This is a genomic window from Streptomyces sp. NPDC023838 (genome assembly GCF_040639555.1).
GTDB lineage: Bacteria > Actinomycetota > Actinomycetes > Streptomycetales > Streptomycetaceae > Streptomyces.
The window spans coordinates 164,738-264,363 of the sequence record NZ_JBFAAD010000008.1 but is presented as its reverse complement, the minus strand read 5'-3'; the positions used below and the strand labels follow the sequence as shown (position 1 = coordinate 264,363).

87 protein-coding genes, 1 rRNA gene and 3 pseudogenes (1 of these 91 cut by a window edge) are annotated in these 99,626 nt (G+C 72.5%); 49 read left to right on the top strand and 42 right to left on the bottom strand.

Features of this window, described 5'->3' with window-relative positions; all coding sequences use genetic code 11:
- Positions 1-105, top strand: a 5S ribosomal RNA gene (gene rrf, locus AB0G17_RS13800); the annotation flags it as partial.
- Between the two features lie 109 nt (positions 106-214).
- Here the strand turns inward: rrf and AB0G17_RS13795 are convergent.
- Positions 215-601: a VOC family protein gene (locus tag AB0G17_RS13795; protein ID WP_361380586.1), complete on the bottom strand. Its 387-nt coding sequence runs from the start codon at positions 599-601 to the stop codon at positions 215-217.
- 79 nt (positions 602-680) lie between these two features.
- Here AB0G17_RS13795 and AB0G17_RS13790 point away from each other — a divergent pair, with 79 nt between their 5' ends.
- The 3 genes from AB0G17_RS13790 (at position 681) to AB0G17_RS13780 (ending at position 3,566) form a co-directional block, all read left to right on the top strand.
- Positions 681-1,316 carry a nucleoside/nucleotide kinase family protein gene (locus AB0G17_RS13790; protein ID WP_361380583.1) on the top strand — a complete coding sequence of 212 codons (636 nt, stop codon included), beginning with the start codon at positions 681-683 and terminating at the stop codon, positions 1,314-1,316.
- A gap of 83 nt (positions 1,317-1,399) precedes the next feature.
- Positions 1,400-2,359: a hypothetical protein gene (locus tag AB0G17_RS13785; RefSeq protein ID WP_361380580.1), complete on the top strand. Its 960-nt coding sequence runs from the start codon at positions 1,400-1,402 to the stop codon at positions 2,357-2,359.
- 76 nt (positions 2,360-2,435) lie between these two features.
- A complete protein-coding gene (locus tag AB0G17_RS13780; protein WP_361380577.1) occupies positions 2,436-3,566 on the top strand; it encodes an aminopeptidase P family protein in 1,131 nt (376 codons plus the stop codon).
- 31 nt (positions 3,567-3,597) lie between these two features.
- Here AB0G17_RS13780 and treZ read toward each other — a convergent pair whose 3' ends face one another.
- Complete coding sequence (treZ, locus tag AB0G17_RS13775) at positions 3,598-5,346, bottom strand: malto-oligosyltrehalose trehalohydrolase (protein ID WP_361380574.1); 1,749 nt, start codon at positions 5,344-5,346, stop codon at positions 3,598-3,600.
- A gap of 117 nt (positions 5,347-5,463) precedes the next feature.
- Between treZ and AB0G17_RS13770 the strand changes: the two genes are divergently transcribed.
- A complete protein-coding gene (locus tag AB0G17_RS13770; RefSeq protein WP_361380571.1) occupies positions 5,464-6,813 on the top strand; it encodes a GH1 family beta-glucosidase in 1,350 nt (449 codons plus the stop codon).
- A 76-nt stretch (positions 6,814-6,889) separates the two neighbouring features.
- Here AB0G17_RS13770 and AB0G17_RS13765 read toward each other — a convergent pair whose 3' ends face one another.
- The gene (locus AB0G17_RS13765; RefSeq protein ID WP_361380568.1) at positions 6,890-7,852 is read right to left on the bottom strand and encodes a GNAT family N-acetyltransferase; all 963 of its coding nucleotides are present in this window, start codon (positions 7,850-7,852) and stop codon (positions 6,890-6,892) included.
- A gap of 160 nt (positions 7,853-8,012) precedes the next feature.
- Here AB0G17_RS13765 and AB0G17_RS13760 point away from each other — a divergent pair, with 160 nt between their 5' ends.
- A complete protein-coding gene (locus AB0G17_RS13760) occupies positions 8,013-8,567 on the top strand; it encodes a DUF1707 and FHA domain-containing protein (protein ID WP_361380565.1) in 555 nt (184 codons plus the stop codon).
- 56 nt (positions 8,568-8,623) lie between these two features.
- The gene (locus AB0G17_RS13755; protein ID WP_361380562.1) at positions 8,624-9,112 is read left to right on the top strand and encodes a GNAT family N-acetyltransferase; all 489 of its coding nucleotides are present in this window, start codon (positions 8,624-8,626) and stop codon (positions 9,110-9,112) included.
- 77 nt (positions 9,113-9,189) lie between these two features.
- Here the strand turns inward: AB0G17_RS13755 and lpdA are convergent, their stop codons facing one another.
- The gene (lpdA, locus tag AB0G17_RS13750) at positions 9,190-10,602 is read right to left on the bottom strand and encodes a dihydrolipoyl dehydrogenase (RefSeq protein ID WP_361380634.1); all 1,413 of its coding nucleotides are present in this window, start codon (positions 10,600-10,602) and stop codon (positions 9,190-9,192) included.
- Positions 10,603-10,814: 212 nt separating this feature from the next.
- Here lpdA and AB0G17_RS13745 point away from each other — a divergent pair, with 212 nt between their 5' ends.
- Positions 10,815-11,747, top strand: coding sequence for a LysR family transcriptional regulator (locus AB0G17_RS13745; RefSeq protein WP_361380559.1), 933 nt, complete (start codon positions 10,815-10,817; stop codon positions 11,745-11,747).
- Between the two features lie 43 nt (positions 11,748-11,790).
- The gene (locus AB0G17_RS13740; protein WP_361380556.1) at positions 11,791-12,822 is read left to right on the top strand and encodes a cytochrome P450; all 1,032 of its coding nucleotides are present in this window, start codon (positions 11,791-11,793) and stop codon (positions 12,820-12,822) included.
- On the opposite strand, the gene treY is transcribed toward AB0G17_RS13740, so the two are convergent.
- Positions 12,782-15,160: a malto-oligosyltrehalose synthase gene (gene treY / locus AB0G17_RS13735; protein WP_361380553.1), complete on the bottom strand. Its 2,379-nt coding sequence runs from the start codon at positions 15,158-15,160 to the stop codon at positions 12,782-12,784. The genes AB0G17_RS13740 and treY overlap by 41 nt on opposite strands.
- Positions 15,161-15,241: 81 nt before the next feature.
- On the opposite strand from treY, the pseudogene AB0G17_RS13730 reads away from it, so the two are divergent.
- Positions 15,242-16,477, top strand: a pseudogene (locus AB0G17_RS13730) (MFS transporter); the annotation flags it as partial.
- A 23-nt stretch (positions 16,478-16,500) separates the two neighbouring features.
- Here AB0G17_RS13730 and glgX read toward each other — a convergent pair.
- Positions 16,501-18,621 carry a glycogen debranching protein GlgX gene (glgX, locus tag AB0G17_RS13725; protein ID WP_361380550.1) on the bottom strand — a complete coding sequence of 707 codons (2,121 nt, stop codon included), beginning with the start codon at positions 18,619-18,621 and terminating at the stop codon, positions 16,501-16,503.
- 376 nt (positions 18,622-18,997) lie between these two features.
- On the opposite strand from glgX, the gene AB0G17_RS13720 reads away from it, so the two are divergent.
- Both AB0G17_RS13720 and AB0G17_RS13715 read left to right on the top strand, forming a co-directional pair.
- A complete protein-coding gene (locus tag AB0G17_RS13720) occupies positions 18,998-20,233 on the top strand; it encodes an SAV2148 family HEPN domain-containing protein (RefSeq protein ID WP_361380547.1) in 1,236 nt (411 codons plus the stop codon).
- Positions 20,234-20,321: 88 nt separating this feature from the next.
- The gene (locus AB0G17_RS13715) at positions 20,322-21,044 is read left to right on the top strand and encodes a 3'-5' exonuclease (RefSeq protein ID WP_361380544.1); all 723 of its coding nucleotides are present in this window, start codon (positions 20,322-20,324) and stop codon (positions 21,042-21,044) included.
- Positions 21,045-21,150: 106 nt separating this feature from the next.
- Here AB0G17_RS13715 and AB0G17_RS13710 read toward each other — a convergent pair whose 3' ends face one another.
- Positions 21,151-21,987 (bottom strand): aminoglycoside phosphotransferase family protein, encoded by an 837-nt coding sequence (locus tag AB0G17_RS13710; protein ID WP_361380631.1) that lies wholly within the window; start codon positions 21,985-21,987, stop codon positions 21,151-21,153.
- 369 nt (positions 21,988-22,356) lie between these two features.
- Here AB0G17_RS13710 and AB0G17_RS13705 point away from each other — a divergent pair, with 369 nt between their 5' ends.
- From AB0G17_RS13705 to AB0G17_RS13695, 3 genes are read left to right on the top strand one after another with little or no spacing between them, the layout of a single operon-like run.
- Complete coding sequence (locus AB0G17_RS13705; RefSeq protein ID WP_361380541.1) at positions 22,357-23,286, top strand: sugar ABC transporter permease; 930 nt, start codon at positions 22,357-22,359, stop codon at positions 23,284-23,286.
- Positions 23,283-24,239, top strand: a complete 957-nt coding sequence (locus tag AB0G17_RS13700; protein ID WP_361380538.1) for a carbohydrate ABC transporter permease — start codon at positions 23,283-23,285, stop codon at positions 24,237-24,239. The genes AB0G17_RS13705 and AB0G17_RS13700 overlap by 4 nt, the downstream gene beginning before the upstream one ends.
- Positions 24,239-25,537 carry a sugar ABC transporter substrate-binding protein gene (locus AB0G17_RS13695; RefSeq protein WP_361380535.1) on the top strand — a complete coding sequence of 433 codons (1,299 nt, stop codon included), beginning with the start codon at positions 24,239-24,241 and terminating at the stop codon, positions 25,535-25,537. Before AB0G17_RS13700 ends, AB0G17_RS13695 begins: the two co-directional genes overlap by 1 nt.
- 333 nt (positions 25,538-25,870) lie before the next feature.
- Here the strand turns inward: AB0G17_RS13695 and AB0G17_RS13690 are convergent, their stop codons facing one another.
- Complete coding sequence (locus tag AB0G17_RS13690; protein ID WP_361380532.1) at positions 25,871-28,141, bottom strand: MMPL family transporter; 2,271 nt, start codon at positions 28,139-28,141, stop codon at positions 25,871-25,873.
- Positions 28,142-28,552: 411 nt separating this feature from the next.
- Here AB0G17_RS13690 and AB0G17_RS13685 point away from each other — a divergent pair, with 411 nt between their 5' ends.
- The 3 genes from AB0G17_RS13685 to AB0G17_RS13675 all read left to right on the top strand — a co-directional run bounded on the left by AB0G17_RS13685 (position 28,553) and on the right by AB0G17_RS13675 (position 31,149).
- Positions 28,553-29,761, top strand: coding sequence for a S8 family peptidase (locus tag AB0G17_RS13685; RefSeq protein ID WP_361380529.1), 1,209 nt, complete (start codon positions 28,553-28,555; stop codon positions 29,759-29,761).
- 76 nt (positions 29,762-29,837) lie between these two features.
- Positions 29,838-30,386, top strand: coding sequence for a DUF1697 domain-containing protein (locus AB0G17_RS13680; RefSeq protein ID WP_361380526.1), 549 nt, complete (start codon positions 29,838-29,840; stop codon positions 30,384-30,386).
- Between the two features lie 100 nt (positions 30,387-30,486).
- A complete protein-coding gene (locus AB0G17_RS13675) occupies positions 30,487-31,149 on the top strand; it encodes a DsbA family protein (protein WP_361380523.1) in 663 nt (220 codons plus the stop codon).
- A 127-nt stretch (positions 31,150-31,276) separates the two neighbouring features.
- Here the strand turns inward: AB0G17_RS13675 and AB0G17_RS13670 are convergent, their stop codons facing one another.
- Positions 31,277-32,551 (bottom strand): MFS transporter, encoded by a 1,275-nt coding sequence (locus AB0G17_RS13670; protein WP_361380520.1) that lies wholly within the window; start codon positions 32,549-32,551, stop codon positions 31,277-31,279.
- Positions 32,552-32,641: 90 nt separating this feature from the next.
- On the opposite strand from AB0G17_RS13670, the gene AB0G17_RS13665 reads away from it, so the two are divergent.
- Complete coding sequence (locus tag AB0G17_RS13665; protein WP_361380517.1) at positions 32,642-33,622, top strand: helix-turn-helix domain-containing protein; 981 nt, start codon at positions 32,642-32,644, stop codon at positions 33,620-33,622.
- On the opposite strand, the gene AB0G17_RS13660 is transcribed toward AB0G17_RS13665, so the two are convergent.
- The 11 genes from AB0G17_RS13660 to AB0G17_RS13610 all read right to left on the bottom strand — a co-directional run bounded on the left by AB0G17_RS13660 (position 33,612) and on the right by AB0G17_RS13610 (position 43,120).
- Positions 33,612-34,373 carry a sirohydrochlorin chelatase gene (locus AB0G17_RS13660; RefSeq protein ID WP_361380514.1) on the bottom strand — a complete coding sequence of 254 codons (762 nt, stop codon included), beginning with the start codon at positions 34,371-34,373 and terminating at the stop codon, positions 33,612-33,614. The two genes, AB0G17_RS13665 and AB0G17_RS13660, sit on opposite strands and share 11 nt — an antisense overlap.
- Positions 34,374-34,379: 6 nt before the next feature.
- A complete protein-coding gene (locus AB0G17_RS13655; RefSeq protein ID WP_361380510.1) occupies positions 34,380-35,309 on the bottom strand; it encodes an ABC transporter permease in 930 nt (309 codons plus the stop codon).
- Positions 35,296-36,084, bottom strand: a complete 789-nt coding sequence (locus AB0G17_RS13650) for an ABC transporter ATP-binding protein (RefSeq protein WP_361380507.1) — start codon at positions 36,082-36,084, stop codon at positions 35,296-35,298. Before AB0G17_RS13650 ends, AB0G17_RS13655 begins: the two co-directional genes overlap by 14 nt.
- 36 nt (positions 36,085-36,120) lie before the next feature.
- Positions 36,121-37,233 carry an aliphatic sulfonate ABC transporter substrate-binding protein gene (locus AB0G17_RS13645; RefSeq protein WP_361380504.1) on the bottom strand — a complete coding sequence of 371 codons (1,113 nt, stop codon included), beginning with the start codon at positions 37,231-37,233 and terminating at the stop codon, positions 36,121-36,123.
- A 249-nt stretch (positions 37,234-37,482) separates the two neighbouring features.
- Positions 37,483-38,832: a GTP-binding protein gene (locus tag AB0G17_RS13640; RefSeq protein ID WP_361380501.1), complete on the bottom strand. Its 1,350-nt coding sequence runs from the start codon at positions 38,830-38,832 to the stop codon at positions 37,483-37,485.
- Position 38,833: 1 nt separating this feature from the next.
- Complete coding sequence (gene cysD / locus AB0G17_RS13635; protein ID WP_361380498.1) at positions 38,834-39,772, bottom strand: sulfate adenylyltransferase subunit CysD; 939 nt, start codon at positions 39,770-39,772, stop codon at positions 38,834-38,836.
- A complete protein-coding gene (gene cysC, locus AB0G17_RS13630) occupies positions 39,769-40,338 on the bottom strand; it encodes an adenylyl-sulfate kinase (protein ID WP_361380496.1) in 570 nt (189 codons plus the stop codon). The genes cysD and cysC overlap by 4 nt, the downstream gene beginning before the upstream one ends.
- A complete protein-coding gene (locus AB0G17_RS13625; RefSeq protein ID WP_361380493.1) occupies positions 40,338-41,048 on the bottom strand; it encodes a phosphoadenylyl-sulfate reductase in 711 nt (236 codons plus the stop codon). The genes cysC and AB0G17_RS13625 overlap by 1 nt, the downstream gene beginning before the upstream one ends.
- The gene (locus AB0G17_RS13620) at positions 41,045-41,227 is read right to left on the bottom strand and encodes a hypothetical protein (RefSeq protein WP_361380490.1); all 183 of its coding nucleotides are present in this window, start codon (positions 41,225-41,227) and stop codon (positions 41,045-41,047) included. The genes AB0G17_RS13625 and AB0G17_RS13620 overlap by 4 nt, the downstream gene beginning before the upstream one ends.
- A complete protein-coding gene (locus tag AB0G17_RS13615) occupies positions 41,224-42,921 on the bottom strand; it encodes a nitrite/sulfite reductase (RefSeq protein ID WP_361380487.1) in 1,698 nt (565 codons plus the stop codon). The genes AB0G17_RS13620 and AB0G17_RS13615 overlap by 4 nt, the downstream gene beginning before the upstream one ends.
- 115 nt (positions 42,922-43,036) lie before the next feature.
- On the bottom strand, positions 43,037-43,120 hold the full coding sequence (locus AB0G17_RS13610; RefSeq protein ID WP_310591794.1) for a putative leader peptide: 84 nt from the start codon (positions 43,118-43,120) through the stop codon (positions 43,037-43,039).
- A 180-nt stretch (positions 43,121-43,300) separates the two neighbouring features.
- On the opposite strand from AB0G17_RS13610, the gene AB0G17_RS13605 reads away from it, so the two are divergent.
- A complete protein-coding gene (locus AB0G17_RS13605; protein WP_361380484.1) occupies positions 43,301-46,087 on the top strand; it encodes a hypothetical protein in 2,787 nt (928 codons plus the stop codon).
- An 8-nt stretch (positions 46,088-46,095) separates the two neighbouring features.
- On the opposite strand, the gene AB0G17_RS13600 is transcribed toward AB0G17_RS13605, so the two are convergent.
- The 3 genes from AB0G17_RS13600 to AB0G17_RS13590 all read right to left on the bottom strand — a co-directional run bounded on the left by AB0G17_RS13600 (position 46,096) and on the right by AB0G17_RS13590 (position 50,103).
- The gene (locus AB0G17_RS13600) at positions 46,096-46,662 is read right to left on the bottom strand and encodes a GNAT family N-acetyltransferase (protein ID WP_361380481.1); all 567 of its coding nucleotides are present in this window, start codon (positions 46,660-46,662) and stop codon (positions 46,096-46,098) included.
- A 59-nt stretch (positions 46,663-46,721) separates the two neighbouring features.
- Positions 46,722-47,975 carry a GAF domain-containing protein gene (locus AB0G17_RS13595; RefSeq protein WP_361380628.1) on the bottom strand — a complete coding sequence of 418 codons (1,254 nt, stop codon included), beginning with the start codon at positions 47,973-47,975 and terminating at the stop codon, positions 46,722-46,724.
- Between the two features lie 493 nt (positions 47,976-48,468).
- On the bottom strand, positions 48,469-50,103 hold the full coding sequence (locus tag AB0G17_RS13590; protein WP_361380478.1) for an acyl-CoA dehydrogenase family protein: 1,635 nt from the start codon (positions 50,101-50,103) through the stop codon (positions 48,469-48,471).
- Positions 50,104-50,120: 17 nt separating this feature from the next.
- Between AB0G17_RS13590 and AB0G17_RS13585 the strand changes: the two genes are divergently transcribed.
- Complete coding sequence (locus tag AB0G17_RS13585) at positions 50,121-51,290, top strand: YihY/virulence factor BrkB family protein (RefSeq protein ID WP_361380475.1); 1,170 nt, start codon at positions 50,121-50,123, stop codon at positions 51,288-51,290.
- Here the strand turns inward: AB0G17_RS13585 and AB0G17_RS13580 are convergent.
- From AB0G17_RS13580 to AB0G17_RS13565, 4 genes are read right to left on the bottom strand one after another with little or no spacing between them, the layout of a single operon-like run.
- The gene (locus AB0G17_RS13580; protein WP_361380472.1) at positions 51,287-55,153 is read right to left on the bottom strand and encodes an SAV_2336 N-terminal domain-related protein; all 3,867 of its coding nucleotides are present in this window, start codon (positions 55,151-55,153) and stop codon (positions 51,287-51,289) included. The genes AB0G17_RS13585 and AB0G17_RS13580 overlap by 4 nt on opposite strands.
- Complete coding sequence (locus AB0G17_RS13575) at positions 55,143-56,189, bottom strand: MoxR family ATPase (protein ID WP_361380469.1); 1,047 nt, start codon at positions 56,187-56,189, stop codon at positions 55,143-55,145. The genes AB0G17_RS13580 and AB0G17_RS13575 overlap by 11 nt, the downstream gene beginning before the upstream one ends.
- Positions 56,190-56,208: 19 nt before the next feature.
- Positions 56,209-57,942: a trypsin-like peptidase domain-containing protein gene (locus tag AB0G17_RS13570; protein ID WP_361380466.1), complete on the bottom strand. Its 1,734-nt coding sequence runs from the start codon at positions 57,940-57,942 to the stop codon at positions 56,209-56,211.
- Positions 57,942-58,319 carry a CU044_2847 family protein gene (locus AB0G17_RS13565; RefSeq protein ID WP_361380463.1) on the bottom strand — a complete coding sequence of 126 codons (378 nt, stop codon included), beginning with the start codon at positions 58,317-58,319 and terminating at the stop codon, positions 57,942-57,944. The genes AB0G17_RS13570 and AB0G17_RS13565 overlap by 1 nt, the downstream gene beginning before the upstream one ends.
- A gap of 82 nt (positions 58,320-58,401) precedes the next feature.
- On the opposite strand from AB0G17_RS13565, the gene AB0G17_RS13560 reads away from it, so the two are divergent.
- A complete protein-coding gene (locus AB0G17_RS13560) occupies positions 58,402-59,124 on the top strand; it encodes a DUF6597 domain-containing transcriptional factor (protein ID WP_361380460.1) in 723 nt (240 codons plus the stop codon).
- On the opposite strand, the gene AB0G17_RS13555 is transcribed toward AB0G17_RS13560, so the two are convergent.
- A complete protein-coding gene (locus tag AB0G17_RS13555; protein ID WP_361380457.1) occupies positions 59,064-59,456 on the bottom strand; it encodes a VOC family protein in 393 nt (130 codons plus the stop codon). The genes AB0G17_RS13560 and AB0G17_RS13555 overlap by 61 nt on opposite strands.
- 131 nt (positions 59,457-59,587) lie before the next feature.
- On the opposite strand from AB0G17_RS13555, the gene AB0G17_RS13550 reads away from it, so the two are divergent.
- From AB0G17_RS13550 to AB0G17_RS13520, 7 genes and pseudogenes are all read left to right on the top strand, one after another.
- Positions 59,588-61,099 (top strand): hypothetical protein, encoded by a 1,512-nt coding sequence (locus AB0G17_RS13550; protein WP_361380454.1) that lies wholly within the window; start codon positions 59,588-59,590, stop codon positions 61,097-61,099.
- Positions 61,100-61,332: 233 nt separating this feature from the next.
- A complete protein-coding gene (rsgA, locus tag AB0G17_RS13545) occupies positions 61,333-62,442 on the top strand; it encodes a ribosome small subunit-dependent GTPase A (protein WP_361380450.1) in 1,110 nt (369 codons plus the stop codon).
- A gap of 236 nt (positions 62,443-62,678) precedes the next feature.
- Positions 62,679-64,061 carry an AlkA N-terminal domain-containing protein gene (locus tag AB0G17_RS13540; protein ID WP_361380447.1) on the top strand — a complete coding sequence of 461 codons (1,383 nt, stop codon included), beginning with the start codon at positions 62,679-62,681 and terminating at the stop codon, positions 64,059-64,061.
- 66 nt (positions 64,062-64,127) lie between these two features.
- Positions 64,128-64,370 carry a hypothetical protein gene (locus AB0G17_RS13535; protein ID WP_361380444.1) on the top strand — a complete coding sequence of 81 codons (243 nt, stop codon included), beginning with the start codon at positions 64,128-64,130 and terminating at the stop codon, positions 64,368-64,370.
- Positions 64,367-64,489 (top strand): annotated as a pseudogene (locus AB0G17_RS13530) (hypothetical protein); the annotation flags it as partial. The gene AB0G17_RS13535 and the pseudogene AB0G17_RS13530, both read left to right, overlap by 4 nt.
- Positions 64,490-64,495: 6 nt before the next feature.
- The gene (locus AB0G17_RS13525) at positions 64,496-64,975 is read left to right on the top strand and encodes an asparagine synthase-related protein (protein WP_361380626.1); all 480 of its coding nucleotides are present in this window, start codon (positions 64,496-64,498) and stop codon (positions 64,973-64,975) included.
- Positions 64,972-65,427 carry a MarR family transcriptional regulator gene (locus AB0G17_RS13520; protein ID WP_361380441.1) on the top strand — a complete coding sequence of 152 codons (456 nt, stop codon included), beginning with the start codon at positions 64,972-64,974 and terminating at the stop codon, positions 65,425-65,427. The genes AB0G17_RS13525 and AB0G17_RS13520 overlap by 4 nt, the downstream gene beginning before the upstream one ends.
- Before the next feature lie 43 nt (positions 65,428-65,470).
- Here AB0G17_RS13520 and AB0G17_RS13515 read toward each other — a convergent pair whose 3' ends face one another.
- The 4 genes from AB0G17_RS13515 to AB0G17_RS13500 form a co-directional block, all read right to left on the bottom strand.
- Positions 65,471-65,842 carry a PPOX class F420-dependent oxidoreductase gene (locus AB0G17_RS13515; protein ID WP_361380438.1) on the bottom strand — a complete coding sequence of 124 codons (372 nt, stop codon included), beginning with the start codon at positions 65,840-65,842 and terminating at the stop codon, positions 65,471-65,473.
- Positions 65,843-66,039: 197 nt separating this feature from the next.
- A complete protein-coding gene (locus AB0G17_RS13510) occupies positions 66,040-66,522 on the bottom strand; it encodes a DUF456 domain-containing protein (RefSeq protein WP_361380435.1) in 483 nt (160 codons plus the stop codon).
- 93 nt (positions 66,523-66,615) lie between these two features.
- Entirely contained in the window at positions 66,616-67,590 is a 975-nt protein-coding gene (locus AB0G17_RS13505) for a helix-turn-helix domain-containing protein (protein WP_361380432.1), read from the bottom strand.
- A gap of 183 nt (positions 67,591-67,773) precedes the next feature.
- The gene (locus AB0G17_RS13500) at positions 67,774-67,935 is read right to left on the bottom strand and encodes a hypothetical protein (protein ID WP_361380429.1); all 162 of its coding nucleotides are present in this window, start codon (positions 67,933-67,935) and stop codon (positions 67,774-67,776) included.
- 205 nt (positions 67,936-68,140) lie between these two features.
- Between AB0G17_RS13500 and AB0G17_RS13495 the strand changes: the two genes are divergently transcribed.
- The 3 genes and pseudogenes from AB0G17_RS13495 to AB0G17_RS13485 all read left to right on the top strand — a co-directional run bounded on the left by AB0G17_RS13495 (position 68,141) and on the right by AB0G17_RS13485 (position 71,147).
- Positions 68,141-69,817 (top strand): protein phosphatase 2C domain-containing protein, encoded by a 1,677-nt coding sequence (locus AB0G17_RS13495; RefSeq protein WP_361380426.1) that lies wholly within the window; start codon positions 68,141-68,143, stop codon positions 69,815-69,817.
- A 145-nt stretch (positions 69,818-69,962) separates the two neighbouring features.
- Positions 69,963-70,312: pseudogene (locus tag AB0G17_RS13490) on the top strand (thiamine pyrophosphate-dependent enzyme); the annotation flags it as partial.
- Between the two features lie 445 nt (positions 70,313-70,757).
- Positions 70,758-71,147, top strand: coding sequence for an ATP-binding protein (locus tag AB0G17_RS13485; protein ID WP_361380423.1), 390 nt, complete (start codon positions 70,758-70,760; stop codon positions 71,145-71,147).
- An 89-nt stretch (positions 71,148-71,236) separates the two neighbouring features.
- Here AB0G17_RS13485 and AB0G17_RS13480 read toward each other — a convergent pair whose 3' ends face one another.
- Both AB0G17_RS13480 and AB0G17_RS13475 read right to left on the bottom strand, forming a co-directional pair.
- The gene (locus AB0G17_RS13480) at positions 71,237-72,301 is read right to left on the bottom strand and encodes a DUF2637 domain-containing protein (RefSeq protein ID WP_361380420.1); all 1,065 of its coding nucleotides are present in this window, start codon (positions 72,299-72,301) and stop codon (positions 71,237-71,239) included.
- A 193-nt stretch (positions 72,302-72,494) separates the two neighbouring features.
- Positions 72,495-73,331 (bottom strand): (2Fe-2S)-binding protein, encoded by an 837-nt coding sequence (locus AB0G17_RS13475; protein ID WP_361380418.1) that lies wholly within the window; start codon positions 73,329-73,331, stop codon positions 72,495-72,497.
- Positions 73,332-73,456: 125 nt separating this feature from the next.
- Here AB0G17_RS13475 and AB0G17_RS13470 point away from each other — a divergent pair, with 125 nt between their 5' ends.
- Positions 73,457-74,215 carry a GntR family transcriptional regulator gene (locus AB0G17_RS13470; protein ID WP_361380415.1) on the top strand — a complete coding sequence of 253 codons (759 nt, stop codon included), beginning with the start codon at positions 73,457-73,459 and terminating at the stop codon, positions 74,213-74,215.
- Positions 74,216-74,651: 436 nt separating this feature from the next.
- Here AB0G17_RS13470 and AB0G17_RS13465 read toward each other — a convergent pair whose 3' ends face one another.
- Both AB0G17_RS13465 and AB0G17_RS13460 read right to left on the bottom strand, forming a co-directional pair.
- Positions 74,652-75,419, bottom strand: coding sequence for a hypothetical protein (locus AB0G17_RS13465; protein WP_361380412.1), 768 nt, complete (start codon positions 75,417-75,419; stop codon positions 74,652-74,654).
- 204 nt (positions 75,420-75,623) lie between these two features.
- Complete coding sequence (locus tag AB0G17_RS13460; protein WP_361380409.1) at positions 75,624-77,297, bottom strand: PucR family transcriptional regulator ligand-binding domain-containing protein; 1,674 nt, start codon at positions 77,295-77,297, stop codon at positions 75,624-75,626.
- A gap of 258 nt (positions 77,298-77,555) precedes the next feature.
- On the opposite strand from AB0G17_RS13460, the gene AB0G17_RS13455 reads away from it, so the two are divergent.
- The 5 genes from AB0G17_RS13455 to AB0G17_RS13435 all read left to right on the top strand — a co-directional run bounded on the left by AB0G17_RS13455 (position 77,556) and on the right by AB0G17_RS13435 (position 84,474).
- Positions 77,556-78,446 (top strand): xanthine dehydrogenase family protein subunit M, encoded by an 891-nt coding sequence (locus AB0G17_RS13455; RefSeq protein ID WP_361380406.1) that lies wholly within the window; start codon positions 77,556-77,558, stop codon positions 78,444-78,446.
- 2 nt (positions 78,447-78,448) lie between these two features.
- Entirely contained in the window at positions 78,449-79,042 is a 594-nt protein-coding gene (locus tag AB0G17_RS13450; protein WP_361380403.1) for a (2Fe-2S)-binding protein, read from the top strand.
- Complete coding sequence (locus tag AB0G17_RS13445) at positions 79,042-81,426, top strand: molybdopterin cofactor-binding domain-containing protein (protein WP_361380400.1); 2,385 nt, start codon at positions 79,042-79,044, stop codon at positions 81,424-81,426. The genes AB0G17_RS13450 and AB0G17_RS13445 overlap by 1 nt, the downstream gene beginning before the upstream one ends.
- Positions 81,427-81,803: 377 nt before the next feature.
- Positions 81,804-83,261 carry an NCS2 family permease gene (locus AB0G17_RS13440; protein ID WP_361380397.1) on the top strand — a complete coding sequence of 486 codons (1,458 nt, stop codon included), beginning with the start codon at positions 81,804-81,806 and terminating at the stop codon, positions 83,259-83,261.
- Positions 83,262-83,322: 61 nt separating this feature from the next.
- Positions 83,323-84,474: an XdhC/CoxI family protein gene (locus tag AB0G17_RS13435; protein ID WP_361380394.1), complete on the top strand. Its 1,152-nt coding sequence runs from the start codon at positions 83,323-83,325 to the stop codon at positions 84,472-84,474.
- 120 nt (positions 84,475-84,594) lie between these two features.
- On the opposite strand, the gene AB0G17_RS13430 is transcribed toward AB0G17_RS13435, so the two are convergent.
- A complete protein-coding gene (locus AB0G17_RS13430) occupies positions 84,595-85,578 on the bottom strand; it encodes a DUF5937 family protein (RefSeq protein WP_361380391.1) in 984 nt (327 codons plus the stop codon).
- 56 nt (positions 85,579-85,634) lie between these two features.
- On the opposite strand from AB0G17_RS13430, the gene AB0G17_RS13425 reads away from it, so the two are divergent.
- The 3 genes from AB0G17_RS13425 (at position 85,635) to AB0G17_RS13415 (ending at position 88,664) form a co-directional block, all read left to right on the top strand.
- Positions 85,635-86,888: an MFS transporter gene (locus AB0G17_RS13425; protein ID WP_361380388.1), complete on the top strand. Its 1,254-nt coding sequence runs from the start codon at positions 85,635-85,637 to the stop codon at positions 86,886-86,888.
- A 55-nt stretch (positions 86,889-86,943) separates the two neighbouring features.
- Entirely contained in the window at positions 86,944-88,209 is a 1,266-nt protein-coding gene (locus tag AB0G17_RS13420) for a GNAT family N-acetyltransferase (RefSeq protein WP_361380386.1), read from the top strand.
- A 107-nt stretch (positions 88,210-88,316) separates the two neighbouring features.
- Complete coding sequence (locus tag AB0G17_RS13415) at positions 88,317-88,664, top strand: VOC family protein (RefSeq protein ID WP_361380383.1); 348 nt, start codon at positions 88,317-88,319, stop codon at positions 88,662-88,664.
- Between the two features lie 33 nt (positions 88,665-88,697).
- On the opposite strand, the gene AB0G17_RS13410 is transcribed toward AB0G17_RS13415, so the two are convergent.
- Both AB0G17_RS13410 and tsaA read right to left on the bottom strand, forming a co-directional pair.
- A protein-coding gene (locus tag AB0G17_RS13410) for an IS5 family transposase (protein ID WP_361380380.1) occupies positions 88,698-89,572 on the bottom strand; the annotation gives its coding sequence in 2 pieces (ribosomal slippage) (positions 88,698-89,182 and positions 89,182-89,572; 876 coding nt in all).
- Positions 89,573-89,616: 44 nt separating this feature from the next.
- Positions 89,617-90,084, bottom strand: a complete 468-nt coding sequence (gene tsaA / locus AB0G17_RS13405) for a tRNA (N6-threonylcarbamoyladenosine(37)-N6)-methyltransferase TrmO (protein WP_361380377.1) — start codon at positions 90,082-90,084, stop codon at positions 89,617-89,619.
- A 235-nt stretch (positions 90,085-90,319) separates the two neighbouring features.
- Between tsaA and AB0G17_RS13400 the strand changes: the two genes are divergently transcribed.
- The 4 genes from AB0G17_RS13400 to AB0G17_RS13385 all read left to right on the top strand — a co-directional run bounded on the left by AB0G17_RS13400 (position 90,320) and on the right by AB0G17_RS13385 (position 93,592).
- A complete protein-coding gene (locus AB0G17_RS13400) occupies positions 90,320-91,360 on the top strand; it encodes a ketoacyl-ACP synthase III family protein (RefSeq protein WP_361380374.1) in 1,041 nt (346 codons plus the stop codon).
- 101 nt (positions 91,361-91,461) lie between these two features.
- Entirely contained in the window at positions 91,462-92,457 is a 996-nt protein-coding gene (locus tag AB0G17_RS13395) for an FAD-dependent oxidoreductase (RefSeq protein WP_361380622.1), read from the top strand.
- Positions 92,454-93,317: a hypothetical protein gene (locus tag AB0G17_RS13390; protein ID WP_361380371.1), complete on the top strand. Its 864-nt coding sequence runs from the start codon at positions 92,454-92,456 to the stop codon at positions 93,315-93,317. The genes AB0G17_RS13395 and AB0G17_RS13390 overlap by 4 nt, the downstream gene beginning before the upstream one ends.
- Positions 93,314-93,592, top strand: coding sequence for an acyl carrier protein (locus AB0G17_RS13385; protein WP_361380368.1), 279 nt, complete (start codon positions 93,314-93,316; stop codon positions 93,590-93,592). The genes AB0G17_RS13390 and AB0G17_RS13385 overlap by 4 nt, the downstream gene beginning before the upstream one ends.
- Here the strand turns inward: AB0G17_RS13385 and AB0G17_RS13380 are convergent.
- Genes AB0G17_RS13380 through AB0G17_RS13370 form a run of 3 tightly spaced genes read right to left on the bottom strand, consistent with a single transcriptional unit; the run spans position 93,546 to position 96,167 of the window.
- Positions 93,546-93,845, bottom strand: coding sequence for a muconolactone Delta-isomerase family protein (locus tag AB0G17_RS13380; protein ID WP_361380365.1), 300 nt, complete (start codon positions 93,843-93,845; stop codon positions 93,546-93,548). The two genes, AB0G17_RS13385 and AB0G17_RS13380, sit on opposite strands and share 47 nt — an antisense overlap.
- Positions 93,846-93,879: 34 nt before the next feature.
- Positions 93,880-95,082, bottom strand: a complete 1,203-nt coding sequence (locus tag AB0G17_RS13375; protein WP_361380362.1) for an MFS transporter — start codon at positions 95,080-95,082, stop codon at positions 93,880-93,882.
- A gap of 41 nt (positions 95,083-95,123) precedes the next feature.
- Entirely contained in the window at positions 95,124-96,167 is a 1,044-nt protein-coding gene (locus AB0G17_RS13370) for a 3-oxoacyl-[acyl-carrier-protein] synthase III C-terminal domain-containing protein (protein WP_361380359.1), read from the bottom strand.
- A 524-nt stretch (positions 96,168-96,691) separates the two neighbouring features.
- Between AB0G17_RS13370 and AB0G17_RS13365 the strand changes: the two genes are divergently transcribed.
- The 4 genes in view from AB0G17_RS13365 to AB0G17_RS13350 are tightly spaced (at most 22 nt apart) and all read left to right on the top strand, a layout consistent with a single transcriptional unit that may run on beyond the window.
- Complete coding sequence (locus AB0G17_RS13365) at positions 96,692-97,654, top strand: chlorinating enzyme (protein WP_361380356.1); 963 nt, start codon at positions 96,692-96,694, stop codon at positions 97,652-97,654.
- Between the two features lie 22 nt (positions 97,655-97,676).
- The gene (locus tag AB0G17_RS13360; protein ID WP_361380353.1) at positions 97,677-99,311 is read left to right on the top strand and encodes an amino acid adenylation domain-containing protein; all 1,635 of its coding nucleotides are present in this window, start codon (positions 97,677-97,679) and stop codon (positions 99,309-99,311) included.
- A gap of 19 nt (positions 99,312-99,330) precedes the next feature.
- The gene (locus AB0G17_RS13355; RefSeq protein ID WP_361380350.1) at positions 99,331-99,603 is read left to right on the top strand and encodes a phosphopantetheine-binding protein; all 273 of its coding nucleotides are present in this window, start codon (positions 99,331-99,333) and stop codon (positions 99,601-99,603) included.
- A 7-nt stretch (positions 99,604-99,610) separates the two neighbouring features.
- A protein-coding gene (locus AB0G17_RS13350; protein WP_361380347.1) for an alpha/beta fold hydrolase crosses the window boundary here: on the top strand, positions 99,611-99,626 show its 5' portion. The gene runs 776 nt beyond the window's last position; the window shows 16 of its 792 coding nt (coding positions 1-16); the start codon lies at positions 99,611-99,613; its stop codon lies beyond the right edge, outside the window.

The following is a 99,626-nucleotide window of genomic DNA, read 5'->3' as shown; positions in this document are numbered from 1 at the left end:
AGCGTTAGGGAAACGCCCGGTTACATTCCGAACCCGGAAGCTAAGCCTTTCAGCGCCGATGGTACTGCAGGGGGGACCCTGTGGGAGAGTAGGACGCCGCCGAACAAATTTTGGGAAAAGCCCCGTACCGGATTCCGGTACGGGGCTTTTCTGCGTTCTGGAGCCACATGCGGTCCGGCACCGCATGCTCTTCCGGCACGGATACCGGCCCGCGTCACGCGGGCTGCAGCAGGTCCCAGCGGTTGCCGTAGAGGTCCTGGAAGACCGCGACCGACCCGTACACCTCGTGGCGCGGCTCCTCCAGGAAGCGGACGCCGGCCTTGGTCATCCGGGCGTGGTCGGCAGCGAAGTCCTCCGTGTAGAGGAAGAAGCCGACCCGGCCGCCGGTCTGGGCGCCGACGCTGGCGCTCTCGGCCTCGTTCTTGGCGCGGGCCAGCAGCAGCGACGCGGTGCCGGTGCCGCGCGGGCGGACCACCACCCAGCGGGAGCCGTCCCCGCGGTCGGTGTCCTCGACCAGTTCGAAGCCGAGGACGTCGGTGTAGAAGGCGATGGCCTCGTCGTAGTCGCGGACGACGAGCGTGATCAGGGCGATATGGGACATGGCATGAGGTTATACGTATGACTCCCAGGGCGCCAAGCCGCCACGAATCGATGGTCCGGGCCACGAGAGAATGCCCGGCATGGAGATCGCTGCGCTGAATCGTCTCGTCGAGCGTGCTCGGCTGCTCGCCCTCTCCGGCCGTCGGCGTGTGCTCGGCATCGCCGGGGCGCCCGGCGCCGGGAAGTCCACACTGGCCGGACGGCTGGTGGAGCGGCTCGGCGGGCAGGCGGTGCTCGTCCCGATGGACGGCTTCCACCTTGCCCAGGCCGAACTCGTCCGCCTCGGGCGCGCCGACCGCAAGGGTGCCCCGGACACCTTCGACGCCGCCGGATACGCCGCACTGCTCACCCGGCTGCGCGCGCCGGAGCCCGGCACCGTGGTGTACGCGCCGGCCTTCGACCGTTCGCGCGAGGAGCCGGTCGCCGGGAGCATCCCGATCGATCCCGCCGTCCCGCTCGTCGTCACCGAGGGGAACTACCTCCTGCACGACCAGGGCGGATGGGCACCGGTCAGGTCCCTGCTCGACGAGGTCTGGTTCCTGGAGATCGACGGCGAGGAACGGGTGCGCAGGCTCGTCGAGCGGCACGTGCGGTACGGGAAGGCCCGCCCGTACGCCGAACGGTGGGTCAGGGAATCCGACGAGGCCAACGCGCGCGTGGTGGCAGGTGGCCGGGACCGTGCGGATCTTGTCGTCAGCCAGTTCGGGGCTGGGTAGGCTCGGCCTTCACCGGGCGTGGGAACGGCGTAGGGATCTACCGCGGGGCTACCGTGTGACCCGTGTGACGGAAGGCAGCTGACGTGGGGATATTCCGACGGGGGCCGAAGCGGGACCGGAGCGACGCGCCCCGGGACGCGGAGTTCGGCTATTTCTCGGCCGACGAGGGTTCGCGGTTCCGTGCCCAGGTGCGCGAGGCGTTCGCCGAGCAGGGCCTGGAGGTAACCGTCTACGCGGACTCTGTGAAGGACAGCGGCGGCCGCCGGTTCGGCCTCGCGAACCTCGCGGCGGTGTGCCACAACGACCGCCGTGGGCCCCGCGTGTGGCCGGAACTGATTCGTCGACATGTCGGGATGGTGCTGCGCACCATGGACGGTCCCTCCGCGCTGGATACCCTGCCACCCGAGCAGATCCGCGCCCAGCTCTACCCCCGGGTGATCAGCGAGGCGGGGCTCGATCCGCAGACCTTCAGCTACGCGCGCGGTATCGCACCGGGCCTGTACGAGATCCTCGCGCTCGATCTTCCGGAGAGCGTCATGATGCTCACCGACGAAGCGCTGGAGCCCCTCGGCCGCGTTCCCGACCTGCGCGCCCAGGCCCTGCGCAACCTCAGGCAGCTGCCCGTCGAGTCGCACGAGACCGTCAAGGGTGAGGACGGCATGCGGTTCGAGGTGGTCGTGGGGGACTCGTTCTACACGGCCAGCCGGGTGCTCGCGCTTGACGCCCTGGTGCCGCAGCTCACCGGGCGCGAGCTGACGCGGGACGGCGCCCTGGTCGCCATGCCGTTCCGCCACCAGCTCGCGTTCCACGTGATCCGCGACTCCGGCATGATCCCGGCGCTCAACGCCATGGCGTCCTTCGCGGCGACCGGCTTCGAGGACACGCCCGGCGCCATCAGCCCGTTCGTCTACTGGTGGCGCGACGGCATGCTCACCCAGCTCAGCGACCGGGAGGAAGAGGGCGACGGCCTGCGGATCGTCGTCGGTGACGACTTCCAGGAGCTGTTGGAGCGGCTGGTGGGGGACAGCCAGGAGGGCGCCTGACCGGCGTGCGGGCAGGGCCCGTGCTTTTCCGCCGTCCCGATCGCGTGCCCGTCGGCGTACCGGCAGGATAGGGCTCATGCCCATGACACCTGTTCCCGCGCCCTTCACTGCCGACGACTACCGGGCCAGGATGGCCCGCGCCGCCGAGTCCGCCGCCGATGCCGGACTGGCCGGAGTGCTCGTCGCACCCGGGCCCGACCTGGTCTATCTGACCGGTTATCAGCCGACCGCGATCACCGAGCGGCTGACGGTGCTGGTGCTCGCGGCCGGGCGGGAGCCGGTCCTCGTCGTACCGAAGCTGGAGGCGCCGGACGCCGAGCGCGCCGCCGGGGCCGCGGCCCTCACCTTGCGGGACTGGACCGACGGCACCGACCCGTACGGCGTGACCGCGCCCCTGCTGGACGTGGACGGCCGGTTCGGCGTGAGCGACAACGCCTGGGCGATGCATCTGCTCGGGCTCCAGCAGAAGCTCCCGGGAACGTCCTACGTGGCCCTCACAGAGGCGCTCCCGATGCTGCGGGCGGTCAAGGACGCGCACGAGCTGGCGCGCCTGGAGGCGGCCGGTGAGGCGGCGGACGCGGCGTACGGAGAGATCCTCAAGGTCCGGTTCGCCGGGCGCAGGGAGACGGATGTGGCCGCCGATCTGGCCGCGCTGCTCCTGGAGTTCGGCCATTCGCAGGTGGACTTCACGGTCGTCGGGTCCGGCCCCAACGGCGCCAATCCGCACCACGAGGCGGGCGACCGGACGATCGAGCGCGGCGACATGGTCGTCCTCGACTTCGGCGGCCTCAAGCACGGCTACGGCTCGGACACCACCCGTACCGTCCACGTCGGCGAGCCCGGCGCCGAGGAGCAGCGCGTCCATGACGTCGTACGGGAGGCCCAGCGGGCCGGCTGCGAGGCGGTGAAGCCCGGCGCGGCGTGCCAGGACGTCGACCGTGCGGCGCGCGCGGTGATCGAAGAGGCCGGATACGGCGAGTACTTCATCCACCGCACCGGTCACGGCATCGGCGTCACCACCCATGAGCCGCCCTACATGATCGAGGGCGAGGAACAGCCACTGGTGCCGGGGATGTGCTTCTCCGTCGAGCCGGGGATCTATCTGCCGGGGCGGTTCGGCGTACGGATCGAGGACATCGTGACGGTCACCGAGGACGGCGGGCGCAGCTTCAACAACACCGAGCGCGAGATGGCGCTCGTCGACTAGTCGATGAATCGCCCGGTCGGCCGGGCAGGCGTCAGCTTGCCGGGCCGAGGACCGCGCACGACTCGGGCGGCAGCCGGAACTCGCCGTCCGGGCTCGGCGGTCGCACCGGCTCCCAGGCAGCCAGCACCTGGCAGTTGTTGCGGCCCAGCGGGATCACCGCGGCCTCCTTGCCCAGGTTGACGACGGTCCTGATGTCGCCGCGCCGGAACATCAGCCAGCGGGCATCCTCGTCGTGGACGACCTTGACCGCGGCGATGTCCGGGTCGGTGAGGTCGGGGCGGGCGCGGCGCAGCGCGATCAGCACGCGGTACCAGGCGAGCACGCGCGCGTGGGGCTCCTTCGCCGGCTCGTCCCAGTCCAGACAGGAGCGCGCCCGGGTGGCGGGGTCCTGCGGGTCGGGGATGTCCTCCTCGGCCCAGCCGTGCGCCGCGAACTCCCGCCGCCTGCCCGTACGGACGGCCTCGGCGAGCTCGGGGTCGGGGTGGTCGGTGAAGTACTGCCAGGGCGTGCGGGCGCCCCACTCCTCGCCCATGAAGAGCATCGGCGTGAACGGGCCGGTCAGCACCAGCGCGGCGGCGCAGGCGAGCAGGCCGGGGGAGAGCGTCGCGGAGAGCCGGTCGCCCAGCGCCCTGTTGCCGATCTGGTCATGGGTCTGGGCGTAGCCGAGGAAGCGGTGGGCGGGGATCCTCGTGCGGTCGACGCGCCGTCCGTGGGTGCGGCCGCGGAAGCTCGAATAGGTGCCGTCGTGGAAGAAGACCCGGGTGAGGGTCTTGGCCAGGGCGGCGATCGGGGCGCGCGCGAAGTCGGCGTAGTAGCCCTGGGACTCGCCGGTCAGCGCGGTGTGCAGGGCATGGTGGAAGTCGTCGTTCCACTGGGCGTGCATCCCGAGGCCGTTCTGCGCGCGCGGGGCGGTGGTGCGCGGGTCGCACTGGTCGGACTCGGCGACCAGGAAGAGCGGGCGGCCGAGCTGTACGGAGAGCACGTCGACGGCGGTGGAGAGCTCTTCGAGGAACGGCAACGCGCGCGTGTCGAACAGCGCGTGCACGGCGTCCAGGCGCAGCCCGTCGAGCCGGTAGTCGCGCAGCCAGGCGAGCGCGCTCTCCACGAGGTACGCGCGCACCTCGTCCGACCCCGGCGCGTCCAGGTTGACGGCGGAGCCCCACGGCGTGTGGTGGGTGTCCGTGAAGTACGGGCCGAAGGCCGGGAGGTGGTTGCCGGAGGGGCCGAGGTGGTTGTGGACGACGTCGAGGACGACGCCGAGGCCGTGCGCGTGTGCCGCGTCGACAAATCGTTTCAGCCCTTCGGGGCCGCCGTACGGCTCGTGGACGGCCCAGGGGGCCACTCCGTCGTATCCCCAGCCGTGCCGCCCCGGGAACGGGCACACCGGCATCAGCTCGACATGCGTCACCCCCAGTTCCGCCAAATGGGCGAGACGGGCGGCCGCGGCGTCGAAGGTGCCCTCTGGGGTGTAGGTGCCGATGTGCAGCTCGTAGAGGACCGCGCCGGACAGCCGGCGGCCCTTCCAGGGGTGCTGCCAGGGGAAGCCGTCGTGGTCGACGACGGCGCTGAGGCCGTCCGGGCCGTCCGGCTGGCGGCGCGAGCGGGGGTCGGGCAGGGGGTGGCCCCCGTCCACGACGTACCCGTAGCGGTCGCCGTCCCGGGCCCCGGCCTCGGTCAGCCACCATCCGGTCCGCACCGGGTGCGGCTCCATGTCGTGGGTCGTGCCCTCCAGCTGAAGGGCGACCCGGTCCGCCTGCGGCGCCCACACCTCGAACAACATCCTTGATACCTCCCGTTGCCCGCGCACCGTCAAACCGTGGAACAGGGCATCCATCGTGTGCGGAAGGCCGGATCAAGGTCTGGAGGTTGTGGATACTCGCCATTAAGGTCCGGATCCATGACCCTGCCGCCGTTCCCGCACGGCTTCCTCTGGGGAGCCTCCGCCTCAGCCTTCCAGACCGAGGGAGCAGCCGCAGCCGAGGGAAAGGGCCCCTCCGGCTGGGACGCCTTCGCCGCCGAGCCCGGGCGCATCAAGGACGGCGCCGACGCGTCGAGGGGCACCGGCTTCCACGCGCGCTACCGCGAGGACGTCGCCCTGCTCGCCGGGCTCGGCGCCGGAGCCTTCCGCTTCTCGGTCAGCTGGCCGCGTGTCGTCCCGGGCGGCAGCGGCCCGGTCAACGCGGCGGGGCTCGACTTCTACGACCGCCTCGTCGACGAGCTGTGCGCCCACGGCATCACTCCCGCGCCGACCCTCTACCACTGGGACACCCCGCTGGAGCTGGAGGAGGCGGGCGGCTGGCTCCAGCGTGACACCGCCCACCGGTTCGCCGACTACGCGCGCGTAGTGGCCGAAAGGCTCGCCGACCGCGTCCCCATGTGGATCACCGTCAACGAGCCGGCCGAGGTGACGCTGCTCGGCTACGCGCTCGGCGAGCACGCTCCCGGCAAGAAACTCCTCTTCGACGCCCTTCCAGCCGCCCACCACCAGCTGCTGGCCCACGGACTGGCCGTCGGGGCGCTGCGCGCTGCGGGCGCCCGGAACATAGGCCTCGCTGTCTCGCACACTCCTGTGTGGCCGGCGGGCGAGAGCGAGGAGGACCGTTTCGCCGCCGACCTCTACGACACCATCAGCAACTGGCTCTTCGCGGACCCGGTCCTCACCGGCCGCTACCCCGACGAGAACTTCGCCGCCCTGATGCCGGGTCCGGTCGAGGACGACCTCGCCGTCATCTCGGCTCCGCTCCACTGGTACGGCGTGAACTACTACAACCCCACGCGCGTGGGCGCGCCCGCGCCCGAGGCCGTCGACTCCTTCGCGGGGTTCGCGATGCCCGCCGAACTGCCCTTCGGCATCAGGGAGATCGAGGGGTACGAGACCACCGCCTTCGGCTGGCCGGTCGTCCCGGACGGCCTGCGCGAGATGCTCGTTCAACTGAAGACGCGCTACGGAGACCGGCTGCCACCCGTCTACATCACCGAGAACGGCTGCTCCTACGACGGCATCGAGGACGCCGCCCGCATCCGCTACCTGGACGGGCACCTGCGCGCCTTGCACCGCGCCATGGCCGAAGGCGTGGACGTGCGCGGCTACTTCGTGTGGTCCCTCACCGACAACATCGAGTGGATCGAGGGCGCCGCACAGCGCTTCGGTCTGGTCCATGTCGACTATCCCACGCTGCGGCGCACCCCGAAGGACTCCTACCGGTGGTACCGGGACGTGATCCGGGCCCAGCGGGCCGCCGACTGAGTCCGGAGAATCGTTTCAGTCGACTGAGCTCGGTGAGACGTTTCGGCTGTCCCCCGGCCGGACCATGAGAGAGGGTTCAGCCGTCGCTCGGCCACACCATGTTGATCGCGCACCCGAAGGTCACGTACCCCGCGCGCGCGAAGGCGTTCGCCATCGGCACGTTGCCGAAGTCCGTAGCGGCGCGGATGCGCGGGACGTCCTGCGCGGCCAGGATGCGCGTGCCCTCGGCCAGGATGTCGTCGATGTAGCCGTGGCCGCGGTGGGCGGGCAGGACGCCGATGTACGCGATGATCGGGTGGTAGTTGTTGCGTGCCGGGATGACGAAGCCGACCGGGCCGCCGCCGTCCGGGAGTTCGGCTATGCGCCACCACTCCCGAGGTGTCCGGTACGTCGCGAACTCCTCCTCGTACATCAGCTCCGCCGACGCGCGCGGTGTCATCGTCCGCAGTTCCGTACGGCTGTGCTCGTCGAGCGTGCCCTCCAGGACCAGCGTCATCAGCGAGAGCAGTTCCTCGCGGTCGGTCGCCGGGCGGAACACGAGCCGCGTGGACGGGGCGGGGACCGGAGCCCCCGGACGCCACTCCAGACGCAGGCGCTCGACCAGAAGCCGCGCACCGGTCTCGGCCAGGATGTTCATCCGGGTCTCGACGACCTCGCGCGCGTGGGGGTCCTCGCGCCAGTCGCCGGGCGTGAAGCGGCCGTACTCCGGGCGCGGGGCCCCGGCCGGGATCACCGCGGCCGTCGCGGTCTCCAGGAGCTTCAGACCGATGGCGTGGCGCTCGGTGGGCGGCAGCGAGTCGTCGACGTCGAAGAAGTCGAGCGTGTACGGGACTTCGTGGTCCGGTGGCGTCCACCAGGAGAGGCGGGCCAGCACCCGGTCCCCGCGCAGCGCCACCCACATCCATGCGGGCAGTCGGCGGCCGGTGGCCAGGTCGTCCTCGACCTCGTGGTCGAGGACGTAGGAGAGCTGCTGGAAGAGCCCGAGTTCCTCGGGCCCGGCGAGCGGACGGAAGGTGATGTCCGACGCGGATGACGTCAAGGGGTTCCCCTCATCGGCGGTAACAGTGGCCAGACCGTAGCAATTGCGCGCGGCCGTCCGACACGGGTTTTCCTCGCAGGTCAGGAGGCGGCACGGGGAAACGGACGCACAGTGGGGCCCTGCTGGACACGCCGAGCCCGTCGGCCCGACAATCTCTGCTGTGACGTCGTCCTTCCCGTTCAACACGTATCCCGCTCCCGCCCGGCTGTCGGACGCCGAGCGCGACCGTGTGCTCGACGTGCTCAGAGAGGGCGCCGCGCAGGGAAAGCTGTCGCATGACACGTTCCTGCGGCGGATGGAACTGGCCCTGTCCGCACGCCGGTCCGAGGAGCTGGCCGTGCTCACCGCCGACCTGGACACCCAGAGCCGCTGGTCGCGGGCGCTGTACGGGGCGGTGAGCCGGGTCTCCGGGTTCAGCGTGGCGATGCGCCGGGCGTGGCAGTCCGAGCGGTTGCCGAAGCTGCTGTTCCCCGTGCCCGGCCCGTACCCGCTGCGGATCGGCCGCGACCCGCACAACGGGCTGCGGCTCAGCCACGAGACGGTCTCCCGGGTGCACGCCGAGCTGAGCCACCAGTCCGGCGTGTGGGTGCTGCGCGACCTCGGCTCCACGAACGGCACGAGCGTCAACGGGCGCCGGGTGACCGGGGCGGTGGTCGTCAACGACGGCGACCAGGTGAGTTTCGGGCGGATGAGCTTCCGGCTCGCAACGCACTGAGCTGGGCGAACGCCCCAGCCGGGGCCGTTGTCAGTGGTGCCCCTCATCATGGCGGTATGAACGACGACCAGCAGCCCCGTGTGCGGCCCGCCCGCCCATCCGACCTGCCGCGCCTGGCCGAACTCACCGCGGAGCACGCGGTGTACGAGAAGGCCGGGCCGCCCGCGCCCGACTTCGCGGAGCGGTTCGGAGCCCTGCTCTTCGGCCAGGACAGGCCCCGGGTGCGCTGTTTCGTCGCCGAGATACCGGGCGGCGAGGTCGTGGGATACGCGAGCTGCGCACCCGAGTTCTCCACCTGGCAGGCGCGCGAGTATCTGCACATGGACTGCCTCTTCCTGCGCGACGGCCACCGGGGCCTCGGCCTGGGCGCCCTGCTGGTCGACGCGGTGGCCGCCGAGGCCCGGGAGCTGGGGATGGACCAGGTGCAGTGGCAGACGCCGGTCTGGAACGACGGGGCGCGGCGGTTCTACGACCGGTTGGGCGCGGCCGGCCGCGAGAAGCTGCGCTACTCGCTTCCCGTCGCCGGGGGCCGGGTCTCCGAGTAGCCACTCGGAGACCCGAGCAGCTCCGAGCAGCCCCCCAACAGCCCGGCGTGGCTCCGAGTGGCCCGCTCGGCGGCGCGTCACTGCTGGTGGAGGCCGCGTCCCGCGAGGGTCAGGAACGTCTCGCCGACCGCTTCCGACAGGGTCGGGTGGGCGTGGATGTGGCGGGCCACGTCGGAGGGTTCGGCGTCCCAGCCGACGATCAGCTGGGACTCGGCGATCATCTCGGAGACGTGGGGGCCCACGAGATGGACGCCGAGGACCTGCCCGTCGCGCTCGGCGACCACCTTCACCACACCGCCCTGGCCGTGCACCATCCCCTTGGCGACGGCCGTCAGGGGCATCGAGTTGACGACGACGTCGTGCCCGCGGTTGCGGGCGTCCGCCTCGGTCAGGCCCACCGAGGCGGTCTGCGGAGAGGAGTACGTGACACGGGGCACCGCCGCGTAGTCGACCGGCGGCGACGCCAGACCGGCGAGCGTCTCGGCCACCAGCAGGCCCTCGGCGAACGAGGCGTGGGCCAGACCCAGGGAAGGAGGAGGCAGCAGATCACCGACGACATGGACGCCGGGTACGGCGGTTTCGAGCCGGGCCCAGTCGGCGGGGGCCACGAACCCGCGCTCATCCGTGGTCAGTCCGGCCGCGGCCAGGTCGAGACCGTCGGTCACCGGAGCCCGGCCCACGGCGACCAGCAGCCGCTCGGCCTCGACGGTACGGGTCTCGCCGCGCGCGGTGCGCACGGTCGCTCGTACGCCGTTCTCCAGGATCTCCGCGCTCAGGAAGCGGGCGCCGGTCTGGACGTCGATGCCGCGCTTCTTCAGGCCACGGGTCAAGTGGCGGCTCACATCGGCGTCTTCGAGCGGGACGAGCCGGTCGGCGGCCTCGACCAGGGTGACATCGGCGCCCATCGAGCGGTGGAAGGAGGCGTACTCGACACCGATCGCGCCGCCGCCGAGGACCAGGACGGACTGCGGGAGTCCGGGGGCGAAGAGAGCGTCGTCGCTGGTGACCACGCGCCGTCCGTCGGCCTCCAGGCCGGGCAGCATCCGGGGCCGGGAGCCCGTGGCGAGGACGATGCCGCGCCGGGCGGTGAACTCGCCGTGCCCGTCCACGCGTACGGTGCGGGGCCCGGTCAGCCGCGCGCTGCCCCGGACCACCGTGACCCCGGCGTGGGAGAGGTGGCCCTCCACGCCCTTGTGGTTGCGGGAGACGATGTCGTCGCGGGTGGCGACCAGGGCGGGCCAGTCCACCGAGTCGAGCGTCGCCTTCACGCCCCACCGCTCGCGGGCCTCGGCTATGCCGTCGACGAGCTCGGCGGCGTGCAGCATCGCCTTGCTCGGGATGCAGCCGCGGTGCAGGCAGGTGCCGCCGACCTTGTCGCGCTCGGCGAGGACGACCGTCAGACCGAGGGCGGCGGCGCGCAGGGCGGTGGAGTACCCACCGGTGCCACCGCCGATCACGATCACGTCGGGCACTCGGTTCACATCGGGCACTCCGTTCACATCGGGCACTCCGTTCACGTCGAGCGCTTGGTTCGCATCCGACGTACGGTTCGCATCTGACGTGTGGTTGACAGGAGTTACGGCGTTCTCGGTCATGGGTCCAGCCTCTGCCCTGACCTTGCCATGAGTCCAAGGCAATGTTCTTGTGGGACCGATGCACAACGTTTATGGGGGAAGTGGGGGTCGGAGTGAGTCTTCGGCAGATGGAGTACTTCGTGGCGGTCGTCGAGGAGTCCTCCTTCACGCGCGCGGCCGAGCTGCTGCACGTCACCCAGCCCGCGCTGTCCCACCAGATCAAGGCGCTGGAGAAGTCGGTCGGTGGCGATCTGCTCGAACGGCTGCCGCGCGGGGTGCGGCTCACCCCCATGGGCCGCGCCTTCCTGCCCCATGCCCAGCTCGCCGTGCGCAGCGCCGCGCGCGCCCAGCGGGCGGCTCGCGCGTCGGCCGGGGCGCAGGGCGGCGAACTGCACATCGCGGCGGTGCACTCGGTGGCCGTGGGAGTGCTTCCCGACGTCTTCGCCCACTGGCGCCGCGACCACCCCGGGGTCGGCCTCGTCCTGCACGAGTACGCCTCCACCGAGGCGCTGGAGGAAGAGCTCGAACGCGGCACGGCCGACCTCGCCGTGGGCCCCCGGCCGCGCCGCTGGGACGGGCCGGTGGTCGAGGTCGGGGACGAGGAGATCGCCCTCATCGTCCCCTTCGACGACCCGCTCGCCGGGCGGTCCAGCGTGCGGCTGGAAGAGCTGGCGGACCACAACTGGGTGCGGTGTGCGATGGAGCCGCTGGTCGACGGGGTGCCGTTCCTGGACTTCGTCTGCGGCCGGGCGGGCTTCGCGCCCCGTACCGCCCTGCGCACCGAGCACACCTCCACGGCGGTACGGATGGCGGCGGCCGGGGTCGGTGTCGTCGCCGCCCCGTCGCACGTGGTCCGGGGCGGGATCGGCGAGGACTGTGTGGTGCTGCCCGTCGACCCGCCGTGGAAGCGGGCTCTCGCGGTCTTCTCCCGCGTGGAGCTGACCGGTGCGGCGGCCGCCTTCGCCGAGCTGCTCCGCAGGTCCGCGCCGTACGGGGGCAGGGGCGTATCACCCGTACGGCCGAACGCCGATCGCGACTGCGAGGCGCCGGTGGTCCGCTGAGAACAACCGCGCCCGCCCGGGCGCCCACCGGGGAGGACACCGCATGCCGGCCGACCCGGGCGCACCGACACGACCGCCGCTCGCGCCCACGCCGGCGGCCTGGGGCGCCGAGGCGGAGGCCGCAGCGGCCGCGCCCGTGGGGCCCTCACTCCTCGGCCCTGAAGCCGTGCGCGATCGGTACGGGTTCTATCGCACGCTGCGCGAGTCGTACCCCTTGGTGAGGGATGAGCGGCTCGGGGCGTGGCTGGTCAGCCGGTACGGGGATGTCGCGGGCGCGCTGGGCGACCCGGGGCTCGTCCGGTCCCGGCGCGGGCCCTGCTGCTGGCCCGGTGAGGTGTGGTGCGAAGGGCCCCGGCACGAGGGGGACGACGAGGCGTTCGGGGTTCTGCGGGAGGTGTCCGAGCGGACCGCCTTCGTGCTCGCGCGGCGGCTGGCCCAGCGCGAAGTGGCGGATCTGACAGGGGAGTTCTGCCACTGGCTGCCCGTGGGGACCGCCGCCATGGCCCTGGGGCTGTCGTACGCGGAGATGGCACGCGGCAGTCGCGGCGGGCGCCGCCGTGCGGGCCCGGCTGCATCCCTGGCTGTCCTCTGCGCCGACCGGTCCTCCCTGATCGGCAAGGCGCTCGCCTCCCTCCTCGCCAACCTCCTTGATCGTCCGGATGAGTGGGCAGCCGTCCGGGACACGCCGGGCGCCCTCGCGGCCGCGTGGGGCGAGTCCCTGCGGCGGAACCCGCCCGTCCATGTCGTGCTGAGGCGGGCGCGCGGGAACACGCACATGGCCGAGGGCACGATCCCCGCGGGCGCCGCGGTCGCCCTGCTGGTCGGGGCCGCGAGCCGGGACCCCGACCGGTTCGCCGCCCCGGACTCGTTCGACCCCCGCCGGGCCGCCCCGGCGCAGCTCGCCTTCGGCCCCCCGGACTGCCCGGCCGCGCGTGTGGCCGAACTCCAGGCGGAGTGCGCCGTGCGGGCCCTGTGCGAGGCCATGCCGGAGCTCCGCTGGGACGAGGGTTTCCGGCCCTCCGAGACCGGGCTGCTCACCCGGGCCCCGCGGACCCTTCTCGTACGACCCGCCTGAGCAGCGCGACCGGGCGATCGGCGAACAGATCGCTCAGCCTCACCGCCCCCCTGAACTCCCGGCTGGAGTGGGCCGCGCTCAGGACATCGGCCCACGCCCCCTCCGGCAGCGCCAGCTCCGTCGGGCCCCAGCCGCCCGACTCGGCCAGCCGCAGGGAGAGCCGGGTCACCGCTGTCACCACCTCGCCGCAGCGGGAGAACGCGAGGCAGTGGTCGGCGGCCGGCCCGGTGGCGATCAGCGGCTCGTACGTACTGAACTCCCCGAACAACTGCGGAAGTTCCCGCCGCAGCCGAAGAGCCGCCACGGAAACCTCGCCCTTCTCGTCCGAAGCCGACTCCAGGCCGTTCTCCGGGAAGTCCACCGGCCGGCGGTTGTCGGGGTCGACCAGTGTCAGGCACTCCGACTCGGTGCCCTGGTACACATCCGGCACGCCCGGCATCGTCAGGTGCACCAGTGTCGCCCCCAGGACGTTCGCGCGCGTGGCCGACGCCAGGCCACGGGAGAACTCCGCGATCTCCTCGGAGAGCGCCCCGGCGGGGCCCGACGCGGCGAAGTCGGTCAGCGCCCGCTCGTACACCGGCTGCTGTTCGGTCCAGCTCGTACGCAGCCCGGCCTCGCGTGCGGCCTTGAGTAGGGCGCCGCCCAGCCGCTCCTCGGTGAGTCCGGCGCCGCCGAGGCCGACCGCCGTCTGCCACGCCGTCCAGGCCAGCTGCGGATCGGGCGCGGACACCCCGGCCCCGGAGAGCCGGTCGAGCAGGGCCCTCCACCGCTCCGGGCACTCGGACAGTACGGCGATCCGCGCCCGTACGTCCGCACTGCGCTTGGTGTCGTGCGTGGACAGGGCGGTCCCGGTCGAAGGCCAGTCACGGGCGATCCGGGTGCAGAAGGAGTGGAACTCCTCAGGCGACACCGACGGTTGCCCGGGGTCGCCGCCCACCTCGTTGGCGGACAGCAGAGATACATATCGATAAAACGCTGTGTCTTCCAGGGACTTGGCGCGCAGCGCCGAGGACGTCTGAGCGAAGCGGGCCCGGAAACCACCGACTTCGGGGTCGCCGTGGTCGCCGTCTCCCAGGACAAGGCTGCGTACGGCGTCGACCGCCGCCGCTTCCTCCGGCACCGCGAAGGCCTCCCGCGCAGCGTGTGCCATCTCCGGAGTCAGCACCTCCTCCGCTCCCGTCCGGTACGGGCGGTACACCGGCATCCGGACCAGCAGCTCGCACAGGGCGAGCCTCAGTGCCCACGGCGCGTGGTCGCGCAGGCCGGGAGTGCGGGCGCACAGCCGCGCCGCCGTGCGCGTCAGGCGGTCGACTTCGGCGGCCAGGTCATGGGTGACCACCTCGTAGGCGGCGCGGCGTGCGGTCGGCTCCCAGTGCCCGCCCCGGTCGCCGTCCTGACCCGTGAACTCCTGGTAGTGGCCGAGAAGTTCCCGGTGACCGGCCGGATCGGTGAAGAGGCCGTCGATCCGGTGGAGGGCGTCGTAGCCGGTCGTCCCGGCGACCGTCCACCCGGAGGGCAGCGGCTCGGTTCGGGCGAGGATCTTCTCCACCACCGTCCAGGCCCCGCCAGTCGCCGCGCTCAGCCGCCGCAGATACGTTTCCGGATCGGCCAGCCCGTCCGGGTGGTCCACCCGCAGCCCGTCCACCACCCCGTCCCGGACAAGCTCCAGCACCTTGGCGTGGGTGGCGGCGAAGACCTCCTCGTCCTCCACCCGGACGCCGATGAGATCCGAAATGGTGAAGAAGCGACGGTAGTTGAGCTCGGTGCGAGCCAGCCGCCACCAGCCGATCCGGTACCACTGGGCGTCCAGCAGCTCGGGCAGGGGCAGCCTCTCCGTACCGGCACGCAAGGGGAACTCATGCGCCTCCCCGTACGCCAGTACACCCTTTTCCCGGTCCACCGCCAGCCGCCCCAGCTCGTCCCCGACCGGCCCGGCGAGGACCGGCAGCAGCACCTTGCCGCCGCCCGCCGCCCAGTCGATGTCGAACCACGCGGCGTACGGCGAGCCGGGGCCCTCGCGCAGCACCTCCCACAGCTGACGGTTGTGGCGCGGCGCCGCCGCCATGTGGTTCGGGACGATGTCGAGCACCAGGCCGAGCCCGGCCGCCCGTGCGGTCCGGGCGAGCCGCCGCAGCCCCTCCTCGCCGCCGAGCTCTTCGCGTACGCGCGCGTGGTCGACGACGTCATAGCCGTGCGTCGACCCCGGCACCGCCTCCAGGACCGGCGACAGATGCAGGTGCGACACCCCGAGCGAGGCCAGATACGGAACGGCACGCTCGGCGGCACGGAAGGGGAAGTCCGGCTGGAGCTGCAGCCGGTAGGTCGCAGTGGGTGTCATGCGAACGTACGTACCCCGTCAGGCGGCTTCTGTGCCTTCGGCCCATGCGTCCGCACCCGTCTGCCGCGTTGGCTTCGCCTGATGTCCGGAGCCCTGCACCCGTATCGCAAGGTCATCGCCCTCACCGGGCCGCTGCTCCCCGTCGTCTCGTTCCTCGGACGGCTGCCGACGGCGATGTGCCAGCTCGGCAGTGTGCTGCTGGTCGCCGAGACCAGTGGCAGCCTGGCCACCGCCGGGCTCGCGGGCGGCGCGCTCGCCCTCGGCCAGACCGCCGGCGGCCCGCTCCTGGGCCGCGCCGCCGACCGTCACGGCCAGCGGGGCGTGGTGCTCGGCGCGGCGCTCGTCAACGCGGCCGCCGTCACCGCCCTCGTCGTGGCCGCGCTCGCCCGCACGGGCACCGTCCGGCTGGCGCTCCTCGGGGCGCTCGCCGGGGCGAGCGTGCCGCAGGTCGGCCCGCCGGCTCGGAGCCGGACCGTCTCCCTGGCGCGGCGCGCCGGGGCCGACGAGCGGACCGTGGCGGCGGCGCTCTCCTTCGAAGGCACCCTCGACGAGGTGTCGTTCGTGCTCGGGCCCGCCTTCGTCGGACTGGCGGCGGCGCTCGCCCACCCGGCGGTCGCGCTCCTGGTCGCGGCCGGGCTGCTCGCCGTCTGCGGCACCGCCTTCGCCCTGCACCCGACCGCCAGGCAGGTCGTGGCCGAGGAGCGCGTCAGGGCGCCGCGCACCCGGCTGCCGGGGGCGGTGTACGCGCTGCGCGTCACCATGGTGCTCCAGGGCGCCATGTTCGGCGCCTCCCAGGCGGGCATCACCGCCCTCGCCGAGCGGCTGGACCGGCCCTCGCAGACCGGGCTCGTGTACGCCGCGATGGGGGTGATGAGCGCGGTGGCGGGCCTCGCCATGGTCGCCGTACCGGAAAGACTCGTGCTACGCGCGCGTTGGCGGATCGCCACCACCGCCCTGCTGGTGCTCTCCGTACCGCTGCTCTTCGTGGGCTCGCTGGGAACTCTCCACGCGGCTGTGGTCGTTCTCGGTGTGGCGTACGCCCCGCATCTGATCACGCTCTTCGGACTGACCGAACGGCTCGTCCCCGCCGCCCGGTTGACCGAGTCCATGGCGTTCTTGACCAGCGGGATCGTCGGCGGGCAGGCGCTCGCCCTGGCGCTGTCGGGGCGCCTGGCCCAGGACCACGGCCCGGTGGCGGCCTTCGCGGTCATGGTGGTCGCGGCGACCCTGTGCGCGGTCCTCTCGTGGTCCGTACGGGGCCTGCCGGGCCCCCGTACGGCCGAAGGTAACCCCGGGCCCGCAGAGGGGCGCCCAGACGGCCCTTCGGGCCCCCCGCCCGCTCAGGCGGGACGCCGCAGCACCGTCAGACTCCGCCCCACCAGGGTGACCCGCTCGCCCGCCGTCACCTTGGCGCCCTCGCCCGGCGGCACCCCCTCCCGGCAGCCCGTGTCGACCACCACCTGCCACTGCCGGCCGTGGTTGACCGGCACCAGGAAGTCGATGGTCTCCGCGCTCGCGTTGAACATCAGCAGGAACGAGTCGTCCGCGATGCGCTCGCCGCGCGGGCCGGGCTCCGAGATCGCGTTGCCGTTGAGGAAGACCGTCAGCGCCTTGGCGCTCGCCGCCTGCCAGTCCTGCTGGGTCATCTCTTCACCCTCAGGGGTGAACCAGGCGATGTCCGACAGCTCGTCGTGGGTGCCCTCCACCGGTCGGCCGTGGAAGAAGCGGCGGCGCCGGAACACCGGGTGGTCGCGCCTGAGCCACACCATCGTCCGGGTGAAGGCGAGCAGCGTCCCCTCCGGGTCGCTGCCCGGGTCGGGCCACTTCACCCAGCTCAGCTCGTTGTCCTGGCAGTAGGCGTTGTTGTTGCCGCGCTGGGTGCGGGCGAACTCGTCGCCGTGGCTGAGCATCGGCACGCCCTGCGACAGCATCAGGGTGGCGATGAAGTTGCGCATCTGGCGCTCGCGCAGCTCCACCACCCCCGCGTCGTCCGTGTCGCCCTCGGCGCCGCAGTTCCAGGACCGGTTGTGGCTCTCGCCGTCCCGGTTGCCCTCCTTGTTGGCCTCGTTGTGCTTCTGGTTGTACGAGACGAGGTCGTGCAGGGTGAAGCCGTCGTGGCAGGTGTGGAAGTTGATGGAGGCCAGCGGCCGCCGCCCGTCGTCCTGGTAGAGGTCGGAGGAGCCGGTGAGCCGCCCGGCGAACTCCGCGAGCGTGCGCGGCTCGCCCCGCCACAGGTCCCGCACGGTGTCGCGGTACTTGCCGTTCCACTCGGTCCACAGGGGCGGGAAGTTACCCACCTGGTAGCCGCCCTCACCGACGTCCCAGGGCTCCGCGATCAGCTTCACCTGGCTCACCACCGGGTCCTGCTGCACCAGGTCGAAGAACGACGACAGCCGGTCCACGTCGTGGAACTGCCGGGCCAGCGTCGCCGCGAGGTCGAAGCGGAAGCCGTCCACGTGCATCTCGGTCACCCAGTACCGCAGCGAGTCCATGATCAGCTGGAGGACGTGCGGCGAGCGCATCAGGAGCGAGTTCCCGGTGCCAGTGGTGTCCTCGTAGTAGCGCGGATCGTCGGCGAGCCGGTAGTACTGCGCGTTGTCCAGGCCCCGGAAGGAGAGCGTGGGCCCCAGGTGGTTGCCTTCGGCCGTATGGTTGTAGACCACGTCCAGGATGACCTCGATCCCGGCCTCGTGCAGCGCCCTCACGGCCTGCTTGAACTCCAGGACCTGCTGCCCCCGGTCACCCCAGGAGGCATAGGTGTTGTGGGGGGCGAAGAATCCGATCGTGTTGTAACCCCAGTAGTTGGACATCCCCTCGTCCGCGAGCCGGTGGTCGTTGACGAACTGGTGCACCGGCATCAACTCCAGAGCCGTCACCCCCAGTTCCGTCAGATGGCCGATGACGGCGGGGTGCGCCAGGGCCGCGTAGGTCCCGCGCATCTCGGGCGGCAGCTCCGGGTGGAGCATCGTCAGGCCCTTGACGTGGGCCTCGTACAGCACCGTGCGGTGGTACTCGGTGCGCGGCGGCCGGTCGTCGCCCCAGTCGAAGTACGGGTTGACCACGACCGACGTCATGGTGTGCGGCGCCGAATCCATGTCGTTGCGGGAGTCGGGGCGGTCGAAGTAGTAGCCGTACACCGCCTCGCCCCAGTCGATGCTCCCGCTGATCGCGCGCGCGTAGGGGTCGAGAAGGAGCTTCGCCGAGTTGCAGCGGTGCCCGTTCTGCGGCTCGTACGGGCCGTGCACACGGAAGCCGTAGCGCTGGCCCGGCATCACTCCGGGCAGATAGGCGTGGCGCACGAACGCGTCACTCTCGCGCAGCTCCACCGCCGTCTCCGACCCGTCGTCGTGCAGGAGGCACAACTCGATCCGGCGGGCGGCCTCCGAGAAGACCGCGAAATTGGTCCCGGCGCCGTCGTACGTGGCGCCGAGTGGGTACGCCTGTCCCGGCCACACCTGCATGGGCAAGACTCTTCCACTTCTGTTCCGGGTACTGAGGGGCACTTGACGCAGATCCTCCCGGAAAAGAAGTCCGTCCCCTAGGACGCCGGAGTGCTCCGGAGGGTGATCCGAACAGCGGTTACCCCCATAGGGGGCCAGTACCCGGGGCGATCCGGACGGCCTGCGAAGGACGGATCCGGCCAGCGTCCGGCGCCGTCCCGGGTCCCTGCCCAGGTGGAACCGCTATGAATCAGCTCACTCCGCCCGAACGCGCCGCACGGAACGGATCACGTCAACAAGGGAGTTGAGAAACAGCCTCTCCATCCGGCTGCACCGCCTCCTGCTCGCGGAGTACTCTTCCTTGATCGTTGGAGGGGGACCGGAAGGCGGTGCGCGGGTGAGCTCGGGAGGGCTGGAGCTGCCCCCTGGTGACACGGGTCACGAGGGGGAGTCCGGCGACATCCCGCCCGGCGCGGTGTCCGTGGCGCGTCCGGTGGAGATCGGGGCGGAACTGGACTGGGGCGCGGACGCCTGGAGCGAGGTGCGTACGCGCGCGCAGCGGGCCGGCCGGGCCTACATCTGGCTGAACCTGGTGGAGCAGCGGCTGCGGGCCGTCGTGGCCGCCGTGCTGCGCCCCATCTACGAGCCGGTCCACGGCGACGACTGGGTGGTCGCGGCGGCGGGCCCGGCCGGGCAGGAGTGGGTGCAGCGGGCCGTCGCCGTACGGGAGGTCTCGCGCCGCAAGGGTTATCTGCTCGACCCCGCCGACGACAACGTCCTGAGCTTCCTCACCCTGCCCCAGCTGCGCGAGCTGATGGTGCAGCACTGGCCGTGCTTCGAGCCGTACGTGGACGACCGGCGCGACGTGGAACTCGCCCTGGACGAGCTGGAGGTCGCGCGGAACGTGGTCTCGCGCAACCGCGCGCTCAACGAGGCGGTCCTGGCCCAGGCCGAGCGGGCCTCGGCCCGGCTGCTCGACGTACTGGGCGGCGGCGCGGGCGCGCCCGCCGCGCACCGGCTGCCCATCGACGCCGTCGAGGACCTGGTGGGTGACCGGTACGCGGACGTGGTCTCGGTCCACTCCGACCGGGTGCGGCTGCAGCGCCAGCTCCCCGCCGAGGACCTGTTCAGCCACGCCCGCCGGCTCGACGCGATCGGCATCGGCCTCAATCTGCTGGTCCAGAACTACTCGGGGCGCCGGCTGGTGCGGCTCGCCGAGTCGGGCTGCCGTGTCCGGCTGCTCTTCCTGAACCCGGCGAGCAGCGCGGTCAAGCGCCGCGAGCGCGAACTGGGGCTGAAGAAGGGCGAGCTGAGCCGCTCGGTCGAGATGAACATCCTCCACATGCGGCGGGTGCGGGCCCGGCTGCGCGACCCCGGGGCCTTCGAGATCCAGGTGTTCGACGAGACCCCGCGCTTCACCGCGTACCTGGTCGACGGGGACGGCAGCGACGGACTCGCGGTCGTCCAGTCGTATCTGCGCCGGGCGCGCGGGATGGAGGCGCCGGTGCTCGTGTTGCGCGGGGGAGCGCGGCGGGATGTCGTGCGCCCCGATCAGGACGCCGAACACGGACTTTTCGCGACATACCGCGAGGAATTCGAGTCGGTGTGGGCCGATTCGCGGCCCGTCTCCTGACCAGCCGTCGGTCGGCCCGGGTCCCGTTGTCAGTGGTGCGTGCGAGGCTGTTCGTCACTGGGGGAGAGCACCACAAGGGAGGGCCAAGATGGGCTGGCACCGCGAACCGCTGGTCGGATTCGATCTGGAGACGACCGGTACGGATCCGCTGGAGGCACGGATCGTGACGGCCGCGATCGTCGGCGTCAAGGACGGCGAGGCGGTCCGGCAGCGGAACTGGCTGGCGGATCCGGGCATCCGGATCCCGGCGCAGGCCTCGGCGATCCACGGCATCAGCAACGAGCGGGCGACATCCGAAGGCCGCCCGGTGCGCGAGGTCGCCGACGAGATAGCGGAGACGATCACGGGCTACTGGGCGCAGGGCGTGCCGGTCGTGGCGTACAACGCTGCCTTCGACCTGACGCTCCTGGCGGCCGAACTCGACCGCCACGGGCTGCCGTCGCTCACCGACCGGCTGGGGGGCGCGGCCATGGGCCCGGTCGTCGACCCGTACACGATCGACCGTGCGGTCGACCGCTACCGCAAGGGCAAGCGGACGCTGGAGGCGGTGTGCGTGGAGTACGGGGTGGTGCTCGACGGCGCCCATGAGGCGGGCGCGGACGCGCTCGCGGCGGTCCGGGTCGCCGTGGCGATAGCCGACCGCCACCCGCAGGTCGCCCGGCTGCTTCCGCCGGAGCTGCACAAGCAGCAGATCGAGTGGTACGCGGCGTGGGCGGCCGACTTCCAGCGCTTCCTGCGCAGGAAGGGCACACCGGACGCGATAGTCGACCCGGCGTGGCCGGTACGGGAACTGGCCCCGGTCCAGGGCTGACGGCAGGCCGCCGGCGGTCAGACGGCTGACGGGGTGTGGCCCGGGGCGGCTAACCGGCGGTCAGACGACTGACGGCGCGCGGCCCGGGGCAGCTGCCGCTCGCGGCTCAGAACGGGTACCAGCGGACCTCGGGATCCCCGTCCCGCAGTGAGGCGACCCGGCGGCGGAACTCGTCGAGAGCCTTGGGGTTGGCCGGTGCGTGCTGGGCGACCCAGGCACAGCTGGCCGTCTCCCGGGCGCCGCGCAGCACCGCGCACCCGTCCCACTCCCGCACGTCCCACCCGTACGCCTCGGTGAACGCGTCGTACTGCTCGTCCGGCAGCCCGTACCGGTCCCGGGAGAGAGCCATGACCACCAGGTCGTGCTCCCGAAAGTCGGCGGAGAAGGTCTCCAGGTCGACCAGGACCGGGCCGTCCGGGCCGACGTGGACGTTGCGCGGCAGCGCGTCGCCGTGGATCGGGCCCGGCGGGAGGTGGGGGGTGAGCGCGGCGGCCGCGTCGGCGAAGCCGTCCCGGCGGGCGCGGAGGTAGGCCGCGTCGGCGGGGTCGATCGCGTCCCCGGCCAGCCTCAGCCAGCGCTCCACCCCGCCGAGCAGTTCACGGCGGGGCAGGGCGAGCGGCGGGGCGGGCAGGGCGTGGACGAGCCGCAGCAGTTCGGCGAGGTCGCGCGGGCCTGCGGGGCGGACGGCAGCGGGCAGCCGGTGCCAGAGCGTCACCGGGTGGCCGTCCACCAGCCGGGGCGCGGGCTCGGCGGCCCGCACCGCCGGGATCCCGCACTTCGCGAGCCAGCCGGCGATGGCGACCTCGCGCTCGGCGCGCGCCAGGAGTTCGGGGTGGCGCGTCGCGTCGCGGCCGACCTTGATCACCAGGTCGCCGGCCGCGAAGACGGCGTTCTCGCCGAGGGCGAGCAACTCGGCGGGAGCTCCGGCGGAGGCTGCGGGCAGGCCTCCGGCGACGGCTTCGGCGCGGCCGGCCGTGGCCGCCGTGCCCGTCCCCGCCGTGCCCACGCCCGGCTGTGCCGCGCCCGTCTCCGGAATGCCGGTGCCGGTGCCCGTGCCCGTGCCCGTGCCTGTCTCCGACCCCGTGCCCGTCCCCGTCTCCGACCCCGTCCGCCCCGCGCCGAGTCCTGCCGAGGCCAGTACCTCGCGCGCTCGTGCCTCGTCCACTGTTCGCTCCCGGTGATCGTCCCGTACCGGGCAAGTCTCGCATTCGCGCAGGTCGTCATGGTGAGGAGGCAGGTTGTCTTGACGAACCGACGGACCGTCAGCACGATGACGGGGGTCATTCGGCAATCCCGGCAAAGGGGTCGGACAATGACATTGGCCACCGCAACGGCACGGTCGGGGAGGCGTTCCGGCGGCCGCTCCGGCAAACCATCGGACTACGCGGCCTGGTTCCTGGTGCTGCCCGCGCTGATCCCGATCCTCGTACTGAGTGTCGGACCACTGCTCTACGGCATCGCCCTGGCCTTCACCGATTCCCAGGCGGGCCGCACCGCACCCACCCAGTGGACCGGCCTGCTCAACTTCAGGGACCTGCTGGACGACACCTTGTTCTGGGAGTCGTTCAGAATCGGTCTGTTATGGGCGGTCGGGGTCACCGTGCCCCAGTTCCTGCTCGCGCTCGGACTCGCCCTGCTGCTCGACCAGAACCTCCGCTTCCGATGGCTGGCGCGGGCGCTCGCGATCATTCCCTGGGCGATGCCGGAGGTCGTCGTCGGCATCATGTGGCGGCTCGTCTACAACCCGGACGCGGGAATCCTCAACGAGAAGATCGGTGACCTCGGGCTCGGTGACGGCCGGGACTGGCTGACCGGACTCGGCACCGCGCTGCCCGCCGTGATCGTCGTCGGCGTCTGGGCGGGCCTGCCGCAGACGACGGTGGCCCTGCTCGCCGGGCTCCAGAACACCCCGCACGAACTGCACGAGGCCGCCGCGATCGACGGCGCCGGCGCCTGGCGCCGCTTCCGCACGGTGACCTGGCCCGCGCTCAGGCCCGTGGCACTGGCGATCACGGCGCTCAACTTCATCTGGAACGTCAACTCGTTCGCCCTGGTCTACGTGCTGACCAACGGCGGTCCGGGCGGCAAGACCCGGCTGCCCATGCTCTTCGCCTACGAAGAGGCCTTCCGGTACGGCCAGTTCGGGTACGCGGCGGCGATGGGATGTGTGATGGTCGCGGTGATCTCGGTGTTCCTCGCGTTCCACCTGGTGGCGCGGCTCGGCGGGGGTGAGGACGGATGAGGGCCCGCACCGGCTCCCGCGCTGGTCCCGGCACCGGCTCCCGTACCGGTGGCCCCCGCACCCGTTCCCGTACCGGTGGTCCCGGCAACGATTCCCGTACCGGTGGCCCCCGCACCGGCCCCCGCCCCCGTCCCTGGGGCCGCGCCGGGCAGTATCTGGCGCTCCTCGGCTATCTCGTCTTCCTGGCGTTCCCGTTCCTCTGGCTGATCTCCACTGCCTTCAAGCCCGCGCGCGAACTCGGCTCGCTGCACCCCACGTGGATCCCCAGGCACCCCACCCTCGACAACTTCCGGCAGGCCTTCGACGAACAGCCGCTGCTGCGCGCGGGACTCAACAGCCTGCTCGCGGCGGTCTCGGCCGCGCTGATCGCGGTGGTCGTGGCGATCCCGATGGCGTATGTGATGGCGCGCAGACGGGGCAGGCTCGCGACGGCGGCGACCGGCTGGGTGGTGGTCAGCCAGGCCTTCCCCTTCGTCCTGCTGATCATTCCGCTCTTCCTGGTCCTGAAGAACCTCCACCTCATCAACTCGGTGGCGGGGCTGGTCCTGGTGTACGTGGTGTGGTCGCTGCCGTTCGCGCTGTGGATGCTCGTCGGGTACGTCCGGGCCGTTCCTCTGGAGCTGGAGGAGGCGGCGGCCGTCGACGGGGCGGGGCGGCTGCGCACGCTTGTCTCGGTCACCGCGCCCCTGCTCGCCCCCGGCATCGTGGCCACCGGGCTGTTCGCCTTCATCACCGCGTGGAACGAATTCTTCTTCGCGCTCGTTCTCCTCAAAACACCGGAGAAACAGACCTTGCCGGTCGTCCTCACCCACTTCCTCGGCGCGGAGGGGGCCGCCGACCTCGGTCCGCTCGCGGCGGCCGCCTTCCTCGCCACCCTGCCGTCGCTGGCCGTCTTCGCCGTCATCCAGCGGCGGATCACCAGCGGAATGCTCGCCGGGGCGGTGAAGAGCTGATGCGCGCACGCCTGTTGACCCTGGCCGGGGCCGTGCTGGCCCTGCTGCTCTCCACGCTCGCACTCTCCGGCTGCTCGGACAGCGGCTCGGGCACCGATGGGAAGGTCAAGCTCCGCTTCCAGTCGCTGGCCTGGCAGAAGGAGTCGGTGGCGGCCACCAAGGAGCTGGTGAAGGAGTGGAACGCGGCACACCCCGAGATCCAGGTCCAGTATGTACAGGGCAGTTGGGACACCGTCCACGACCAGCTGCTCACCGCGTTCGAGGGCGGTGAGGCGCCGGACGTCATCCACGACGCGTCCGACGACCTCGCGGACTTCGCCTACGGCGGCTACCTCGCGGACCTGCGCACCCTGCTGCCCGCCGGGCTCAGGGAGGACATCCCCGCGCGGAGCTGGGAGACGACCACGTTCGGGAAGGGGGTGTACGGAGTGCCGTTCCTGCAGGAGCCGAGGGTGCTGATCGCCAACACGAAGATCCTCAGGTCCTCGGGAGTGCGGATCCCCACCCCCGAACGGCCGTGGAGCTGGGAGGAGTTCCGGCAGGTGACGAAGAAGCTGAGCGGCAAGGGCAGGTACGGGATCGCCTGGCCGCTCAAGGAACCCGTGTCGATCACGTTGAACCTGGGGCTCTCCACCGGAGGCCGGCTGTTCCACCGGGATGCGGACGGCGAAGTGCGGGTGGCGTTCGGGGACGGCGACGCGGCCGTGCCCTCGGTCGTCCACGATCAGGTGAACGTCGACGGGAGCGCCGCGCGGACCACGCTGGGCATGGGCGGGTCGGACACGCTGCCCGGCTTCTTCGGCGGCAGGTACGCGATGGCCGCACTGGGCTTCTCGTACCGTCAGCAGATCGTCCAGCAGGCGCCCGAGGGATTCGAGTGGACCGTGCTGCCGGCTCCGGCCGGGAGCGAAGGTCTCGCGCAGGGGGTCAGTCCGCAGACCCTCTCGGTCTCCGAGGACAGCCCGCACAAGAAGGAGGCGGCGGAGTTCATCGCCTTCCTGCTGCGGCCGCGCAACATGGTCCGGCTCGCCGAGGGGGACTGGATGCTGCCGACGGGGACGGCCGCGCTGAAGGACCCGGCCCTGCACACCGAGCGGTACGGCTGGGCGACGGGCGCCGCGCTCGCGGGGGCGCTGCGTTCGGCACCCGCGCAGTCGGTGCGGGGGTATCCGGAGTGGAAGGACAAGGTCGCGACGCCGGCGCTCCAGGAGTACTACAGCGGGGCGATCGGCATAGGTGAGCTGCGAAAGCGCCTGGTCAAGGACGGGAACCTGGTGCTGGCCCGCTATCAGCGCTGATTCGGACCCAAAGGGCCGCAGGAACGAGGGGGTGTGCGGGGTGGGGGGTGACGCCCGGCCCCAGCCGGGCCCGGCCCCCGTGCCTGACCGCCCTGCCCGCCCCAGCCAGCAGGTTGTCCGCCCCACCCAGCAGCCTGTCCGCCCCACCCGACAGCCACTTCGGCCCACCCAACAGCCACTTCGGCCCACCCAATAGCCACTCCGCCCCACCCACCGGCCTCCCCGACCAACCCAACAGGCAGGGGCCCGAGGAGCATTGCTCCCCGAGCCCCTGCCCGTACCACCTCACGCGGCTCGCTCGTCACGCCCGCCCCCGTGAGGGTCGGACGACCGTCAGACCCGCACCACCCGGTCCCGGTCGTCCTCGCCGTGGTGGGCGGTGACCGGCGGCGCGGCGGCCGACTCGTCGTGGGTGAGGTCCGGCAGCCAGCGCAGCCACGTCGGCAGGTACCAGTTGCGCTCGCCCAGCAGGGCCATGACCGCCGGGAGCAGCACGCCCCGGATGACCGTGGCGTCGATCAGGACGGCGGTGGCGAGCCCGACGCCCATCTGCTTCATCGACTGCATCGACAGCGTCCCGAAGATCGCGAACACCGCCACCATGATGATCGCCGCGCTCGTCACCACACCGGCCGTCGTCACCACGCCGTGCTGGATGGCGTCGCGGGTCGACCGGCCCTGGAGGTGGGCCTCCCGGATCCGGGACACCACGAACACGTGGTAGTCCATCGACAGGCCGAAGAGGATCACGAACAGGAAGAGCGGCAGCCAGGAGACGATCGCGCCGACGCCCTCGGCGCCCACCAGCGAGGCGCCCCAGCCGTGCTGGAAGACGGCGGTGAGGATGCCGTAGGCCGCACCCACCGAGAGGAGGTTGAGCACGATCGAGGTGATGGCGATCGTCAGCGAGCGGAAGCAGAGCAGCATCAGCAGGAAGGCGAAGACCACCACGAAGGCGAAGACCGGGGTCACCGCGCCGACGATCCGGGCGTTGAAGTCCTTGGACCCGGCCACCTGACCGGTGATCGGCGCGTCCAGGCCGTGCACCTTGCCCAGGGTGTCGGGCCGGATGTGGTCGCGCAGCAGGTCGAGGCTCTTCTCCGCCTTCTTCTGGTCGGAGCCGCCGATCAGCGGTACGTCGACGACCGCCACGTTCTCCGCGCTGTGCAGGGTGATCTTGATGGGGCCGTCCGAGGCGCCCCGGCTGATCGACTGCGTACGGAAGTCGGCGATGGCCTGCTTGACCTGTGGCGCGTTGATGTCGGCGGCCTTGATCACGACGTTGGCCGGGCTGGCGCCGCCCGGGAAGGTCTGGTTGACGCGGTCGTAGGTGCCGACGATGGGCAGCGAGTCACCGAACTCCTGATCCAGCGTCAGGTTCTGGGTGTGCATGCCGAGCGCCGGCAGGGATATCGCGATCAGCGCGCCCGCCGCCATCACCAGCGCGGCCTTCGGGCGGCGCAGCACCGCGCCGAGGACGGCGCGCCAGATGCGGCTCTCGCCGTTGCTGTTGCTCCTGCCGCGCTTGCCGCGCTTGATGCGGTTCAGGAACGGCAGCCGGCCCTTCTCGACGCGCTCGCCGAGCAGCGAGAGGAGCGCGGGCAGCACGGTCACCGAGCCGACCATGGCCACCGCGACCACCATCAGCGAGGCGAGGCCCATGGCCTCGAACTCCGCGAGCCCGGTGAAGAGCATGCCCGCCATCGCGACACAGACGGTGACGCCGGAGACGATGATGGCCCGGCCGCTGGTGGCGGCGGCGATGCGCAGGGCGGTCTGGGCGTCCCGTCCGGCCTCCCGCTCCTCGCGCTCGCGGCGCAGATAGAAGAGGCAGTAGTCGACGCCGACGGCCAGACCGACAAGGAGCATCACGGAGTTGGCGGTGTCGCTCATCGCCTGGACGTGGCTGACGATGGCCATCAGGCCCATGGTGGCGATGATCGCCGTGAGGGCGAGGGCCACCGGCAGCAGGGCGGCGACCAGCGCGCCGAACGCGATGAGCAGGATGCCGAGGGCGACGGGCACCGCCGAGTACTCGGCCTTCTTGAAGTCGTCGCCGAAGGCGTCCTTGAACGTCTTGCCCATGCTGGCGCTGCCGATCTCCTCGATCCGCAGCTCCTTGTGCTCGCCCTGCACCTTCTTCACCGCGTCGAGCACCGGTGTGATGCGTTCGGGCGCCGTGTCGGCCTTTCCGCGCACCTCGAACTGGACCAGTGCGCTGCGGCCGTCCTTGGAGAGCGTCTTCGCGGTGTACGGAGAGGTCACCTTGGTGACCTGGCCGGTGCCGTCGACCGCCTTGAGCACGTCGTCCACGGCGGCGCGGAACGAGGGGTCGGTGGCCTTCGTCGAGCCGTCGATGGCCTGGATGAAGACGGTCTCGCCGGCCGGCTCCTCAAGGCCCGCGTCATCGATGATCTTCTGTGCCTGGCCGACCTCGCCGGGCAGCTGGTTGTCCTTGACGTCGATCCGCCCGGCCGCCGAGCCGATGCCCATGGCCAGGACCACGAAGAGCACCCAGATCACCACTGCCGCCCAGCGGTGACGGGCGCTCCACCCGCCGGCCCGCGCGGCCACCCCGCGCACTCTTGTGACTCCGTTGACCATGAAGAGACGCCCCCCTGATGAGCGATGGCAGCCCGGCGCCGCCATCCCAGTAAGACGCTAGGGGCAGGATTCAGCCGTCTCGTCGTACTCGCAGGTGAACCGGGCCTGCGCCATCTACTCCCTGCGATGTGGGGGCATCCCCTACAAGTCGGATTCAAGCCCCTTACACGTAAAGGCGATTGAAGGGGAAGATCCGCTTGCGTGTCGCCACGGGGTGTCCACCAAGCCTGCACAAAGCCCGAGTTGACCTGTGCTGGCCTGTTTTTTATTACGAAACCTTGTTGTGTAAGTCACAGCTGCGTGGAGCCCTTGATCTGCGCTCGTCAATCGGCAAGGGTTTTGAACCAGCCCCGGAAGGTTTCCATCCGGTAGGCCAACCCCCCACAAAAACTGGCGAGGAGACCCCTCTTCATGGCAACTCACAAGCGCAAAAGCCGCCTCAAGCTCACGGCCGGGATAACCGCCGTGGCGGCCGCGGCCGGTGTCACCGTCATGACCACCCAGATGGCCGGCGCGGCCGCGCCCGCCGAGGGCACGGTGTACGGGCTCGACGCCAAGGGCGCGATCGACGGCAGCTACATCGTCCTCCTGGACGAGAAGGCCTCCGCGGACGCCAAGCGCAAGCTCGCCGACGAGTACGGCGGCAAGCTCCAGCGCGACTACGCCTCCACGGTCAACGGCTTCTCGGCGAGCGGGCTTTCGCAGTCCGAGGCCAAGCGGCTGGCCGCCGACCCGGCCGTCGGCAAGGTTGTGCAGAACAAGAAGTTCCACATCGAGGCCAGCCAGGCCAACCCGCCGTCGTGGGGGCTCGACCGGATCGACCAGGCCGAGACCGCCGGCGACGGCAAATACACCTACCCGGACACCGCGGGTGAGGGCGTCACCGCGTACGTCATCGACACCGGCGTCCGCATCAGCCACAAGGACTTCGGCGGCCGGGCCTCCTACGGCTTCGACGCGGTCGACAACGACAACACCGCCGACGACGGCAACGGCCACGGCACGCACGTCGCCGGCACCATCGCCGGAACCGCGCACGGCGTCGCCAAGAAGGCGAAGGTCGTCGCCGTCCGCGTCCTCGACAACCAGGGCTCGGGCACCACCGAGCAGGTCGTCGCGGGCATCGACTGGGTCACCAAGAACCACCAGGGCCCGTCGGTGGCCAACATGAGCCTCGGCGGCGGCGCCGACCCGGCGCTCGACACGGCCGTGCAGAAGGCCATCGCCTCCGGCGTGACCTTCGCGGTGGCGGCGGGCAACGAGTCCGCCGACGCCGGCCAGGGCTCGCCCTCCCGGGTCAAGGAGGCGATCACCGTGGCCTCCTCCACCAAGGACGACAAGCAGTCGGACTTCTCCAACTTCGGCTCGGTGGTGGACCTCTACGCCCCCGGCTCGGACATCACCTCCGACTGGAACACGGACGACAACGCCACCAAGACCATCTCGGGCACGTCCATGGCGACTCCGCACGTCGTGGGCGCCGCCGCCGTCTACCTCGCCGGCCACAAGGACGCCACCCCGGCCCAGGTCTCGGACGCGCTGACCGGCGGAGCCACCGCCGACAAGATCTCCAACCCCAGCGCGGGCACCCCGAACAAGCTGCTGAAGGTCGTCGAGTAACCGTCCCCAGGCAGTCGTGAAAGGCGGCTCCCGTGCCATCCCCCACGAGGCACGGGGGCCGTCCTATTGTGTGGACATGACGACGATGTACGCCGCTCTGCTGCGCGGGATCAATGTGGGCGGCAACAAGAAGGTCCCGATGGCCGAGCTCAGAGCGCTGCTCACCGAGCTCGGCCACGGCTCCGTACGCACGTATCTGAACAGCGGCAATGCCGTCTTCAGCAGCGAGTCCCACGACCCGGACGCGCTCGCCGCCGACCTGGAGCGGGCCATACAGAAGCACTTCGGCTTCCGGGTCGCCTGCATGGTGCGCACCGGCGCCTATCTGAAGGCCGTCGTGGACGCCTGCCCCTTCCCGGCCGACGAGCTGGAGGGCAAGCAGCTGCACGCCACGTTCTTTTCCGTCCCCGTCGACCCCGAGCGCTTCGCGGGCATCGACACCAAGGCGTTCCTGCCCGACGCGTTCCGCCTCGGTGACCGGGTCCTCTATCTGTACGCGCCCGACGGCATCGGCCGCTCCAAGCTCGCCGAGGCCCTCGCGAAGCCCGCCCTGCTCAAGGGCGTCGACGCGACGGCCCGCAACTGGAACACGGTCAAGGCGCTGGTGGAGATGACCGGCGCCTGACCGAGCCCCCGACGACAGGGGCCGCCCCCCCCAAGTGGCCCACTCGGACAATGCGCGAATGGCCCGGACTCCGGTGCCAATCCATCGCTACCTTCGTCCTGTGAACACCACCGAGCGCACCGGCGCCGCCGCCACCGACCCGACCGGCACCACGACCGACACCACCACCGTCGACTTCTACTTCGACCCCGCCTGCCCGTTCGCCTGGATCACCTCGCGCTGGATGCTGGAGGTCGAGCAGCATCGGAACATCGACCTCCGGTTCCGGGTGATGAGCCTGTATCTGCACAACATCGGCAATGAACTGCCCGATTGGTACCGGGAGTTGGTCGACAAGTCGATCCGTCCGGTACGGGTGGCCGTCGCCGCCGCGCGGGACCACGGGGACGGGGTGCTGCGCGACCTCTACACGGCGTATGGCACCCGGATACACGAGCAGAAGAACGAGGACTTCGACGAGGTCATCGCCCAGGCGCTGGCAGAGCTCGGCCTCCCGGCGGCCCTCGCGGACGCCGCGTACGACCCCGCGTACGACGAGGCGGTGCGGCGCAGTCACGACGCGGGCAAGGACCCGGAGGCGGACGCCTACGTCGGCACGCCGACGATGCACCTCGACGGGACCGCGTACTTCGGCCCGGTGCTCAGGGCGATCCCGCGCGGCGAGGAGGCGGCCCGCCTCTTCGACAGCGTGCGCGTGATCGCCTCGAACCCGGACTTCTTCGAGCTGAAGCGGACCCGGACCGGCGGACTGCGCTTCGACTGAGCGGTCGTTCCTCTGCGGACCGTGCGTGGCTGGGCTCGCAGATCCCCGCGCCCCTATGTAGTACGGGGGCGCGGAGCCGCACAATGTCACGCCCCTTGCCCCTGGGTCGTACGGGGCGCGGCCCCCGTCAGTGCTCGCCCCGCCACTCCCCGTCCCGCTGGGCCCAGCGCACCGCCGGGCGCACGGCAAGACCCGCCACCGCGAACAGCCCGGCCAGGGCTGCCCAGCCCGCGAAGCCGTGGCCCACCGCCGTCACCGTGACCAGCGCCGGGCCCGCCATCATCGCGACCGCGCTGCCCGAGCTGAACACCCCTTGGTAGACGCCCTGCGCGCGGGAGTCGGCGAGTTCGTAGCCCAGGGTCCAGCCGCCGGCCGAGGACAGGACCTCGCCGAACACCTGGATCACCGCGCCGACGACCAGGACCGCCACCGCCCACAGCGGGGAGAGCCCGGCGGACAGCGCGAAGACCACACACGCCGCCCCGAGCAGCAGCCCCGCGCGGCCCATCGCCCGTACCGCGCCGGGCACGTCGGAGACGCCCCGGGTCGCCCGCACCTGGAGCAGCGCCACCAGAACGCAGTTGACGATCATCACCAGCGCCACCGACCAGCGCGGCGCGTCGGTGTTCTGCACGATCCACAGCGGCATGCCCACTTCGAGCAGGCTGAACTGGAGGATGGTCACCGCGTTGAGGACCGTCACCGCCAGATAGGGCAGGTCCCGCACCGCCCGCCAGCGGCTCTTCGCCGGCGTGTCCGCCGTGCTGTCGGCGCCGCGCGCGGCGGCGGAGGCGTTCAGCGGCAGGCTCCGTACGAACACGGCGGGCACCACATAGGTGGCCGCGTTGACGAGGATCAGGGCGAGGTACGCGGCGCGGGTGTCGGCCTGGAGGGCCACCGCGCCGATCGCGCCGCCCACGCCCATCGTCACATTGGTGACCATCCGCAGATAGCCGCGTGCCTCCACCCGGGTCGCGGCGGGCAGCACGTCCGCGAAGAGCGCGGACTTCACGCCCCAGCTCGCCTGGTTGAGCGAGCCGTAGCAGATGGCCGCCACCAGGAAGCCCGCGTAGCCGTCGACCAGGGAGTACGCGGCCATCGTGGCGCCGCAGCCCAGCCACAGCGCGGCGATCACCCGGCGGCTGCCCCAGCGGTCGGACGCCCGCCCGGCGGGGATGCCCGCCGCCACCCCGAAGAGCCCGGCCACCGTGAGCCCGAACCCGACGTGGGTCGCGCCGATGCCGCAGACGCGGGTGAAGTACAGCACGCTGACGGGGAAGAAGAGGCCGTTGCCGAAGGAGTTGAGGGACGTCATCACGGCGAGGCGGCGCAGCACCGGGTCGTCGGGCAGGACGCCGGCTCTGGTGACGGGCGGGACGGGGGTCTGCACGGTGGCGGTCATGTGGTCACTCAACCCGGTGTGTACACGCCAGGGGCAATGATTTAGTGTCCGGCTAAAGCGCGGGGACCACGGGGGCGGCGGGGGCCGGGTGTGATCGAGTTCAGGTTCGGCGTCGGCGATCTCGCGAGCACGTCGTTCGCGTACTCGCCGTTCCAGGAGGCGGTGTTCTCACTCTGGGGCTGGTGGGACCCGTCGCGCTTTCCCCACCAGCGGCCCTGGCTGCGCCGGTTGCGGCCACTCTACGAGCGCCAGGACACCGAGCTGCTCGCCGGGCTGGTCGCCCCGCACGGTTTCATCCCGGACTTCCTGACGCCCAGGCCGCTCAAGGTGCGGTCCACGTTCGCCGAGCAGCTGGCGCACCTGCGGGCCACGCCGCTGGAGACGATCGGGCCGGACGTGCTGCGCACCTTCGGCTGCGCGGAGCTGCCGCCGGCGCTCCGGGACGGGCTGGTCGACCCGGCCGCCTTCCTGGAGCGGATCGCCGCCGCGCTCGACCGCTACTGGCACGAATGCCTCGCCCCCGACTGGTGGCCGAGGGCCCGCGCGGTCCTGGAGGCCGATCTCGCCCGGCAGTCGAGGGTGCTGGCCGAGCAGGGCGCGGCCGTGCTCTTCCCCGCCCTGGACAAACGGCTCACCTGGCACGGCGACCGGGTGCGGCTCAAGCACCCCACGCCGGACATCTGGCCCGCGGCCGACATCCGGGTCGCGGGCCGGGGCATGGTGCTGATGCCCACGACGTTCGCCCGCGGAGCCATCTCCACCGTCGACCCGGGCCTGCCGCCGGTCCTCAACTACCCGGCGCACGGCCGGGGAACGCTCAGCGAGATGCCGCCGCCGGTCAACGACCGCGCCCTGGTCCGCCTCCTCGGCCCGGCCCGCGCCCGTCTGCTGACCCTGCTCGCGGAACCCGCCACCACCACCGAGCTCGCCCGGCGCCTGGAGATCACCCCGGGCGCGGTGAGCCAGCACCTGTCGGTCCTCTACGACGCGGGGCTGCTGTACCGGTCCCGGCGGGGCCGAAGCGTCCAGTACGCCCGCACCTCGCTCGCCGAGGACCTGCTCAGGCGGTGAGCGCGACCGGTCCCGCCGCCCGTGCCTGCTCGTACCGTACGAGCAGCAGCCGGGCCAGCTCCGGGGCCGCGCCCAGCACCTCGGCCAGCACGTCCGCGTCGTGCGCGCCCCGGACGATCCGGTCGGGCAGGAAGCCGGGGGCGATGACGTACGGGGCGACGGCGACCCGTCGCACATCGGACGCCCGCAACTCCCGTACGGCGTCTTCCGTACGGGGGTAGCCCCCGGGAGACACAGCGGAGGCGAACGCAGGTCGCACGGCGCACCAACCGGTGTGCCGCAGCTCCCGCGCTACGTCTGCGATCCCTGCGATCGCCTCCGGGTCCGTGGAGCCCGCCGAGGCCAGGACGACCCCGGTCGAGTGCTTGTCGGCGGGGGTGAGCCCCGCCTCGTACAGAGCCTCCTGGAGCCGTCGCTCCACCGTCGACAGCAGCAGGGGCGAGGGGCCGAGGACGTCGGCGAGGCGGATGTCCAGCTGCGGCGGCGCCTGGGCGAGCACCGCCGGGATGTCGGCCTTGGCGTGGAAGGCCCGGGTCAGCAACAGTGGCAGCGCCACCACGTCCCGCACTCCTTCGAAGGCGAGGCGCTCCAGGACCCTCGGCACGGCAGGGGCGTTGAAGTCCAGGAAGCCGGTCTCCACGCGCAGCCCGGGTCGCAGCGCGCGCACGCGCCGCACCAGGGCGTGCACGGTCGCCGCGTGCCGCGGATCGCGGCTGCCGTGGGCGATGACGAGGAGGACCGGTCCGTACACCGTGGCTCAGCTCTTCACCAGCAGACCGCGGCTGCGCAGCACATAGCGCTCCAGCGGGCTGAAGATGATCAGGTCGATGGCGATGCCGACGATCAGGATCAGGAAGATGGCGAGGAAGACGCCGGGCATGTCGGAGTTGTTGCGGCCGTTCTCCAGCAACTGGCCGAGCCCCAGCCCCAGATCGGGGGAGGAGGCGATGATCTCGGCGGCCATCAGCGAGCGCCAGGAGAACGCCCAGCCCTGCTTGAGGCCCGCCAGATAGCCGGGCAGGGCGGCGGGCATCACGATGTGCCAGGTGCCGCGCAGCCCGGTGGCGCCCAGGGTGCGGCCCGCGCGCAGGAACAGCGGCGGGACCTGGTCGACGCCGGAGACGAGGCCGTTGGCGATCGAGGGCACCGCGCCCAGCAGGATCACCGCGTACATCATCGAGTTGTTCAGGCCGAGCCAGATCACCGCCGGGGGCACCCAGGCCACCGACGGCAGCGACTGGAGGCCGGACAGGATGGGCCCGATGGCGGCGCGGACGAACTTCACCCGGGCCACGATCAGCCCCAGCGGCGTCCCGATCGCCAGCGCGAGCAGGAAGCCGAGCAGCCCGCGCGAGACGCTGGTCCAGACGATGTCGAGCAGGGTGCCCTGGAGCCACAGCTCCTTCAGGCCCGACCAGACCGAGGACGGCGAGGGCAGCTTGGTGTCGTCGGTGACCTTCGCCCACACCAGGCCCTGCCACACCACCAGGACCAGCGCGATCGCCGACAGCGGCGGCAGGACCTTCTGGACCAGGGTCTCGCGCAGCGGGGTGCGCCCGCTCTGCACCGTCTCCAGCGCGTCGAGGCCGGCCTCCAGACCGGCCAGGTCGTGGGTGTCCTTGTCGGCCTTGACGGTATCGGGCGTCTTGTCGGCCTTGTCGGCCGCTGACGTCTCAGTGCTGGCCATGGCGGCGGATCTCCCCACGCAGTTGTTCGGTGATCTCTACGGAGAGCTCCGCGACGTCGGAGTCCTCGATGCGGCGCGGATGCGGGATGTCCACGGTCCACTGGTGCGCCACCCGGCCCGGCCGGGACGAGAGGAGCACCACGCGCTGGGCGAGGCGGACGGCCTCGCGCACGTTGTGGGTGACGAACAGGACGGACAGGTTCGTCTCGCGCCAGATACGGGTCAGCTCGTCGTGCAGTACGTCACGGGTGATGGCGTCGAGCGCCGCGAACGGCTCGTCCATCAGCAGCAGTTGGCTGTCCTGCGCGATCGCGCGGGCCATCGCCACGCGCTGGCGCATACCGCCGGAGAGCTCGTGCACCCGCTTGCCGTACGCACCGGTCAGCCGCACCAGTGCGAGCAGCTCCTCGGCGCGGTCGCGGCGCTCGGCCTTGGGCACCCCGCGCAGTCGCAGGGCGAGCTCGATGTTCTTGCCCGCGGTCAGCCACGGGAACAGCGCGTGCTCCTGGAACATCAGGGCGGGCCGCCCGCCGGGCGTCACAATCGTCCCGGCGGTCGGCTTGTCCAGCCCCGCCACCAGGTTCAGGAGCGTCGACTTGCCGCACCCGGAGGCTCCCAGGAGGGTGACGAACTCGCCCGGCGCGACGTCGAGGGTGATGTCGTCGAGGACGAGCTGGGGGCCGGCGGGACCGGCGAACGACTTCGAGACGTGCCCGATCCGGGCGGCGTACTCCGTCGTGGCACGCTCCTCGGCCTGAACGACTGCGGTGGCCATGGTCGTCACCTCCTGGGAACTGGTGCGGATACGGGGTTACTTGACGCCGAAGCCGGCGTCGGCGACCTCGGGCTTGCCCAGGGCCTTCAGGACCTTGTTGAGCGGCGCCAGGTCGTAGATGCCTTCCAGGTCGGGCTTCTTCAGCAGGCCCGCCTTGACCGCGTGGTCGGCCTCGATGCCGAGGGTGGCGGCCAGCGGGTCGTCGGTGGTCTTGATCGACTGCCAGGCCGGGTCCAGGACGTTCGCGGGCAGCGCCTTGCCGCTGAGCGACTTCAGGGCGGCGTTCGCGGAGGCCTTGGCCTTGTCCGGGTTGGCCTTGATCCAGTCGTTGGTCTTCACCGAGCCGCGCAGCACCGCCTCGACGACATCCGGGTGCGCCTTGAGGAACTTCTGCGACACGATGATGTTCGTGATCACGAACTCCTTGTCGGCCCACAGGTCGGCCTCGTCGAGGAGGACCTTCGCGCCCTGCGAGACCAGCTTGGACGCGGTCGGCTCCGGCACCCAGGCGCCGTCGATGGAGCCGGACTTGTAGGCGTCCGGGGTGATCTTGTTGTCGGTGCGGACCACGGAGACGTCGCCCTTGCCGCTCTGGGCCTCGACCTTCCAGCCCTTCTCGGAGATCCAGTTGAGGAAGGCCACGTCCTGGGTGTTGCCGAGCTGCGGGGTGGCGATCTTCTTGCCCTTGACGTCGTCCAGGGACTTGATCTTGTCCGGGTTCACCACCAGCTTCACGCCGCCCGACGCGGAGCCGCCGATGATGCGCAGGCTCTGGCCCTTGGACTTGGTGTAGCCGTTGATCGAGGGGGAGGGGCCGATCCAGCCGATGTCGATCGCCCCGGCGTTCAGCGCCTCGATCTCCGAGGGGCCCGCGTTGAAGGTGGAGGTCTTCACCTGGGTGCCGCCCAGCTCCTTCTGGAACAGGCCTTCCTGGACGCCGACCAGCGCGGTGGCGTGGGTGAGGTTCGGGAAGTACCCGATCTTCACGCTGTCGGCCGACAGCTTCTTGGCGTCCGAAGCGACCCCGGCCTTCTGGGCGTCGTCGGACTTGTCCTTCTGTGACCCGTAGCTGCAGGCGGCCAGGGCGAGCAGCGGGAGGGCGGCGGCGGCGACGAGGCCGCGGCGCAGAGCGGTGCGGTTGGCAGGCACGGGAGGTGTTCCTCTCGTTGGCCCGGCGGTCAACTCCCCCTGGGGACGGGGCAGATGGCCGGGAAGTCGGCAGGTCTTCGTCTGTGCGGATGGAGCGGGTGGTGCGGGTCGAGCCGCGGGGCGCGCGAGCGGTGCGCGTACGTCATCACGCACATCGGCCCACTCCGCCCTGCCCGCTGCCGAGGGCGCCGCTGCCGACGCGGCCGCCCTCCTTCGCGAACGTGGAGTAGAAGTCGTGGCTGCTCATGGTCAGAAGTCCCACCCGTCGTAGTCGACGTCGGCCTTGACCGGCTCGGGCGAGGCGAACGACTCGCCGACCATGCCCGCGGTGAGCGTGGTGCCGTCGGCCGGGTCGATCAGGATGAAGGCACCGGTACGGCGGGAGTCGGCGTAGGAGTCGAGCGGCAGCGGCTCGGCGGTACGGATCTTGACCCGGCCGATGTCGTTGGCGACCAGCTGCCCCGGGTGCGGGTGCAGCGACAGGTCGTCGAGGGTGAGGCGGGACGGGATGTCCTTGACGATCGCCTTGACCGTACGGGTGCCGTGCTTGAGCAGCACGCGGTGGCCCACGGCGAGCGGCTGGTCCGCCACGTGGCAGACCGTCGCCTCCACGTCCTGCGTGGTCGCGGGCGCGTCCCCGCTCGGCACGATCAGATCGCCGCGCGAGATGTCGACGTCGTCGTCGAGGAGCAGCGTCACGGACTGCGGGGTCCAGGCCACGTCCACGGACTCGCCCAGCAGGTCGATCCCGGAGATCGTCGAGATGCGGCCCGAGGGCAGCACGGTCACGCTCTCCCCGACGCGGAAGGTGCCCGCGGCGATCTGGCCCGCGTAGCCCCGGTAGTCGGGGTGCTCGGCGGTCTGCGGACGGATCACGTACTGCACGGGCAACCGGGCGTGGCAGCCGGTGAGGTCGTGGCTGACCGGGACCGTCTCCAGGTGCTCCAGGACGGTCGGGCCGCCGTACCAGTCCATGTGGGCGGACGGCTCCACCACGTTGTCACCGGCCAGCGCCGAGATCGGGATCGCGGTGATCTCCGGGACGCCCAGCTCGGCGGCGTACGTGGTGAACTCCTCGGCGATCGCCGCGAAGACCGTCTCCTCGTACCCCACCAGGTCCATCTTGTTGACCGCGAGCACCACGTGCGGCACGCGCAGCAGGGCGGCGACCGCGGCGTGCCGGCGGGTCTGCTCGACCACGCCGTTGCGGGCGTCGACCAGGACCAGGGCGAGGTCGGCGGTGGAGGCGCCGGTCACCATGTTCCGGGTGTACTGCACGTGTCCGGGGGTGTCGGCCAGGATGAACCGGCGCCGGGGGGTGGCGAAGTAGCGGTAGGCGACGTCGATGGTGATGCCCTGCTCGCGCTCGGCCCGCAGGCCGTCGGTGAGCAGCGCGAGGTCCGGGGCGTCCTGGCCGCGCTTGGCGGAGGCCGCCTCGACCGCCTCCAGCTGGTCGGTGAGGACCGACTTGGAGTCGTGCAGGAGCCGGCCCACCAGGGTGGACTTGCCGTCGTCGACGGATCCGGCGGTCGCGAAGCGCAGCAGGGTGGTCGCGGACAGATCCGCGAACTGCACAGCATTGTCAACGTGTGTGGACATTCTAGAAGTACCCCTCGCGCTTGCGGTCTTCCATCGCGGCCTCGGACATCTTGTCGTCGGCGCGCGTCGCGCCCCGCTCGGTGAGCCGGGAGGCGGCGATCTCGGCGATCACGGCGTCCAGCGTCGTCGCTTCGGAGTCGACGGCGCCGGTGCAGGACATGTCGCCGACCGTGCGGTAGCGGACCAGACGCTTCTCGGTGGTCTCGTCCTGCTTGGGGCCGCCCCAGTCGCCCGCGGTGAGCCACATGCCGGCCCGCTTGAACACCTCGCGCTCGTGCGCGAAGTAGATCTGCGGCAGGTCGATCTCCTCGCGGGCGATGTACTGCCACACGTCCAGCTCGGTCCAGTTGGAGAGCGGGAAGACCCGGACGTGCTCGCCCGGCGCGTGCCGGCCGTTGTACAGCTGCCACAGCTCGGGGCGCTGGCGGCGCGGGTCCCACTGCGAGAACTCGTCGCGCAGCGAGAACACCCGCTCCTTGGCCCGGGCCTTCTCCTCGTCGCGCCGCCCGCCGCCGAAGACGGCGTCGAAGCGGTGCTGCTGGATGGCCTCGGTCAGCGGCACGGTCTGCAGCGGATTGCGGGTGCCGTCCGGGCGCTCCTTGAGGACGCCGCGGTCGATGTACTCCTGCACCGAGGCGACGTGCAGCCGCAGCCCGTGCTCGGCGACCACCCGGTCGCGGTACTCCAGGACCTCGGGGAAGTTGTGCCCGGTGTCGACGTGCAGCAGCGTGAAGGGGACCGCCGCGGGGGCGAACGCCTTCAGCGCCAGGTGCAGCATGACGATCGAGTCCTTGCCGCCGGAGAAGAGGATCACCGGCCGCTCGAACTCGCCCGCCACCTCGCGGAAGATGTGCACCGCCTCGGACTCCAGGGCGTCGAGGTGGCTGAGCGCGTACGGGCTGTCGGTGCCCTCGGTCAGGGCGGCGGCGGTCGTCGTCATGCGAGACCCCTCTCGGTGAGCAGTGCGTGCAGGGCCGAGGCCGACTCCGTGACGGACTGGGTGTGCGACTCGATCCGAAGGTCCGGCGCCTGGGGCTCCTCGTACGGGTCGTCGACCCCGGTGAGACCGGAGATCTCGCCCGCCGCCTGCTTGGCGTACAGGCCCTTCACATCGCGTACGGAGCAGACCTCCACCGGGGTGGCGACGTGCACCTCCAGATAGGCGGTGCCCTCGGACTCATGGCGCTTGCGTACCGCGTCGCGGCTGTCGGCGTACGGGGCGATCACCGGCACCAGCGCCTTGACGCCGTTGGAGGCGAGCAGTTCGGCGACGAAGCCGATCCGCTGCACATTGGTGTGCCGGTCCTCGCGGCTGAAGCCGAGCCCGGCCGAGAGGAACTCGCGGATCTCGTCGCCGTCGAGCACCTCGACCCGGTGGCCGTCCGCGCGCAGCCGGCCCGCCAGCTCGTACGCGATGGTGGTTTTGCCCGCGCTGGGCAGCCCGGTGAGCCAGATGGTGGCTCCGGTGGTGGCCCCGCTCACGTGGTTCTCCTGGGTGTTGGTCATCAGCCGTGCAGCCCGCACTCGGTCTTGTTGCGCCCGGCCCAGCGGCCGGCCCGCGCGTCCTCGCCCTCCGCCACGCGGCGGGTGCAGGGCGCGCAGCCGATGGACGGATAGCCGTCCATGAGCAGCAGGTTGGTGATCACGCCGTGCTCCGCCACGTACGCGTCCACGTCCTCCTGCGTCCAGCGGGCGATCGGGGAGACCTTGACCTTCTGCCGCTTCTCGTCCCAGCCGACCACGGGCGTGTCCGCCCGGGTCGGGGACTCGTCGCGGCGCAGGCCGGTCGCCCACGCGGAGTACTCGGCCAAGCCCTCTTCCAGCGGCTTGACCTTGCGCAGCGCACAGCACAGGTCCGGGTCGCGGTCGTGCAGCCTCGGGCCGTACTCGGCGTCCTGCTCGGCCACGGTCTGCCGCGGGGTGAGCGTGATGACGTTGACGTCCATCACCTCGGCCACCGCGTCCCGGGTACCGATGGTCTCGGGGAAGTGGTAGCCGGTGTCGAGGAACACCACGTCCACGCCCTCGCGGACGCGGGACGCGAGATGGGCGACCACCGCGTCCTCCATGGAGGAGGTCACGCAGAACCGCTCGCCGAAGGTGTCCACCGCCCATTGGAGGATCTCCAGGGCGGAGGCGTCCTCCAGGTCGCGGCCGGCCCGCTCGGCCAGAGCCTTCAACTCCACGCTCGTCCGCTGTTCCTGAGTCGTCGTCATATCCGCTGGTCCCCTCCGGTGTCGGCTCGCTGAAGTCCCCGGGACAGCAGCCCGAGGAACTTCAACTGGAAGGCCCGGTTGCACGCCGCGCATTCCCAGGCCCCGTGGCCCTGCTCGTGGGGACGCAGGTCCTCGTCGCCGCAGTAGGGGCAGTGGAAGGGAGCCGCACGCTCGCTCACGACAGCGCCTCCTCGGAGGCACGGGCCGCCCAGGCGGCGAAGCGCTCGCCGGTCTCGCGCTCGGCCTCGAAGCGCTTGAGGACCCGCTCCACGTAGTCCGGCAGCTCGGCCGAGGTGACCTTCAGACCGCGGACCTTGCGACCGAAGCCCGCCTCCAGGCCGAGCGCGCCGCCCAGGTGCACCTGGTAGCCCTCGACCTGCTCGCCCTCGTCGTTCAGGACGAGCTGGCCCTTGAGGCCGATGTCCGCGACCTGGATACGGGCGCAGGCGTTCGGGCAGCCGTTGAGGTTGATGGTGATCGGCTCGTCGAAGTCCGGGATGCGGCGCTCCAGTTCGTCGATGAGCGCCGCGCCGCGCGCCTTGGTCTCGACGATCGCCAGCTTGCAGTACTCGATGCCGGTGCAGGCCATGGTGCCGCGCCGGAACGGCGACGGCTTCGCGGTCAGGTCCAGCGCCTCCAGGGCCTCGACCAGCGGCTCGACCTGCGCCTCCTCGACGTCGAGGACGATCATCTTCTGCTCGACCGTGGTGCGGACCCGGCCCGAGCCGTGGGCCTCCGCGACCTCGGCGATCTTCGTCAGCGTGGCGCCGTCGACGCGGCCGACGCGCGGGGCGAAGCCGACGTAGAAACGGCCGTCCTGCTGGCGGTGCACACCGACGTGGTCGCGCCAGCGCTGAGAGGGCTCGGCGGGCGCGGGGCCGTCGACCAGCTTGCGCTGGAGGTACTCGTCCTCCAGCACCTGGCGGAACTTCTCCGGGCCCCAGTCGGCGACCAGGAACTTCAGCCGGGCGCGGGTGCGCAGGCGCCGGTAGCCGTAGTCGCGGAAGATGCCGATCACGCCCGCCCAGACGTCGGGGACCTCCTCCAGCGGGACCCAGGCGCCGAGCCGGACGCCGAGCTTCGGGTTGGTGGACAGTCCGCCGCCGACCCACAGGTCGAAGCCGGGGCCGTGCTCGGGGTGCTCGACGCCGACGAACGCGACGTCGTTGATCTCGTGCACGACGTCGAGGAGCGGGGAGCCGGAGATCGCCGTCTTGAACTTGCGGGGCAGGTTGGAGAATTCCTTGCTGCCGATGTAGCGCTCGTGGATCTCGTCGATGGCCCAGGTGCCGTCGACGATCTCGTCCTCGGCGATGCCGGCGACCGGCGAGCCGATGACGACGCGCGGGCAGTCGCCACAGGCCTCCGTCGTGGACAGCCCGACGGCCTCCAGCCTGTTCCAGATCTCCGGCACGTCCTCGATGCGGATCCAGTGCAGCTGGATGTTCTGCCGGTCGGTGATGTCGGCGCTGCCGCGCGCGAACTCCTGCGAGATCTCCCCGATCACGCGCAGCTGCTGGGTCGTCAGCCGTCCGCCGTCGATCCGGACCCGCAGCATGAAGTACTTGTCGTCCAGCTCCTCCGGCTCCAGGATCGCGGTCTTGCCGCCGTCGATCCCGGGCTTGCGCTGGGTGTACAGCCCCCACCAGCGCATGCGTCCGCGCAGGTCGTTGGGGTCGATGGAGTCGAATCCGCGCTTGGAGTAAATCGTCTCAATACGTGTCCGCACATTGAGACCGTCGTCGTCCTTCTTGAACTGCTCGTTCCCGTTGAGCGGCGTGAAGTGACCGACGGCCCACTGGCCTTCACCACGGTGGCGCCCCGGCTTGCGGCGGGGTGCGGCGGAGGCGGGCTTGTCTGGGGTGGCGGCCATGGGGATACGTCCTTCGGGACTGCAGGAGGGCGGCTCTGACCTGCACACTCGCGCTGAGGGCGCGGCGGTGCGCAAGTACGGTGAAAGAAGCTGGGGGCGGCGGTGCTGGGGTCTCTCAGCGGGCCGGACAGATGGCGCTGGACATGCGGCCCAGGTCGACGTGTCGTCGACTCACCAAGGCAATTCCAGTTCCGGACATGACGGAAGCGTGTCACGCGCGTCTTGGGGCAGTCCACCACTATCCAAAGTGTGGACAACAATGTCCCGAATAGTGGGACGGTGTGGTGCGGGTCACCTCTGGCGTACGCCGGACGCGGGGCCGGTGCCGCTCCTATTCTGCCTTGTGCCGGGGAGGCGCCAGGGGTGAGGGGGCACGCTCGTGTGGAGTCAGCCGCAGACATGGGGCCCGGCCGTCGCGGCCTTCGCCGCCGGGGTGCTGGTCCTCAAGCTGAAGGACTGGTTCAAGTCGCTCGTCGACAAGGCCGCCGCCCTCCTCTACGACCGGCTCGCGGGCAGCGCCCTGCTCGCCCGCACGGCGCTGCGCCGCTACATCGTCCGCGTCCACGAGCGCCACGAGCGCTTCTCCGTCTCCTTCCGGGTCGACGACCCGCAGGCCATGGACATGGCGTCGGTGTACGTCCCGCTGCGCACCGCGTCCGGCTTCGGAGCGGGCGCGGAGCAGAGCGAGGCGGCGGCGTCGCTGCACGAGGCCCGCCGCGCCGTGGTCCTCGGTGTGCCCGGCGCGGGCAAGACGATGCTCCTGCGACACACCGTCCTCGCCTGGTGCCGTGAGCGCTACCGACCGGACGGGCCGCCGCGCCGCGCCTGGTACGGGCTCCGCCGCCCGCCGAGGGCGGAGCCGGGGGAGCTCGTCGACGTACCCGTACTGCTGAAGCTGCACGAGGTGAACCTGGAGAAGAAGGATCTCCGTGACCACATCGTGAAACACTTCGCGGACCATGACTTCCCGGGCGCCGGGAAGTGGACCGACCGGGCTCTCGCGGAGGGCCGCCTCGCCGTGTACTTCGACGGCCTGGACGAGGTGCCGGCGGCCCGGCGCAAGGAGGTCGCGGACGCCATCCGCCAGTTCATGCGGACGTACGCCAAGTGCCGGGCGGTGATCACCTGCCGGATCGCCGTCTACCGGGGCGAGTTCAACGAGGACGTCGACCGCACCCTGCGGGTCCAAGAGTTCGACGAGCGCCTGGTGCGCCGCTTCCTGCACGGCTGGCCCTGGCCCCAGCACCTGCCGCCCGACACGGTCGAGCAACTGCTGGGCGCCCTGCGCGACACCCCGCAGCTGATGCCGCTGGCCCGCAACCCCCTGCTCCTGACGATGATCGCGTACCTGTACAGCCATGTGTACGCGGGCACCGACCAGGCGCTCCCGCACACCCGCGCCGACTTCTACAAGCAGGTCACCGACAGCATGCTCGGCGACCGCCAGCGGGACGCGCGCTTCTCGCACCCCGTGAAGAAAGCGGTCCTGCAGCACCTGGCCCTGGCCGCACAGGACATCCCTTCGGACGTCCACGACCGCCTGGCGCTGCCGGAGCGGGAGGTGCTGCGGCACCTACGGGCCGCGCTGGCCGAGCAGGGCCGCCCGGAGGACCGGGCCCAGGAGGTCCTGGAGGAGATCGTCGAGCGCAGCGGGCTGCTGCTGGCCGTGGACAGCGGGGAGCGCTACCAGTTCGCGCACCTCACGCTCCAGGAGTACCTGGCTGCCACGCGCCTGGCGGCCGACCCGGCCCGGCTGCTCGCGGGCTACCACCGCGACCCGGCGGCGTGGCGCGAGACGGTACGCCTGTGGTGCGGCGCGGAGCCGCGCGACTGTACGCAGGTCGTACGGGCGGTCCTGGCACGCGACCCGGTGCTCGCTTTCCAGTGCCTGGCGGACGCGCAAGTGGTGGACGAGGCGCTGGCCGACGAGATCGTGTCCATGTTCCGGGACCGCCTGGGCCGCGAGACGGGCGTGGACCGGCAGGCGGTGATCGGGGCGTTCGGGGTGGTGGCGGGGGACCGGCGGGCGCGGGGCGACGCGGTGTTCGCGATCCTCTCGACGCTCGCGGCCGACGGGCGTGACGTCGAACGCCAGGCAGCGGCCGTGGCCGCGCTCGCCGCGACCAATCTGCCCAGGGCCGCGGAGCGTCTCGCCGAGCTGCTGCCCGCGGTCCCGGCGGCCGCACCGGCTCTCGTGTCCATGGGCGACCTGGCGGTCCCCGCGCTGCGGACGGCCGCCCTGCGGGGGCGGCGGGAGGCGCTGCGGGCGCTGTGGGAGATCCGGACCCCGCGTTCGGCGGTGGCGCTCTCGGCCTTCCTGCTGGACTCGACGGGGGAGGTCGCGTTCTACCTGGGGGACCTGCTGCGGGACCGGGGGATCGAGGAGGCGCTGGGACAGACGCCGCAGCGGGTGCGCGAGCCCGACTACATGTGGGTCTGGCAGCCGTTCGCGCTCGGGCCGGAGGATCCCCTCGTCCGGCGGGTGAGCATGATCGCGGTGGCGATCCTCCGTGACGGGGCGGAGCCGCCGCCCGGGGTGGAGGTGGATCCGCGCATCGTGGTGGCGCTGAGCCTGGTGCACCGGGAAGCCCCGCCCGGCAGCGCGCTGTGGGAGGCGGCCAGCTGGGCCGCACGCATGCGGATGTACCAGCTGATTCCGCCCGCGATCGCGCCGGACGTCGCCAGGTTGCTCTTCGACCGGTCCAACTCCGTCGCCGCCTGGGAACGGGTCAACGACCCCGTCGAGCAGCCCGATTACTACTACGCCGACAGCTGGCACCACGCGCTCCAGCTCGCCCTCGCCGCGGTGGTCTCCCTGTGTGCCCTCGGGCGGCTGGTCGAGGCGGTCGTCGGCAGGCAGCCGTGGGGGCCCCTGTGGCTCGACTGGGCGGCCCTGTTCGTCATCGTCGGCGGGTGGGGTCTGTTCCTCGCGGACGAGCTCATGGGGTTTGCCGTGCTGCCCGTCGCGTGCTTCTTCGCCGTCGTCGCCTGGCGCGACTGGCTCGGAGCCGGCCCGGCCGTCGCGGTCGCCCCGGCCGTCCTGGGAACCTGCGCCGCACTCGCGCTGCGGGGGTACGTGCTCACCGCCCGGGCCGAAGCCGCGCGCGCCCCCCTGCGCCGCTTCGTCCGCGAGCACCTGAACCGCTGGGAGCCCAGCGGCACCTGAACCAGGCCCTAGTACGCCCCGGGCCACGGCCCCGGCGCCTCCACCTCCGCCTCCTGCGTCACCTTCGTGTCGAAGAGCCGGAACCCGCGCCGCAGGTAGTTGTCCATCGCGTGCTCCCCGTCCAGCGAGCACGTGTGCAGCCACACCCGCTTCGTCGTCGGGCGGTCCGGCCAGCGGTCGGCCAGGTCCCAGGCGCGGGCGATGCCGTACGACAGGAGGCGGCCGCCGATGCGGCGGCCCCGGAACGCCGGGACCAGGCCGAAGTAGACGATCTCCACCGCGCCCTCGTCCTGCGCGTCGAGCTCGACGTACCCGGCCGGGGTGCCGTTCTCGTACGCCACCCACGTCTCCACGCCCGGCTTGGCCAGGAACTCCTGCCACTGCGCGTACGACCACGACAGACGGTCGATCCAGCGGATGTCGCCGCCCACCGCCGTATAGAGGAAGCGGCTGAACTCGGGCGAGGGCACCGCCGCGCGGACGATCCGGATGTCGCCCGTGGGCTCGGCGGCGGGGCGCAGGTCCGCCGGGGACGTCTGCTCCAGGGACCAGGTGGTGACTTCGGCGAGGTTCATGCAGGTCACAGAATCATGGAGTGGGCCCCGGACCCAAGCCGGGGCCGGAACGCCGCCGCTCAGTGCGGATGCGGGCGCGCCCCGCGCACCGCCGGGGCCGTCGAGTGGGGGAGCAGGTCCGCCGGGCGGTCCGGCCGGATCACCTCGACCTCCACGTCCTCCGCGAACCGGTACGGCCGGTGGTCCAGCACCTCGGCGAGGTGGCGCCGCAGCCGGGACATCTCCGCCCGTACCGTCACCGTACGCGTCGGGTCCTCGAAGATGTCGTGGGCCAGCTGCGCGGCCGTGCGCCCGGCGCGGTGCAGGGCCAGGACGTAGAGGAGCTCGGCGTGGCGCGGGCTGAGCTCCTGCGCCCAGCTGCCCGCGTCCCCCGCGACCGTCACCGACGAGCGGCGCGGGCGGCTCAGGTCCAGCACCACCCGCGTCGGTCTCGCGGCCGCGTCCCGGCCCCCGTCGCCCACCACCTGCACCAGCCAGCCGCCCGGCAGCGGCTCGACCGCGCACATGCCGAGCGAGGGCAGCCAGACGCGGCCCGCCCGGAACGACTTGGGCAGCGGCAGCCGGTCCACCGGCGGCATGCCGGTCACCGCCGCCGTCCAGCCGTTGGTGTCCACCGCGAGCGCCCGGCCGCCGACCCGGCACAGCACGGGAGCCGCCACCGTCCGCAGCCGCTCCACGGCGGCGAGATGGCGGGTGCGCAGCTCGGCCTCGGCCAGGCGCGAGACGGACGTGACGAACGAAAGGGTCGCCGGGTGCATCGTCGACAGCGGACCGCTCACGTCCACCACGCCGAGCAGCCGCCCGTCGCGCGGGTCCACGATCGGCGCGCCCGCACACGTCCAGGCGTGGTGGGTGGAGACGAAGTGCTCGGCGGAGTACACCTGCATCGGGCGGCCGGTGATCAGCGGGGTGCCCACCCCGTTGGTCCCCACCGCGCCCTCGCTCCAGTCGGCCCCGACCGCGAACCCCAGCGCGTCGGCCTTTCTGAGGACGGAGGCGTGGCCCTCGCGCCACAGCAGCTTTCCGTCGGCGTCGGAGACGACCATGATGTGCTGCGCGGCGTCCGCGACCGACACCAGCGCCTCCCGCAGCACCGGCAGCACCTCCCTGAGCGGCGAGGACTGGCGGCGCCGCTCCACCTCCTCCAGCGGCAGCAGCCGGACGTGGCCGGCGCCGTCCGGGTCCACGCCGTGGCCGAGCACCCGGCGCCAGGACGCGTCGATCTCCGCGCGCGGCGAGACTCTGGAGGGCAGTCCGGCGAGGGCGGCCGCCCGCATGTCCTTCAGCAGCCGAGTGGCTTCCCGCACGTCCATCGCGCCCAGCCGGGCCGGGTCGAGGGTGGTGGTGTCCTGCACTGGGTCCTCCTGTCGGCACCGGCGTTCCGAGGGGGAGTTGAACGCGGGCGCCACTGATTCATCGTGCCCGCCCGGGCGTTCGCGCGCGGGCGATATGCCGCACATGGCTGCAACCCTTTGCAACTCTCGCGAACGGACGTGCGTGTGTACGAAGGTGGTGGAACACCGGACGTCCGGTCGTCATGGCCCGCGAGGGCGCATGGGAGTGCGGGGGTGGTGCCGTGTCGGCGCAGCACCACCCCCGACGCACGTTCCGGTCAGGACGCCCGGGCCGCTGAAGGCCCGGGCGCCCGCCGCACCTTCTCGCCACCGGGCGCCCGCCGCACCTTCTCGCCACCGCGCGCCCGCCGCTCCTACTCGCCACCGCGCGCCCGCCGCTCCTACTCGCCACCGGGCGCCCGCCTCCTCGCGCCGGCGGCCAGGCGGCCTTCTCGCCCCGACGGCCGGACCGTCAGACCTCCGCCCGCGCCCGCTCCACGACCGCGCCCAGATCGAGCGTGTGCGGCAGCGTCCCGAAGGCCGTACCCCAGTCGCCGCCGAGGCGGGACGCGCAGAACGCGTCCGCGACCTCCGGCGGCGCCCAGCGCACAAGGAGCGCCCCCTGGAGCACCAGCGCCATCCGCTCCACCAGTCGCCGCGCCCGCGCCTCGACGCCGTCCAGGTCCGCCAGCTCCGTCAGCAGGTCCTTGATCGCCCCGTCCAGGCGGTGGTCCGCGCCGCGCGCCTGGCCGACCTCCTGCAGGTAGGCGTCCAGGGCGTGCGGTTCGCGCTGCAGCGCCCGCAGGACGTCCAGCGCCTGGACGTTGCCCGAGCCCTCCCAGATCGAGTTGAGCGGCGACTCGCGCAACAGCCTGGGCAGCCCGGACTCCTCCACGTACCCGTTGCCGCCCAGACATTCCAGGGCCTCGGCGACGAGCGGCGTACAGCGCTTGGTCACCCAGTACTTCGCGGCCGGCACCGCGAGCCGCAGCAGCGCCCGGTCCTGCTCGCTCCCGGAGTCGTTGGCGGCCGCGAGCCGCAGCGCCAGCGTGGTCGCCGCCTCCGACTCCAGAGCCAGGTCCGCCAGCACGTTCCTCATCAGCGGTTTCTCGATCAGCACCCCGCCGAACGCGCTGCGGTACGCGGCGTGGTGGATCGCCTGGGCCACGCCCTGCCGCATCAGCGCCGCCGAACCGACCACGCAGTCCAGCCGGGTCGCCGCCACCATCTCGATGATGGTGCGCACTCCGCGCCCCTCGTCCCCGACCCGGCGCGCCCACGTCTCGTCGAACTCGACCTCGCTGGAGGCGTTGGACCTGTTGCCCAGCTTGTCCTTGAGCCGCTGGATCCGGAACACGTTACGGGTCTCGTCGTCCAGGACCCTGGGCACCAGGAAGCACGTCAGCCCGCCCGGCGCCTGCGCGAGCACCAGGAACCCGTCGCACATCGGCGCCGAGCAGAACCACTTGTGCCCGGTCAGCAGATACTCACCGCCATCCCCGAGCGGCCGGGCCTGCGTGGTGTTGGCCCGGACGTCGCTGCCGCCCTGCTTCTCCGTCATGCCCATCCCGAGGAGCACCCCGGCCTTCTGCGCGGCCGGCCGCAGCCCCTCCTCGTACACATGGGAGGTGAGCTTGGGCTCCCACTCGGCGGCCAGCGCCGGATCGGCCCGGAGCGCGGGCACGGCCGCGTGGGTCATCGACAGCGGGCACCCGTGGCCCGCCTCGGCCTGCGTCCACACCAGGAACCCGGCGGCGCGCCGCACATGCCCGCCGGGCCGCCCCCAGGCGTCGGTGAGCCCCGCCCCGACGGCGTGGCCCAGCAGCCGGTGCCAGCTCGGGTGGAAGTCGACCTCGTCGATGCGGTTGCCGTACCGGTCGTGGGTGCGGAGCTTGGGCGGGTTCTCGTTCGCCAGGACGCCCCACTCCTGGGCCTGGGTGGAACCCGCGGTGCGCCCGAGCGTGCTGAGCTCGTCCCGCGCCTCCTCGACGAGGCCGGGTGCCAGATGCCGTGCCACCCCCTCGGCGAGAGCGCGGTCGGACAGGAAGACGTCGTATCCCACCAGGGGCGGAGCCTGGTTGGTCACTGTGTGGGTGGTGGCTGCCATGCCGATACGGTAAGGAGGTGCAGCCAGCAAATGAAACACCCGAGCGGCCATCGGGCCGACTCCACCGGGCCCCGAGCCGACTCCACCGGGCCCGCGTCCTCTACCGCAACGTATCGAAGCGGAAGATGGCCTGGCTGCTCCTGAAGGACACCGTCAACTCGTGCATCGAGTACCGCATCCTCGGGCTCGCGGCCGAGGCGGCCTTCTTCACCCTGCTCTCACTGCCTCCGCTGCTGCTCAGCCTGATCGCGCTGCTCGGCTACGTCGACGGCTGGACCAACACGGACACCGTCGCCAGCATCAACAAGAACATCCTCACGGCCGCCCAGTCGGTCCTCTCCGACCGGGGCGTCCACGATTTCGCCGAGCCGCTCCTGGCCGACGTCACCAAGGGGAAACGGCCGGAAATCGTCTCCCTCGGCTTCGCCTTCGCCCTCTGGTCGGGCTCCCGGGCCGTCAACGTCTTCATCGACACCATCACCGTGATGTACGGGCTCGACGGCCACCGGGGCATCGTGCGCACCCGGATGCTCTCGCTGCTGCTCTACATCGTGGCCCTGCTGATCGGCGCGGTGGTGCTGCCGCTCGCGGTGGTCGGGCCGGACCGGGTGGTCGAGCTGATCCCGTGGGGGACGGATGTGATCAGCGTTCTGTACTGGCCGGTGATGATCCTCCTTTCGGTGGCATTTCTGACCACCCTCTTCCACGTCTCGGTACCGGTCCGCTCGCCCTGGATCGAGGACGTGCCGGGCGCGCTGGTCGCTCTGGCGATGTGGGTGCTCGGCTCGTTCCTGCTGCGGATCTACCTCACCAACACGGTCGAGGGCCCCACCATCTACGGCTCGCTGGCCGCGCCCGTCGCCGTGCTGCTGTGGATCGGCGTGTCGGCCTTCGCGGTCCTGGTGGGCGCGGCGGTGAACGCGGCGATCGACCGGGTGTGGCCGTCGGTCGCCACGGCCGCCGCCCGCGCCGCCAACGAGCGGGTCAAGGCTGCCCAGGCCGCCGAGGTCGTGGCCCGCGCCGCCCAGGCCCGGGCCGCCTACCAGGGCGACCCGGACGACTTCGACCCCGCCGACCTCGGAATGCCGTCGGAGTACCCGGAGCGGTGGTCGCGGTTCCTGCCGCCGGACGATGTGAGGTCCCGGCTGCACGGGACGCGGGACCCGCACGGCAAGGACCGGCCCTAGCCCTCTGTGAGGGCATCGGTGATCGCCCCGAGCGAGGTGGTGACGAGCGTGGCCCCCGCCGCCCGCAGGTCCGCCGCCGAGGCCGCGCCGTCCGCGAGCCCGACGTACGCGACGCCGAGCCGGGCGGCGATGGCGGCGGCGCCGGGCATCCGCCCGACCACCAGCGCGTCGGCGATGCTGCCCACGGCCTGGAGGATCGCGTCCTCGCCCATCCGGGTCCGCGTCCGGACGTCCACGGGCAGGTCGCCGAGGGCCTGCCGCACCGCGTTCTCGGCCCCGCCGGCGACCACGACGACCCGCCGCCCGGAGTCCGTGAGCGCCCGGATCGCCTCCAGGGCGTGCGGGCGGGAGAGCGTGCCGTCGTGGTCGACGAGGACGGTGCGGACGGGGGTGAGGAGGGTGCGGAGGGGGGTGAGGGCGGGGTGGAGGGTGACGTGGGCGAGGAGGTCGGCGCCGCCCTCTCCGAGAGTCACCCGCTTGCTCAGCCGCGCGTCCACCCGGACCTGCGCCAGGTCGATCTGGGCGAGCCCGTGGTCGCGCACCAGGGGGGCGAGCATACTGCTGAGCTGCTGCCGAACCTCCTGCACCCGGGGGGCGCCGTCGACGTCCGCCCGCCAGATGGCCAGCGCCTCGGCGGTGAAGGCGAGGCCGTCGACCGTACTGGGGAGCGGGAAGCGCAACTCGACGCTATTGGTGAACTCCGCCGCTGTGACCCGGCGAAACCAGATGGCGGATCCGGCATCTCCGTAGCGCTCGTACCCCTCGGCGTCTTCGGCGTCGAGCAGCCCGTACACGGTGTCCTGCACACAGACGCCCAGCATGTCGGTGCCGGATTCCGGTGTCGGCGGCGCCAGGGCGAGCAGTGACCTCGCCAGGGCGTGCTCGCCGTCCGTCTGCACCAGCAGGCGCAGCTGTACGGAGTCCAGCCACTCGTGCGGCACGTTCCGGACCAAGGCCCCGGGCAGCTCTTCCACAGCCCGCCGCAGCACGCCGGACGGCGTGTCGTCGAGGCGGGCCAGTAGGAGGACGCTCGTGCCGTCGTACCTGACCTCCGGCCGGACGCCGAACACCCGCTCCACGGCGGCCACCAGGGGGTCCGGGACCAGATGGCCGACGCGGTCCGGGGCCACCTCAAGGACCACGGCGGGCTGCGACAGCCCTGCCCTTCGGAGCGCGTCCCGCCGCTCCGTCACCGTCCGCAGCAGCTCCGCCAGCTCCCCCCGGTGCCGCGCCGCCCACTGGCCCGGCATCCCCTCCAGCGGCTCGCCGGCCCACAGCCCGAGCGCGGTCTCGTACCGCTCCAGGGCGAGGTCGCGGTCGCCGGAGGACTCAGCCGTCTCCGCCTGGAAGACGAGCTGTTCGGCGCTGAGGAGGTCGACGTCGGCGCCCTTGAGGGTCAGCCGGTAGGTCTCGTCGGCCGTGCCCTCGACTGGGTGGCCCATGCGCATGAGGCGAGCCGCGACCTCGTGGACGTCGTGCCGCCACTCCGGTTCCCACAGCTCCGTGCCCGTGACCCTCTCGCCGCGCGCGAGCACCAGCGCGCACAGCATGCGCAGCTCGGGGCCGTCGGTCTCGGGAGCCGGGACACCGTTGACCCAGGCCTCGGGCGGGCCGAGCAGGCGGTAGACGCGCCGGGGCCCCACGGGGGCGCCACGCAGTTCGGCGGCGGCCCCGTGGCGGTCTGCGGGCGACGACTCGAACAGTCTCAGAAGCGCGTCGCAGAACTCCTGAGGCAGGTCCGGTCGCCGTGCCGCGAGTGCCGTGGAGGTCAGCTGGCGCGGGCCGCTGGCCAGCGCGTACAGAACCACACCGACCCCGAGGAGGTCGTCTTGCGGGCTTACCGGACCGGGGCGGATCCCGGGAGCGCGCAGGAGAGCACCCCGGTCGCGGGACAGCAGCACGCTGTCCGCCGTCAGGTCGCCGTGGGCCACTCCCGCTTCGTGGAGCGCGCCCACGCCGGAGAGCAACTCCCGCGCTGTCTGTGCGAGAGCGTCGGCCGGAAGACCCGACGGATACTCCGCCAGCACGGACGCGAGGCTGGGTGTGCGCACCAGCTCGGAGACCAGGCACAGCGCGCCCTCGACCGCGAACGGTGGGAAGTTCAGCACCAGCTGGGGGTGGCGGACGCGGGCAATGCGCCGGGCCTCGTCGAGGAAGGACATCACCGTCGACGGCGCGTGGCGGAACAGCGTCACCAATACCGAGGCTCCCGACGACAGGTCCTCGGCCTCCCACCGCTCACCGGAGGCGGAGAACTCCCGCTGCTTCAACCGGTACCGCCCCGCCAGCACCCGCCCCGCACCTTCATCCTCCGGCCCCCGAAGCATCCGCACGCTCTCCCGGCTGACCAGCGCGAACGGATCCCCCGGGACCGCCCCCACCGGCCCGCCCCGCGCCGCCACCAGCGCGCGGAACTCGCCGGGGACCGCGCCCGCCAGCGCCTCGATGCGGGCGTTCACCCGGCTCAGCAGGCCGCTCGTGCGGACGTGGGCGGTGTGCGGCAGGGTGCCGAGCAGCACCTCGCGCACCCCGGGCCGGAAGTCGTACGCGCCCGGCGGGCCCGGCACCGCCGTGAGCATGCCGCTCAGGACCACCTCCGCCAGGTGCTGCGGCCGTGGGTGCGGCTCCACGGCGGCGTGCACGAGCCGCATCACCGGCAGGTGCGCGCAGCCGACCGCCAGATGCGCCGCGAGCCGGAACGCGGCCGGGGACGCCACCGACCGGAACCGCAGCACGAGTTCGTCGGCGGGCAGGTCGAGGACCGGCGCCGCCGCCTCCCCGCACGGCGGCCGCACCCCAAGGACCGCCGCCGCGCCCGGCACCTGCGCACCGCCGCGCGCCCCCACCAGCTCCGCCCAGTTCCGCAGCCAGCGCGCCGACGGCTCCAGGACCGGCACTGGGATGCCGCCCGGTACGTTCGCGGCCGCGTCGCGCTCGTACGGGAGGAACGTCAGCGACGTCCCCGCCGCGCCCGGGCCCGGCGCGCTCAGCAGCCCGGCGGCGGGCGCGAACGCCGTGTACTGCCACAGCCGTTCCGGCAGCGGCTGGACCACGGCGACCGGCAGGGTGCGGGCCCAGCCGCGCAGCGTGCGGTACCAGCGGCGCCCGGCGGGGCCGTCCCGCCACTGCGGGCCCATGCAGTCGCTGAGCACGAGCACGGCCGTACGGCTGGTCGCGGCCGGGCGGGCCGGGAGCGAGCCGTCGGCGGCCAGCGGCAGCACCTCCACCGTGCGGAACGCGCCCGTCTGGGCCAGCGCCCGGTGCAGATCGCGCAGCAGCGGCCGCCACATCGCCATGGTCGGGCCCGCGTCGAAGACGATCCGCAGATGCAGCCAGCGCTCCGGGCGCGGGCGCAGCACCGGGAACCACCACTCGGGGCGGGCGCCGGCCAGCGCGCCCCGGTGGGCGGTCGCGCTCTCGTCGAACTCCCGCTCGTACGCCGAGGGCACCCGCCGCTTCAGCGGGCGTACGGCCCGCTGGAGCGCCAGGGGATGCGTGAGCATCGCGGGCGCGGGGGCCAGCAGGGGCGCGTGTTCGCCGCCGCGCTCCGGCGCGGGCGCGGGGCCGCCCGGCGGCGGGGTGCGCAGGGGTACGCGGTCGGACGCGTGCGACCGCTCGGCGGGGGCCGCCTCGGAGGGTCCCTCGGGTTCGTGGGCCTCCCGCTCCCGTATGTCGTCGGGGAGCGGGGGCAGCGGCAGCCGCGCGTCCGCGCCGCTGCGGATCACCGGTTCCTGACGCATGTGCCCCGCCAGCCACAGCGCCTCGGCGATCTCCCGTCCGGTCGGCGCACGGCCGCCGGCCGCGGCGAGCACATACCGCAGCCTCTCCGCGAGATCCCGTTCCCCGGCGGGCTCAGAACTCATCGGGCCGCAGGCCCTCCGGTTCCAGCGCCTGGCTCAGATACGGCATCAGATGCTCCGCCAACTGCTCGCGCGAGGCGCCCTGGAGCCCCGAAGTACGGGTCAGATAGACCGCGTTGAGGAGCTGGTCGGTCGCCAGCTCGCCGCCGGACGCGCGGTGCAGGAACCGGTCGACCAGCTCCAGCGCGTCCGCGTCCAGCTCGCCCAGGTGCGCCTCCACGATCGCCTTGAGCTGCCGTTGGTCCGGCTGTCTGAGCTCCAGCGTCACACAGCGGCGCAGGAACGCGGGCGGGAACTCGCGCTCGCCGTTGCTGGTGAGGACGACGAACGGGAAGGCGTTGCACCGGACGCGGCCCCGGTGCACCAGCACCCGGTCGTCCGCGCCCGCCACCATGATGTGGGCCTCGGGGGCGCGGTGTGCCGTCCGCACCAGCTCCGGAATCTCGAACTGGCCCTCCTCCAGGACGTTGAGCAGGTCGTTCGGCAGGTCCAGGTCGCCCTTGTCGATCTCGTCGATCAGCAGGACGCGCGGTCGCTGGTGGGGGAGGAGCGCGGTGCCGAGGGGGCCGAGCCGCAGATGGTCGGCGATGTCGTTGGCGGCGTCCTGGGACCGGGGCAGGGCCACGGCCGTGCCGTGCTCCTCCCGCGCCGCGTACAGCCGCGACAGCGGATCGTACTGGTACAGCCCGTCGTCCAGCGTGCTGCGGCTCGTCACGTTCCAGCGCAGCACAGGCCCCAGCATCAGCTCGCGCGCCACCGCGTAAGGAAGGCTCGACTTGCCGCTGCCGGGCGGGCCGGTGACCAGCAGCGGACGCCTCAAGTACAGCGCGGCGTTGACCAGTTCGACGCTCTGCTCGGTGACCACGTACGTCAGCGCGCGGTGCGTGCGGTCCGGTGAGGAGGCCGCGTCGTCGGGGTCCTCGGACGGCGGCGGCAGCAGCGGCTTGCCGTTGAAGGCGCGCCAGGGCGGCGGCGGGGGGAGCTGGGTGATGCCGTCGTGCGGCTGGCCGCCGCCGGTGTACACGGGCCACAGGGACATGCGGGCTGCTCCAGTTCCTTCAGCTCAGCGGGGACCGGTCGGGCGGGGCGACGGCCGGGAAGTGGCGCGGGTGCTCCCAGACGAGGGTGAGCCCGGCCGCCCAGTGCGGCCCGCTCTCGTCGTGCATGAACGCCTCCTTGCGCAACTTCAATATGTGGCCAGGGAGTTCGCTGGGCGCCAGGTCGGCCAGCCAGCGGCCCAGCTCGTCCAGGAAGCCGCTGCCCCGGCACCCGCCGTCGCAGGCGGCTCCGGTGCAGCCGGTGTGCGGCCAGAGCACGATCGGCGAGGGTGCGTTGAGCGCGGCCCCGTGCGGCTCGGTGGCCGTGCGCGCCGGGTCGGGCGGCCGGGCGAACCCCACCGGCCCGTACACGTCCTGGAGTTGTACGGAGAGCTTGTCCGGGCGGGGTGTCCTTCCGCACTCGATGCGGTGGACGGAGGAGCCGCGGCGGCCGTCGAGGGTCTCCCACATCTGGCGCAGCGTCCACTGGAGCCGCGGGTTCTTGCGGCGCAGCCGGTCCATGACGACGACGGGCGACACACAGCCGAGCGGCGGCTCGATGCCCTTGCGCCGCACCCACTGGTCGACCGGCTTGTGCAGCCAGTTGCGCGGCAGCGCGAACGCGACCAGCGCCCGCCCCCGGTCGTCGAGGTCCCCGAACGCGGCGTCGACCCGGTCCAGGACCCACTCGCGCAGCTGTCTCTCGCCGGTGACCGTGGCCGCGTCGACGAGCCTGCGGCTGCCGTCCCGGTACGCGTACACCTCCACCAGGAGCGCGTTCCGGCCCTCGCCGCTGCGGTTGATCTCCACCAGGACCGGCGACCAGCCGAGGTCGGGGACCCGGCCGCCCCCGCCCGGGTCGTTGAAGCGGGCCCGGTGGGCCCGGGCCCACTCGCGCAGCCCGCGCCCCAGCTCCGGATCCGGCGCCGCACCCGCGTCGGCCGCCGCCGCGAGCCGTACCGCGAACTCGGCGAGCGGCAGCGCGCCCGCCCTCGGCACCGACTCCGCCAGCAGGTGCCACACCGCCTCCCACAGACTCGCGAAACCGCCGTCCGGGGGCGCGAGCCCCAGCGGCCCCACCGCCTGCCGGAACAGCGCGTCCGGGTCGGCCGTGCCGTCGGGCACGCGCGCGAGGAGCGCGGCCAGCGCGCGCTTCTCGGCTGCCTGGTGGCCCGGGGTCGGCACGTGCTCGGCGAGCGGCGGCCAGGACCGCGCGAGGACCTGCGCCGAGACCATCCGTACCGGATCCATCGAGGACACCATGCCGACCACCTCGCCGCCCTCGGCCAGATGGACACCCGCGCCGCTGAACCCGCCGCTCACCGCCGTCCCGTACCCCGTCCACGCCTCCAGCTGCGTCCACTCGCCGCTGGTCAAGTCGCGTGCGGAGCAGCGCAGTTCGCTGAGGACGCCCTCCTCGTAGTCCTCCGGGAAGCCGTGCGCGAGGAGCTTGGGGGCCGGGTACGCGTACGGCGCGTCCGGGCGGGCGAAGCGGGCGGGGCGGACCGGCACGGGCCCGGCCAGTTCGAGCACGGCCCAGTCGCCGGGGTCCCGGGAGCCGCCCGCCCAGCCGCCGCGCGCCACCACGCGCGCCGCGACCGGTCCGCGCCCCGGCAGCCCGGGGAAGCGGACCTCGGCCGCCTCCTCCTGCCAGACCACGTGCGCGCAGGTCAGCACATGGCGGTCGGTGAACAGGAATCCGGCGCCGACCGCGCCGCCGCACGCGATGTACGTGTGCCAGGAGGGTGACGCCATCACCGCGCTGCCGTGGCTCCGCGGTCGGGGGCGGTGGCGGGCGCGTCGGGAGCCGCGCCGGTCCCGGGCGACCACGACAGCTTCACCAGGAGGTGGCCCTCCACCGCCGTCTTCGCGATCACCGCGCCCGCCTCGGCAGTCAGCTTCACGCCGAACTCCAGCTCCACGGCGTCCGGCTTGAGCCGCCCGTCCCGGAAGACGTGCAGCGCGGACTCGGCGGCCGCCCGGATGCCCTCCAGGGCGCTGTCGAACGTACGGGCCGCTTCGGAGACGGAGTTGTCGCCCCGGCGCACCAACTTGGCGCCGGAGGCGTGCCGTTCGACCTCCACCACGACGTGCGCACCGTCATCCGTCTGGAACTCCATCAGCGCACCCATCGCCGCCCCCTCGCAGCCGTGCCGGACCGGGCGACCATTGTGGCGGAGCGCCCCGGCCGCTGTCCGGGTTAGCTTTGAAGACATGTACCGAGAGCGTGCCTCGCGGCTGGCCGGCGCGGTGGTCTGGGCGCGCACGGTGGGGCCGGGCGCCGTCCGTCGCGTCCTGCCGGACGGCTGCATGGACCTGCTGTGGCGCGACGGGAAGCTGTTCGTCGCCGGTCCGGACACGCACGCGTACGTACCGGACGCGGCCGCCGGGGTCCGGTACGCGGGCGTGCGGTTCGCACCGGGCGCCGGCCCGGCCGCCCTCGGCGTACCGGCGCACGAGCTGCGCGACCGGCGCGTGGAGCTCGCCGCGCTCTGGCCGGGCGGCGAGGTGCGCCGCCTCGCCGAGCGGATCGCCGAGACCCCGGACCCGGCCACCGCCCTGGAGACGGTGGCGCTGGCCAGGGCCGGGGAGCCGGACCCGCTGATGCGTACGGTGGCCGAACGGCTCGCGGCGGGCGCCCCGGTCGCCGCGACCGCCGAGGCGGTCGGGCTCGGTGCCCGCCAGCTGCACCGCCGCTCCCTGGACGCCTTCGGCTACGGCCCCAAGACCCTCGCGCGCGTCCTACGCCTCCAGCGGGCGCTCGACCTCGTCCTTACGGGCGTGCCGTACGCGCAGGCGGCGCTCGCCGCCGGGTGCGCCGACCAGGCCCACCTCGCCCGCGAGATGCGCGACCTGGCCGGGACCACCCTCACCGCCTACGCCGAGGCGGCGAAGAGCGAGACGCCGACCCCGTCCGGGTCGTGGAGCGTCGCGTAACGCTGCCCCCAGAAGGCGTCGAAGGGCTTGAGGTGGCTGGAGTACCCGGCCGCCACCAGCTCCTCGTACAACCGGTCCACCTCGTCCGGCCCGTCGCAGACGAAGGCCAGATCGGCGCGGCCGCCGCCCTGCGGACGGGTCCAGTCCGGGTCGAAGGAGCGCACCACCTCCTCGGTGTCCCACAGGATTCGAGTGCCGCCGGGAAGCGTGTGCTCCACATGCGGCTCGGTGTCGGCCCCGGCCGGGATGTCCAGGCCCAGGCGGCGGTAGAAGGCGAGCGAGGCGGCCATGTCGGAGACGACCAGGCCGATGGAGTCGAATCGTGCGTTCATGGCTTCAACGTAGGCGGGGTGGGGCGGCGGGTCTTGTACGAATCGGACGTCCGCGTGATGCCGGCGGGGTGTCTCCCCTCCGTTGGCGCACTCTGCCTGCCGGGCGGCGCGCGGCCGCGTAGCGTGTGCGCATGCCTGCCGCCGATCAAGCGACCCGGCCCCTGCCGGGCCGAGCAGCCGCGCGCCCCGCGCCCCGCGACACCGTCCGGCTGGCGCTGGTGGGGGGCGTGCTCGCGCTCGCCTGCGCCGCCGTCCAGCTCGCCACCGGCGCCTGGCGGCTGCCGCTCGGCTGGGACGAGACCGTGTACGTCAGCCAGGTCGACCCCCGTGTCCCCGACGCCTTCTTCAGCGAGCCCCGGGCCCGGGGCATCAGCTGGCTCGCCGCGCCCGTCGCCCAGCTCACCGGCTCGGTTCCGGTGCTGCGTGCCTGGATGCTGCTGCTCGCGGCGGCGGGTCTCACGCTCGCCTTCCGCCCCTGGCTGACCCTGGTGGGCCGCCGGGTCGTGCTGCTCGCCGCCGTCCTCTTCGCCGGGCTGTGGGTGGTGCAGTTCTACGCGGGCGAGGTCATGCCCAACCTGTACGTGGCGTACGGGGCGGTCGCCGGGGCGGGGTGGTTCCTGCACGGCGCCGACGACCGGGACCGGCGGCGCGGCCCGCTGCTCGCGGTGGCCCTGAGCGTGGCCTTCACGGCGCTGGTCCGCCCGTACGACGGCGGCTATCTGGCGGTGGCCCTGCTCGCGGCTGTCCTCGCGGTACGGGCCGGGCGGCGGCTGCGCCTCGTCGTCGCGGTGCTGGCCGGACTGGTGGCCGGAGTGCTGCCCTGGGTGGTCGAGGCGTATCTGCGCTTCGGCGGCCTCCTGGAGCGGGTGCACGGCGCGGGCGAGGCGCAGGGCGGACTGAGTCTGCACAACGCGCTCGGCATGAACCTGATGACCCTCAACGGCCCACTGCTCTGCCGCCCCTGCACCTCCGGCTGGCCCAACCCCCATATGAGCGCGGCATGGTGGTTGGCCCTTCCCCTGCTCACCGTCGTCGGCGTGCTCTGCGCGGCCCGGGCCGGCCGGGTGCGCACGGCGCTGCTCGCGGTGTGGTGCGCGGCGGCGCTCGGCGTGCCCTACCTCTTCGGCATCGGCTATGCGGCGCCGCGCTTCCTGATCCCCGCCTACGCGCTGCTCTCGCTGGTCGTCGCGGAGTGCGTGGCCGGGGCGGTGGCGGCGGCGCGGGGACGGTGGCGGGTGGTCGTGGTGGCCGCCGTCGCGGTGTGCGTGGGGCTCCAGCTCTGGGGCCAGTACGGGATCATGGACCGGCGCACGGCACGCCAGCAGGCGCTGCGCTCCGACGACACATGGCTGGTGGCCCGGCTCGCGGAGTACGGCATCCGCCCGCCCTGCACCATCGTCGGCGAGCAGTCCCAGCCGCAGGCCTTCTACGGCCGCTGCTCCTCGCAGGCCAGCGACCGCGCCGACCGCACCCAGACGGTCCCGGGCATCGTGGCGGCGGCGCGGCGCACCCCGCTGGCCCTGGTCCAGGAGGCGCCGAACCCGCCCGCGTACGCCCGTTCCTGGCCCGGCCGCAAGGTGGTCACGCCCCGGACGGGAACGGTCTGGTACGTCTTCCTGGCACCGGCTCCCGCACGCCGCTGAGCGGGCCCGGAAAAGGAGTTGGCCGGGGTCGGGACCCGGCGTTATGGTGACTGCGTTCCGTGCGGCGGCCGTTGGCCGACGTGCTTCGGCCGTGAGATGTGATCCGGGAGGTGTGACCGATGGCTGTCATTGCGATGGGCGCTGCCCTCATCCAGAAGTGCCTCCATTCCACTCCCGTGGCCGCCGGCTGAACCCAACGCACCGCCGGGGCCGCCCTTGTGAAGGGTCACCCCTTGTCTTCCTCTTCTGCTTCGCAGCAGTCGTCCACCTCGCACGCCCTGTCTCCCTACGGCTGGGACGACGCCTGGGCCGCCGACTTCGCGCGCTACGCCGACCAGGGCCTGCTGCCCGGCCGCGTCGTCCGCGTCGACCGGGGCCAGTGCGACATCGTCACCGCCGAGGGTCTGCTGCGCGCCGACACCGCCTTCGTCACCCCGCACGACCCGATGCGGGTCGTCTGCACCGGTGACTGGGCCGCCGTCGAGCCCGCCGGCGACCCCCGGTTCGTCCGCGCGTATCTGCCGCGCCGCACCGCCTTCGTACGCAACACCTCCTCCAATCGGTCCGAGGGGCAGATCCTCGCGGCCAACGTGGACCACGCGATCATCGCGGTCTCGCTCGCCGTCGAGCTGGACCTCGGGCGGATCGAGCGGTTCCTGGCCCTGGCGTGGGAGTCGGGTGCGCAGCCGCTCGTCGTCCTCACCAAGGCCGACCTGGTGCCCGACCCGGTCGGGCTCTCCTACCTCGTCCAGGACGTGGAGACCGCCGCCCCCGGCGTCCAGGTCCTGCCCGTCAGCTCGGCGACCGGCGACGGCGTCGAGGTGCTGCGGGCGGTCGTCTCGGGCGGCACCAGCGTGCTGCTCGGCCAGTCCGGCGCGGGCAAGTCGACGCTGGCCAACGCGCTGCTCGGCACGGACGTGATGGAGGTGCAGGCCATCCGGGACGTCGACGGCAAGGGCCGGCACACCACCACGACCCGCAATCTGCTCGTCCTGCCCGGCGGCGGCGTCCTCATCGACACGCCGGGGCTGCGCGGCGTCGGCCTGTGGGACGCCGAGAGCGGCGTCGGGCAGGTCTTCGCCGAGATCGAGGAGCTGGCCGGGGAGTGCCGCTTCCACGACTGCGCCCACGAGGCGGAGCCGGGGTGCGCGGTGCTCGCGGCGATCGAGAACGGCTCGCTGGCCGAGCGGCGCCTGGAGAGCTACCGCAAGCTGATCCGCGAGAACCGGCGGATCGTCGCCAAGACCGACGCGCGCCTGCGCAACGAGATGCGCCGCGACTGGCGCCTCAAGTCGGCCGAGGGCCGCGCGAACATGGCCGCCAAGCGGGGCCGCGTGCGGTAGCGCCCGGTCTTTGTCTGCGGGCCGGTGGGGGGCCGGCCCGCAGTTCCCCGCGCCCCTCAAGGCGCCTGCGGGCGCCGGACGCGGTTGGTCTGCGGGCCGGTGGGGGGCCCGGCCGCGCGGTTCCCCGCGCCCCTCAAGGCACCTCCTGGGCGCCCCGGGGAATCGAGCGACCAGCCCCCACGGTCCGCGTCCGAATTCCGCCAGTCGTGCCCGCCCTGCTCCCGCACACTGGACGTGTGACGACGACATACGACGAGACCGACGAGACCCGCTACGAAGCCGTCAGCAGCCGGGACGCCCGCTTCGACGGCGAGTTCTTCTTCGCCGTGTCGACCACCGGCATCTACTGCCGCCCCAGCTGCCCGGCCGTCACCCCCAAGCGCCAGAACGTCCGCTTCTTCCCGACGGCGGCCGCCGCCCAGGGCCACGGCTTCCGGGCCTGCCGCCGCTGCCGTCCCGACGCGGTGCCCGGCTCGGCGGAGTGGAACGTGCGGGCCGACGTCGTGGGCCGCGCCGTCCGGCTCATCGGGGACGGCGTGGTGGACCGCGAGGGCGTCCCCGGCCTCGCCGTGCGCCTCGGCTACAGCACCCGGCAGGTCCAGCGCCAGCTCACCGCCGAGCTCGGCGCGGGCCCGGTCGCTCTCGCCCGTGCCCAGCGCGCCCACACCGCTCGGGTGCTGCTCCAGACCACCGGGCTGCCGGTCACCGACATCGCCTTCGCGGCCGGGTTCGCCAGTGTGCGGCAGTTCAACGACACCATCCGGCAGATCTACGCCCGCACCCCCAGCGCCCTGCGCGAGGAGTCCGGGACGAGGACCGGGCGGGGTTCGGCCGCCTTCGCCGCCGGGATCCCGCTGCGGCTCGCGCACCGGGGCCCGTACGCCGCCGCCGGGGTCTTCGACCTGCTCGCGGACGAGGCCGTCGCCGGGGTGGAGGAGATGACCGGCGAGCCGGGCGCGCGCACCTACCGCCGCACCCTGCGGCTGCCGTACGGCACGGGCATCGTGGCCGTCGAGGAGGCACGCCCGCGCGACGCCGCCCGGGGCGGCTGGCTGGAGGCCCGGCTGCACCTCACCGACCTGCGCGACCTCACGACCGCCGTCCAGCGGCTGCGCCGCCTGTTCGACCTGGACGCCGACCCGTACGCGGTGGACGAGCGGCTCGCCGCCGACCCCCGGCTCGCCCCGCTGGTCGCGGCCCGGCCGGGGACGCGCTCGCCGGGGGCCGCCGACCCGGACGAGTACGCGGTACGGGCGCTGGTGGGCCGGGACGCGGCGGACGAGCTCGTCGAGGCGTACGGCAAGCGCCTGGACGCCCCGTGCGGCGCGCTCACCCACCTCTTCCCGGAGCCCGCCGCTCTGGCCCGGCACCCGGACCCGGCACTGGCCGCCCTGGCCACCGCGCTCGCCGACTCCGCCCTGCGCCTCGACGCGGGCGCCGACCGGGAGGAGGCGGTCCGCGTCCTGTCCACCCTGCCGGGTCCGGACGCCGAAACCGTGGCACGGATCCGGATGCGGTCCCTGGGCGAGCCGGACGTGGCCGTCCCCGGCACGGACGAACTCCACCGGCCCTGGCGCTCGTACGCCCACCGCCACCTGAGCGCGGCCGGACTCCGGTAACCCAGCGGACATGCGGACGGCGTCGGCCGAGGGGCGGGCGCGGGTGCCCTCTGCGAACGTCGGTACATGATCCGTCTCGCCCGCGTCCCCCTGGACCGGTGGTCGGCGTTCGTGCCGGCGCTCGCCGTGGTGCTGCTCGCATTCACCTGGGGACGCTCGCTGCCGTCGGGCCTGGTGGCGCTGGTGTCGTGCTTCCTGGCGGGCGCGGTCCTGGCGGCGGTGCACCACGCCGAGGTGGTGGCGCACCGGGTGGGCGAGCCGTTCGGCTCGCTGAGATCATCGACCCGCCGGGCGGCCGCCAGCCCATGACGGCCCGTACCGATCAGGGCAGCGTCGTCCTGGTCCACTCGGGGGAGACGTACAACTTCACCGAGTTACGCGCCGAACTGGCCGCCCGCGGCCACCGGTTCATCACCGAGTCCGGCACCGAGGTCGTGCTGCGCGGCTATCTCGAATGGGGCGAGGACCGCGCCGGCATGGCCGTGGGGCTCGAAGTGCGGGTGCCGTTCTGCGACCACCGGCTCGTCGAGTACGTGTACAACGCGCCCTGGGCGCTGAAGTCCTTCGACGGGCGCGAGAAGAGCCTGCTGCGGGAGGCCGCGGCGGACGTGCTGCCGAAGTCGGTCTACGGCCGGGTGAAGAGCCCGTACCCCTCGACGCAGGACCCGAAGTACGCGGCCGCGCTCCAGGAACAGGGCAAGGACCTGCTGGCGCGCACCGGCCACCCCGTCTTCCAACTCGTCGACCCCGGGCGCCTGTCGGCCGCCGTGCGCGAGGCGGCACCGCAGACCACGCCGGCCTCCCGGAGCGGTCTGGAGCACGCCCTCGACCTGGCCGTCTGGTTCGACACGTACGCGCCGGGACTACACTCGCCTGACCTGAATTCGGTGCGGGGGGCGGCGTACGGGCGATGATCATCGACGACGATGCGGCGCTGCAACTGGTGATCTCGCTCCACCGGCTGCTGCGCGGTCTGCGCCGGGCCGCCCCGGCCGACGGGATCCAGCCCACCCAGCTCGTGGTGCTCTCGCTGCTCGCCGAGAGCGGGCCCGCCCGCATCGGCGAGCTCGCGGCCCGGGTGCCGTGCTCGCAGCCGACCGCCACGGCCGCCGTCCCGGGTCTGGAGGCGACGGGGCTCGTCCTGCGCGAGAGCGACCCCACGGACGGCCGGGCCGCCCGGATCGTCCCCACCGAACGCGGCGCCCGCGCCCTGGTGGACGCCGCCCGCGCCGAGGCCGAGGTGCTGGCCTGGCGCCTGGGCGCGCTCGGCGCCGAGGAGGCCCGGGCGGTCGTCGCGCTGGGCCCGCTGCTGCGCCGCCTCGCCGAGACGGCCCACGACGGCTCCGACCCGGCGAGCCGGGCGTAGGGCCTAATCCGGTGGATCCGGCCGCTCTCGGCGCGGGCCGCCGCTACTTCTCCTCCAGCCCCCAGCTGTGGATCTTCCCCGGGTGGATCCGGATCAGCTCCTCGCTGAAGTGCGGCCCCAACTCGTGCGGCCCGGTGAGCAGTTCGGCCTCGCCGCGCACCTCCACGCCCCGCACCCGCCACGGCCGTACGCTCACCACGTCGTCCACGACCAGCGCGAGCCGCGGGTTCGCCAGCAGGTTGCGCCACTTCTTGGTGGTGCCGAGCGCGTACCCGCCGATCAGGATCGTGCCGTCGTCCTGTGGGAAGAACCCGACCGGGTTCGCCTGCGGCTGGCCCTTGGGGTCGACGGTCGCCAGCCGGCCCAGCCGCTGGGACTTCAGGTACGCGCGCTCGGCCGCGCTGAATTCGGTCATGGCCCCAGCGTCACACGCGTACCCGCGCAAGGTCATCGGCTTAGGGAACCAGTGCGCACGGGTCGCGCGACCTACGTCCTCACCGGCCCGGACCCAAAACCGCCCGGACCCAAAACCGCCCGGCCCCGCGACACCCGGCCCCCCCGACGCCCGGCCCCGCGACGCCCGGCCCCGCGACGCCCGGCCCCGGAAGCGGCTCAGACCGAGATCACCACGCCCGCCCACAAGCCCACCACCAGCAGGCACGCGAACAGCTCCACCAGGACCGAATACCCGCCGGACCGCAGCACCGTACGGGCCGACGTCCAGCCCGCCCCGTGGCTGCCCAGCCGCATCCGCTCGGCCGCGTACAGGCCGCCCAGGAACCCCACGATCCCGCCGACCACCGGCAGCAGGAAGAAACCGGCGATCGCCGCGGCGCCGCCGGTCAGCAGCGAGCGCCGGGGCGCGCCGGCCGCCTTCAGGCGCCGGGGCGGCATGACCAGCTTGAGGGACTGGGCGAGCAGGAGCAGGCCCGTCGCCCCGGCCAGGACCGCCCAGGCCGTGCCGGTGGCGTCGGTGAGGGCCCACCACGCCACGGCGGCCCACACGATCGCCTGCCCGGGCACCCCGGGCACCAGCACGCCCAGCAGCCCGAGGAGCATCACCAGGCCCATCACCAGGAGCTGCCACACACCCACACTGCCCAGCGTGCAGTAACCGGGACGTTTCCGCAGACCCGGGCGCGGCGCGGGGCCGTGGCCGACGTGATCCGACCCCGGTCGGCGAGACCGCTATCGAGCCACCCAGCCGCGTTCGTACGCATGCCACCCCAGCTGGAGCCGGGTGGTGACGCCGGTCAGCTCCATCAGGCCCTTCACCCGGCGCTGTACGGTCCGCAGCCCCAGGTCGAGCTGTTTGGCCGCGCTCGCGTCCGTCATCCCGGCCAGCAGCAGCGAGAGGATCTCCAGATCGGTGGCGTCGGGGCCGGAGGACTCCTCCCGTACCGCCGTGCCCGCCAGCCGCAGCGGCAGCGCGTCCCGCCACACCGCCTCGAAGAGGCCCATCAGCGACTCCAGCAGGCCGCTGGCGTGCACCACCAGGGCGGCCGGCTCCGCGTCCCGGCCGGTCAGCGGCACCATCGCCAGGCTGCGGTCAGCCACCACCAGCTTGGTGGGCACCCGGTCGACCGTGCGCACCTGCTCGTCGCGGCCGAGCGCCGCCGTGACCTCGGTGATCCCGGCGGGCAGGGCGAGCACCTCGCGCTCGATGACGACCCGGTAGGCGACGCCCCGGGTCGCGGCCCGTTCCTCGGACTCTTTGTCCACCCCGGTCACCGCGACCGGATTGCCGGTGACCAGGGCGCACACCTCCTCGGCCGCGCCCAGCTGGAGCTGGTGGAAGCGGTGGGCGACGGCGGACGCGCCGGTCACCACCTCCACCAGGTCGTGCACGGCGGGCTCGGCGGCCTCGGCCCGGTACTCCTCGGCGAGCAGCGCGGCCGCCAGCTCCGCCTGCTCCAGCTCGTGGCGTTGCTGGGTGAGCAGGGCGCCGAGCGCCACGCCGGGCGGGGCCGCCACCCAGCGTCCGGTCCGGGCCGAGGACTGGGCGGCCAGGCCCTGGCGCTCCAGGCGCCGCAGCGCCCGTTCCGTGTCGGGCTCGGGCAGCGCGAGCCGGTGCGCCAGGTCCGCGACCTCGGCCGCGCCCAGCGCCACCAGCGTCCGGTACGCCGACTCCTGTGTCTCGTCCAGGCCTATGGCTCCCAGCACCCTCGTCCGCCCCTCTCGCGCCCGCTGTCCACGCGTGGCGGGAAACGGCCACGGCGCGAACCCGCCTCACAACATCATCCCCGCACCTTCCGTCGCTCTGCCAAGGCGACGCAACCGCAGTACCAACAGCCGTCGGCAACAAGGCATTTGTGCGCTTTGCGTGCGGAGTGCTTTGTTCCGGATTCACCTGGGGAGAGCGATGCGTCCGAAATCGCGCACGGCTCTGGGAGTAGCGACCACCGCCGTCCTGGCCGTCACCGCGGTCTCGCCGTCCGTGGCCACACCACCGGACGCCGCGACCGCCGCGAGACCCGTCACCGGCGGCGAGGCCGGCAGTTCCGTCACGGCAGTTCCGTCACCCAGACCGTGGCGCGCGCGTACGACGTGCGGTAGTCACCACGGTTCGCCGGGCGGCCCTGCCTGTGGGGGGAAGGGCCGCCCGGCGGAGGCACGTTCGCTCGCGTCCGCGTACGGGGTGCGGATTTGCGTGCTGACCATTTTTACTCCGTTCCACCGTTTTCGTACGGCCCTCGCGGTGGACAATAAGGGCATGAGTCAGCAGGGGGAGAGGCGCACCTCGGACGACGACTGGTGGACTCGCCTGTACGACGAGCTCGCCCCGGACAGCGCGCCCGCGACCGCGGGCGACACCCTCGACGACCGCTTCAACTCCGTTGCGGAGGCGGTGAGTCCGCCCGTGCCGGACCCCAGGTCCGGGCCGCCGCGGCATGCGCCGCGCGTGCCGGAGCAGTCGGCGCCGCGGGACCGAACCGATCCTGCGTCCACGGCCGAGCCCGTGGACGTACGGGGGGAACCCATGGACGTGCCGCTCGAACCCGAGGGCATGCCGGGTGCGGCGACGCCGCCCGCCCCCGGCGGGACCCCGCCCCGGGCACCCTGGCAGCCGCGCGGCAGCACGGCGCCGCCCGGCTCCGGCCGCACGGCCGGCTGGTGGGAGCCCGCCGACTCCCTGCCGCCTCCGCCCCCGCCCGGCTACGAGCCCGCCGACTCCCTTCCGCCGCCCCCGCCGCCGCCCGGCTACGAGCCCGCCGACTCCCTTCCGCCGCCCCCGCCGCCGCCCGGCTACGAGCCCGCCGTCCCCGCGCCGCCGGCGCAGCCGCCGGAGCCCCGAGCCGCCCAGCCGCCCCCGGCCCCGCCCGATCCGCCCGCCTCCGTCACGGTCCCGCCCGAGGCGGCCCCCGAACCGCCGCCACCCTCTCCCCAGCCCCGTGTCGGCCATGTGGGCGACCGGCCGCCCACCTACGACGCCGAGCCCACCGCGCTGCCCCACGCGCGGGCCGACGGCCTCGACGAGCTCGTCGCGGACACGGTCCTCGACGGCGCCCGGTACGGGGCGTACGTGCTGCGCGCCGCCTCCACACGCGGCGACTCGGCCCGCTACCGGGGCGAGCCCCGGCGCGACGCCCTGCTCACCGCCCGGTTCGGCAACGGCGAGGACGCGCTGGTCCTGGTGGCCGTCGCCAGCGGCATGCGGGCCTTCGAGGGCGCGCACCTCGCCGCCGCCGACGCCTGCCGCTGGATCGGCGGCGCCATCGGGCGCAGCCACGCCCGGCTCGCCGACGACATCAGGGCCGGGCGCCGGGGCGACCTCAAGTCCGGGCTGCACCGGCTCACCGACCGCAGCTACGGCAGACTGCGCGCCCGCGCCGCCGAGCTCGGCGCGGAGCCCGAGGAGTACACGGCGGGCCTGCGCTGTCTGCTGCTCTCCGCCGACCCCAGCTGCCGCACCCGGGTCTTCTTCGGGGTCGGTCCCGGCGGCCTCTTCCGGCTGCGCTCGGGCGTCTGGCAGGACATCGAGCCCGCCGCGCCCGAGCCGGGCGAGGTCAGCGGAGAGCCCGTCGTCGGCTTCGGCTCGCCGCCCGCGGCGGACGCGGAGAACGCCGACGGCGACCGGCTCACCATGGACCTGCACACCGTGGAGCCCGCCCGCCCGTACATCGACCCGCCGCCCCCGCCCGCCGAACCGTTCCGCTTCCGGGCCTCCGTCGCCCGCCCGGGCGACACCTTGCTGCTGTGCAGCGGCGGGCTCGCCGAGCCGCTGCGGGGCGAGCCCGCGCTCGCGAAGGAGCTGGCCGAACGGTGGGCCGGACACGGGCCGCCCGGCCTCGCCGAGTACCTCGCGGACGTCCAGCTGAGGGTGAAGGGGTACGCCGACGACCGTACGGCGGTGGCCGTCTGGGAGGCCGTGACGGCGGCCCGTGGATGAGTGACTCCTCCCCCCGGATGAATCCGGGGGGCTTCTCCTGTCGGTGGCTCAGGCCACGTCGGGAAGGGCCAGCCCGGAGCCACTGACAACAGTGCAGATCCGTGCTGCAAGCCGGGGTCAGAGCAGTCCAGAGAAGCGATTCCCCAACTCCTCGCTCGGCATGGTCGAACGGGAGATGCTGGTGGCCGGGCTGCCGTCGTACGGGACGGGCAACCGCGACCCCGACTTCGCGGCCATCGCCCGCGCGGCCGGTGCGTACGGCGTGCGCGTCGAGAAGCCCAAGCAGCTCGCGGGTGCGCTCAAGGACGCCTTCACAAGGGGCCCGCCCTGGTCGACGTGGTCACCGACCCCAACGCGCTCTCCATCCCGCCGAAGATCAGCGCCGAGATGGTCACCGGCTTCGCGCTCTCCGCGAGCAAGATCGTGCTGGACGGCGGGGTCGGCCGGATGCTCCGGATGGCGCGTTCCAATCTGCGCAACGTGCCCCGGCCGTAAGGCCGTGAGGCAGACATAAGGCAGATGTCCACCCCGCCGCCCGGCGATGGGGTGACCCTCCATGGTCAGCGCGTCTCCCGGCGGGCTCTGCCGGGAGACGGGCGCGTTAGTAGGCGCATTCGGCCCGGCACGGGTGAATCCCGGCGCGGGCGGCCCGTTCCACCCTGTGACTCGCCTGTGAGTAAGGGGCGCCGCCCTGGAGTGCCCTCCTTACCGCCGACCGGCCCGCGCCCGTCCGGCGGACCGAGGAACCGCTCCCGCCGTGTATTCCGTCGGTTGTTGAGGAATCACCATGCGTGACGGGGGGGCGGTGGGGCATGCATCCCGTGAGGGTGTTCGAGACGGAAAGGGACGTGACGACGTGCGGGTGGGGGCTATGACTGAACGTCAGGGAGGGGGCGGGCCCGAAACGAACGGGGCGTTCCGCGGAGCGGGTGCGCGTGCGGTGCTCCAAGGACAGCTGCGGCGCAGGGTGGGGCGGGCGGACCTCACGGCGGTGCCGGAAGTGCGGCGCGCGCTGCGGGAGTTGCTGGGGGGCTGGAAGCACACGGGGCCGGTCGAGGTGGCCGAGCTGCTCACCTGCGAGCTGGTGACCAACGCGCTCATACACACCGACCAGGGGGCGGTGGTGACGGCCACGGTGGCTCCGGCCGGGCTCCGCGTCGAGGTGCACGACTTCACACCGATGCTGCCCAAACCGCACGTACCGTCCGTCGACGACGGTACGCACGGCAGGGGGCTACTGCTGGTGCAGGCGCTCGCGGACGCCTGGGGCGTGCGCGCGCACGAGGCGGGCAAGGTCGTCTGGTTCGAGCTCGGCAGCGGGACGGCGTGAAGACGGCGGGACGGTATGAAGGCCGCGGGACGGCATGAAGCCGCCGAGGCGTGGTGCCTCCGGTGTGAGGCCTACGGAGCCGTCCCCGCTCAGCCGAACTGCTGCTCCAGATCCTTGAGTTTGCGCTCCAGGTGGTCGAGGCGCGGCAGCGTCTGCGTGTCGTCCTCGGCCGTGAGGTCGACGGTCCTGGACGCCGCCACGGACTCAGCGCCCGTGACGGCCTGAAGAGAGGGCCGGTTGCGAGGAGGCAGTTGTCCCGGCTCTGGTATGGCGGGCTCCGCGACAGCCTTCGGCTGCCCGGAGCCCGCACTCGTCGCCATGGACTGGACGTCGACCTGGCGTCCGCCGGGCCGCACCCGGCCCAGGCTGCGGCCCTGTCGGCTGAGCGCCTTCAGATGTGCCCGCTCCAGCTTCTCCTGCTCGCGCCGGCGCAGCCGGTTCTGCTCCTTGGCGCGCCGGTCCTCGCGCACCTCCTCCACCGCCTCGTCCAGCGTCCGCACGCCCTCCAGGAGCATCAGCGACCAGGCGCCGAACGTCTCCCTGGGGGCCCGCAGCCACCGTACGATCCGGATCTGCGGCAGCGGGCGGGGCACCAGGCCCTGCTCGCGCAGCGCCGCCCGGCGGGTCTGCTTCAGCGCGCGGTCGAAGAGCACCGCCGCCGAGAGCGACATCCCGGCGAAGAACTGCGGGGCACCCGCGTGGGCCATGCCGCGTGGCGCGTGCACCCAGTTGAACCAGGCCGCCGCACCGGCGAACGTCCACACCAGCAGGCGTGAGCCGAGCGCCGCGTCGCCGTGGCTGGCCTCGCGCACCGCGAGCACCGAGCAGAACATCGCGGCGCCGTCGAGGCCGAAGGGGACGAGGTACTCCCAGCCGTCCGTCAGGTTCAGGTTCTGCCGGCCGAAGCCGACGAGGCCGTGGAAGGAGAGCGCGGCGGCGACGGCCGCGCAGCAGAACAGCAGCACATAGGAGGCGGTGCCGTAGACGGCTTCCTTGCGGCGGCGGCGCTCCTCGCTGCGTTCCCAGGTGTCGTCGCCGGACGCGCTCTCGCCGGTGCGCTTGCCGCGCGTCAGGACGACCAACGCCACGACGACCCCCACGATCATCACGCCGCCCGGAAGCAGCCAGTCCAGAGATATGTCGGTCAGTCGCATGCGGTGTCCCTTGAATCACGTAAGGCGTTCCGGGCGCCATAGTGCTCCTGCCGCGCGGGGCCGCAGGGGTTTTCGGGGCAAGAGACCGCCATTGGAGAGCAGCGGCATACGGATAGGTGCGATCTGCTCGAACTGACGTAAGAGAAACCCGAGTTGGGTTCGAATCCGGCTCACCCGGACGAGTGGCGTGGATTCAGGACGCGGCACTCAGCTTGGCCACCCGGTCGGCGTCGCAGGTACGCGGACAGGTGACACAGGTGTCCTCGGGGCGCAGGGTGTAGAAGAGGCAGCAACTGGCCCGGTCACGGGTCGGCAGCGGCTCGCCCGCGGGCCCGCGCAGCTCGCGGAAGCCGGCGGTGCCGACGTACGGCTTGGTCGAGCCCGGCAGCAGCAGCTCCAGCTCGGCCATGGCCCGCCGCTCCTCGCCGAGCAGCGCGGCCACGTACCAGAGCCCCTCGACGACCTCGTCGGTCGCCATGCCCCACAGCGCCCGCCTGCCGCGCCGCATCCGGGGTCCGAAGCCGTCGAGCACCGGGCCGAGGTGCTCGGCGACGGCCGCGCGGACCTCGGCGCGCAGCGCCTCCTCGTCCGGGACGACCCGGGCGCCGGGCAGCGCGGCCGCCGTGTCCCCGGGCAGGCACGCGAACTCCCGCACCCGCACGGTCAGCCGTCCGAGGGTGCGCTGGAAGGACACGTCCTCCACGGGCACGCGCGGCACCCGGCGGTGCAGGAACCACGGAACCGTGATGAGCAGACAGGCGGGCCAGGCGTAGCGGTGGAAGCCGAAGGAGGCGATGACGTCGGAGCGGGCCCGCTGTCCGTAGTCGCGCAGGACCTGCTCGTCGTCCCAGCCGAGGAAGGCGTCCAGGGCGTCCCCGCCGGAGGCGAGCTGGTCCGCGCCGACCCAGCCGGGGGTGCCGGGGGCCCGCTCGCCGTCCGCGAGCTCGTGGACCCGGACGCCGGGGTAGACGTCGGCCAGCCGCGCGTAGGACGCGGCCAGGGGGCTCGGGAGCAGCGTGGACACAGTCATGCAGGGACCACCGAATCACGATCGTTTGCAGGTAAGGCTTACCTTAGCTGATGCTCGCGATGTTTGAACTGTCGCTTTGTCCGCCTATGGTGCTGGGGGAATACCGAGCGGTAGGAGGGCCTGGGGTGGAGCAGGGCAGAGCACGCGAGACGGCGGTACCGCCGTCCGGGTCTCCCCGTGTACCCGCACAGGCCCGCGCGGAGGGCGAGCCGTTCGCGTCCGTACGGGGTGAGCACACCCACAGCGAGCCGCCCGCGCCGGAGGTCCGCCGCTATTCCGTACGTGGCCAGATCCTGGAGGCGCTGCGGGCCGCGCTGGTCGACGGTGAGCTGGTGCCGGGCGAGGTGTACTCGGCGCCGGTGCTCGGCGAGCGGTTCGGCGTCTCGGCCACCCCGGTCCGCGAGGCGATGCAGCGCCTGGCCTCCGAGGGCGCCGTCGAGGTCGTCCCGAACCGGGGCTTCCGGGTCACCGAGCGGAGCCCGCGCGAGCTGGCCGAGCTGGCCGAGGTGCGCGCCCTGATCGAGGTGCCGGTGATGCTGCGGCTGGCCCGGTCCGTGCCCGCCGCCCGCTGGGCCGAGCTGCGGCCGCTCGCCGAGGCGACGACCCAGGCGGCGGCGGTGGGCGACCGGGCGGGCTACGCCGAGTCGGACCGCGCCTTCCACCGCGCGGTGCTGGCGCTGGCCGGGAACGAGCAGCTCCTCCTCGTGGCGGAGGATCTGCACCGCCGCTCCCAGTGGCCGCTGACGGCTGCGCCGGTTGCCCGCCGCGCGGAGCTGGTCGCGGATGCGGCGGAGCACTTGGCGTTGCTGGACGCGCTGGTTGCACAGGATCTGACGGTGGTTCAGACCCTGGTGCGGGAGCACTTCACGGGCTCGGCGCTCTGACGCTGCGCGTCGGGTGCGGGTTCGTCGTGGCTGGTCGCGCGCACGCGGCGGAGCCGCACATGTCACAGCCCCGCGCCCCTGAAGATGCCGCTGCGCGGCAATCCCCTGGGCGCCCCGCAGGGGCGCATCTCAGGGGCGCGGGGAACTGCGCGAGCAACCCACCACTCAGCCGCAGACGAAGGCCGGGCCACCCAGGGGCGCGGGGAACTGCGCGAGCAACCCACCACCCAGCCGCAGACGAAGGCCGGGCCACCCAGGGGCGCGGGGAACTGCGCGAGCAACCCACCACTCAGCCGCAGACGAAGGCCGGGCCACCCAGGGGCGCGGGGAACTGCGCGAACAACCCACCACTCAGCCGCAGACGAAGGCCGGGCCACCCAGGGGCGCGGGGAACTGCGCGATCAGCCGAACACCGGCCCGCAGGAGAACGTGACCGTCAGGTCGTTGCCGGGGCGGGGGCCAAGTGGGCCGCCAGCCACGTGGGCACGCCGCCCAGGAGCCGGAACAGCCGCGCCGCCTCCGTCCGCAGCCGCGCCGCCTCCGGCTCCGGCTCGGCCTCCGCCAGGGCGGCCAGCGCCGGGGCCGTGCCGACCAGGTAGCCCAGCTCCTCGCGGATCCGCAGCGACTCGGCGAAGCCGTGTCTCGCCTCCGCCAACTCGCCGTCGCGCAGGGCGAGTCCGGCCAGATGGCGCCAGGTGAAGGAGAGCAGCAGGGTGTCGCCGTGCGCGGTGGCGCCCGCGTGGGCGCGACGGTAGGCGGCGCGGGCGGCCTGTGGCGCGTCCGCCACGTTCTCGGCGAGCAGCCCCCGCCGGAAGTCGAGCAGCGCCCGGCCCCGCGCGGCGGGGGCGATCAGCGCGGCCGCCCGCCCCAGCGCCGAACGGGCCTCGTCGGCACGGTCGCGCACCCCGAGCAGCGTCGAGGCGTACGCGAGCTGGCCGCGCTCGCACGCGGCCGCGCCGCGCTCCTCGTCGTCCCCGGCCACCGCCTCCGCCCCGCGCAGCGCCTCCTCGGCGTCGGCCCAGCCCTCCCCGGTGTACAGACAGCGCTCGGTGAGCAGCGCGGCCCGCTGGAGCGCGGCGGCGGGCCGGGCGGCGTGTGGTTCGAGCAGTGCGGCGGCGTCCGTCCAGCAGCCGCGCGAGCGCAGCCGCCACACCGCGGTCTGGAGCGGATCCCCGTCTTGTGCAGTCGTTCCGGAATCAGACATGGCGGAGTACGCCACGTTGCCCTCCCCGAGCGCGCCATTGAGCCGTTGAGTCCGAGCTGTTGAGCCGTGGGCGAATCTCAGCACGGATTGGCACGCCGGGCCAAGGGCCACGCGTGAATTGGTTCACAAACGGCGGGTTGCGTGCGGTGGGGTGGTGTTCCGGCCCTCTCGCGCCCTCCCCGCGCCCCCCTCCCCGCGCCCCCGTCAGCTCATCCGCAGGGCGAGGAAGAAGTCCAGCTTGTCCTCGAGGCGCGAAAGGTCACGACCCGTCAGTTGCTCGATCCGGCCCACCCGGTAGCGCAAGGTGTTGACGTGCAGATGCAGTCGCGTGGCGCAGCGGGTCCAGGAGCCGTCGCAGTCGAGGAACGCCTCCAGGGTCGGGATGAGCTCGGCCCGGTGGCGCCGGTCGTAGTCGCGCAGCGGGTCGAGCAGCCGGGCCGTGAAGGCGCGCCGGACGTCGTCCGGGACGAACGGCAGCAGCAGGACGTGCGAGGCCAGCTCGTGGTGGCCGGCCGCGCAGACCCGGCCCGGGCGGGCGGCGGCGACCCGGCGGGCGTGCCGGGCCTCCTCCAGGGCGCCGCGCAGCCCCTCCGCCGAGTGCACGGCGGCGCTGACACCCAGTGTCAGGCGCCCGTCGTCGGCGAGGCCCGCCGAGAGCGGCGCCTGGACCGCGGCGAGCAGCACGTCCGCGTGCAGCCCGGCTTCCGTGCCCTCGCCGACGGCGGGCAGCGGCACCAGCGCGATCGCCTCGTCGCCCGCGTGGGCGACCGCGATCCGGTCCGAGGAGTCGGGGCCCGTCACGGCGGGGTCGACCAATATCTCTTCCAGGAGAGCCTGGGCGACCGGGCCGCCCGCGACCTCCGCGGTGGTGGCCGCCGACTGGCTCCAGTCGACCCGGGCCACGATCACCTGCCAGTGCGGCGCCGAGCCGAGGCCCGGCAGCAGCACGGGGGCGGCGACCCGCAGCCGGGCCGCGATCTCGGCGGGCGCGGCGCCGGTCTGCACCAGCTCCAGGACCTCCTGGGCGAGCCGGCGGCGTACCGTACGGGCCGCGTCGCGGCGGTCGCGCTCCACGGCGATCAGCTGGGTGACGCCCTGGAGCAGGTCGAGCCGGGCGGCGGGCCAGTCGCCCGCGTCCGCCTCGACGGCGAGCAGCCAGTCCGACAGGACCGTCTCGCGCACGTCACGGGCGGCCGGGGCGGCCCCGCGCCCGCTGTGGCGGATCGGGAACAGCGAGTACGTGGTGCCGTCGACCACGGCCCGGTGCGGGCCCCGGCGGCCGGTGCGGGTCGCGCCGAGGTGTTCACCCGCGAGAGTGGCGCCGAGGGCCGGGGGGAGCGGCTCGCCCGCGCCCGCGATCTCCCGCCCGGTGGGGGAGAGGACCCAGGCCCGCAGGTCCAGGTCGGAGCCGAGCAGGTCCAGGACGACCTCCGGGCCGCCGCCGGCGGGTCCCGACGTCATCAGCCGCCGGTGGCGGTCCACGACCGCCGCCAGGTCCCCGGCCCGCTCGCCCGACACCTGGCGCACCACGTGCTCGGTGATGGTGGCGAAGGCCACCGACTCGTTCACCGCGAACAGCGGCAGCCGGTGCTGTGCACAGGCACGGATCAAGTCATCCGGGATCGCGCCCAGCTCGGCCTCGCCGGCCGCCAGGCCGACGACCCCGGCCCCGGCCAGGATCCGCACGAATGGCTCGGAATCGTCGGCGTCGCGGCGCCAGGCGAGGCCGGTGAGGACCAGCTCGCCGCCGGAGAGATAGCGGCTCGGATCGCGCAGGTCAGTGGTCATCACACCGCGTACGGTGCGGTCCAGCTCGTCCTCGCCGCCGAGCAGCCGCAGCCCCAGCGCGTCGGTCTCCAGAAGTGCGCGCAGCCGCATCGCGTGTCGCCGCCGATCTGTCTTGTTGTTGCCGGTGGAAAGCGGTGGGGTAACTGAGCACCGCCTTTCATACGAATCTACAAGACGTAGATGGAGACCAGCCAACTCCTTCATGGTTTCGGTGACTGCACCCCGATGGAGCGAGGCTTGTGTACTGAGGCCACACAGCGTTAACACACATGAACGACTTCATCAGCCAGGGCCTGCCGTCCCCGGGACCCGCGCGAACGACCCCGATTGAGAAGAAGAGAGCCACTCATGGACTTCCTTCGCCCCGCCAGCTGGGAGGAGGCGCTCGCCGCCAAGGCCGAGCACCCCACGGCTGTGCCCATTGCGGGTGGCACCGATGTGATGGTCGAGATCAACTTCGACCACCGCCGGCCCGAGTACCTTCTGGACCTGAACCGCATCGAGCTGCTGCGCGCGTGGGAGGTCGGCGAGGAGACCGTACGGCTCGGCGCGTCCGTGTCGTACACCCAGATCATGGAGAACCTGCGGGCCGAGCTGCCGGGCCTGGCGCTCGCCTCGCACACCGTCGCCTCCCCGCAGATCCGCAACCGCGGCGGCGTGGGCGGCAACCTCGGCACCGCCTCCCCGGCCGGTGACGCCCACCCGGCGCTGCTCGCCGCGGGCGCCGAGGTCGAGGTGGAGTCGGTCCGCGGCTCCCGGCTGATCCCGATCGACGCGTTCTACACCGGTGTGAAGCGCAACGCGCTGGCGCCGGACGAGCTCATCAAGACCGTCCACATCAAGAAGGCGGACGGCCCCCAGCAGTACTCCAAGGTCGGCACCCGCAACGCGATGGTCATCGCGGTCTGCGCCTTCGGCCTGGCGCTGCACCCCGAGACCCGGACGGTCCGCACCGGCATCGGCTCGGCCGCCCCGACCCCGGTGCGCGCCACCGCCGCCGAGGAGTTCCTGAACGCCGCGCTCGACGAGGGCGGGTTCTGGGAGAGCGGCAAGATCATCACTCCCTCGATCGCCAAGCAGTTCGCGGAGCTCGCCTCGGCCTCCTGCAACCCGATCGACGACGTACGAGGCACCGCCAAGTACCGCCGGCACGCCGTGGGCATCATGGCCCGCCGCACGCTCGGCTGGACCTGGGAGCAGTACCGCGGCACCGGCCGCTCGCTTGAAGGAGCTGCATAACCATGCGCGTCAATTTCACGGTCAACGGCCGCAAGCAGGAAGCCGACGACGTCTGGGAGGGCGAGAGCCTTCTCTACGTCCTGCGCGAGCGCATGGGTCTTCCGGGTTCGAAGAACGCCTGTGAGCAGGGCGAATGCGGCTCCTGCACGGTCCGCCTGGACGGCGTGCCGGTCTGTTCCTGTCTGGTCGCGGCCGGTCAGGTCGAGGGCCGCGAGGTCGTCACCGTCGAGGGCCTGGCCGACTACGCCAAGCACCGGGAGGACGCCCACCCCGGCGGCGGCTGCGCCTCCGGCGCCTGCGGCACCTCCATCGACGCCGCCCAGCGCTGGCAGGCCAAGCCCCAGGACAGCCAGACTGGAGGAGCCGGGGAGCTGTCCCCGATCCAGCAGGCGTTCATCGACGCCGGCGCCGTCCAGTGCGGTTTCTGCACCCCGGGCCTGCTCGTCGCGGCCGACGAGCTCCTGGAGCGCAACGCCTCCCCGTCCGACCAGGACATCCGCGAGGCCCTCTCCGGCAACCTCTGCCGCTGCACCGGTTACGAGAAGATCCTCGACGCGGTCCGCCTGGCGGCCGCCCGTCAGGAGGAGGCAGTCTGATGGGCATCACGGGTACCCCCACCAACGTCACCCAGGGTTCCAAGACCAAGGGCGGCATCGGCGAGTCGACGCTGCGCCCCGACGGCACCCTCAAGGTCACCGGCGAGTTCGCGTACTCCTCGGACATGTGGCACGAGGACATGCTCTGGGGCCAGACGCTCCGCTCCACGGTCGCCCACGCCGAGATCAAGTCGATCGACATCTCCGAGGCCGTCGCGATGCCCGGCGTCTACGCCGTGCTGACCTACGACGACCTGCCGGCCGAGATGAAGAACTACGGCCTGGAGCTCCAGGACACCCCGGTCCTGGCCCACGGCAAGGTCCGCCACCACGGTGAGCCGGTCGCCCTCGTGGCCGCCGACCACCCGGAGACCGCGCGCCGCGCCGCCGCCAAGATCAAGATCGAGTACGTGGAGCTGCCGCTCATCACGGACGAGGCGTCCGCGACGGCCCCCGACGCGGTCCTGGTCCACGAGGGCCGCACCGACGAGTACATCCACCACGTCCCGCACCCGAACATCGTGCACCGCCAGCCGATCATCCGGGGCAACGCGGACGAGGCCGCCAAGAAGGCCGACGTCATCGTCAAGGGCGAGTACACCTTCGGCATGCAGGACCAGGCCTTCCTCGGCCCGGAGTCCGGCCTCGCCGTGCCGTCCGAGGACGGCGGCGTCGAGCTGTACGTCGCCACCCAGTGGCTCCACTCGGACCTGGAGCAGATCGCCCCCGTCCTCGGCCTGCCCGAGGAGAAGGTGCGCATGACGCTCTCCGGCGTCGGCGGTGCCTTCGGCGGCCGCGAGGACATCTCGATGCAGATCCACGCCTGTCTGCTGGCGCTGCGCACGGGCAAGCCCGTCAAGATCGTCTACAACCGGTTCGAGTCCTTCTTCGGCCATGTGCACCGCCACCCGGCGAAGCTCTACTACGAGCACGGCGCCACCAAGGACGGCAAGCTCACGCACATGAAGTGCAAGATCGTCCTGGACGGCGGCGCCTACGCGTCGGCCTCCCCGGCGGTCGTCGGCAACGCCTCCTCGCTCTCGGTCGGCCCGTACGTCGTCGACGACGTCGAGATCGAGGCCATCGCGCTCTACTCCAACAACCCGCCCTGCGGCGCCATGCGCGGCTTCGGCGCGGTCCAGGCGTGCTTCGCGTACGAGGCGCAGATGGACAAGCTGGCGGCCAAGCTGGGCATGGACCCAGTCGAGTTCCGGCAGCTGAACGCCATGGAGCAGGGGACGATCATGCCGACCGGCCAGCCGGTCGACTCCCCGGCCCCGGTGGCCGAGCTGCTGCGCCGCGTCAAGGCCCGCCCGCTCCCGCCCGAGCAGCAGTGGCTCGCCGCCGGTGAGGCCGCGGACGTACGCGCCCTGCCCGGCGGCCTCTCCAACACCACGCACGGCGAGGGTGTCGTGAGGGGCGTCGGCTACGCGGTCGGCATCAAGAACGTCGGCTTCTCCGAGGGCTTCGACGACTACTCCACCGCCAGGGTGCGCATGGAGGTCGTGGGCGGCGAGCCGGTCGCGACCGTGCACACCGCGATGGCGGAGGTCGGCCAGGGCGGTGTCACCGTCCACGCGCAGATCGCCCGCACCGAGCTCGGTGTCACGCAGGTGACCATCCAGCCGGCCGACACCCAGGTCGGCTCGGCCGGTTCGACGTCCGCCTCCCGTCAGACGTACGTGACCGGCGGCGCGGTCAAGAACTCCTGCGAACTGGTGCGCGAGAAGGTCCTGGAGATCGGCCGCCGCAAGTTCGGCTCGTACCACCCGGCCTGGGCCACCGCCGAGCTCCTCCTGGAGGGCGGCAAGGTCGTCACCGACGGCGGCGAGGTCCTCGCGGACCTGGTGGACCTCCTGGAGGACGAGAGCGTGGAGGTCGAGGCCGAGTGGCGGCACCGCCCCACCGTCGCGTTCGACAAGGTCACGGGTCAGGGCAACGGCCACGTCCAGTACTCGTTCGCCGCGCACCGCGCGGTCGTCGAGGTGGACACCGAGCTCGGCCTGGTCAAGGTCGTCGAGCTCGCGGTCGCCCAGGACGTCGGCAAGGCGCTCAACCCGCTGTCCGTCGTCGGCCAGATCCAGGGTGGCACCACCCAGGGCCTGGGCGTGGCGGTCATGGAGGAGATCATCGTCGACCCGGAGACCGCGAAGGTGCGCAACCCCTCCTTCACGGACTACCTGATCCCCACCATCCTCGACACGCCGACCATCCCGGTCGACGTGCTCGAACTCGCCGACGAGCACGCCCCGTACGGGCTGCGCGGCATCGGCGAGGCCCCGACCCTCTCGTCCACCCCGGCCGTCCTCGCGGCGATCCGCAACGCGACGGGTCTGGAGCTGAACAGGACCCCGGTCCGCCCGGAGCACCTCACGGGCACGTAGTCCCCGACCGGGGCGGGGGCGCGAGAAGGACTCCGGGGGACCCGCGTCCCTTGGGCCCCCTCCTCCCACAAGCCCTCCGGGCGGTGCGCGGCTCCCGGGAACGTCACACTTCCCGCCCGCACCGCCCGGAGCACAGAAGTACCGCACCGCTCGCGGTCCTTCGCCCCGTACCACCCGCACCAAAGGCAGTACCCGAATGACCAGCACCACTCCCGTACCGCGGTACCGCGACCGGTACCCCCGCAGTACGCGGAAACGTTCGTCTCGGGCCGTCCCCCGGGTCGTGCAGCCCACGCACCATCCCAAATCCCGCAGCTTGTCCGACTGAGATCTCAAGTCTTATGCGGGTGCCCCTTTGAACCTTGGGAGTAGGCACCATGACCCAGCAGTCCGTGGAGCCGAAGACCACCGCCGAGGAGGCGGGCTCCGGCTCGCGCGTCCCCGCCGGCAGGTCTTGGCTCGACCGGTACTTTCACATAACGGACAGAGGATCCACGGTCGCGCAAGAGGTGCGCGGCGGCATCACCACCTTCATGGCGATGTGCTACATCCTGCTGCTCAACCCGCTGATCCTCTCGACGCCCGACGTCGACAAGCACACGCTGGGCCATGCGGGCCTGGTGACGGCCACCGCCCTCGCGGCCGCGGCCAGCACGCTGCTGATGGGCTTCATCGGCAAGGTCCCGCTCGCGCTGGCCGCCGGACTGAACGTCTCCGCGGCCCTGACCACCCAGGTGGTCCCCAACATGACCTGGCCGCAGGCCATGGGCATGTGCGTCATGTACGGCGTGGTCATCATGCTGCTGGTCGTCACCGGCCTCCGTGAGATGATCATGAACGCCATCCCGCTGCCCCTCAAGCACGCCATCACCATGGGCATCGGCATGTTCGTCGCCCTGCTCGGCCTGGTGAAGGCCGGCTTCGTCGGCAAGGGCCAGGGCGGCCCCGTTACCCTCGGCGCCACGGGCGAGCTGGTCGGCTGGCCGGTCCTCTTCTTCGCGGTGACCCTGCTCCTGATCTTCGCCCTCCAGGCGCGCAACATCCCCGGCGCGATCCTGATCGGCATCGTGACCGGCACGGTCCTCTCGCTCATCGTCACCAAGGTCGCCGGGCTGAGCGACAAGGACTGGGGCGGCCTCGCGCCCGGTCTGGACGGCAGCGCGGTCGCCAAGCCCGACTTCGGGCTCTTCGGCGACGTCGAGTTCGGCGGCTGGGGTCAGATCGGCGCCATCAGCGTCGGCATGATCGTCTTCACCCTTGTCCTGGCCGGTTTCTTCGACGCGATGGCCACGATCATCGGCGTCGGCCAGGAGGCCAAGCTCGCCGACGACAAGGGCCGGATGCCGGGCCTGTCCAAGGCGCTGTTCATCGACGGCGCCGGCGGCGCGATCGGCGGCGTCTCCGGCGCCTCCGGCCAGACCGTCTTCATCGAGTCGGCCACCGGCGCCGGCGAGGGTGCCCGCACGGGCCTCTCCTCGGTCGTCACCGGCCTGTTCTTCGCGGCCTGCCTCTTCTTCACCCCGCTCACCCAGCTGGTCCCGGCCCAGGTGGCCGCCGCGGCCCTGGTCGTGATCGGCTCGATGATGATGAGCGCGGCGCGGCACGTCGACTGGAACGACCGCTCGGTGTCGATCCCGGTGTTCCTCACCGTGGCCCTGATGCCGTTCACGTACAACATCACCGCCGGTGTCGGCGCGGGTGTCATCTCCTACACCGTCATCAAGGCGGCGCAGGGCAAGTGGCGGGAGATCGGAGGGTTCATGTGGGCCCTGTCCGGCATCTTCCTCGTCTACTTCGCGCTCAGCCCCATCGAGAGCTGGCTGGGCGTCAAGTAGGCCACGACCAGGGCGTACGACCGACGTCCTCCACACGTTTTCGATCCGTAAGGAGACCGAGATGCTGGACATCGCCGAAGAGCTCAACCGGTGGGTCGAGCAGGGCCGCACCTTCGCCGTCGCCACCGTGGTGGCGGTGGGCGGCAGCGCGCCCCGCCAGCCGGGTGCGGCGCTCGCCGTCGACGGCGAGGGCACGGCGATCGGGTCGGTCTCGGGCGGATGTGTGGAGGGCGCGGTCTACGACCTGTGCCGGCAGGCACTGGCGGACGGCGAGCCCGTCCTCGAACGCTTCGGCTACAGCGACGAGGACGCGTTCGCGGTCGGCCTGACCTGCGGCGGAATCATCGACATCCTGGTCACGCCGGTACCCGCCGACTCGCCGTCCCGGGCGGTGTTCGCGACGGCCCTGGCGTCCGCCGCGGACGGGCGGGCGGCGGCGCTCGCCCGCGTCACCGAGGGCCCGTCCGACCTGGTCGGCCGCCCCCTGCTGGTCAACCCCGACGGTACGTACGAGGGCGCCCTCGGCGGCCACCCCGAGCTGGACCGGGCGGTGGCGGGGGAGGCGCGGGCCATGCTGGACGCGGGCCGCACGGGCACGCTGACGCTGGGCGCGGACGGCCGGCTGTGCGGGCAGCCGCTCACTCTCCTGGTCGAGTCGAGCGTCCCGCCGCCGCGGATGATCGTCTTCGGTGCGATCGACTTCGCCTCGGCGCTGGTGCGGGTGGGGAAGTTCCTCGGCTACCGGGTCACGGTGTGCGACGCGCGGCCCGTGTTCGCCACGCCGGTCCGCTTCCCGGAGGCGGACGAGATCGTGGTGGAGTGGCCGCACCGGTACCTGTCGTCGACGGAGGTCGACGCGCGTACGGTGCTGTGCGTCCTGACCCACGACGCCAAGTTCGACGTGCCGCTGCTTGAGCTGGCGCTGCGGCTGCCGGTGGCGTACGTGGGTGCGATGGGCTCGCGCCGTACGCACGAGGACCGCAACGCGCGGCTGCGCGAGGTCGGCGTGACGGAGCTGGAACTGGCCCGTCTGCGCTCCCCGATCGGCCTCGACCTCGGCGCGCGTACGCCGGAGGAGACGGCGCTGTCGATCGCGGCGGAGATCGTGGCGAGCCGGCGCGGCGGGAGTGGCGTGTCGCTGACGGGTGCGCACACCCCGATCCACCGGGAGGGACCGGAGTCCCGGGTGGGGCGGATCGGGTCGGTGGCGTAAGTTTCCCCGCGACGCCCCATCCCTGCTGGGGGCTCCACCCCCAGACCTCCGGTTTGCCTGCGGGCCGGTGGAGGCTGGTCGCGCAGTTCCCCGCGCCCGTCAGCTGCCGCCGCGCGGCATTTAAGGGGCGGACGCGAGCGCGTCCCCCACCTCCGTCCGCGCGTACAGCACCACCCTCCCCGCCCGAGCCCGGCTCACCAGCCCCGTCCGGTGCAGCACGGACAGGTGGTGGGAGACCGCACTCGGCGTGACGGACAGGCGCCGGGCCAACTCCGTCGTCGACGCCGGACCGTCGAGGGACAGGAGCAGGGCCGCTTTCGGCGCGCCGACCAGCGACGCCAGCGCACCCGGCGGCCGTGGCGGCCGTGCCTCCCACAGAGTGCCGACCCCCCGCGCCGGATACGCGATCGTCGGCGGCTCCAACGGCCCCACCGGACTGATCGTGTGCTGCGCGAAGAGCGTCGGCACCAGCCAGAATCCCCGCCCCTCCACCGCCGCCCCCAACTCCAGGTCCCGGTGGACGAAGAGCGTCAGCTCCCCGCCCCGCCACACCGCCGTCGGATCCAGCGACGTGAGCAGCGCCGCCGCCCCGTCCCGGGCGAGCAGCCGCGCCCGCCACACCATGTCCGCCTCCAGGACGGCCCGCATCCGCGACCAGTGCGGCGCTATCGCCAGCTCCCAGTACGCCTCCAGCACATCCGCCACCGCGTCCCGCAACCCGCGCGGATCCGGGGCGAGTTCGGCGAGCCGGGGCGGCAGGGGCCGCCCCGCGTACGCCGTCCGTACGTCCGCGAGCGCCTTCGACGGCGCCGTCGCCCGCACCCGCCGCAGCTCTTCCCGCACGTCCGGCAGCGGCGTGTGGGGCCGTGGCGTGATGAAGTCCGGCAGCCAGCCGCTGCCGCGCACCACCAGCTCTCCGAGCAGAGCGGCGTCCAGGCCGTCGGCCTCCTCCAGCGCCGCCCGGGTGCGCCGCACCCACGGCAGGTGCAGCGCGTACTTGTCCGAGCGCCGCAGCGCCCAGAGGCTGGTCGCGGTCTCCAGGAGCGGCGAGCAGGCGAAGCGCATGTCGGCGAGGTCGTCGACGTCGAGTCGGTAGCTGAGCATTGAGGCCCAGCCTAAATCTCTGTCGGTGCGCGGCGGAAGGCCGTTGGGTGGAGGGCATGCCCTCCACCTCCTCCCGGGTGGCAGCCCTGCTGCCGCCCCGCGGCCCCCTGCGCGCGTACGCCCTCACCACCCTCGTCGACTGGATCGGCAACGGCCTCTTCCACACCGGCGCCGCCCTGTTCTTCACCCGGGTCGTCGGGCTCGGCGCCACCCAGGTTGGCCTCGGCCTGACGATCGCCGCCCTGCTCGGACCCGCCGTCGCCGTCCCGGCCGGGCGGCTCGGCGACCGGTTCGGCCACCGCCAGGTCTATCTGGCCACCGTGGTCGTACGGGCCGTCGCCTTCGCCGGGTACCTGCTCGTCGACGGCTTCGCCGCCTTCCTCGCCGTCGTCTGCGTGATCGCCCTCGCCGAGAGCGCGTCACGGCCGGTCCGGGGCGCCTACCTCGCCCGCATCGCGGACGACTCGGCGCTGGTCGCGGTCAGCGCGTACACCCGGGTGATGCTCAACATCGGCTTCTCGCTGGGCAGTCTGGGCGCGGGCGCCGCCCTGGCCGCCGACTCCCGTACCGCCTACGCGGCCCTCGTCCTGGGCAACTGCCTCTCGTACGCGATCGTCGCCGCCATCGTGCTCCGGATGCCGGACGACGGCCCGCGTGCGGCACCGGCGGCGGCCGACCGGCCCGCCAACCGCCGAGGCGCCCTGCGCGACCGCCGCTTCCTCGCCCTCGCCGCGCTCTCCGGACTGCTCTACATCAACGCCGACATCCTCAACCTCGGCCTCCCGTTGTGGATTTCGTCCCGTACGCACGCGCCGACCTGGACGGTCGCGGTGCTGATGCTGCTCAACACCGCGCTGGTGATCCTGCTCCAGGTGCGGGCCGCGCGCGGCAGCGACACCGTCGCGGGGGCGGCGCTCGCGGGCCGGCGCGCCGGCTGGGCGCTGCTCGCCGCCTGCGCGGTGACGGCCACCACGGCCGCGCTCCCGCCGGTCCCCGCCGTGCTGGTGCTCGCGGTCGGCGTGGCCCTGCTGACGGCCGGCGAGCTGCTCTCCTCGGCGAGCGGCTGGGGCATCTCGTACGGCCTCGCCGACCCGCAGCGACAGGGCGAGTTCCTGGGCGCCTGGAGCCTCGGCTCCGACCTGGCGAGGGCGGGCGGCCCGCTCCTGGTCGCGGCCCTGGTCACACACGGGGGAGCGCCGGGCTGGCTGCTGCTCGGCACCCTGTTCCTGGCGGCCGGGACCGTCACCGTGCCGCTCGCCGGGCGCGGAGCCGTCGACCGCGGCAAGGTGACGGCCGGTTCACCCGGCTGAGCCGCCCCGGATAAATACGGATGACTGCCCGATTCGGCCGGGTTAGTGTCGAGGAATGGATCAGCTGCGCTTCCGCGACGTTCCCGAAGCCCATGTCGACCGCGCCCTCGCACTCGGATACCTCGTCTTCCACGAACGGCCCGAGGACGAGGAGATCCGCAAGTACCACCGCGAGGCACTCCTCGACTGCGACCGGGTGGGGGCCTACGACGGTGACGTCCTCGTCGGCTTCCTCGCCGCCTTCCGGTTCACGATCTCCGTCCCCGGCGGTGAACTCCCTTGCCCCGGGCTCACGTTCGTGTCCGTGGCTCCCACTCACCGCCGCCGGGGCGTCCTCACCGGCATGATGGCCGAGCTCTTCCGCCGTGCCGCTGGTGAGGGGCGGCCGGTGGCCGCGCTGTGGGCCTCCGAGGCCGCCATCTACGGCCGCTTCGGCTACGGTTCAGCCACCCACGGCGCCACCGTGGAGATCGACTCCAGCCGTCCGCTCGCCCTGCGCATCGCCCCGGACGAGCGTCCGCTGCGGCTGGTCGACCCGCTGGACGCCCCTGCGCTCCTCGGGCCGTACTACGACGCGACCCGCGCCCGCACACCCGGCCGGATCGCCCGCGACGCGGTCCGCTGGCGCAAGGAGTGGCTGGCCGACAAGGACGAGGACGACGACGAGCTGAGCCCGCCGAGGATCGTGGCGCTCGGCGCCCCGGACGAGCCGCTCGGCGGGTACGCGGTGTACCGCACCAAAGGCGGTGACGACGACGCCGGTACGCCCGGTCTGGTCCGCGTCGACGAGCTGGAGGCCGACACCCCGGCGGGTGCGGCCGCGCTTTGGCGGTATCTGGCCGCGATCGACCTGACCGGCCGGGTCCGGTACTGGGGCGGCGCCCCGGACGACCCGCTGCACCACTTCGCCGCCGACCGCGACCAGGTCCGCGTCACCCAGACGTTCCCGGCGCTGTGGCTGCGCCTGCTCGATGTGCCCGCCGCGCTCACCGCGCGCTCCTGGGCGGCCCCGGCGGACCTGGTCGTCGAGGTGCGCGACGAGCGCGTACCGGCCAATGCGGGCCGCTTCCGGCTCACGGTCGCGCCGGGACCGGACGCCGACACGGACCCCGCGGCGTACACCGCCTCGTGCGAACCGACGGACGCCCGGCCCGACCTGGCCCTGGACGTGCGCGACCTCGGCGCCTGCTACCTCGGCGGCACCGACCCGCGCCACCTCGTGGCGGCGGGCCTGATCACCGAGCACACCCCGGGCGCGGCGGAGGCCCTGGGCGCGGCGCTGCGCACGGACCGACTCCCGCACACCGTCGACGAGTTCTGACCCGCGACAGGCCCTAGGGCGTGTTGCAAAAGTGTATGCGTTGGCGGACGTGGCGTAGTACTCCTGGGGAAACATAGAGACACGTTTGTTCTCACTTGGAGTCGTCGATGACCGTTCGCCGTGTCGTGCCCAACATCCAGTCGGAGGCCGCGCAGGAGAGCCGGGAGTTCTATGGCCTGCTGGGCTTCGAGGAGGTCATGAACCACGGCTGGATCATGACGCTCGCCTCCCCGTCCACCCCGGCAGCGCAGATCAGCGTCATGACCAGTGACAAGGCCGCGCCTGTCACCCCCGACATGAGCGTCGAGGTGGACGACGTGGATGCGGCTTATGCGGTCATGCGGGAGAGCGGTGCGGAGATCGTGCACCCCTTGCAGGATGAGGAGTGGGGCGTGCGGCGGTTCTTCGTCCGCGACCCCAGCGGACGGGTGGTCAACGTGCTGGGCCACCGCTGACGGCTTCTTCCGCACCCCTGGTGAAAGTGCGGGTCACAGCCACTCATTGATGGCCGCGACCAAGACGGTTACTTCGTAGCGGACGGCGAGCTTCTCGCAGCGTGTGGCCACTGCCCGGTGCCTTTTGAGGCGGTTGATGCCGCACTCCACCGCGTGCCGCTCGCGATAGTCGATCTTGTCGAACTTCGGCGGGCGGCCGCCGCGCGAGCCGCGCTTCTTGCGGTGGGCCGCCTGGTCGGCCTTGTCCGGGATGGTGCAGCGGATTCCGCGCCGCCGCAGGTAGGCACGGTTCTTGCGGGAGGCGTAAGCCTTGTCGGCGCGGACTCGGCTGGGGCGGGTCCGTGGCCGTCCGGCGCCCGGGCGCGCGACGCGGACCTTCTTCAGGACCGGCTCGAACTGCGGGGAGTCGCCGTGCTGTCCGGCCGTGATCACGATGGACATGGGCTTCTGGCCCTGCTCGACGGCCAGGTGCAGCTTGGTGGTCAGGCCGCCGCGCGAGCGGCCGAGGCCGTGGTCGTCCGGCTCGACGCCGATCCCGCCGGGCGGCTCCTTCTGCAGGTCCCCCTTTTCCGCGCCCCGGCGGCGTGCTGGTGGGCCCGGCAGACGGTGGAGTCGATGTTGAGGTCCCAGGTGATGAGCTCCCTGGCGTCGGCCTGGGCCTGCAGTTCCGCGAAGATCCGCTGCCAGGTGCCGTCCCGCTGCCAGCGGCGGAACAGGTCGTACGACCTGGCCCAGGGCCCGTACCGCTCCGGCACGTCCCGCCACGGGACGCCGGTACGGGTACGAAACCGTATGCCGTCGATCAGCTGCCGCCTGGTCCATATCGGTGGACGCCCCGGCTTCTTGCCCTTGGGCAACAGCGGCTCCAGACAGGCCCACTGCGCATCCGTCAGATCTCCACCTGCCACAAAGCAAGATCATCTCACCTCAAGATCCACTTTCGATACGCGCCCTAGGCGGACTCGGGCGGGGTGTCGGACGTCGGCGAATACGGCTTGATGTCGAGCACCGGCGTGCCGTCGACCAGGTCCACGCCGTCGAAGTGGAGCACGTTGCCCTTCACTTCGCGGATGCGGACCAGGCTCAGGCCGATGCGGTTGTGCCGGTTGGGCGTACGGGTGGCGTAGACGCCGGTCGTGCGTCCGCTCTGCTCCCAGCCGCGCGGCACGACCTGGAGCGGTGCGGTCTCCTCGTCGGTCTGGTCGTGCAGCCAGGTCAGCAGCCATACGTACCAGCCGTCGGCGAGGCCGTCGAGGCCTGCTGCGTACGGCTCGTAGAGCACGACGTGGCCCTGGTCCCCGTAGGCCAGGGTCGCCTGCGGCGGAGCCTCCTGGGGCCGGGCGTACTCCGTCACGACATAGCCGATCGGCGACAGCGGAACGACCGCGTCGGCGCCGAGAGGGGCGGGCCGGTGGGACACCACGTATCTCCTCACACTGGGGAACCACGTCTCAACACTGGGGAACCACGTCCACCAAGCAGAACGACAGCACATGCTGAACGACACCCCGCGCAGTTCCGCCGCGGACCGCCTGAAACGCGCCGATTGTGCGGCAGTTGAGAGACAGGCGACTGACAATCAATAACGCTGACAATATAGTGGGCAGCCGGGAGGTAGGGCCCGAGTCGTCGGGCCGGTCCGAGGAGGCAGCCCCGTGAGACTGAGTCCGCCGTTACCCGAACCGCCGGGCATAGCCGCCGCCGTGCTCTGGCTCCCGTCCCGCCGTCTGGACACCGCACGGGCGGTGGCGGACGGGCGGCTCGACCAGGAAACCGCCGACCGGCTCGGCTACCGCGCGCTGAGCGAGAGCCCCGACCGGGCAGCCCCCGAGATGGCCGTGCTCGCGGCCCAGAAGGCGCTCGCCGACGCGGGCTGGTCCGGCGACGACCTCGGCCTGGTCGTCCACTCCTGGATCTACCACCAGGGCCACGACTTCTGGTCCGCGCCGCACTACGTGGCCCACGGCATCGGCGCCCGCCACGCGACCCCGCTCGGGGTGCAGCAGACCTCCAACGGAGGCGTGGCCGCCCTGGAAGTGGCCGCCGCCCGCCTCGCCCTGGACCCCACGGTCAACCGGTGCCTGGTGACCACCGCCGACCGGTTCGTGGAGCCCGGCTTCGACCGCTGGTCCGGCGACATCGACGTGGCGTACGGGGACGCGGCCACCGCGCTGCTCCTCGACCGCGACGCGGGCCCCTACCGGCTGCTCGCCATCGCCTCCGTGAGCGTCCCCGAGTACGAGGTGCTCTACCGGGGCGACGACGCCTTCACCCCGGCGCCGCACAGCGCGTACGACACGATCAGCGCGCGGCGCACCAAGCTGGCCTTCCGGGCGGGCGGCGGCTGGCCGAAGTTCGTCGCCGTGCTGCGCCGCTCGGTGCAGCGGGTGGTGCTCGACGCCATCGCGGACGCCGGGCTGACCCCGGCCGACCCCCGGCTGCGCCACCTCGTCCTGCCCCGCCTCAGCACCGGCGCGCTCACCCAGTTCTACGGGCCCTCCCTCCACGAACTCGCCCTGCCCCACACCGAACTCCTCGACCTGGGCCGCGACACCGGGCACCTCGGTGCCGGGGACGTCACGGCCAACCTCGCCACCCTCCAGGCGGACGACCGGCTCGCGCCGGGCGAGGTGGCGCTGTTCCTCAGCGCCGGCAACGGCTTCACCTGGTCCTGCGTCGCGATATCCCACGAATAGCCCGCCGGGCGTCACACCCGTCGGCCTCGGAACGTCTTTTCCGTGCGGGATTCCCGTACGGCCCGTACATCTTCCACAGTGAGAGGTGCAGTCGAGTGACGATGCGAAACGAGGCACTGGTCATCGGTGCCGGTGTGGCCGGACTGACCACGGCGGTGTGCCTGGCCGAGCGCGGCCACACGGTCCGGGTCGTCGCCGAGCGCGCGCCCCGGCAGACCACGTCGGCCGTGGCCGGGGCGATCATCGGCGGCCCGGCGATCGCCGACGAGACCGAGGCGGAGGCCAAGTTCGCGCCGACGGTGATCACCCGGCCCTGGCACCAGGCGAGCCTGGCCGAGTTCACCGCGCTGGCCAAGCAGCCCGACAGCGGCGTCCGTCTGACCCGGGGCCGCCTGGTCAACCGGCAAGCCGCCGGCGGCCACGAGTGGGCCGCCCATCTGCCCGGCTACGCGCCGTGCGGCGAGGAGGAGAGCGGCGGATTCCCGGTGGCCTTCCGGGTCGAGCTGCCGATCGTGGACATGCCCGTGTACTTGGAGTACCTGGCCTCCCGCGTCACCGCGGCCGGGGGCAGTGTCGAGGTGGGCGTGGTGGACTCGCTGGAGGCGGCGGCCGCCGAGGCGCCGCTCGTCGTCAACTGCACGGGGGTGGGGGCGCGCGCCCTGGCCGACGACCCGAAGGTCTTCCCGGTCCGCGGCCAGCACGTGATCGTGGAGAACCCGGGGATCGACGAGTTCTTCTTCGAGCAGAACCCCGGCCCGAACTCGACGAGTTACTTTCCGCACGGACGCCGTCTGGTGTGCGGCGGCACCGCCGAGCGCGAGGTGTGGAGCATGGAGCCGGACCCGGCCCGGACGGAGGAGATCCTGGCGCGCTGCATCGCCGTGGAGCCCCGGATCGCCGGGGCGAAGGTCACCGGCGTCGAGGTCGGCCTGCGCGCGTCACGCCCGCAGACCCGCCTCGAAGTGGAGACCGTCGGCTCCGCGCGGGTGATCCACAATTACGGCCACGGCGGCATCGCGGTCGGCCTCTCCTGGGGCTGCGCCCAGGACGTGCTGCGGCTGGCGCTCGGCGGCGCCGCCGCCGAAGTCGTCTCATGACGGCGGGCCTGGCGGACGGCCCGGGTCTGCAGACGCTCTCGGCCGGTGCCACCGTCCTGCTGAAGCGGCTCGACGCGCTCCTGGAGGGCTGGGGGACGGGCAGCGGCGCGGCCCCCATGATCATGCCGCCGCTGCTGCCGGTCGCCGCGCTCTCCCGCCTCGACGTGTACGACAACTTCCCGCACCAGGCGCTCGTGGTGAGCACCCTGGACCTGACGCTGCATCAACCAGGCGTACAGCACGAGCAGTTCATGCCCGGCGCCCTCGAACCCGCGCTCTTCGGGCTCCCCTCGGCCGCCTGCTTCGCCGTCTACCTCCACCACGAGGGCCGCGCCCTTCCCGACGGTACGACGGTGACCGTGCTCGGGCGCTGCTTCCGCAGTGAGGAGCACTACGACGGGCTGCGGCGCCTCCTCGGCTTCCATATGCGCGAGATCGTGGCGCTCGGCTCGCACGAGTTCACCCAGGAGCACCTGCGCGGCTTCGAGGAGCGGATCACCGCCCTGGCGGACGCGCTCGGCCTCACCATGCGCAAGGAGGCCGCGACCGACCCCTTCTACGACCGGGGCGGACAGCGGGCGCTGCTCCAGCGGCTCTCGCCCGTCAAGCACGAGTTCATCGTCGACGACCTGGCGATAGCCTCGCTCAACGTCCACCGCAACTTCTTCGGCGAGCGGTGCGGCATCACCCTGGACACCACCGGCCAGGCCGCCCACACCAGTTGCGCCGCCTTCGGCCTGGAGCGCTGGCTGTCGGTGCTGTACGCCCGGTACGGCAGCTGGGAGGCGGCGACGGAGGCCGTGGAGAAGGCTGCCGTGGCACTCGGCGCGGCGGACCGGACCGGCGGGGCCGAGCGGTGAGCGCGGCCGCCGCCGAGCTGACGGAGGTCGTCGCCTGGATCGGCAGGCGCCACCCGGAGGCGGCCGGGATCGGCCCGGACGACGATCTGATCGAGAGCCGGCTCATCGACTCGCTGGGATTCCTGGAGTTCATCGTGCTGATCGAGCGGCTCAGCGGGCGGCCCGTCGACGTCGAGAACCTCGACCTCGACGACTTCCGCTCGCTGAGCCGGATCGAGCGGGCGTTCTTCAGTGGCCGGGACCGTCGGCCGTCGGATCGTAGCTCGGCGGGCTGATCAGCGGGTACACCTCGAAGTCCAGGTGCAGTCCGGCGGGGCTGCGGTACAGCAGCTGCATCAGCTGCTCGTGCGACTCGACGTCGTAGATGTTGAGCCCCGCCGAGGCGCCGACCAGGATCCAGCGGTCCTTGATCAGCCCCTTCTCCTCCAGCTCCTGGGTGTACCGGAAGCCCTCGGCCAGCTTCTGCTGGAACTCCTCGATGCTGATGCCGACCGGGGCCCGCTTGGCTATCACCGCGAACAGCGCCATGGATGTCTCTCCTCCAGTTGTCGTTCGGTTGCCCTCAGTTGAGTGGTTTCGGGGCTTCCTGGTCCACGGGCGGCCCGGCGGGCATCCGCATGGCACGGTCGGAGCGGGCGAAGCGCGCCCGCGCGAGGGTGCCGACGATCGACACCGGTACGGTCGCGGCGGCCGCGATGGCGAACAGCAGCCCGAAGTCGCCGCGTCCCGCGAGCGGGCCGACGGCGGCCGTGCTGATGGCGGCGCCGGTGAAGACCGAGCAGGCGATGAGCGCGGTGGCGCTGCCGCGCACCTCGGGCGCGGCGGCCTCCAGGATCCATGCCTGGAGCGCGGACTGGCCGACGGCGAGGGCGAGTCCGGCGAGCGCGCTGGCGACCAGGATGCCCGCGACGGACTGGGTGAGCGCGGCCGTGAGATAGCCCGCGAGGAGCATGCCGGTGCCCCAGCCGAACATGCCCGCGCCGGTCGCCCGGGCGTCGACGGCCCGGACCACCACACTGCCGCCGATGGCCGCCACACCGTACGCGCTGGTCACCAGGCCCGACATCAGGACGCTGCTGCCGTGCTTCTGGAGGGCCGCGTTGAAGAAGTTGAACAGGCCCATCATCGCCGCGCCCTCGACGAAGGTGAACGGGATGAAGAAGCGGAACCAGCCGTCCCCGAGCACCTGCGCGAACCGCTGCCGTACGCTCGGCCCGCCTACGGTCTTCACCCGGGGCGCCTCCGGGAGCCGGGTGTACACCAGGGCGAGCAGCGGCGCCGCCACGGCCGGGATGAGCAGCGGCGAGCGCCAGTCGAGCAGATCGGTCAGCGCGCCGGCGACCACGGTCGCGGAGGCGGCGCCGACCGCGCTGGAGGACATCAGCGCAGCCATCGTGCGCTGGCGGCGCTCCATCGGGATGTGGTCGCCCACATACGCGACGGTCACCGGGATGAGCGCGGCGGCGAACCCGCCGGCGATCGCGCGGCCCGCGATCAGCAGCGCCACATTGGGCGCCAGGGCCGCCGCCAGGTCCGCGACGCCCAGCCCGACCAGCGCGGTCTGCAGCACCCGCACCCGGCCCACCCGGTCGGAGACCGTGCCGTGCACCGGCTGCATGATGCCGACCATCGCCAGATAGCCGGTGAGGGCGAGCGTGGTGGTGCCCAGACTGACGTCGAGGTCCTTGGAGACGGGGACCAGGATCGGGTTGATGACGACGAGGTCGAAGTCGAGCAGGAAGAAACCGGCGCACAGGACGGCCACGACCCCGCGGTCGGTGAGTCTCCCGCCCGTCGGACCGGCCCTCATCGGGCGGCCGCCCGGACGGCGACGCACGACCAGCTGAACCCGCCGCCCAGGCTGAGCAGCAGCGCCACCTCGCCCTCGGCGAGCCGCTTCTCGGCGTGCAGGGCGGCCAGGTTGGCGGCGGAGTCCCCGGCGCCCAGGTGCCCGGTCCCGCCGCCCAGGTTGAGGACCTCGGCGTGGCGCAGCCCCAGGCGCTCGACGGCCGGGTGGAAGAACTCCTCCAGCGGCCCGGCGCCGAGCCGGGGGAGCGTGAGGAACCGCACCCGGGGGTCGTCGGGGGCCAGCCCCGCCTCGGTGAGCGCGGTGTTCACCACGTCGACCACGGCCTCGATGAGCGCCGCGTCGAACCCGGGCTCGGCCCCGGAGGCGACGAACGCCCGCTTGGTGCGGCGCACGTCGACCTGGGGCAGGGTGCGCGGCATCGAGCTGAACTCGTCGTCGCCGCGGTGCATCGTCTCGTACTCAGAACGGGCCACGGTGGCCACCGAGAGCAGCTCGTACGGGCCCTGGGCGCGGTCCAGGAGCAGGGCGGTCCCGGCGTCGCCGTAGACGAGTTCGTAGTCACCGAGCCAGCGGTCGAAGGCGGGCGGCAGGAAGCGGTCGCCCGTGGTGACCGCGGCGCGGGCCACACCCGGGTCCGCGATCATGCGGGCGGCGGCGACTTCGAGTGCGGCGGCTCCGCCGTTGCACATCTGCTGCACGCCCACGGCGATGGCGGTCGAGGCGCCGATGTGGTGGGCGACGTAGTTGGCCGGGGACCAGAAGTCGTGGCCCTGGTGGTAGGTCCAGGCGTGCGCCACCATGCCGATCCCCGCCCCGTCCCACCCGGCGGCCGCCAGCGCGTCGGTGGCGGCGAGGACCGCCATCTCCGGCGCCGCGTGGTCGGGGCTGACGGTCACTTCGCGGTAGCCGAGGCGGGTCGCGGTCTCCTCGTCGACCCGGCCGGCCGCCAGCGCGGCCTCGGTGGTGTCGCGGCGGTCCGGGAGCCAGAGCGTCGCGGCCGCGATCCGCAGCGGCGTGGATAAGGGCGGGGACAGACGCACTGGGTCCTCCCGGAAGGGCCCCGGAGGGCATCGTCAGTGATGCGGATTATCAGCGAGAGTCTTCTCTACCTCGGGATGCCGCGTCAAGGGCCGAAAGGCGCAAGTCGCGCGCTTCGGGGGCCCGTCGCGCGCCCGGCCGGAGCCCCCGGGAACGCACCGTGTGCGGAGCGTCAACGGCCGCCGTCTCCGGCCGCCGACCATGCGCCCCTTTTGTGGCGTATACGACCTTACGCCCGAACCCCTCGTGGACGGCCGATAGTGCGCGCTCCCGGCGGGCCGCGCCGCCCACCCCTCCGCCCGCCCCGGCCTGGACCGTACGGCGATCCACCGGCCCCTCACGCCGCCCACCCGCGCGATGTCCACCGCCGTGCGAGGGGTGTGCAACTCCGGGGAATAGGAGCGTCCGGAGGAATCCCTGTGTTAAACAGAGCACAACTCACCGTCCAATGGCGAGAGTTGACCGGAACAGCACGCATTTACCCGTCCGCTGCCACAGCGGAGTGTCGCTCACACAGAGGTGATGCATGGACGACCTGGCCGGCACCACGACCACCGACTTCTCCCTGAGCGCCCGGGAGATCGAACAGTTCCACCGCGACGGCTACATCGGCCCGTTCGACCTCTACGAAGCCGCCGAGATGGAGAAGAACCTCCGCGCCCTGCGCCCCAAGCTGCTCAACACCAAACGGGCGATCTACGGACAGGAGAAGGCGGTCTCCGGCGTCACCAACCTCGCCAACTACGACCGCCACCTCGACGTCGACTTCCTCGCCGACCACATCACGCGCCCCGAGATCGTCCACCGCGTCGCCAGTCTGCTGGGCCCCGACGTGCTGTGCTGGCGCACCGAGTTCTTCCCCAAGTACCCCGGCGACGAGGGCACCGACTGGCACCAGGCCGACAACTTCTCCAACGTGGCCGGATCCAAGCACCCCCAGATCGTCTGGCCCGAGGACTCCGAGTTCGGCGGCACCATCACCGTCTGGTCGGCGTTCACCGACGCCAGCGTGGAGATGGGCTGCCTCCAGTTCATCCCCGGCTCGCACAAGACCATGAACTACGACGAGTCCAAGGTCATGACGTACGACGCGGACTCCATCGGCAAGGTGGAGAAGGACGGCGTACGGCGCGGCTTCTTCGGTTACGACTACCGCCAGCTCCAAAAGGACCCGAACTGGAGCCCGGACGAGTCCAAGGCCAAGTCGATGGTGCTCAAGCAGGGCCAGTTCATCGTCTTCTGGTCGACCCTGATGCACGCCTCGCATCCGCACGCGGGCCTGACCGACAACATGCGACTGGGGTACGCGGCCCGCTATCTGCCGACCCAGGTGCAGGTCTACCCGTTCTCGGACGCCCTCCAGGAGTTCGGCGGCCAGGCCAGCCTCGACAAGTTCGGCTGCGTGCTGGTCTCCGGCGAGGACACGTACAAGCACAACCGCTTCGTCGAACAGACCGTCAACGGCACGCCCTTCCGGACGGCCCGCTGACGACATCGACACGGCACGGGGGGTGTCTGCGCTGGAAAGACCGACGGCAACTCGACTCACCGGCACCGAGGAGGCTCTCGCCCTCCACCGCCGGATCAACCGGACCGCTGCCGACTACCCGCGGGACAGCTCGGTGCCCGCGCTCTTCGCGGCGAGCGTCGCCCGCGCCCCGGACGCGCCCGCGGTCGTGCAGGGCGGGCGCACGTACACGTACCGGGAACTCGACCGGCTCTCCAACGGGCTCGCCCATCGGCTGCTCGCCCAGGGGTTCACGCCCGGGGCGACCGTCGGCGTCTGCCTGGTGCGCTCGCCCGAGCTGATCGTGGCGCTGCTCGCGGTGCTGAAGTGCGGGGGCGCGTATCTGCCGTTCGACGTGGGCTGGCCCGACGAGCGCCTGCACGGCCTGTTCGCGGACGCCGAGTGCCAGTGGATCCTGACCGACCGTCACGAACAGCTCTCCCGGCGGCTCACCACATGCCAAGTGCTGCCCGTCGACGATGAGTTGGTGGGGTCCGAAGTCGCCCCGGCGGTCGCGGTGAACGGGGACAGCCTCGCCTACATCAACTTCACCTCGGGCTCCACCGGCCGCCCCAAGGGCGTGGCCATCCACCACCGCGGCATCGCCCGGCTCGTCCTCGGCGCCCGCTTCGCCCGGCTGGACGCGGACAGCCGGCTGCTCCAGCTCGCGCCGGTCACGTTCGACGCCGCGACCTTCGAGATCTGGGGCGCGCTGCTCAACGGCGGTACGTGCGTGCTGTACCCGGACGGTCTGGTACGGCTCTCCCGGCTCGGGCGGGTCGTCGACGAACACCGGGTCACCGTCGTCTTCCTCACCACGGCACTGTTCAACGCCGTGATCGACGAGGCGCCCGACGCCGTCGACGGGACCGAGACCGTCCTGATGGGCGGCGAGCTCCACTCGATCCCGCACGTGGCCGCGGCGCTGAGGCGCTACGGGTCGGGCCGCCTGGTCCATGTGTACGGGCCCACCGAGGCCACCACCTTCGCCACCTACCACCCCGTCGACCGGCTCATCCCCGACTCGGGGCTGCTGCCGATCGGCACGCCGATCCAGAACACCCGGCTCTATGTGATCGACGGCGACACCCTGTGCGAGCCGGGCCGGACCGGTGAGATCCATCTCGCGGGCGACGGCCTCTCGCCCGGGTACGTGGGCATGCCGGAGCTCACCGCGGAGCGCTTCGTGGAGCGGGTGGTCGACGGCGTGACCGAGCGGCTCTACCGGACCGGCGACCACGGCACCCTGCTCCCCGACGGCTCGCTCGTCTTCCAGGGCCGTGACGACGACCAGGTCAAGATCAACGGCTTCCGCGTCGAGCTGGGCGAGGTCGCCCACCACCTCGACCACCACCCGGCGGTACGGCGCAGCCATGTGACCGTGAGCACCCGGCGCGGGGAACGGGCCCTGGTGGCCTTCGTGGTGACGGACGACCAGTCCGTCACCCCCACCTCACTGCGCCACCACCTGCGGACCCGGCTCCCCGCGTATCTGGTCCCGGCCCGCATCCATCTGTGCGAGGCGCTGCCGCTGACGGCGACCGGCAAGGTCGACGGCCGCGCGCTGCTCGCCGTACACGAAAGCCACACCCCACCACCCGCAGCCCCGGCCGCACAGCCGGTGGCCTCGCGGGACTGACCGGACGGAGGAGACGACCATGACTTCCCAGGACGCGCAGGCGGCGCTCGGCGCGCCGGCCATGACCGCCACCGAGGAGGCGATCGCCGAGATCTGGCGCGGTCTGTTCGGCATCACCGACGTGGCCGTCGGCGACGACTTCTTCGAGCTCGGCGGCAACTCGCTCACCGCCATCAAGTTCCTGTCCCGGGTCGAGGAGCGCTTCGCCGTCGACGTGCTGCTGCCCGAGACGCTCTACGAGGACGCCAGGCTGAGCAGTCTGGCCAAGGCCGTCGACGAGGCGATGGCGTAGGCCCGCCGTGCGCCCCCCACCCC

Excerpts from the sequence above, each read along its gene's own strand:
- AB0G17_RS13670 (WP_361380520.1), bottom strand. The coding sequence starts at position 32,551 with ATGACCGCCACCGTGCAGACCCCCGTCCCGCCCGTCACCAGAGCCGGC.
- AB0G17_RS13435 (WP_361380394.1), top strand. The coding sequence starts at position 83,323 with ATGCTGGACATCGCCGAAGAGCTCAACCGGTGGGTCGAGCAGGGCCGC.
- AB0G17_RS13685 (WP_361380529.1), top strand. The coding sequence starts at position 28,553 with ATGGCAACTCACAAGCGCAAAAGCCGCCTCAAGCTCACGGCCGGGATA.
- AB0G17_RS13565 (WP_361380463.1), bottom strand. The coding sequence starts at position 58,319 with ATGGGTGCGCTGATGGAGTTCCAGACGGATGACGGTGCGCACGTCGTG.
- AB0G17_RS13640 (WP_361380501.1), bottom strand. The coding sequence starts at position 38,832 with ATGTCCACACACGTTGACAATGCTGTGCAGTTCGCGGATCTGTCCGCG.
- AB0G17_RS13705 (WP_361380541.1), top strand. The coding sequence starts at position 22,357 with ATGACATTGGCCACCGCAACGGCACGGTCGGGGAGGCGTTCCGGCGGC.
- AB0G17_RS13755 (WP_361380562.1), top strand. The coding sequence starts at position 8,624 with ATGAACGACGACCAGCAGCCCCGTGTGCGGCCCGCCCGCCCATCCGAC.
- AB0G17_RS13595 (WP_361380628.1), bottom strand. The coding sequence starts at position 47,975 with ATGGACGTGCGGGAAGCCACTCGGCTGCTGAAGGACATGCGGGCGGCC.
- AB0G17_RS13790 (WP_361380583.1), top strand. The coding sequence starts at position 681 with ATGGAGATCGCTGCGCTGAATCGTCTCGTCGAGCGTGCTCGGCTGCTC.
- AB0G17_RS13535 (WP_361380444.1), top strand. The coding sequence starts at position 64,128 with ATGATCCGTCTCGCCCGCGTCCCCCTGGACCGGTGGTCGGCGTTCGTG.
- AB0G17_RS13420 (WP_361380386.1), top strand. The coding sequence starts at position 86,944 with ATGGATCAGCTGCGCTTCCGCGACGTTCCCGAAGCCCATGTCGACCGC.
- AB0G17_RS13695 (WP_361380535.1), top strand. The coding sequence starts at position 24,239 with ATGCGCGCACGCCTGTTGACCCTGGCCGGGGCCGTGCTGGCCCTGCTG.
- AB0G17_RS13560 (WP_361380460.1), top strand. The coding sequence starts at position 58,402 with ATGTACCGAGAGCGTGCCTCGCGGCTGGCCGGCGCGGTGGTCTGGGCG.
- AB0G17_RS13380 (WP_361380365.1), bottom strand. The coding sequence starts at position 93,845 with ATGGCGCTGTTCGCGGTGATAGCCAAGCGGGCCCCGGTCGGCATCAGC.
- cysC (WP_361380496.1), bottom strand. The coding sequence starts at position 40,338 with ATGACCAACACCCAGGAGAACCACGTGAGCGGGGCCACCACCGGAGCC.
- AB0G17_RS13575 (WP_361380469.1), bottom strand. The coding sequence starts at position 56,189 with ATGTCCCTGTGGCCCGTGTACACCGGCGGCGGCCAGCCGCACGACGGC.
- AB0G17_RS13625 (WP_361380493.1), bottom strand. The coding sequence starts at position 41,048 with ATGACGACGACTCAGGAACAGCGGACGAGCGTGGAGTTGAAGGCTCTG.
- AB0G17_RS13495 (WP_361380426.1), top strand. The coding sequence starts at position 68,141 with ATGAGTCAGCAGGGGGAGAGGCGCACCTCGGACGACGACTGGTGGACT.
- cysD (WP_361380498.1), bottom strand. The coding sequence starts at position 39,772 with ATGACGACGACCGCCGCCGCCCTGACCGAGGGCACCGACAGCCCGTAC.
- AB0G17_RS13770 (WP_361380571.1), top strand. The coding sequence starts at position 5,464 with ATGACCCTGCCGCCGTTCCCGCACGGCTTCCTCTGGGGAGCCTCCGCC.
- AB0G17_RS13460 (WP_361380409.1), bottom strand. The coding sequence starts at position 77,297 with ATGCGGCTGCGCGCACTTCTGGAGACCGACGCGCTGGGGCTGCGGCTG.
- AB0G17_RS13740 (WP_361380556.1), top strand. The coding sequence starts at position 11,791 with ATGCCGGCCGACCCGGGCGCACCGACACGACCGCCGCTCGCGCCCACG.
- AB0G17_RS13700 (WP_361380538.1), top strand. The coding sequence starts at position 23,283 with ATGAGGGCCCGCACCGGCTCCCGCGCTGGTCCCGGCACCGGCTCCCGT.
- AB0G17_RS13465 (WP_361380412.1), bottom strand. The coding sequence starts at position 75,419 with ATGTCTGATTCCGGAACGACTGCACAAGACGGGGATCCGCTCCAGACC.
- AB0G17_RS13650 (WP_361380507.1), bottom strand. The coding sequence starts at position 36,084 with ATGGCCACCGCAGTCGTTCAGGCCGAGGAGCGTGCCACGACGGAGTAC.
- AB0G17_RS13715 (WP_361380544.1), top strand. The coding sequence starts at position 20,322 with ATGGGCTGGCACCGCGAACCGCTGGTCGGATTCGATCTGGAGACGACC.
- AB0G17_RS13480 (WP_361380420.1), bottom strand. The coding sequence starts at position 72,301 with ATGCGACTGACCGACATATCTCTGGACTGGCTGCTTCCGGGCGGCGTG.
- AB0G17_RS13455 (WP_361380406.1), top strand. The coding sequence starts at position 77,556 with ATGGACTTCCTTCGCCCCGCCAGCTGGGAGGAGGCGCTCGCCGCCAAG.
- AB0G17_RS13590 (WP_361380478.1), bottom strand. The coding sequence starts at position 50,103 with ATGGCAGCCACCACCCACACAGTGACCAACCAGGCTCCGCCCCTGGTG.
- AB0G17_RS13440 (WP_361380397.1), top strand. The coding sequence starts at position 81,804 with ATGACCCAGCAGTCCGTGGAGCCGAAGACCACCGCCGAGGAGGCGGGC.
- treY (WP_361380553.1), bottom strand. The coding sequence starts at position 15,160 with ATGACACCCACTGCGACCTACCGGCTGCAGCTCCAGCCGGACTTCCCC.
- AB0G17_RS13390 (WP_361380371.1), top strand. The coding sequence starts at position 92,454 with ATGACGGCGGGCCTGGCGGACGGCCCGGGTCTGCAGACGCTCTCGGCC.
- AB0G17_RS13680 (WP_361380526.1), top strand. The coding sequence starts at position 29,838 with ATGACGACGATGTACGCCGCTCTGCTGCGCGGGATCAATGTGGGCGGC.
- AB0G17_RS13415 (WP_361380383.1), top strand. The coding sequence starts at position 88,317 with ATGACCGTTCGCCGTGTCGTGCCCAACATCCAGTCGGAGGCCGCGCAG.
- AB0G17_RS13610 (WP_310591794.1), bottom strand. The coding sequence starts at position 43,120 with ATGTCCGGAACTGGAATTGCCTTGGTGAGTCGACGACACGTCGACCTG.
- AB0G17_RS13445 (WP_361380400.1), top strand. The coding sequence starts at position 79,042 with ATGGGCATCACGGGTACCCCCACCAACGTCACCCAGGGTTCCAAGACC.
- AB0G17_RS13655 (WP_361380510.1), bottom strand. The coding sequence starts at position 35,309 with ATGGCCAGCACTGAGACGTCAGCGGCCGACAAGGCCGACAAGACGCCC.
- AB0G17_RS13550 (WP_361380454.1), top strand. The coding sequence starts at position 59,588 with ATGCCTGCCGCCGATCAAGCGACCCGGCCCCTGCCGGGCCGAGCAGCC.
- AB0G17_RS13570 (WP_361380466.1), bottom strand. The coding sequence starts at position 57,942 with ATGGCGTCACCCTCCTGGCACACGTACATCGCGTGCGGCGGCGCGGTC.
- AB0G17_RS13395 (WP_361380622.1), top strand. The coding sequence starts at position 91,462 with ATGCGAAACGAGGCACTGGTCATCGGTGCCGGTGTGGCCGGACTGACC.
- AB0G17_RS13795 (WP_361380586.1), bottom strand. The coding sequence starts at position 601 with ATGTCCCATATCGCCCTGATCACGCTCGTCGTCCGCGACTACGACGAG.
- AB0G17_RS13745 (WP_361380559.1), top strand. The coding sequence starts at position 10,815 with ATGGAGTACTTCGTGGCGGTCGTCGAGGAGTCCTCCTTCACGCGCGCG.
- AB0G17_RS13355 (WP_361380350.1), top strand. The coding sequence starts at position 99,331 with ATGACTTCCCAGGACGCGCAGGCGGCGCTCGGCGCGCCGGCCATGACC.
- AB0G17_RS13425 (WP_361380388.1), top strand. The coding sequence starts at position 85,635 with ATGCCCTCCACCTCCTCCCGGGTGGCAGCCCTGCTGCCGCCCCGCGGC.
- AB0G17_RS13780 (WP_361380577.1), top strand. The coding sequence starts at position 2,436 with ATGCCCATGACACCTGTTCCCGCGCCCTTCACTGCCGACGACTACCGG.
- AB0G17_RS13690 (WP_361380532.1), bottom strand. The coding sequence starts at position 28,141 with ATGGTCAACGGAGTCACAAGAGTGCGCGGGGTGGCCGCGCGGGCCGGC.
- AB0G17_RS13580 (WP_361380472.1), bottom strand. The coding sequence starts at position 55,153 with ATGAGTTCTGAGCCCGCCGGGGAACGGGATCTCGCGGAGAGGCTGCGG.
- AB0G17_RS13515 (WP_361380438.1), bottom strand. The coding sequence starts at position 65,842 with ATGACCGAATTCAGCGCGGCCGAGCGCGCGTACCTGAAGTCCCAGCGG.
- AB0G17_RS13430 (WP_361380391.1), bottom strand. The coding sequence starts at position 85,578 with ATGCTCAGCTACCGACTCGACGTCGACGACCTCGCCGACATGCGCTTC.
- AB0G17_RS13475 (WP_361380418.1), bottom strand. The coding sequence starts at position 73,331 with ATGACTGTGTCCACGCTGCTCCCGAGCCCCCTGGCCGCGTCCTACGCG.
- AB0G17_RS13555 (WP_361380457.1), bottom strand. The coding sequence starts at position 59,456 with ATGAACGCACGATTCGACTCCATCGGCCTGGTCGTCTCCGACATGGCC.
- AB0G17_RS13615 (WP_361380487.1), bottom strand. The coding sequence starts at position 42,921 with ATGGCCGCCACCCCAGACAAGCCCGCCTCCGCCGCACCCCGCCGCAAG.
- AB0G17_RS13365 (WP_361380356.1), top strand. The coding sequence starts at position 96,692 with ATGGACGACCTGGCCGGCACCACGACCACCGACTTCTCCCTGAGCGCC.
- glgX (WP_361380550.1), bottom strand. The coding sequence starts at position 18,621 with ATGCAGGTGTGGCCGGGACAGGCGTACCCACTCGGCGCCACGTACGAC.
- AB0G17_RS13450 (WP_361380403.1), top strand. The coding sequence starts at position 78,449 with ATGCGCGTCAATTTCACGGTCAACGGCCGCAAGCAGGAAGCCGACGAC.
- AB0G17_RS13600 (WP_361380481.1), bottom strand. The coding sequence starts at position 46,662 with ATGAACCTCGCCGAAGTCACCACCTGGTCCCTGGAGCAGACGTCCCCG.
- AB0G17_RS13520 (WP_361380441.1), top strand. The coding sequence starts at position 64,972 with ATGATCATCGACGACGATGCGGCGCTGCAACTGGTGATCTCGCTCCAC.
- treZ (WP_361380574.1), bottom strand. The coding sequence starts at position 5,346 with ATGTTGTTCGAGGTGTGGGCGCCGCAGGCGGACCGGGTCGCCCTTCAG.